Origin of the sequence: Treponema vincentii (genome assembly GCF_010365865.1) — a bacterium.
In the GTDB taxonomy this organism is placed as follows: domain Bacteria; phylum Spirochaetota; class Spirochaetia; order Treponematales; family Treponemataceae; genus Treponema.
Genome location: NZ_CP048020.1, coordinates 1 through 115,343 on the forward strand (window position 1 = coordinate 1; position 115,343 = coordinate 115,343).

Annotated in this window: 105 protein-coding genes, 1 tRNA gene and 4 pseudogenes (1 of these 110 running past the window's edge); 65 read left to right on the forward strand and 45 right to left on the reverse strand. The window is 43.1% G+C overall.

All coding sequences use genetic code 11. The features are described from left to right. A complete protein-coding gene (dnaA, locus tag GWP43_RS00005) occupies positions 1–1,389 on the forward strand; it encodes a chromosomal replication initiator protein DnaA (RefSeq protein ID WP_162661916.1) in 1,389 nt (462 codons plus the stop codon). A 176-nt stretch (positions 1,390–1,565) separates the two neighbouring features. On the opposite strand, the gene GWP43_RS00010 is transcribed toward dnaA, so the two are convergent. Beyond that, entirely contained in the window at positions 1,566–2,279 is a 714-nt protein-coding gene (locus GWP43_RS00010; protein WP_162661917.1) for a queuosine precursor transporter, read from the reverse strand. A gap of 547 nt (positions 2,280–2,826) precedes the next feature. On the opposite strand from GWP43_RS00010, the gene GWP43_RS00015 reads away from it, so the two are divergent. The 6 genes from GWP43_RS00015 (at position 2,827) to GWP43_RS00040 (ending at position 8,865) form a co-directional block, all read left to right on the forward strand. Next, a complete protein-coding gene (locus GWP43_RS00015; RefSeq protein WP_162661918.1) occupies positions 2,827–3,801 on the forward strand; it encodes an L-threonine 3-dehydrogenase in 975 nt (324 codons plus the stop codon). A 46-nt stretch (positions 3,802–3,847) separates the two neighbouring features. Then, the gene (locus GWP43_RS00020) at positions 3,848–5,038 is read left to right on the forward strand and encodes a glycine C-acetyltransferase (RefSeq protein WP_162661919.1); all 1,191 of its coding nucleotides are present in this window, start codon (positions 3,848–3,850) and stop codon (positions 5,036–5,038) included. A gap of 186 nt (positions 5,039–5,224) precedes the next feature. Beyond that, positions 5,225–6,163 (forward strand): hypothetical protein, encoded by a 939-nt coding sequence (locus GWP43_RS00025; RefSeq protein WP_162661920.1) that lies wholly within the window; start codon positions 5,225–5,227, stop codon positions 6,161–6,163. A gap of 51 nt (positions 6,164–6,214) precedes the next feature. Then, positions 6,215–7,225: an SPFH domain-containing protein gene (locus GWP43_RS00030; protein ID WP_162661921.1), complete on the forward strand. Its 1,011-nt coding sequence runs from the start codon at positions 6,215–6,217 to the stop codon at positions 7,223–7,225. Beyond that, the gene (locus tag GWP43_RS00035) at positions 7,225–8,151 is read left to right on the forward strand and encodes an NAD(+)/NADH kinase (protein WP_162661922.1); all 927 of its coding nucleotides are present in this window, start codon (positions 7,225–7,227) and stop codon (positions 8,149–8,151) included. Before GWP43_RS00030 ends, GWP43_RS00035 begins: the two co-directional genes overlap by 1 nt. A 45-nt stretch (positions 8,152–8,196) precedes the next feature. Then, on the forward strand, positions 8,197–8,865 hold the full coding sequence (locus GWP43_RS00040; RefSeq protein ID WP_162661923.1) for a hypothetical protein: 669 nt from the start codon (positions 8,197–8,199) through the stop codon (positions 8,863–8,865). A 73-nt stretch (positions 8,866–8,938) separates the two neighbouring features. Here the strand turns inward: GWP43_RS00040 and GWP43_RS00045 are convergent, their stop codons facing one another. Further along, entirely contained in the window at positions 8,939–9,772 is an 834-nt protein-coding gene (locus GWP43_RS00045; protein ID WP_162661924.1) for a hypothetical protein, read from the reverse strand. A gap of 39 nt (positions 9,773–9,811) precedes the next feature. Further along, entirely contained in the window at positions 9,812–11,536 is a 1,725-nt protein-coding gene (locus tag GWP43_RS00050) for an RNA-binding domain-containing protein (protein WP_230977747.1), read from the reverse strand. A gap of 227 nt (positions 11,537–11,763) precedes the next feature. On the opposite strand from GWP43_RS00050, the gene GWP43_RS00055 reads away from it, so the two are divergent. The 7 genes from GWP43_RS00055 to GWP43_RS00085 all read left to right on the forward strand — a co-directional run bounded on the left by GWP43_RS00055 (position 11,764) and on the right by GWP43_RS00085 (position 19,947). Beyond that, positions 11,764–12,222: a flavodoxin domain-containing protein gene (locus tag GWP43_RS00055; protein ID WP_162661925.1), complete on the forward strand. Its 459-nt coding sequence runs from the start codon at positions 11,764–11,766 to the stop codon at positions 12,220–12,222. Between the two features lie 20 nt (positions 12,223–12,242). After that, entirely contained in the window at positions 12,243–13,265 is a 1,023-nt protein-coding gene (locus tag GWP43_RS00060) for an ABC transporter substrate-binding protein (protein WP_162661926.1), read from the forward strand. A gap of 54 nt (positions 13,266–13,319) precedes the next feature. Beyond that, on the forward strand, positions 13,320–14,294 hold the full coding sequence (locus GWP43_RS00065; RefSeq protein ID WP_230977748.1) for a FecCD family ABC transporter permease: 975 nt from the start codon (positions 13,320–13,322) through the stop codon (positions 14,292–14,294). Beyond that, the gene (locus tag GWP43_RS00070; protein ID WP_162661928.1) at positions 14,291–15,085 is read left to right on the forward strand and encodes an ABC transporter ATP-binding protein; all 795 of its coding nucleotides are present in this window, start codon (positions 14,291–14,293) and stop codon (positions 15,083–15,085) included. Before GWP43_RS00065 ends, GWP43_RS00070 begins: the two co-directional genes overlap by 4 nt. A 70-nt stretch (positions 15,086–15,155) precedes the next feature. Next, complete coding sequence (locus GWP43_RS00075) at positions 15,156–16,301, forward strand: class I SAM-dependent RNA methyltransferase (protein WP_162661929.1); 1,146 nt, start codon at positions 15,156–15,158, stop codon at positions 16,299–16,301. Further along, entirely contained in the window at positions 16,298–18,076 is a 1,779-nt protein-coding gene (locus tag GWP43_RS00080; protein ID WP_162661930.1) for an outer membrane protein assembly factor BamB family protein, read from the forward strand. Before GWP43_RS00075 ends, GWP43_RS00080 begins: the two co-directional genes overlap by 4 nt. A 92-nt stretch (positions 18,077–18,168) precedes the next feature. Further along, positions 18,169–19,947: a P83/100 family protein gene (locus tag GWP43_RS00085; RefSeq protein ID WP_162661931.1), complete on the forward strand. Its 1,779-nt coding sequence runs from the start codon at positions 18,169–18,171 to the stop codon at positions 19,945–19,947. Positions 19,948–20,015: 68 nt separating this feature from the next. Here GWP43_RS00085 and GWP43_RS14315 read toward each other — a convergent pair whose 3' ends face one another. Both GWP43_RS14315 and GWP43_RS14320 read right to left on the reverse strand, forming a co-directional pair. Beyond that, positions 20,016–21,164: a molybdopterin cofactor-binding domain-containing protein gene (locus GWP43_RS14315; protein WP_230978165.1), complete on the reverse strand. Its 1,149-nt coding sequence runs from the start codon at positions 21,162–21,164 to the stop codon at positions 20,016–20,018. Then, positions 21,095–22,633 (reverse strand): molybdopterin cofactor-binding domain-containing protein, encoded by a 1,539-nt coding sequence (locus GWP43_RS14320; protein WP_230977749.1) that lies wholly within the window; start codon positions 22,631–22,633, stop codon positions 21,095–21,097. The genes GWP43_RS14315 and GWP43_RS14320 overlap by 70 nt, the downstream gene beginning before the upstream one ends. 413 nt (positions 22,634–23,046) lie before the next feature. Here GWP43_RS14320 and htpG point away from each other — a divergent pair, with 413 nt between their 5' ends. Beyond that, positions 23,047–24,960 carry a molecular chaperone HtpG gene (gene htpG, locus GWP43_RS00095; protein WP_162661932.1) on the forward strand — a complete coding sequence of 638 codons (1,914 nt, stop codon included), beginning with the start codon at positions 23,047–23,049 and terminating at the stop codon, positions 24,958–24,960. Between the two features lie 112 nt (positions 24,961–25,072). Here the strand turns inward: htpG and rsgA are convergent, their stop codons facing one another. Together rsgA and murI are read right to left on the reverse strand one after the other, a co-directional pair. Further along, complete coding sequence (gene rsgA / locus GWP43_RS00100) at positions 25,073–26,023, reverse strand: ribosome small subunit-dependent GTPase A (protein WP_162661933.1); 951 nt, start codon at positions 26,021–26,023, stop codon at positions 25,073–25,075. Then, complete coding sequence (gene murI, locus GWP43_RS00105) at positions 26,023–26,811, reverse strand: glutamate racemase (protein WP_162661934.1); 789 nt, start codon at positions 26,809–26,811, stop codon at positions 26,023–26,025. Before murI ends, rsgA begins: the two co-directional genes overlap by 1 nt. A gap of 131 nt (positions 26,812–26,942) precedes the next feature. On the opposite strand from murI, the gene GWP43_RS00110 reads away from it, so the two are divergent. After that, complete coding sequence (locus GWP43_RS00110; protein WP_162661935.1) at positions 26,943–28,727, forward strand: ABC transporter ATP-binding protein; 1,785 nt, start codon at positions 26,943–26,945, stop codon at positions 28,725–28,727. Between the two features lie 114 nt (positions 28,728–28,841). Continuing rightward, a pseudogene (locus GWP43_RS00115) lies at positions 28,842–28,934 on the forward strand (AAA family ATPase); the annotation flags it as partial. Between the two features lie 33 nt (positions 28,935–28,967). On the opposite strand, the gene GWP43_RS00120 reads toward GWP43_RS00115, so the two are convergent. Together GWP43_RS00120 and GWP43_RS00125 are read right to left on the reverse strand one after the other, a co-directional pair. Beyond that, positions 28,968–29,480: a ClbS/DfsB family four-helix bundle protein gene (locus tag GWP43_RS00120; protein WP_162661937.1), complete on the reverse strand. Its 513-nt coding sequence runs from the start codon at positions 29,478–29,480 to the stop codon at positions 28,968–28,970. An 84-nt stretch (positions 29,481–29,564) separates the two neighbouring features. Further along, positions 29,565–30,473: a helix-turn-helix transcriptional regulator gene (locus GWP43_RS00125; protein WP_162661938.1), complete on the reverse strand. Its 909-nt coding sequence runs from the start codon at positions 30,471–30,473 to the stop codon at positions 29,565–29,567. A gap of 148 nt (positions 30,474–30,621) precedes the next feature. Between GWP43_RS00125 and GWP43_RS00130 the strand changes: the two are divergent. The 3 genes and pseudogenes from GWP43_RS00130 (at position 30,622) to GWP43_RS00140 (ending at position 33,986) form a co-directional block, all read left to right on the forward strand. After that, positions 30,622–30,937, forward strand: a pseudogene (locus tag GWP43_RS00130) (DNA methyltransferase). Positions 30,938–30,970: 33 nt separating this feature from the next. Beyond that, positions 30,971–31,927 carry a type IIL restriction-modification enzyme MmeI gene (locus GWP43_RS14325; protein WP_162661940.1) on the forward strand — a complete coding sequence of 319 codons (957 nt, stop codon included), beginning with the start codon at positions 30,971–30,973 and terminating at the stop codon, positions 31,925–31,927. Positions 31,928–32,027: 100 nt separating this feature from the next. Further along, positions 32,028–33,986, forward strand: a complete 1,959-nt coding sequence (locus tag GWP43_RS00140; protein ID WP_162661941.1) for a hypothetical protein — start codon at positions 32,028–32,030, stop codon at positions 33,984–33,986. A 773-nt stretch (positions 33,987–34,759) separates the two neighbouring features. On the opposite strand, the gene GWP43_RS00145 is transcribed toward GWP43_RS00140, so the two are convergent. The 4 genes from GWP43_RS00145 to GWP43_RS00155 form a co-directional block, all read right to left on the reverse strand. Then, complete coding sequence (locus tag GWP43_RS00145) at positions 34,760–35,587, reverse strand: hypothetical protein (protein WP_162661942.1); 828 nt, start codon at positions 35,585–35,587, stop codon at positions 34,760–34,762. Next, on the reverse strand, positions 35,584–36,705 hold the full coding sequence (locus GWP43_RS00150; protein ID WP_162661943.1) for an AAA family ATPase: 1,122 nt from the start codon (positions 36,703–36,705) through the stop codon (positions 35,584–35,586). Before GWP43_RS00150 ends, GWP43_RS00145 begins: the two co-directional genes overlap by 4 nt. 118 nt (positions 36,706–36,823) lie before the next feature. Next, complete coding sequence (locus GWP43_RS15120; RefSeq protein ID WP_269138862.1) at positions 36,824–36,955, reverse strand: hypothetical protein; 132 nt, start codon at positions 36,953–36,955, stop codon at positions 36,824–36,826. A 40-nt stretch (positions 36,956–36,995) separates the two neighbouring features. Beyond that, entirely contained in the window at positions 36,996–37,634 is a 639-nt protein-coding gene (locus GWP43_RS00155) for a GNAT family N-acetyltransferase (RefSeq protein WP_162661944.1), read from the reverse strand. A gap of 248 nt (positions 37,635–37,882) precedes the next feature. Here GWP43_RS00155 and GWP43_RS00160 point away from each other — a divergent pair, with 248 nt between their 5' ends. From GWP43_RS00160 to GWP43_RS00170, 3 genes are read left to right on the forward strand one after another with little or no spacing between them, the layout of a single operon-like run. Continuing rightward, positions 37,883–38,143, forward strand: coding sequence for a type II toxin-antitoxin system RelB/DinJ family antitoxin (locus GWP43_RS00160; RefSeq protein ID WP_162661945.1), 261 nt, complete (start codon positions 37,883–37,885; stop codon positions 38,141–38,143). Between the two features lie 4 nt (positions 38,144–38,147). Further along, complete coding sequence (locus GWP43_RS00165) at positions 38,148–38,417, forward strand: Txe/YoeB family addiction module toxin (RefSeq protein WP_162661946.1); 270 nt, start codon at positions 38,148–38,150, stop codon at positions 38,415–38,417. Between the two features lie 48 nt (positions 38,418–38,465). After that, on the forward strand, positions 38,466–40,298 hold the full coding sequence (locus tag GWP43_RS00170; protein ID WP_162661947.1) for an ABC transporter ATP-binding protein: 1,833 nt from the start codon (positions 38,466–38,468) through the stop codon (positions 40,296–40,298). A gap of 66 nt (positions 40,299–40,364) precedes the next feature. Here GWP43_RS00170 and GWP43_RS00175 read toward each other — a convergent pair whose 3' ends face one another. From GWP43_RS00175 to GWP43_RS00190, 4 genes are all read right to left on the reverse strand, one after another. Beyond that, positions 40,365–41,744: an MATE family efflux transporter gene (locus GWP43_RS00175; protein WP_162661948.1), complete on the reverse strand. Its 1,380-nt coding sequence runs from the start codon at positions 41,742–41,744 to the stop codon at positions 40,365–40,367. A gap of 8 nt (positions 41,745–41,752) precedes the next feature. Continuing rightward, complete coding sequence (locus GWP43_RS00180) at positions 41,753–42,808, reverse strand: ribonucleotide-diphosphate reductase subunit beta (protein ID WP_162661949.1); 1,056 nt, start codon at positions 42,806–42,808, stop codon at positions 41,753–41,755. Positions 42,809–42,894: 86 nt separating this feature from the next. Continuing rightward, on the reverse strand, positions 42,895–43,575 hold the full coding sequence (locus GWP43_RS00185; RefSeq protein WP_162661950.1) for a metallophosphoesterase: 681 nt from the start codon (positions 43,573–43,575) through the stop codon (positions 42,895–42,897). A 2-nt stretch (positions 43,576–43,577) separates the two neighbouring features. Then, positions 43,578–44,948, reverse strand: coding sequence for a tetratricopeptide repeat protein (locus tag GWP43_RS00190; protein ID WP_162661951.1), 1,371 nt, complete (start codon positions 44,946–44,948; stop codon positions 43,578–43,580). A gap of 34 nt (positions 44,949–44,982) precedes the next feature. Between GWP43_RS00190 and GWP43_RS00195 the strand changes: the two genes are divergently transcribed. The 6 genes from GWP43_RS00195 (at position 44,983) to GWP43_RS00220 (ending at position 53,583) form a co-directional block, all read left to right on the forward strand. Beyond that, positions 44,983–45,720, forward strand: coding sequence for a tetratricopeptide repeat protein (locus tag GWP43_RS00195; RefSeq protein WP_162661952.1), 738 nt, complete (start codon positions 44,983–44,985; stop codon positions 45,718–45,720). Beyond that, entirely contained in the window at positions 45,713–49,162 is a 3,450-nt protein-coding gene (locus GWP43_RS00200; RefSeq protein WP_162661953.1) for a tetratricopeptide repeat protein, read from the forward strand. The genes GWP43_RS00195 and GWP43_RS00200 overlap by 8 nt, the downstream gene beginning before the upstream one ends. A gap of 76 nt (positions 49,163–49,238) precedes the next feature. Beyond that, positions 49,239–50,402 carry a DUF8084 family protein gene (locus tag GWP43_RS00205; RefSeq protein ID WP_162661954.1) on the forward strand — a complete coding sequence of 388 codons (1,164 nt, stop codon included), beginning with the start codon at positions 49,239–49,241 and terminating at the stop codon, positions 50,400–50,402. Between the two features lie 154 nt (positions 50,403–50,556). Next, complete coding sequence (locus GWP43_RS00210; RefSeq protein ID WP_230977751.1) at positions 50,557–51,096, forward strand: hypothetical protein; 540 nt, start codon at positions 50,557–50,559, stop codon at positions 51,094–51,096. Positions 51,097–51,586: 490 nt separating this feature from the next. After that, positions 51,587–52,918: an AAA family ATPase gene (locus GWP43_RS00215; protein ID WP_162661956.1), complete on the forward strand. Its 1,332-nt coding sequence runs from the start codon at positions 51,587–51,589 to the stop codon at positions 52,916–52,918. Then, positions 52,915–53,583, forward strand: a complete 669-nt coding sequence (locus GWP43_RS00220; RefSeq protein WP_162661957.1) for an RloB family protein — start codon at positions 52,915–52,917, stop codon at positions 53,581–53,583. The genes GWP43_RS00215 and GWP43_RS00220 overlap by 4 nt, the downstream gene beginning before the upstream one ends. 29 nt (positions 53,584–53,612) lie before the next feature. Here the strand turns inward: GWP43_RS00220 and GWP43_RS00225 are convergent, their stop codons facing one another. Then, positions 53,613–56,018 (reverse strand): helix-hairpin-helix domain-containing protein, encoded by a 2,406-nt coding sequence (locus GWP43_RS00225; protein ID WP_162664691.1) that lies wholly within the window; start codon positions 56,016–56,018, stop codon positions 53,613–53,615. A gap of 184 nt (positions 56,019–56,202) precedes the next feature. Between GWP43_RS00225 and GWP43_RS00230 the strand changes: the two genes are divergently transcribed. The 12 genes from GWP43_RS00230 to selD all read left to right on the forward strand — a co-directional run bounded on the left by GWP43_RS00230 (position 56,203) and on the right by selD (position 64,943). Next, positions 56,203–56,475, forward strand: coding sequence for a hypothetical protein (locus GWP43_RS00230; RefSeq protein ID WP_162661958.1), 273 nt, complete (start codon positions 56,203–56,205; stop codon positions 56,473–56,475). Then, positions 56,472–56,756, forward strand: a complete 285-nt coding sequence (locus GWP43_RS00235) for a hypothetical protein (RefSeq protein ID WP_162661959.1) — start codon at positions 56,472–56,474, stop codon at positions 56,754–56,756. Before GWP43_RS00230 ends, GWP43_RS00235 begins: the two co-directional genes overlap by 4 nt. A 78-nt stretch (positions 56,757–56,834) precedes the next feature. Beyond that, positions 56,835–57,503 carry a SanA/YdcF family protein gene (locus GWP43_RS00240; protein WP_203232422.1) on the forward strand — a complete coding sequence of 223 codons (669 nt, stop codon included), beginning with the start codon at positions 56,835–56,837 and terminating at the stop codon, positions 57,501–57,503. Positions 57,504–57,566: 63 nt separating this feature from the next. After that, complete coding sequence (locus tag GWP43_RS00245; protein WP_162661961.1) at positions 57,567–58,565, forward strand: VWA domain-containing protein; 999 nt, start codon at positions 57,567–57,569, stop codon at positions 58,563–58,565. After that, positions 58,565–59,527 (forward strand): vWA domain-containing protein, encoded by a 963-nt coding sequence (locus tag GWP43_RS00250; protein ID WP_162661962.1) that lies wholly within the window; start codon positions 58,565–58,567, stop codon positions 59,525–59,527. The genes GWP43_RS00245 and GWP43_RS00250 overlap by 1 nt, the downstream gene beginning before the upstream one ends. A 79-nt stretch (positions 59,528–59,606) precedes the next feature. After that, positions 59,607–60,203, forward strand: coding sequence for a tetratricopeptide repeat protein (locus GWP43_RS00255; RefSeq protein ID WP_230977759.1), 597 nt, complete (start codon positions 59,607–59,609; stop codon positions 60,201–60,203). Next, complete coding sequence (locus GWP43_RS00260; RefSeq protein ID WP_162661963.1) at positions 60,155–61,756, forward strand: SH3 domain-containing protein; 1,602 nt, start codon at positions 60,155–60,157, stop codon at positions 61,754–61,756. The genes GWP43_RS00255 and GWP43_RS00260 overlap by 49 nt, the downstream gene beginning before the upstream one ends. A gap of 80 nt (positions 61,757–61,836) precedes the next feature. Continuing rightward, positions 61,837–62,067, forward strand: a complete 231-nt coding sequence (locus GWP43_RS00265; protein WP_162661964.1) for a hypothetical protein — start codon at positions 61,837–61,839, stop codon at positions 62,065–62,067. Positions 62,068–62,227: 160 nt separating this feature from the next. Continuing rightward, positions 62,228–63,277: a YedE family putative selenium transporter gene (gene yedE / locus GWP43_RS00270; protein WP_162661965.1), complete on the forward strand. Its 1,050-nt coding sequence runs from the start codon at positions 62,228–62,230 to the stop codon at positions 63,275–63,277. Positions 63,278–63,390: 113 nt separating this feature from the next. After that, entirely contained in the window at positions 63,391–63,600 is a 210-nt protein-coding gene (locus GWP43_RS00275) for a sulfurtransferase TusA family protein (RefSeq protein WP_162661966.1), read from the forward strand. Beyond that, positions 63,597–63,866 (forward strand): putative Se/S carrier protein, encoded by a 270-nt coding sequence (locus tag GWP43_RS00280; RefSeq protein ID WP_162661967.1) that lies wholly within the window; start codon positions 63,597–63,599, stop codon positions 63,864–63,866. Before GWP43_RS00275 ends, GWP43_RS00280 begins: the two co-directional genes overlap by 4 nt. Before the next feature lie 9 nt (positions 63,867–63,875). Continuing rightward, positions 63,876–64,943 (forward strand): selenide, water dikinase SelD, encoded by a 1,068-nt coding sequence (selD, locus tag GWP43_RS00285; protein ID WP_162661968.1) that lies wholly within the window; start codon positions 63,876–63,878, stop codon positions 64,941–64,943. A gap of 62 nt (positions 64,944–65,005) precedes the next feature. On the opposite strand, the gene GWP43_RS00290 is transcribed toward selD, so the two are convergent. Then, entirely contained in the window at positions 65,006–66,760 is a 1,755-nt protein-coding gene (locus GWP43_RS00290; protein ID WP_162664693.1) for a hypothetical protein, read from the reverse strand. Positions 66,761–66,857: 97 nt separating this feature from the next. Continuing rightward, positions 66,858–68,498, reverse strand: coding sequence for a hypothetical protein (locus GWP43_RS00295; protein WP_162661969.1), 1,641 nt, complete (start codon positions 68,496–68,498; stop codon positions 66,858–66,860). A gap of 147 nt (positions 68,499–68,645) precedes the next feature. On the opposite strand from GWP43_RS00295, the gene GWP43_RS00300 reads away from it, so the two are divergent. The 6 genes from GWP43_RS00300 (at position 68,646) to GWP43_RS00325 (ending at position 75,860) form a co-directional block, all read left to right on the forward strand. Further along, positions 68,646–69,821: a glycosyltransferase gene (locus tag GWP43_RS00300; protein ID WP_162661970.1), complete on the forward strand. Its 1,176-nt coding sequence runs from the start codon at positions 68,646–68,648 to the stop codon at positions 69,819–69,821. Between the two features lie 334 nt (positions 69,822–70,155). Further along, positions 70,156–71,811, forward strand: a complete 1,656-nt coding sequence (locus tag GWP43_RS00305; RefSeq protein WP_162661971.1) for an ABC-F family ATP-binding cassette domain-containing protein — start codon at positions 70,156–70,158, stop codon at positions 71,809–71,811. 263 nt (positions 71,812–72,074) lie between these two features. Further along, positions 72,075–72,147, forward strand: a tRNA-Lys gene (locus GWP43_RS00310). Positions 72,148–72,260: 113 nt separating this feature from the next. Beyond that, on the forward strand, positions 72,261–72,665 hold the full coding sequence (locus tag GWP43_RS00315; protein WP_162661972.1) for an acyl-CoA thioesterase: 405 nt from the start codon (positions 72,261–72,263) through the stop codon (positions 72,663–72,665). 227 nt (positions 72,666–72,892) lie between these two features. Beyond that, positions 72,893–75,055 (forward strand): methyl-accepting chemotaxis protein, encoded by a 2,163-nt coding sequence (locus GWP43_RS00320; protein ID WP_230977775.1) that lies wholly within the window; start codon positions 72,893–72,895, stop codon positions 75,053–75,055. 64 nt (positions 75,056–75,119) lie between these two features. Beyond that, positions 75,120–75,860: a rhodanese-like domain-containing protein gene (locus tag GWP43_RS00325; protein ID WP_162661973.1), complete on the forward strand. Its 741-nt coding sequence runs from the start codon at positions 75,120–75,122 to the stop codon at positions 75,858–75,860. A 141-nt stretch (positions 75,861–76,001) separates the two neighbouring features. Here GWP43_RS00325 and map read toward each other — a convergent pair whose 3' ends face one another. The 3 genes from map to GWP43_RS00340 all read right to left on the reverse strand — a co-directional run bounded on the left by map (position 76,002) and on the right by GWP43_RS00340 (position 78,146). Beyond that, complete coding sequence (gene map, locus GWP43_RS00330; RefSeq protein WP_162661974.1) at positions 76,002–76,766, reverse strand: type I methionyl aminopeptidase; 765 nt, start codon at positions 76,764–76,766, stop codon at positions 76,002–76,004. An 80-nt stretch (positions 76,767–76,846) separates the two neighbouring features. Continuing rightward, a complete protein-coding gene (locus GWP43_RS00335) occupies positions 76,847–77,767 on the reverse strand; it encodes a J domain-containing protein (RefSeq protein ID WP_162664695.1) in 921 nt (306 codons plus the stop codon). After that, complete coding sequence (locus tag GWP43_RS00340; protein WP_162661975.1) at positions 77,736–78,146, reverse strand: hypothetical protein; 411 nt, start codon at positions 78,144–78,146, stop codon at positions 77,736–77,738. Before GWP43_RS00340 ends, GWP43_RS00335 begins: the two co-directional genes overlap by 32 nt. A 160-nt stretch (positions 78,147–78,306) precedes the next feature. Between GWP43_RS00340 and GWP43_RS14330 the strand changes: the two genes are divergently transcribed. The 3 genes from GWP43_RS14330 to GWP43_RS14340 are packed head-to-tail and all read left to right on the forward strand — an operon-like array spanning position 78,307 to position 79,728. Next, positions 78,307–79,176 carry a small ribosomal subunit Rsm22 family protein gene (locus tag GWP43_RS14330; protein WP_230977777.1) on the forward strand — a complete coding sequence of 290 codons (870 nt, stop codon included), beginning with the start codon at positions 78,307–78,309 and terminating at the stop codon, positions 79,174–79,176. Further along, positions 79,136–79,330: a small ribosomal subunit Rsm22 family protein gene (locus GWP43_RS14335; RefSeq protein WP_230977778.1), complete on the forward strand. Its 195-nt coding sequence runs from the start codon at positions 79,136–79,138 to the stop codon at positions 79,328–79,330. The genes GWP43_RS14330 and GWP43_RS14335 overlap by 41 nt, the downstream gene beginning before the upstream one ends. Further along, positions 79,321–79,728 carry a hypothetical protein gene (locus GWP43_RS14340; protein ID WP_230977780.1) on the forward strand — a complete coding sequence of 136 codons (408 nt, stop codon included), beginning with the start codon at positions 79,321–79,323 and terminating at the stop codon, positions 79,726–79,728. The genes GWP43_RS14335 and GWP43_RS14340 overlap by 10 nt, the downstream gene beginning before the upstream one ends. Positions 79,729–79,830: 102 nt before the next feature. Here the strand turns inward: GWP43_RS14340 and GWP43_RS00350 are convergent, their stop codons facing one another. Then, positions 79,831–81,396, reverse strand: a complete 1,566-nt coding sequence (locus GWP43_RS00350; RefSeq protein ID WP_162661976.1) for a phosphohexomutase domain-containing protein — start codon at positions 81,394–81,396, stop codon at positions 79,831–79,833. Between the two features lie 155 nt (positions 81,397–81,551). On the opposite strand from GWP43_RS00350, the gene GWP43_RS00355 reads away from it, so the two are divergent. After that, the gene (locus GWP43_RS00355; RefSeq protein WP_203232423.1) at positions 81,552–82,526 is read left to right on the forward strand and encodes a M23 family metallopeptidase; all 975 of its coding nucleotides are present in this window, start codon (positions 81,552–81,554) and stop codon (positions 82,524–82,526) included. Between the two features lie 203 nt (positions 82,527–82,729). On the opposite strand, the gene GWP43_RS00365 is transcribed toward GWP43_RS00355, so the two are convergent. Genes GWP43_RS00365 through GWP43_RS00385 form a run of 5 tightly spaced genes read right to left on the reverse strand, consistent with a single transcriptional unit; the run spans position 82,730 to position 89,415 of the window. Continuing rightward, entirely contained in the window at positions 82,730–84,073 is a 1,344-nt protein-coding gene (locus tag GWP43_RS00365; RefSeq protein WP_162661978.1) for an MATE family efflux transporter, read from the reverse strand. 22 nt (positions 84,074–84,095) lie between these two features. Then, positions 84,096–86,015 carry a serine hydrolase domain-containing protein gene (locus GWP43_RS00370; RefSeq protein WP_162661979.1) on the reverse strand — a complete coding sequence of 640 codons (1,920 nt, stop codon included), beginning with the start codon at positions 86,013–86,015 and terminating at the stop codon, positions 84,096–84,098. Then, positions 86,008–88,122: an ATP-binding cassette domain-containing protein gene (locus GWP43_RS00375; protein ID WP_162661980.1), complete on the reverse strand. Its 2,115-nt coding sequence runs from the start codon at positions 88,120–88,122 to the stop codon at positions 86,008–86,010. The genes GWP43_RS00370 and GWP43_RS00375 overlap by 8 nt, the downstream gene beginning before the upstream one ends. Beyond that, a complete protein-coding gene (locus GWP43_RS00380) occupies positions 88,119–88,817 on the reverse strand; it encodes an energy-coupling factor transporter transmembrane component T (protein WP_162661981.1) in 699 nt (232 codons plus the stop codon). Before GWP43_RS00380 ends, GWP43_RS00375 begins: the two co-directional genes overlap by 4 nt. Before the next feature lie 4 nt (positions 88,818–88,821). Then, a complete protein-coding gene (locus GWP43_RS00385) occupies positions 88,822–89,415 on the reverse strand; it encodes an MptD family putative ECF transporter S component (protein WP_162661982.1) in 594 nt (197 codons plus the stop codon). 323 nt (positions 89,416–89,738) lie between these two features. On the opposite strand from GWP43_RS00385, the gene GWP43_RS00390 reads away from it, so the two are divergent. The 4 genes from GWP43_RS00390 (at position 89,739) to GWP43_RS00405 (ending at position 95,619) form a co-directional block, all read left to right on the forward strand. Beyond that, positions 89,739–92,804, forward strand: coding sequence for an Eco57I restriction-modification methylase domain-containing protein (locus GWP43_RS00390; protein ID WP_162661983.1), 3,066 nt, complete (start codon positions 89,739–89,741; stop codon positions 92,802–92,804). Positions 92,805–92,933: 129 nt separating this feature from the next. Next, positions 92,934–94,262 carry a hypothetical protein gene (locus GWP43_RS00395; RefSeq protein WP_162661984.1) on the forward strand — a complete coding sequence of 443 codons (1,329 nt, stop codon included), beginning with the start codon at positions 92,934–92,936 and terminating at the stop codon, positions 94,260–94,262. Continuing rightward, complete coding sequence (locus tag GWP43_RS00400) at positions 94,225–95,280, forward strand: hypothetical protein (protein WP_162661985.1); 1,056 nt, start codon at positions 94,225–94,227, stop codon at positions 95,278–95,280. Before GWP43_RS00395 ends, GWP43_RS00400 begins: the two co-directional genes overlap by 38 nt. 84 nt (positions 95,281–95,364) lie before the next feature. Further along, positions 95,365–95,619: a hypothetical protein gene (locus tag GWP43_RS00405; protein WP_230977782.1), complete on the forward strand. Its 255-nt coding sequence runs from the start codon at positions 95,365–95,367 to the stop codon at positions 95,617–95,619. Positions 95,620–95,636: 17 nt separating this feature from the next. On the opposite strand, the gene GWP43_RS00410 is transcribed toward GWP43_RS00405, so the two are convergent. Together GWP43_RS00410 and GWP43_RS00415 are read right to left on the reverse strand one after the other, a co-directional pair. Then, positions 95,637–96,242, reverse strand: a complete 606-nt coding sequence (locus GWP43_RS00410; protein WP_162661986.1) for an alpha/beta hydrolase — start codon at positions 96,240–96,242, stop codon at positions 95,637–95,639. Between the two features lie 97 nt (positions 96,243–96,339). Then, the gene (locus GWP43_RS00415) at positions 96,340–96,909 is read right to left on the reverse strand and encodes a 2'-5' RNA ligase family protein (protein ID WP_162661987.1); all 570 of its coding nucleotides are present in this window, start codon (positions 96,907–96,909) and stop codon (positions 96,340–96,342) included. Here GWP43_RS00415 and GWP43_RS00420 point away from each other — a divergent pair. After that, positions 96,877–97,116, forward strand: coding sequence for a hypothetical protein (locus GWP43_RS00420; RefSeq protein WP_162661899.1), 240 nt, complete (start codon positions 96,877–96,879; stop codon positions 97,114–97,116). The two genes, GWP43_RS00415 and GWP43_RS00420, sit on opposite strands and share 33 nt — an antisense overlap. A gap of 220 nt (positions 97,117–97,336) precedes the next feature. Here the strand turns inward: GWP43_RS00420 and GWP43_RS00425 are convergent, their stop codons facing one another. Together GWP43_RS00425 and GWP43_RS00430 are read right to left on the reverse strand one after the other, a co-directional pair. Next, positions 97,337–98,422: a hypothetical protein gene (locus GWP43_RS00425; protein ID WP_162661988.1), complete on the reverse strand. Its 1,086-nt coding sequence runs from the start codon at positions 98,420–98,422 to the stop codon at positions 97,337–97,339. A 245-nt stretch (positions 98,423–98,667) separates the two neighbouring features. Then, positions 98,668–99,210 (reverse strand): hypothetical protein, encoded by a 543-nt coding sequence (locus tag GWP43_RS00430; protein ID WP_162661989.1) that lies wholly within the window; start codon positions 99,208–99,210, stop codon positions 98,668–98,670. Positions 99,211–99,502: 292 nt separating this feature from the next. Between GWP43_RS00430 and GWP43_RS00435 the strand changes: the two are divergent. The 4 genes and pseudogenes from GWP43_RS00435 to GWP43_RS00450 form a co-directional block, all read left to right on the forward strand. Continuing rightward, positions 99,503–99,664, forward strand: a pseudogene (locus GWP43_RS00435) (ClbS/DfsB family four-helix bundle protein); the annotation flags it as partial. 163 nt (positions 99,665–99,827) lie between these two features. Further along, on the forward strand, positions 99,828–100,088 hold the full coding sequence (locus tag GWP43_RS00440) for a type II toxin-antitoxin system Phd/YefM family antitoxin (protein WP_230977783.1): 261 nt from the start codon (positions 99,828–99,830) through the stop codon (positions 100,086–100,088). Next, positions 100,078–100,392, forward strand: coding sequence for a type II toxin-antitoxin system RelE/ParE family toxin (locus GWP43_RS00445; RefSeq protein ID WP_162661991.1), 315 nt, complete (start codon positions 100,078–100,080; stop codon positions 100,390–100,392). The genes GWP43_RS00440 and GWP43_RS00445 overlap by 11 nt, the downstream gene beginning before the upstream one ends. Before the next feature lie 73 nt (positions 100,393–100,465). Beyond that, positions 100,466–101,341, forward strand: coding sequence for an SPL family radical SAM protein (locus GWP43_RS00450; protein WP_162661992.1), 876 nt, complete (start codon positions 100,466–100,468; stop codon positions 101,339–101,341). A 358-nt stretch (positions 101,342–101,699) separates the two neighbouring features. Here the strand turns inward: GWP43_RS00450 and GWP43_RS00455 are convergent, their stop codons facing one another. The 11 genes and pseudogenes from GWP43_RS00455 to GWP43_RS00500 all read right to left on the reverse strand — a co-directional run bounded on the left by GWP43_RS00455 (position 101,700) and on the right by GWP43_RS00500 (position 109,588). Continuing rightward, positions 101,700–102,305 carry a DUF5680 domain-containing protein gene (locus GWP43_RS00455; protein ID WP_230978167.1) on the reverse strand — a complete coding sequence of 202 codons (606 nt, stop codon included), beginning with the start codon at positions 102,303–102,305 and terminating at the stop codon, positions 101,700–101,702. Between the two features lie 3 nt (positions 102,306–102,308). Next, entirely contained in the window at positions 102,309–102,572 is a 264-nt protein-coding gene (locus tag GWP43_RS00460; protein WP_162661993.1) for a type II toxin-antitoxin system Phd/YefM family antitoxin, read from the reverse strand. A gap of 138 nt (positions 102,573–102,710) precedes the next feature. Next, the gene (locus tag GWP43_RS00465; protein WP_162661994.1) at positions 102,711–103,115 is read right to left on the reverse strand and encodes a type II toxin-antitoxin system HicB family antitoxin; all 405 of its coding nucleotides are present in this window, start codon (positions 103,113–103,115) and stop codon (positions 102,711–102,713) included. Positions 103,116–103,136: 21 nt separating this feature from the next. Beyond that, the gene (locus tag GWP43_RS00470) at positions 103,137–103,319 is read right to left on the reverse strand and encodes a type II toxin-antitoxin system HicA family toxin (RefSeq protein ID WP_002672316.1); all 183 of its coding nucleotides are present in this window, start codon (positions 103,317–103,319) and stop codon (positions 103,137–103,139) included. A gap of 407 nt (positions 103,320–103,726) precedes the next feature. After that, entirely contained in the window at positions 103,727–104,491 is a 765-nt protein-coding gene (locus GWP43_RS00475) for an endonuclease/exonuclease/phosphatase family protein (protein WP_162661995.1), read from the reverse strand. Positions 104,492–104,636: 145 nt separating this feature from the next. Further along, positions 104,637–105,359 carry a DUF2971 domain-containing protein gene (locus GWP43_RS00480; RefSeq protein WP_162661996.1) on the reverse strand — a complete coding sequence of 241 codons (723 nt, stop codon included), beginning with the start codon at positions 105,357–105,359 and terminating at the stop codon, positions 104,637–104,639. A 467-nt stretch (positions 105,360–105,826) separates the two neighbouring features. Beyond that, complete coding sequence (locus GWP43_RS00485) at positions 105,827–106,456, reverse strand: hypothetical protein (RefSeq protein ID WP_162661997.1); 630 nt, start codon at positions 106,454–106,456, stop codon at positions 105,827–105,829. 97 nt (positions 106,457–106,553) lie between these two features. After that, positions 106,554–107,201 (reverse strand): Vat family streptogramin A O-acetyltransferase, encoded by a 648-nt coding sequence (locus GWP43_RS00490; protein WP_162661998.1) that lies wholly within the window; start codon positions 107,199–107,201, stop codon positions 106,554–106,556. 317 nt (positions 107,202–107,518) lie between these two features. Beyond that, positions 107,519–107,782, reverse strand: a pseudogene (locus tag GWP43_RS00495) (tyrosine-type recombinase/integrase); the annotation flags it as partial. After that, a complete protein-coding gene (locus GWP43_RS15475) occupies positions 107,754–107,873 on the reverse strand; it encodes a hypothetical protein (RefSeq protein ID WP_371922392.1) in 120 nt (39 codons plus the stop codon). The gene GWP43_RS15475 and the pseudogene GWP43_RS00495, both read right to left, overlap by 29 nt. Before the next feature lie 101 nt (positions 107,874–107,974). Then, on the reverse strand, positions 107,975–109,588 hold the full coding sequence (locus GWP43_RS00500; protein WP_162661999.1) for a Na+/H+ antiporter NhaC family protein: 1,614 nt from the start codon (positions 109,586–109,588) through the stop codon (positions 107,975–107,977). Between the two features lie 296 nt (positions 109,589–109,884). Between GWP43_RS00500 and GWP43_RS00505 the strand changes: the two genes are divergently transcribed. From GWP43_RS00505 to GWP43_RS00525, 5 genes are read left to right on the forward strand one after another with little or no spacing between them, the layout of a single operon-like run. After that, complete coding sequence (locus GWP43_RS00505; RefSeq protein WP_230977785.1) at positions 109,885–110,823, forward strand: GGDEF domain-containing protein; 939 nt, start codon at positions 109,885–109,887, stop codon at positions 110,821–110,823. Then, a complete protein-coding gene (locus GWP43_RS00510) occupies positions 110,823–111,782 on the forward strand; it encodes a GGDEF domain-containing protein (RefSeq protein ID WP_162662000.1) in 960 nt (319 codons plus the stop codon). The genes GWP43_RS00505 and GWP43_RS00510 overlap by 1 nt, the downstream gene beginning before the upstream one ends. A 60-nt stretch (positions 111,783–111,842) precedes the next feature. Continuing rightward, positions 111,843–112,742 carry a DUF368 domain-containing protein gene (locus GWP43_RS00515; RefSeq protein ID WP_162662001.1) on the forward strand — a complete coding sequence of 300 codons (900 nt, stop codon included), beginning with the start codon at positions 111,843–111,845 and terminating at the stop codon, positions 112,740–112,742. Positions 112,743–112,771: 29 nt separating this feature from the next. After that, the gene (locus GWP43_RS00520; RefSeq protein ID WP_162662002.1) at positions 112,772–113,311 is read left to right on the forward strand and encodes a flavin reductase; all 540 of its coding nucleotides are present in this window, start codon (positions 112,772–112,774) and stop codon (positions 113,309–113,311) included. 42 nt (positions 113,312–113,353) lie between these two features. Further along, entirely contained in the window at positions 113,354–114,817 is a 1,464-nt protein-coding gene (locus GWP43_RS00525; protein ID WP_162662003.1) for a hypothetical protein, read from the forward strand. 9 nt (positions 114,818–114,826) lie between these two features. Here the strand turns inward: GWP43_RS00525 and GWP43_RS00530 are convergent, their stop codons facing one another. Beyond that, positions 114,827–115,343: the 3' portion of a UvrD-helicase domain-containing protein gene (locus GWP43_RS00530; protein ID WP_162662004.1), read on the reverse strand. It continues 2,981 nt past the right edge of the window; the window shows 517 of its 3,498 coding nt (coding positions 2,982–3,498); its start codon lies beyond the right edge, outside the window; it ends in the stop codon at positions 114,827–114,829.

Here is a 115,343-nt window from a genome sequence, read left to right on the forward strand (position 1 = left end):
ATGAATAGTTGCGATTATCGTATTTTTTGGGAAGAAACCGTAAAACAATTAAAAGATGAAATAGGCGAACAGGAAATATCCATGTGGTTCTCGCGTATTGGCTACGAGAGGGCAACGGATACCGTAATCGTTTTATCGGTACCTTCCGGTTTTTATCGCGATAATGTGCGGCAACGCTATGAACTTCTCATCGAAAAAAAGTTATTGGAGCTGCTCGGCTCTCGTATCAGTATTGAATTTGAAATAAAAGCCCCGCAGGCAATGGATATTCAGTCGGTACCTAAAAAAGATAAACCGGCAGGGACGTTAGCATCAGTTTCCCATGAACCGCAAAAGACGGCGCTGCCTGAAGAAAAAAAGAAGCACCCGCTGCTGAATGAACGTTATACATTCGATAAATTCGTGATAGATGCCGACAACCCCCTTCCGGCAAATGCTGCGATTGCCGTTTCAAAGAATCCCGGGACGGCTTATAATCCGCTGCTAATTTACGGTGGTGTAGGATTGGGCAAGACACACCTGATGCAGGCAATCGGCAATGCCTTGTATCAAACAACCAACTTGAAGATTTTGTATGCCCCGGCGGAAACCTTTACAAATGAGTATATCGCTCATGTAAATAAAAATAAGATGCATGAATTTAAAAATAAATACCGCAATGCGGATGTGTTGCTGCTTGATGATATTCACTTTTTGGAGAAAAAAGAAGGGACTCAAGAAGAGCTGTTCCACACTTTTAACGCCCTCTATGAAAATAATAAGCAAATCGTATTTACTTGCGACCGTCCGGTAGAAGAACTGAAAAACTTAACCGACCGGCTCCGCTCCCGCTTTACCCGCGGTCTGAGTATCGACTTAAAGATACCTTCGTATGAAACTCGCTGTGCTATTTTATTTAAAAAGCTTCAAGATGAACATTTTTCTGTTCCCGACGAAGTAGTACACCTAATTGCAAAGAATGTTTCTTCCAATGTCCGTGATTTGGAAAGTGCGCTCACTAAATTACAAGCGTATTCGGAGCTGACTGGTCCCGTTACGCTCGAAAATGCGCAGCGACTTTTACAAGACATGTTCGGATCTCCCCGTCAGCATAATATTTCAATCGACACGATTTTAAAAATCGTTGCCGACTATTTCGGTATCTCATATATCGATTTAAAAGGAAAAAAACGGACAAAAAATGTTTCTTTCCCACGGCAGGTGGCAATGTATCTGGCTCGTGAAATGACCGAATTTTCCACTACGGAAATCGGTGTTGAATTAGGCGGACGAGACCATTCGACAGTTATGCACGGGCATCAAAAAATAGAAACACAGACAGCGCTTGAACCTTCGCTGGAAGTTACCATCGCCGAGCTAAAAAAACGCATCACCAACGCCAACCAATAACGCTGATAAGTCTTGCTCAATCCGATATATCTGTATATCGGATTGAGTAGCGGCGTTAGTAGTTCTAAACAGTATTGAGTTTTCTTGAGGAAAACTCATAATTCAGAAATGTACTCAGGATGTATATTTCTTAACAATACCATTCTGAGGCCGTACTGAAGTAGTTTTTTTGTAAATCACCTGCTAAACTGCGGCAGTGGATTATACCGCTCGCCATAGTCGTAGGTATCAAGCTGTTCGTGTTTTTTAAAGAAGTTGACAACCAGATAGGTAAAGGGTGTGCAGACAACCTCTATCGTTGTCTTAAAAAGATAATTGGAAAAAGCCATTATAATTAAAACAGAAGATGCGTACAGCCCTGAAAACGAAATCATCACAAAAATGACACTGTCCAGCAGTTCTCCGACCAAAGTGGAACCGATGGTGCGCATCCACAGATGTTTACCGCTGGTAAGCACTTTCATTTTAGAAAGAACGGTAGAATTGCTGTACTCACCGACAAAGTAGCCGCAGATACTACCTGCGCTGATACGAGGCATTTGCAGCAAAATATTATTAAAATCGCTTTGCAGATTCCAGCCGCCCTCTGCCGGCAAAATACTCACCAGCCAGACATTGAACGCCATAAAAATGAGGACGACAAAACCTGTCCAAATGACTTTCCGCGTATCCCGATAGCCGTATACCTCAGTCAGCACATCTCCGAAGATATACGAAAACGGAAACAGCAGCGTTCCACCGTCAAAAACAAACGGACCGATCTGCACCATTTTTACTGCCAAAATATTCGACAGAACCAAAACACCGATAAAGAGTCCGGAAAGAACCGGCAAGAAATTCTTTTTCTTCGTGAAGCCCTTGGCTTCATCTGTCAAAATAGTATCATTCATTATTTTATTATAGCAAAATCGGAACAGCAGTGATATACTAAATATATCAGGGCAACCGCATCAGACAGTTACCTAATAACCCCGCAAAATAATTGGGGCTGTTCAACCTGTTCTTTTGAAAATAGAGGGGTATCTACTGTGTCGTACGGCAAAAAAGTATCCTCAACGTATCAAAGATACGCCTGCGGTGCTTTTTTGCCTATCTCCTTGTATCTACCGCTCTCTTTTCAAAAGGCTAACGAAAAGTCTCTTTTCAAAAGCGTCGGTTCTATGTGGTAAACTTTTATTCTGAATTTTTACATATTTGTCTGATGCGTTTGCCCTTCCTTAAAATAAAATACACGAAATTTTATTTAAAATTTCGTGCGAAGGTAAAAGTGTATTATCTGAGGAGGTATCATAAAAAGTACCGTCTGAAATTATCGCCGATACTTTTTATTTCAAGTTTGCGTTGCAAACTCGATTATTGTTATGTGCGCATTATGCGCACGGCTAAAAATTTTTTCGGAAATTGATATTTCCTGCAAAAGTTTTTATAGGAGGTAATATGAAAACAATACTGGTAACAGGAGCCCTCGGTCAAATCGGCAGTGAGCTGGTTATGCACCTACGCAAGACCTACGGCGGCAGCAATGTAATTGCAAGTGATGTAGTTAAAAAAGACATGCCGGAAGTCCTTGAATCCGGGCCGTTTGAGCAATTAAACGTATTGGAACCGCAGAAGGTTGCTGATGCATGTAAAAAATATAAGGTCGATACTGTCATTCACTTAGCAGCGCTCCTTTCCGCTGTTGCGGAACGCGATCCGCAAATGGCATTCAACATCAACATCCACGGATTATATAATATGCTGGAAATTGCCCGGGAAAACAAATACCGATTCTTTGTCCCCAGCTCTATCGCAGCCTTCGGGCCGGGTACTCCAAAAGACAAAACGCCTCAGGACACCATCCAGCGCCCGACATCGATGTACGGCGTAACCAAAGTTTCAGGCGAACTGCTCTGTGACTACTACCACAAGCGCTTCGGTGTTGACACCCGCGGCGTGCGCTTCCCCGGCCTCATCTCGTATACAACTCCTCCGGGCGGCGGCACTACCGACTATGCCGTTGACATTTATTACGAAGCGCTCAAGAACAAAAAATACGAGTGCTTTATTAAAGAAGGCACCTATATGGACATGATGTATATGCCCGATGCCCTCAAAGCAGTTCAGCAGCTTTTGGAAACAGATGAGTCAAAGTTAATCCACCGTAACGCCTTTAATATCGCCTCGATGAGCTTCACGCCGGAAATTATCGCAGCGGAAATTAAAAAGCACATCCCGGAATTCCAAATGACTTACAAGGTTGATCCCATGCGGCAGGCAATCGCCGATTCATGGCCTAACTCCATCGATGACACCTGCGCACGGAATGAATGGAACTGGAAACCCGAATACACACTGGAAACCATGACCGTCGATATGCTGGAAAAACTGAGCAAGCGACTCGGCGTTGCGTATCAGTCGGCACGGAAATAAAGAAACGTTCCAATGAGCATTAAATTTCATTGAAGAGGAGAAAACAATGAGCAATATTCACGAAATGGCTTTTTTACAACAAAAAGTACAGGAATTAAAAGATCAAGGCTTGTATAAGGTACCGGTAACCCTTGACGGGCCGAACGAAGCAGAATGCGTTATCAATGGAAAGAAGGTTATCAATCTTTCATCAAACAACTATCTGGGCTTTGCAAACCATCCCCGCTTAAAGAAGGCGGCAATCGCAGCTATTGAGACTTACGGAGCGGGAGCCGGCGCTGTCCGCCCCATCATCGGAAACATGAAAATCCACGATGAGCTAGAAGAACTACTGGCAAAGTTCAAGCGGGAAGAAGCGGTACTCACCTTCCAGTCAGGTTTTAACTGCAACGCAGGGGTTATCCAAGCGGTTACCGACAAAGGCGACCTCATCCTATCCGACGAATTAAACCATGCATCCATCATTGACGGCTCCCGCCTTTCAAAAGCCGATAAGGCAGTGTTTAAGCACTCCGACATGGCAGACTTGGAGCGGGTTTTAAAAGAGAAGCGCCCCAACTACCGCAACATCCTCATCATCACTGACGGCGTGTTCTCCATGGACGGCGACATTGCCAAGTTGCCGGAAATCGTTGCCCTTGCAGAAAAATACGAGTGCTTAACCTACGTGGATGACGCCCATGCCAGCGGTGTATTAGGCGAAAGCGGACGCGGCTCCGTTGACCACTTCCACTTGCACGGCAGAGTAGACTTTGCAATCGGCACCCTGTCCAAGGCAATCGGCGTTGTCGGCGGCTATGTTGCCGGTAAGCAGGTTACCATCGACTGGCTGAAAAACCGCGGACGCCCCTTCCTGTTCTCCACCGGACTCCCCCCCGCCGCTATCGGCGCATGTATCGAAGCCATCAAAATGCTGATGGAATCAACCGAATACACTGACCGGCTGTGGAAAAACGCCCGCTACTTCAAAGAAAAGCTCGCCCGCCTCGGCTTTAACACCGGACACAGCGAAACCCCCATTACGCCGGTCATCATCGGGGAAGAAGCGAAGACCCTTGAGTTCTCCAAAAAGCTGTTCGATAACGGCTTATTCATCGGACCGATCGTGTTCCCAACCGTACCCAAGGGCACCGGACGTGTCCGCTGTATGGTAACGGCAGGACACACCACCGAACAGCTCGACCGCGCTATCGCTATCTTCGAAAAAGTCGGAAAAGAGATGGGCATTATCGCGTAAGCTGATCTTAAACGATAAGAGACGGAAGCTATGATATAGTTTCGGTGATACGGACTGAGCCGATACGGTTCGTACAGCCTTCCGTCTCTTTATCTTTTTAGACATACCCTATAGCCACAGAAGAATTCATTTTCAAAAGCACCTCATTATTTGCGGCGCAACTTATTTACTCAAAGAGGAACACTCATGGGAAGTTTAGATTTTTTATCAACGGATTATCAATTTAAAAAATATAAGAATGTATATGCAGGGATGCTGCAAGGGTTTTATACGATTTTTCGCGTGGATACCAATGCGAAAAAATGTATCCTTACCATCGGCGCCTCTAAAGAGGCTGATGGAGAAGACATGCTCGCTCTTTTGCAGCCGCGGCTTTGCGAAATAAAAAAGGTAAAAACGCGTATCGATAACGCAACATTAATCCTTGAATATCCTATACCGGCATTAGGTAACTATAAGAAAACATTCAATTTACTGAATGATACCGTAATCCCGTTCCTTGTAGAAAATAAGTATAAATCCGGCGGATTTATCTATGGTAAAAATGATGGAACGATACGGTTGTTTCAAATAGGACTGCAATACCTGTATCTAACCGAAGCTGAACGGGCGGAAAAAGAAGCCGATCTTACCGCTCAAAAAGAAAAAGACAAAAATACGCAAGAAAATTTTTTACTCGGTACATTGGGCGTTATCGGCGTTGCATTAGCGGGGATCTTACTGTATGTTATCGTCGGAAAAATGAACCTCTATGTTTGGGCGATTCCAGTCTTACTCAGCGCAATATCCTATACTGTATACAAACGACTGGGGAAAAAATTAACCGTAAAAGCCATCGTTATGATTTTGATTGTACTGGGCATAGCGCTCGCAGCGGCAACTGTCTTGGAATACGGCTGGCGTATATACGATGCCATAAATGAAGCGCCGGATATTGAGCATATCAGCTTTTTCGATGCTTTAAAAGAAACGCCGGAGCTTATAATCACCGAACCGGATATCGCAAAGCTGGTTAAAAGAGATTTATTGGTAAACGGTGGAATTTTAATACTGGCCTCAATTATTACGATAGTAAGCGCTTACAGGCAAGAAGTACGGTTTATCAAAATAACAAGATTGGATTAAGTATAAAAAGTCATTGCATTATGCTGTATCAGTTATCAGAGGAGAGCCGATATGTTCGGATTGCGATTTGTAAAATTTGAACCAAATGAGTATATTCACGTAATTAAAAAAGGACGTGTGGTAAAAAAAGGGCGCGGGCTTTCGTTTTGGTTTTATAAACCTTCGACTTCGATTATTACCGTTCCGCTTGAAACAAAAAACGTACCGTTCATGTTTGAAGAGCTTTCGAGCGATTATCAAACGCTGACCATACAAGGTGATTTGATCTATAAAATAACAGATACCGAAAAAATTATCGATCAAGTTAATTTCTCCGTCGATCTTAAAAATTATGCGTACCTCTCGGATGATCCTGAAAAATTGAGCCGGATTATTATCAATTTGGTAAATACGATGACCAAAACCGAAGTTTCCAAGCTGCCTTTGCGGGAAGCGATACAATCAATTGATCGAATTGCAGGAGCATTAAAAGAAGCGGTGCAGCACAATGAATATCTGCAAAATTTGGGAATCACAATCACAAATATCAATATTCTTTCAATCTTGCCGAACAAAGAAACAGCGCGGGCGTTGGAAGCGGAAACGCGAGAAAATATTCTGCGCGAAGCGGATGATGCGGTGTACAAGCGGCGTAATGCAGCGGTAGAGCAGGAGCGGAAAATAAAAGAAAATGAATTGAATACGCAGATCGCAGTTGAAGAAAAACAGCGGCAAATTATGGAAGCGCACATGGAGGGGAAACGAACGGTTCAAGAAAAGAAACGGGTTATTTTACAGGAAGATATGGCGTTCAAAATTAAGCAGGAGCAGGAAAATGCGAAGCTTATTGAAATTTCCGTTAAGAACAAGAAGACCGAAGCGGATATTAAAGCCTATTCGCTGAACGCCGTTCTGGAGCCGATGTCCAAGATCAATCCCGAAATTATCAAAGCGCTTTCTTCAATCGGTATGGCGCCCGAAAAGCTGATCGCAAATGCATTTACCGGGCTCGCGGAAAATGCCGGTAAAATCGGCGAGCTGAACATCAGTTCGGAACTGTTACAGCAGCTGATGAAAAAATAATGGACAGGCTGATTATTATCCGCCGTCCGACTCGTTTGGACGCGCTTGTCGCGCGGTTTAATACAAAGCAGCAGGCTCAATTTTACATCGAACATCTGAATGCGGATTTTAAGGATTATGAAGCGGAACACGAAACGTACTATGCGGTATTGGATAGGCTGGTAAAAACCGCGCAAGGTATCGGCAACGTACAAGTTATCGACTGGAAATTTTTACCGAATTTTATATTCGGCAAAAATGATACGGTTATTACCGTCGGACAGGACGGCCTTATTGCCAATACTCTGAAATATCTGGAAGCGCAAAAACTGATCGGCATTAATCCCGACCCGAGCAGGTGGGACGGCGTCCTGTCTCAGTTTTCCGTAGATGAGGCCGGAACGGTTATCAGGCAGGCATTGAATGATGAGGCAACCGTAAAGCAGGTTACCAAAGCGAAAGTACAGCTTTCCGATAATCAGGTGCTGTATGCCGTCAACGATTTTTTTATCGGTGTTAAAAATCATGCGTCGGCGCGGTATGCTATTACGGTTGACGGAGCCGTAGAAAATCAATCTTCAAGCGGCATTATCGTTTCTACGCCGCTCGGACGCTCCGGTTGGATGAAAAGCGTATTGGCAGGCGCTTCGGGAATTACCGGCCGCTTATCAAAACAATCGCTCGCAATTAAAGCGAAGTCCGTCATCGATTGGGGCAAAGAACAACTCACCTTTGCCGTGAGGGAACCGTTCCCGAGCGTCAACACCGGTACAAAGATTATTTTCGGTTCTATCACCCCCGGTACGGATTTCTGCGTTGAATCGAGGATGGGAGAAAACGGCATCATCTTTTCCGACGGCATTCAAGATGATTATCTGGATTTTAATTATTCGGTTGTCGCGCGTATTTCCATTGCAGATTCCAAAGGCAATATCGTGGTGAAATAAACACTCGGTCTTTCATTAACATATTCTCCTCAAAGGAGTAATACCATGAAAAAGATAGACATACTCTGTGTCTTATATGTTTTTTCTACGGTTGCAATATATGCACAAAATAGCGATACTGCTTTATTAAAAGATATTTCATATTCTATTCCTAACAATTTCTATATCATAGATTATGCCATCGGAAACTTCATTTCTAAAGAAGAGACTTCTATCATTATTTTTTGTGATGCTGTAAAAATTAAAAACGCATCAAAAACGGTGCAGAAAACATTCTTATATGAGGTTCATAACGAAAAGCCTAAATTGTGGGGAGAATTAAAAATCAATTGCTGCTATTATAATTATGAAGAAAACATGGATTCTTTTTATAAATCTTTGAAAATGGAACAGGACTTATCAGCATTAGGCAAGCCCTATCGTTTTGGTTGGGTAGGAGATTTTAATGAGAATGGAATTACAGAACTTATGTTTGCTCAATCAGCATACTCAGAAGAAGGTGCGACTTTGGAGTTTTGGGAATTCCATAATGGAGCATTTAAGATAACTTTACCTGCACAAGATGATATTTGTTTTATTCTCGATGTGAATAAAAAAATGCATTCAATGAAGTTAGAAAGAAGCAAATATTCTGCTGTTATTGACAATTATGAGACAAGAATTTCAGAAATTTTTTGGGATTCAAAAAAATTTCAATATTCCGTGCAGGAATAATTAAGAATTGCTGTTGGTATATTGCACAGTTTCATTATTAGGACGGTTCAACGAGAAGTTAAGAACAGCTCCCTCAATACCCCACATACTCAGCCGCGGGATAGATACATCCCGCGCACGCAATATCGGTGGAACGCCCTGCCTGCACCCATACCGGCTTAAAATAATTTCCGGCAGCCGGTTTGATTTTTTGTATGATGCCGTCGGGACAATGAATTGAAACAGGCTCTCGTTTTTTCGGTGAATGAGATGAATGTTCGCCGGTTGCTGTGGAGGAAAGCAATTCGCATACCCGCGTCAAGAAGGCGATCCGTTCTTCAAGCTCAAAGATAAAACGGGAATAAAAAGCGAGCACCCCAAAGTCATTGCCGGAAAGAACACTTTGCTCAAGCTGCTGCAGCAAGCGATTCAGCGTTAGAAACGCAGACTTCGATTCTTGATAGCGGGCAGCGGAATACTCGCAGCCATACACCTGTTGCAGCACTGTCTTGAGTGTTGCAGCGTCGTTGTATATATGCACAAGTTTTTGCGTACAGTGCCGGAATGCGGTTTCGACAGCAGGGCAACAGCCATCAAGCACATACATCTTGGAAGAATACAGCAGCGGACATTTTTGCGTCGTTAAATATACCATCGTGCTCTTGATTACATCGCAGGCAGGATAATCACCGTGCTTAAAAATAAAGGCGTCCACTCCGACAATCGGCACCGGCACAAGACCGCAGCCGTAGATGAGTGCTTCGTCAATAACGGGAGACTGAGCTTCCGAATACGCAGAGCCGAACACTCCAACGATATTATCATCCGCCTGCATCCGTAGCGTCGCATCTACATACGCCTCCCTACGGAGATCGGGAGCATAGTCAATTATTTCCCGTAATGAAGCATGCTTAAAATCTAATTCCATACGCCGATCGTTTTATTCCTGTTCAAATTTTTTACGTTTCTAATTAAGTTCCCAATATCCGTTATTTCCGGTACCGATATATCGTAAATTCTCTATCTCTTTTATGGTTCTCTGGATAGTTTTTACACTTACGCCGGCACTATCTGCAATAGTTTGCCTTGTAATCTTATTATTTGACCTCACCTTTGCCTTTATAAATTCAATCAGTTCTTTCTTATTCTGAGGGACATTCTGAGGGACATTGTGAGGGACATTCTGAGGGACATTGTGAGGGACATTGTGAGGGACATTTTTTTCGCCGACTTTTTCCGTCGCAATCTTCTTGAGTGGAATAATCGTTCTGAATATATCTCCTTCTTCAAAAATAGGATTTTTTCCCGAATACAGCTGTGTGTACTTATAGGTGTTACGCATACCGGAACCAAGCTCATCGGCAATTCCAATTTCCCTAAAGACTTTAGATATCGACGGATTTTTAGGAAACGGTTCGAATTTTTGCAAATCCAATGCGCCTATCCCATGTGCTACATTGCTGTTTTCGATAGCAATTTTTTCATCATCGATAATCATTTTCGCAGGAAATCCGCTTGAATAATCCCTGTGAGCTAATGTGTTGGAAACTACTTCTCGGAGTATTCTATCTCTTGCATTGACATTAACAATGCCCTCTAGAACAAACAAGTCATTCAAATGCTTTCTGCCAAAGTTGATAAGCCTATCATAACTGTCAATCAGATTGGTAATGACGACATCTCTGTCATCATATCGGTCTTTGTTCTCTACTCTAAATAGTGCATCCGTTTTATGCTGTGATAAAACGGACATAATGGCGTTGTCTTTTCCAAATAATAAAATTGCAGCTAAGGTAATACCTTCTTTGTTTGTTTCCGGATCAATTAAAATTAAATTAGCCGTTCTCAGAAGTTCTTCATCATTCATACCCTTCCATAAATGATTTTGATTCCTTGCAATAGCCATTTTTCGTGCTTTTTCAATTACCGCTGAGTTTAAACAATCTATTCCCAAATTAGGATAGACCTTATTTACAAAATAGGTGCTTTGCTTCCGCGCATAAAGCTTATATACCAGTTCCGCATTATCGGTAATATTTATATCACCCTCGTAAGACCTATCCCAAATGCGCCCATTGTGCCTGCACACCTGACAGCCTTTTGGAACTTTGATATAAATAAGTTTCTTGCCTTCCATATCTATTGAAACAGGTGTTAAGTATAAAGGCGGATATATTTTTTGCGAATTATTAATAGCTGTTGTAAATTCCTTTATTATTTTATCAATCTTGTCAGGATTAACGCCGGTAATTTCTCTTTTGTCGTTAACTCCTAATACTATATGACCGCCGTTTCTATTGTTAAAAGAACAAACGGAATCATATACGTCTTTTGATAAGGCATTCTTTGATTCTTTAAATTCAACATCTATTTTTTCACCGTTTTGAATGAGTTTCTTTATTTCTTCTGGTGTCATAATTCTCCTTATGCTGATTTTATCACGCCAAGAGCTTATTTTCCATACCGGAATATTTATCGGCAGGGCAACCGCATTAAAAATATTTTTAGCGGTTGCCTTCCTCCTGTGCGAAATTTTGCTTAAAATTTCGCACATTTTTTTCAACAGGCGGGTAAACGCATCAGGTAGAGTAAATAAAAGCCGCGGAAAAATTGAGACTGTGAGACCATTTGAACCATCTTCAACTGTTGTACGTCCATGTACATCAGTTGAAGGCGAGTTTTGTGCGTGCACAAAACATCACTACTGTATGGAACCACTGCCATCCTTGGCAGTTCGGTAGAATAGTATCGATTTTTCTGCGGGAATGTTAAAAAAACGACCTGATGCGTTTACCCTGATTTATCATTTGCATCGCTCTCCGAAAAATAGTACAATCGCACCGTTAAAAATAAGACACTGTCGAATAATGTAAGCACATCGATCGGCATTGTTTTTAAAATTATATATAGGGAGATTTTATGAAAAAAGCGGCAATTATCTATGCATCGGTTCATCATGGAAATACGGAAAAAGTAGTTACGGCAATGGCGCACGACATGCCGGTAACGCTGTTTAAGGCAGAACAAGCTCAAAATGTCGATTTTTCGGAATATGACTGTGTCGGCTTCGCTTCGGGAATATATGCGGGAAGGTTCCACAAATCGATATATGCATTTTTGAAACAGCACCGGCATGAACTTCCGAACCATGCCTTTGTCGTATGTACGAGCGGAGTGGGAAAAGGTCGATATGCAAAAAAATTTGCCGGCTATTTACAGACGAACGGTTTTACCGTATTAGGGGAGTTCGAATGCAAGGGATTTGATACTTTCGGGCCATTCAAGCTGTTCGGCGGCTTAGGGAAAGGACATCCTGACGATAAAGAGCTTGCAGACGGGGTTGCGTTTATTAAGAAGATTATGTTAACGTCTATCTAAGTCTATAAAAGGAGGACGCTATGTGTAAAAAACTTTGTTCATTGGCAATCTTGGTTGTGATGCTCGCAGCTTTGCCGGTATGGGCAGGCGGAAAGCAGGACAAAAAAGCATCGGAAGGTTTTGCAACCGTAACCGATCATCAGGGCAGAACCGTTGTTATCCCAAAAAAGCCGGAGCGGATTGTCGCGCCGTTTTATATTCTCAGCAACACGGCATTGGCAATCGGCTGTCGGGAATATATCGTGTCGGGCGACGGCGGAAAAAGCGGTCGGCCGTTTATTAAAGAATTCGCTCCCGAACTGGCGGATAAGCCCGCATGCGGCGGCGCAAAGAATTTGAACCTCGAAGCGGTTGCGTCTCTGTCTCCCGACCTCATTTTAGTGCCGTTTAAAGCCGCGCAGCAGCTTCCTCAAATCGAAGCGCTCGGTGTTCCCGCATTGGTGATTGAGCCTGAAACGATGAAGAATTTTTTCAGCTATGTTGAAATGCTCGGCGCCGCTTCCGGTAATCGCGAACAAGCACAAAAACTCCTCACTTTTTATAAGACAATCTTAAATGATGTCGCAGGTTTCGTAAAAGGCGAACCGGCGGTATCCGTTTATGTGGCCAGCCGCTCCGATCCTCTGAACGCGCTCAGCCCCAAGATGTTCCAAGCGGAACTCGTTGCGGCAGCGGGCGGGAAATTAGTAAGCGATGATATTACCGATGTCTATTGGACAAAAGTATCGCTGGAACAGGTGCAAAAATATGCCCCGCAGGTTATCGTTGCCGCAACGGGATCGAAGGTAACTCCGGCAGAACTCACCGGAAAGGCTGAATGGAAGGGCATTCCCGCAGTGGATAACGGCAAAGTCTATGTATTCCCGTCAAATGTTGATGAGTGGGATTCTCCCATTCCGTGCTCATGCCTCGGTGTTATCTGGCTTGCCGATAAACTGCATCCGGGAAAAGTTCCTGCCGATTATTTGGCGGAAAAAACCAAGGCTTTTTATCGGGACTTCTTCGGTAAAGAAAAAGACCTCGCTTCCCTTAATGTAAAATAAAACCCTTCAATGCAGATGCGGTACCGGACTAAACTGATATGTGCAGCTTTCATAATGCCTCTGGCGACGCTGATATTCTCGCTGAGCTGGGGGCGTTATCCGCTCTCTTTCATTAAGATACTTTCCATCCTGTTCCGCACCGATGCATTTGCAGCGGTAACTACAGCCGATTACAATATCTTTATGAACATCCGGCTGCCGCGCACCCTCTTTGTCTTTCTTTCAGGAGGTGCAATCGGGTTGAGCGGGGTAAGCCTGCAAAGCCTGTTCCGCAATCCGCTGGTGGCGCCTGACATCATCGGTGTTTCTACCGGCGCTTCCCTCGGCGCGGCAATCGGTATCGTGCTGCTCCATACAAGTTCGGCAGGCATCCAGCTCTGCGCCTTCGCGGGCGGCATCGGGGCGACATTGCTTGTGTTGCAGCTTTCGAACATCGGCGGAGAACACAGTCTGATACGCCTTGTGCTTGCAGGCGTCATCATCAATGCGCTTGCCGGAGCAGGCGTATCCCTTATCAAATACACGGCGGATCCGCTCAATGAGCTGCCTGCTCTGGAGTTCTGGCTGATGGGCTGTTTTAACGTTATCACGTGGAAAAAGCTCGCCGCCTTTTTGCCGATTGCCGTTGCGGGATGCAGCTTTATTATCCTGTTCCGCAGGCAGCTCAATATTCTCTCGCTCGGTGATGAAGAAGCGGCGGCGCTCGGTACGCCGGTTAAAAAGATGCGGCTGCTGTTTATTATCACCTCGACATTGTTGGTTGCAAGCGTCGTGTCCGCCGCCGGCATCATCAGTTGGATCGGGCTTATTGCGCCGCATGTTATCCGGCTGCTGTTCGGCAATAACAATTACAAGGTTGCCCCGCTTTCTTTTATGTGCGGCGCCGCCCTGCTGCTGTTTGCGGATACCGTTGCCCGCTCCCTGTCCGGCAATGAGATACCGGTCAGTATTATCACGGCTGTCATCGGCGCGCCGATTCTTGCGCAGTTGATGCTCCGCCGGAACAACGATATTTGGATTGGAATATGAACGCGGCTTTTGAGCTTGACGGCGTTACGGCGGTGCGGGGAACTCAGCCTATTCTGAAAGACCTCCGGCTGCATATTCCGCAGCAACAGGTTATTGCGCTGATAGGCCCTAACGGAGCGGGCAAGACTACGCTGTTGCGGCTGCTTGCCGGATTGGATATGCCCGCGTCCGGTACGCTTTCGGTATTGGGAGAAAATGCGGCGCAGCTTACACGAAAGCGATTTGCCCAAAAAGTATGTTACATTCCGCAGGGACATTCCGGCGTATTTACCTACACGGTACGCGACTTTGTCGTGATGGGGCGTAATCCCCATCAAACCGCGCTGCAAGCCCCGTCGCGAAAAGATTGGGAATATGTCGATCATGCGCTTGAGGTATTCGGCTTAACGCAATTCGCAGACCGCTATTACAGTCAGCTCAGCTCCGGGGAATCGCGGCTTGTGATGCTTGCCCGCGGCATGGTACAGGATGCGCCCATCATCCTCTTGGATGAACCGACCGCCAATCTCGATTTTTACAACGAGCATAAGATTATGCAGATTACCCGTAAGCTTTGCACAAAAGCGCACAAGACGGTACTCGTTTCTATTCATAACCCCGCGCTTGCCTTGCAATACGCCGACCTTGTCTACTGCATTTACGGCGGAGGTATCGCAGCCGTGGAAGAAAAAAGCAATCCCGATTTTGAACGCAACATCACCGCGATGCTGAATGTTATGTACGCAGAAAAAGGCTGCGGCGCTATCCGGCTCCAACGCATCGATGATATCCCGTTTGTGTATTTGAAATAACGGCAGCGCCGACCGTTTCTGTCTCCGCGGCTGCTTTATAAAACGTCCGGTTTCCTGTATACTACACTTTATGCGGGTTACTACGGAAAAGATCGTATTCGGAGGAAAAGCTCTTGCGCGGGTTGACGGGAAAACCGTGTTTATCCCCTTTGCACTTCCCGATGAAGAACTCGATATTACCGTTACGGTAAATAAACGCGATTACAGCGAAGCCGCCATTAAAAAAGTTCTTACTCCTTCTCCGCACCGGATTGAACCGCCCTGCCCGTATTTCGGACACTGCGGCGGATGTAATCTGCAAATTGCGGATGACGACTTTCAGCAATCACTCCGGCAGATAATGGTTGCAGAGCTTTTCGACAGGGCGCATATTACACCGGAACGTCCACCGATTTTTATTGCGGGACCCGCATGGGAATATCGAAATCGGTTTCAATTCCATACGGATAAAAACGGAACAATCGGGATGCATGGGGTTTCGAGCAACACGGTTATTCCCGTACGCGACTGTCCTATTGCGGCACCTGCGTTGCGTACCGTTTTGCAGCAAGGCGGACTGCAAAACCTTTTTCCTCATAATAAAAAGATGGATAAAGATCGGCTCCATGTTTTTGCACAAGATGCGGTGGTGTACAGCCCTGTCCGTCCCAATGCTTCGGCACGGGTAAATGGCACCGTACTGAACTTTAACGTATTCGGCTTTTTTCAGTCGAATATTGCAGCGCTGGAAAAACTGATTGAACCGGTATCCGATCTTCCTCGATGCACACGAATACTCGATTTTTATGCCGGCGTCGGTACGTTCTCCGCTTTTTTAACGGGCAAAGCGGCCGAACTTCACTTGGTGGAACACAACGAACGGGCACTTATCACGGCAAAGCAAAATCTTGACCGGATTATTGCGGAAAAAAACAGCCCCTGCCGATGCTTTTTCCATACAGTTTCCGATGCCGATTGGCCGGATATCCCCGCTGCACAACTCACTTATGATGCCATCGTTATCGACCCCCCGCGGCAGGGTATCCATGAACGAGTCCTTATCTATTTGGGGCAAGCAAAAATTCCGCGTATTCACTATGTTTCCTGCAACCCCGCAACCTTTGTCCGCGATGCAAAAAAACTAACCGCATTGGGGTACCGATTTATTGAGTACCGGTTATTCGACTTTTATCCGCAAACGCACCACTGCGAACTTTTAGGAATTTTTATACGATGAAAAACTCGAAGTATTTTTTAGTCACCTTATCTACAGCGATCCTTTCGTTCGTTCTTTTATTTATCCCGGTAAGCCTACTTACTGCACAAACCGCACAAATAGAGCAAGCCCAATGGTCGGCGGTTATGGCGGGCGAAACACTCTGCGATCCGGTCTTACATGGAGAATATATTTATACGTTAAGCTCGGATCAGGCTCTTAACTGTATCGATTACACCGGTTCCTTTGTGTGGCGGAGAAATATTGAACGAACGATAAAACCGTTTTTGACCGTTTCCCATTCCGGTATACTGATTATTGCGGATGCGTCGAGGATGCTGCAGGCTGTTTCCGGTCAGGGGATTTATCTGTGGTCGGTGCAGCTGCCGGAACCGGCTATCTATGCCCCTTACAGTACAACCGACGGTAGAATATGCGTACTTACGCGATCCAATCTTTACTGTTTTTCCGTAAAAGGGAAACTTAAGTGGCAGGTGAAATTATCCTCTCCGCCGGCCCGGCAGTTATGCGAAACGGGAGCAGCGTCATTATTGCTGATCCTTACGAACAAAGATTTTTTAACTATTTCCCTCACCGGACAGGTGTTAAACACAAAGACTTTAAAAAAAGATATTGCCGTACTTTCCGCTGCTCCCGGCGGGTATGTGATGAGCACCGGTGACGGCATCCTCGCCTATTACCGCAGCGAAACGGTCTCTACTGGAAACAGGAAAACAACCGCTGAAGCCGTTGCACAGCATACAACCAATGCCGGACAGAATGAAAAAACCGTAGGGCAAGAAAAAGTCGGTGCAGCAACCGACAATGGTTTTGCAGTTTGGCAAGCGCAGGAGCCCGTTCCGCTGTTTATACAAAATTCCGGCGATGAACTGGTGTGCATATATGCCGACGGTACCGTTTCGGGGCGGGACATTGCCTCAAATAAAATTAACTGGATGGCAAAGTTGAGTAGCCGCATAGCGCTTCCAGTATATTATTCCAAGACGGATGGTGAATATTATATTGCCTGTAAAAGTATAGCAGCAATTATCAGCGGAACGGGAACCGTAAAGCGGGAACAAAAAATTGTCGCCTCCGCTTTTCTGCCGGTTATTACATCAAGCGGCATCCTTATTGCCGTTGATGATTGGGTCATCAACAGCTGGCGACTGGATACAAAAATTATGCAAAGCAATCCGCAGCCGGAAGCGCCGCCTCAGTATCACATTTTGAAAACACAAGAAAAAACGCAAGTACTTCCTTTTTTCGTTCCCTATGGAGATACGGGCTCACTACTATCGAGCATCGATGAAGCCATTACAAAAGGAACACTCGGTACAAATGAAGCGGCATACGCACTTACCCTGCAAACTATTTTAACAAACAATCAGAAGGCAGCGTATTTCCCATACAATTTTACGATTTATGAGCGGGCTCGGGCAGCGGAATTACTCGGACTATTAGAATCATTGGAGTATCGGACGATTTTACTCGATGAGGCATCAAAAACTTCCGACCCAACCTTAGCTGTCGCAATTATCCGTGCATTGGGATTTATTGCTGCCGACCCTGACACAAGTTCGATCGAATCGATACAACTGTTGCTACAGCGTTGTGGGGTACGCGTCTATGAACCCGCGTATGCCGCCTGTGATGCTTTGACTGAAATTGCAAAATATGGTGATAAACAGACTGCCGGTTCAGCTGTAAAAGCACTATTTACCATCGCAGCGAGTGCTTTTCCCGAAAATATTAAACAGTATGCAAGACAAAAGATAAAAACTATAGTAGAATAAAACTGAACTTTGTTTTACTGAGAAGCTCTTTTCCTCCGGGATACCGAGGGTGTGAGTTTCTCCGTATCATCTTCATAGAAAGGGGTTGTTCAATGAAAAGAATAGCGCTTGTATGCCTCTGTACATTTGCCTTTATGAGTATGGCTTTTGCGATAGAGGTCGATCAAAGTGAACTGAAGCAGGCCGGAAATACGCCGATTGAATTTATCAACTACACAGGGCCTCATGCCGAAATCGATACGCTGCGGGCTATCGCAGAAATCGGGGAATCGCTTGCAGGGGCTGCCCAAAGAGGACGCGCCGGTGATACGAATCGCTACGCCGTTATCCACGCGGTCGATCCGTCGGTGAAGGCTGGTCTCGATGCCGATATCATGATTATCGGAAGCGGGGCTAGGGTAGACCATATCAACAACTTACGGGTTATTATCGCCGGTTATTTACAACGCGCCTATGGATACTCCGAAAAAGATGCGAAGACAATTGCCCATTTTGTAACGATTTACAACGCAGTATACCGCGGCGACATGAATATGTTTAAGAGTAAGTATAAAGCGGTTGTTATCAAGAATTTGGCTACCGATAAAGTCGGTTTGGCGCTACGCTATGATGAATGGCCGGGAAAGACACAAATTGTTATTCCGCTCTCCGATCAGAAATACAGTGGTACGTTAAGCACGATCGATACAAAATCGCTCTCCGATAAGAACGTCGTTGACAAGATGCGTGAGCAAGATGATAAAGATATCGCGACACGCAAAGACATGATCGACCTGAAAGAGCGCGAAAGCAGCGCCGCCCGCGATCGTGCGGATGTTGCACAGAAAAATGCCGCCGTGGCTCGGAAAGATGCTGATACGAAACGGAATGAAGCTGCATCTGCACAAAAGGAAGCTGATAAATCAAAGACAGCTGCGGTTCAATCAAAGCAAGATGCGGAAAAAGCTCGGAAGGATGCAGAAGCGGCAAAGAAGAAGGCTGCCCAATCCGAAAAAGCAGCAGCAGCAGCGCAGAAGCAGGCTCAGAAAAATCCGAATGATCGTAAAGCAGCCGAAGAAGCTGCAAAAAAACAGCAAGAAGCCGCAAAAAATAAGCAAGAAGCAAGCGATAAAGATAAAACTGCTGCAGAGAAAGCAAATGCAGCAAAAAAAGGTGATCAGGACGCAGCGGCAAAGCAGAAAGAAGCCGATGCAAAGCAGAAGGCTGCCAATGAAGCTGCAAAACAAGCTCAAGATAAAGAACGTGAAGCTTCTTCCGAAAAGCAATTTGCCGATACAAAAGAGCAGGAAGCCCAAAGCGACCGGAAAGATGTTGCTGCGGATACTCGGAAAATTATCGAAGAAAAGCGGGAGGAGCGGAAAGCTCAAGATGAGGCGGCTTTTGCGTCTGCATTACCCGGAGCCATGTTGAAAGTAGTTGATTCCGGTTCTTTGCTTTCAGAAGTGGTGCTACTTGACCTTAAAACGGAAAAACCGCTGAAAACCTCATCGCTGAATACCATACGCGGGCGTGCCCTTATCGAAGGAACGGATTCCCTTATCGCGATTGCCGGTTCAAAATCCGGTAATCAGATGATTACATTGGTTGCTATTAACCCTCGTACACTTGAAATGACCAAGCAGGCGACAGTACCTATTGCTGCCCAGAGTCTTTTAATACAGGCTGATGACAGCTACTATGCCGTAATTGAGCAATCTGGCAAAAACTACCTTGCGCGCTTCAACAATAATCTCGAAATGCAAGCGAAATCGAGTGTAACCGTTCTTCCGTACACAGCGATAAGTGTTACGGAAAAAGGCTTGCTTGTACAGGATACGGCAAACAATATTCGCCTTTTGAATGCGAATAATCTCGCGGAAGCGATAAAGTAAAAAACTTGCAACCATCAAAATAGTAAAAAGCCGATTGAACACGTGATGTGTTTAATCGGCTTTTTTGTTTACTTTTTCCGGCTATACGGCGTATTTTCCAATGGAAGCTTTGTTCTAAAGATACCGTCGCGGTTATAATACGCAAGAGCAACCGCAGGCGCTGTCGGAATACTGGCAATTTCACCGATCCCCTTCGCACCACAGGCAAGTTCGTTATCGTTATGTTCGATAATATCGACCTTTATCGGCGGTACTTGCGGCGCTTTAAACAAGCCGAGCGTACCGAATTTAGCGGTCGGAACACTCTTTTGCAGCGGATAGTCCTCCGTTAGCGCATATCCGAGGCTCATCACGACGCCGCCTTCGATCTGCCCTTGCAGCGAAATCGGATTAAGCGCGCGGCCGACATCGTGTGCAGCTTCCACATACGCGAGTTTTCCTTCTTCATCCAAATCGATGAGGTGCGTTGCGTATCCATAAGCAACATGACTTACCGGATGGGGTTTATCGGAACCCAGTTTGTCCGTCGGATAGGTATATTCCGCAAAAAATTCTTTGGTACTCAGGGCGGTAAACAATTCAGGCAGTATATCTATGTGTTCGGAGAGCTTACCTGTTTTGCCGCGCTTTTGCAGTTCTTCTTCAAGCGCTTTTTTGACGTCGGTAGCAGCCATACGAGCACTTTCGCCGGTAAATACGGTTTGACGTGAGGCGGTTGTTTCTCCTGCGTCGGGAGCAAATTTAGTGTCGGGTGTCTCGTAATGCAAAAGATAGCGTGGTAAATTAAGTACGTGACTGACAATCTGTAATAAAATTGTTCCGATTCCCTGCCCGATACAGGCCGCGCTCGAATAGATATGCACACCGTCTGCCTGTAGCCGCAAAGTCGTCCGTCCGAAATCGGGAATACCGACTCCAAGTCCGGAGTTTTTAATGGCACACGCGATACCTGCCTTTGGATGAGCGTCATAATACGGCTTTACCGCTTCGAGGGTTTGTACAAGAGCGGTTGAATCGTCGGCATATTGACCGTTCGGCAGTACTTGTCCCGGGCGGATTGCATTCCGGTAGCGAATTTCCCATGGACTGATGCCGACCTTTTCCGCTAATAGATTGATGCACGATTCAACGGCAAAGCAGCTTTGCGTTACGCCGAATCCTCTGAATGCACCGGCCGGCGGGTTATTGGTGTACCACGCGCAGCCGAGTATGTCGATATCCTGATAGTTATACGGCCCTGCCGCATGAGTACAGGCACGCTGTAGTACCGGCCCCCGCCGAGTGAGGCATAAGCGCCGGTGTCCGAATGGAGCACGGCTTTTAAGCCGGTTAGGTAGCCATTCTCGTCGCAGCCGAGTGTAAAATCCATTTCCATCGCGTGCCGCTTCGGGTGGATAATAATACTCTCTTTTCTGCTTAAGCTTACCTTTACGGGGCGTCCGGTCTTTAACGCAAGGATAGCCGCATGGTGTTGCACGCTCATATCTTCTTTGCCGCCGAATCCGCCTCCAACCATCTTTGCGATAACCCGTACCTTGTCGATGGGCAAGCCGGTCGCTTCCGAACATTCCCGTTTTGTTTGATATATACCTTGATCCCCCGAATAAATAATGACGCCGCCTTCTCCGTCCGGCATAGCCACTGCCGTTTCCGGCTCCAAAAAGGCATGTTCGGTGGGGGGAACGGAATAGTGGTGTGAAACGACATACTTTGAATTTTTTAGCTTCTCATCGGCATTGCCGCGCACGAGGTGTTCTTTTGAAAGGAGATTCCCTCCTTCATGGACATGGGGTGCATCTTCCGCCATTGCTTCTGCCATAGAACACACGGGCGGTAGTTCTTCGTATTCGATCTTTACCGCTTTTTTTGCAGCTTCCAAAATCTCGCGACTTTCGGCAGCAATCAGAACGATGGCGTCACCCAAATAGTGCGTTTCTTTACCGAGGGGAATAAGCACATCCCAGTCTTTTTTTAAGTGCCCGATCTTTTGCATACCGGGAAGATATTTTGCCGTCATTACAATATGAACGCCGGGCATCTTCTCCGCTTCTTCGGTATTGATAGACAATATCTTTGCTCGCGGATATGCAGTGCGTACGGCGCTTCCGTACAACATCCCGTCCGGATACATATCGTCGACATATTCGGCAGATCCCACCGCTTTTGTGTATGAATCGACACGGAGCGCACTGCTGCCTACCGCCGTTTCGATTTTTGCTTCCGGCACGGGTATATTTTCACGTAACATCTTTGCTGCTAATAAGATAGCTTCTTCAATTTTTACATAGCCGGTACAGCGGCAAATATTATTGCGGATTGCCTGTTTTACATCTGCAGGAGAGGGGGCGGGGTTTGTATCGATAAGTGCTTTTGCGCAAATAACCATACCGGGAATACAAAAACCGCATTGCACCGCGCCGCAGTGCGCGAATGCGTATTGATACACGGCATATTCACGTTCGGGGAAGCCTTCAATCGTCATGATCGATTTTCCCACTAATCTGTTTGTAATTTGTACACAGGCCTTCATCGGTTTTCCGTCTATTAAAACAGTACAAGTACCGCATGCACCTTCCATACAACCGTTTTTAACGGAAGTTAAACGCAATGTATCCCGTAAAAAATAGATGAGTTTTTGATTTTCTTCGGCTTCAACAATCCGGCCGTTAACGGTTAATGATACCATAGCATACTCCATCCGGAAAGATATTATGTAATTGTGGATACCCAAAACGGATACACACAAAAGATACCTAAGGGAAGTCCCTAAAAAATTGAGATTTTTAAAGACTGTTCATCAATGAGCTAACTCTACCGTATCAGTATAAGGGATAAAAATGGAAAAATCAACAATAAAAAAAGAAAATTAGGATGCCAAAAAAATAGTTTGATTTATATGGAAAGGTGAATATTCGTACTCTGCATTGGAATACGCTGATTTGCCGTTTTCCACTATTTTGAGTACATTTAATCTGCCTTTTCATTTAGAACCAGCAAAGGCTCAAAAGCGATAGTGTTTATTCTTCGCTATCTTCAATAAATAGCGGCAATAAACAGTTTCAGACCGCTTAAAATTTTTTATTAACTTGAGGTTATAGCATGGCAAAGTATGAGTTTCAAACGGAAGTTAATCAGCTGCTCCACCTGATTATCCATTCTCTGTATTCAAATAAGGAAATATTCCTGCGGGAGCTGGTGTCGAATGCCTCCGATGCGCTCGATAAGCTGAAATATCTGACCGTATCGGATGCCGCATTAAAAAATCTGCAATTCAATCCCCGTATCGATATTACGTTTAACGAAGATGCCGCAACGCCGACGCTGACTATCCGCGACACGGGTATCGGTATGAACGATGAGGATATCAAAAACAACCTCGGTACGATTGCCCGCTCCGGCACCAAGGCATTTTTGGAGCAGCTTGCCGCGGATGATAAAAAAGACTCCAACCTGATCGGTCAATTCGGCGTCGGTTTTTATTCAGCCTTTATGGTTGCATCTAAGATCGAAGTGATTTCGAAAAAAGCAGGTGAAACTACCGTATGGAAGTGGATTTCCGACGGCAAGGGCGAATATGAACTGGAGCAAACCGATGATTCGGCGTTCCCGCTCATCGATGACGTTCCCGAAGGGGCTAACGGTACTTGCATCACCCTGTATCTAAACAATGAAGATTCCGAATTTGCAAGTCGCTGGAAGATTGAAGACATTATCAAACGCTATTCGGATCATATAGCCTTCCCGATTTATCTCCATTATATTCACAAAGAATATGATGATAAGGGCAACGAAAAATCGCAGGCAGCAAAGAGCGAGCAAATCAACGATGCAAGCGCGCTGTGGCAAAAGCCGAAATCGGAGTTGAAGGACGAGGACTACAAGAATTTTTATAAGTCGCTTTCGCACGATTCTACCGATCCGCTCTTATATGTCCACACCAAGGCGGAGGGGACGCTGGAGTACACCACGCTCTTTTATGTTCCGGCAAAGGCTCCATTCGATATGTACCATGCCGACTACAAGCCCGGTGTAAAGCTTTTTGTAAAGCGGGTGTTTATCACGGAGGATGAAAAAGAATTGCTGCCGGTGTATCTACGGTTTGTACGCGGTATTATCGACAGTGAAGACCTGCCGCTCAATGTCAGCCGCGAAATCCTGCAGCAGAACCGTATTTTGAACAACATCCGCTCCGCCTCGGTAAAAAAACTCTTGAGTGAATTTAAAAAGCTCTCTGAAAATGATAAGGAAAAATACGAAACCTTTATCGCCGAATATAACCGGCCGTTAAAAGAAGGTTTGTACAGCGACTATGAACATCGCGACGAGCTTTTGGAACTGATCCGCTTTAGAACAACGAATGAGGAAAACACATGGACGAGTCTTGCCGACTACGTACAGCGGATGAAGGAAGGACAAAAGGCGATTTACTATATCACCGGCGGCGATGAAAAGGCGCTCAGACAGTCTCCGCACTTGGAAGCATACAAGGCGAAGGGCTTGGAAGTGCTGATTATGCCGGATGAAATTGACGATATCGTGATTCCGTCCGTCGGCAAGTATAAGGATTGGGAACTCAAGGCAGCAAACCGCGCCGGCTCCGACGAAGAGCTGAGCACCGACGAAGAAAAGAAAGAAGCAAAGCAGAAGGAAAAGGACTTTAAGCCGATTGTCGAAAAGATTAAAAACGCGCTCGGCGATGCGGTAAAAGAAGTACGCCTTTCCAAACGGCTTGCCGACTCACCTTCGTGTATCGTAGTGGACGAAAACGATCCGAGCTTGCAAATGGAGCGCATGATGCGGGCAATGGGGCAGCAGCTCCGCGGCGAGGTAAAGCCCATTTTGGAAATCAATGCGGAACACCCCATTCTGCAGCGGCTCAAGGATACCGATGACGAAGCGCTCATTGCCGACACTGCATTTGTGCTGTTAGATCAGGCGCTGCTGCTGGAAGGCAGTACACTCAAAGACACCGCCGACTTTGTAAAACGCTTGAACAAGCTGCTTGCACGGTAAGATAAAAAAAATGTCTCGATAGAAAGGCTCTCTTTCTATCGGGATTATCACCTCAAGCACTGAACAGGCCTTATGACTGCCTTGATAAATTGCCTATTCGATACTTCATTTCCTAGTATTCGTCTGCGGTAAGCAGTTCCAACTCATCATGCATGGAACGCCAGCTTTCATAGCGGTCGGGATGGATATGTCCCGCGCTAAGTTCTTCTAATATGCGGCAGCCGCGCTCGTGGATGTGCGAGCACGAAAGCCCAAAAGCGCATTGTATTGCCGCTTTCTCCATCTCGGGAAAGTAAAAAATAATTTCTTCCGGTTTAATGCCCCACAGCGCAAAGTGTCTGATGCCGGGCGTGTCGATAATATTGAACGACAGCTGGGTTCCATCGTGAGCGGTAAAGGTCATCGGTAAAAAGATGCCTTGTGTTGTCGTATGGATACCGCGGTCATATTTAAACGAAATATCGGCGGTTTTAAGCGCAAGGCTGGGGTCAAGACTGTTTAGCAAGCTTGACTTTCCGACGCCCGACTGTCCGGTAACGGCACAGGTTTTACCCGAAAGGAGACGTGCGAGCGATTCAAGGCCTTCTCCCATCTTTGCCGATACCTCACATACCTGTATGCCGATACGCTGCCAATCTCGTATACGTTCCCGTATCGATTCCGGAATCCCCAAATCGATTTTATTTACGATGATGAGTGTAGGGATATCTTCTGCAGCGGCTTGTACCAGCGTGCGGTCGGTAAAGCGCGGTCGGAAGGGGGGATTGGCAGGAGTGGTAACGCAGAGCAGTAAATCGATATTTGCAGCTAAGAGCTGCGGACTGCGTGTTTTCTGATTCCAGCGAGCAAAACCGTTGCGCCGCGGTATGAGTGCGGTGATTTGCCCCTGATCGGGATGGAGGGTATCGTATTCGATATCAACCGTATCGCCGGGCGCTAAGGGGTTGTAATACCCTCGAATTTCCTTCAGTTTTTTTCCTTTAATAGAACAGCGTACTACGTTTCCTTCGGGCGTGCGTACTGCAAAAAAGTTATTTGCGCCGCTTAATACCAGCCCCTGCATTACAGCTCTCCCTTCCAGTCGAGGTCGAAAAGCTCGCAATAGCCACGGTACAGCCGGTCGATGCGATCGGTGATTTCGCCCGTAACATAGCAGCTACTGCGGCATACTTCTACGCCGGGTAGCGGGGGGAGAACCTCCAAAGCGTGAGAGACCACGCCGGGGAGGGAATCAACAATCTTAATTGACGGCGCAGCGCATTCGGTAAAAATATCTGCAAGATGCAGAAAATGCGTACATGCCAGTACAATCGTATCGACACCGGCATCTTTAAACTGCCGGATTGCAGGCATTACCGCCTTCCGTTTTTCTTCATCAGGAGCGGTAATGAGGCCGTTTTCAATTTTTGCAACTAATTCGGGATCAGCTCGTTTTTCGATCGTGCACCTTGCAGCAAATGATTCAATGAGGTTATCAAGATACGGGTCGTTGATTGTCCGCGCTGTGGCGATAATCCCGATTCGCTTATTAACACTGACTTCCGCCGCAACCTTTACCGCCGGTACGGTACCGACAAAGGGAATGGAAAAATGTTTGCGCAGCGCATCGAGGGCGGCGGTTGACATAGTATTGCACACAACAATAATCATTGCGGGATTCAACCGGTCTATTATTTTTTCCGTAACATCGAGGGCATACTTAATCACTTCCTCCCGCGTTTTTTCTCCGTAGGGAAAATGTTCCAAATCCGCTACATACGCAGCCGATGCTTGCGGTGCTTTTTTATGAAAGTACCGGAAGTATGGCAAGCCGCCTATCCCCGAATCTAAAAAAACATACTTTTTGTGCATTTAATGTAACACCTCGTAAAATAAATTCATAATGCGAAACTCATGATTTTATAATTAAGGATTATAAATTATGCACTATTCTTGAGCAAGGTGCATAGAATACAACGGATGCTCCTGTTATAATAAACGCCGTGAAAAACCTTGTTCGGCTCTTTTCATATTTAAAAGGATTCCGTCTCTTATATCTGCTTGCGCTCATGTTTGCGTTGCTTGCTCAGATTGCCGCAGCTTTGCAGCCGGGCTTAATCAAAATCACTGTTGATTCGGTGTTGGGCAATGAACCGCTTACGCATACAGCCCTTGAACGGCTCGTTGCACTTTTCGGAGTGGCTGCAAAGGGGACAAACGGACTGCTTATTATGACCGCTCTCATTCTTGCATTTGCGATATGCCGCAGTATATTTACGTTTTTGCAGATGAATACGGCAAATGCAGCAACCGAGCGGGTTATTCAAAATGTACGGAACCGGTTGTATAATCATATTCAGCTATTACCATACACATATCACGCAAATGCAAAAACGGGCAATCTTATCCAACGCTGTACCTCCGATGTAGATACTATCCGCATTGCATTGTCTTCTCAGATCCCTGAAACGGCCGGTTCGGTATTTTTAATTATATACACTGTCTTTTTGATGATGCAGTCGAACATCAAGCTTGTGCTTGTGTCATGCGCGGTATTGCCGATTACGGCTATTTTTTCCGGTATCTTCTTTTATGTAATTGAAAAACAGTTTAAAACCGCAGCCGATAGGGAAGCGGCGATGACCGCGGTTCTCCAAGAAAGTCTTACGGGTATTAGAGTGATTAAGGCTTTTACCCGTCAGCAATACGAGATGGAAAAATTCAAAACGGCTAGCGAGGCGTATATGAAGCGGAATTTGATCGTGATACGCTGCTTTGCGTTTTTTTGGTCGGGTTCCGATTTTTTATCGTACATCCAGATTTTTATCGTTATCCTCTACGGAAGCTTCTTAGCATACCGCGGTGAAATTTCAGTAGGAATGTTGATCGCGTTTATCTCGTATATCGGTATACTGATACAGCCGGTACGGCAGCTCGGACGGATTCTCGGCAATATCGGCAAGGCATGTGTGTCGGTCGGCCGTATTGAAGAACTATTCCGCGAGGAACCTGAGGAGCTTTTCCCCACACAGAAAAAACCGGAGATTAAGGGCAACATCATTTTTGATTCCGTGTCGTTTGCTTATCCGGGAGCGGAGAATACGCCTGTTTTGGATAATGTTTCGTTCAGCATCAAACAGGGACAAACGGCGGCAATTTTAGGGCCGACCGGTTCGGGGAAAAGTTCGCTGGTGCATCTGCTTGACCGGCTTTACGACTATACATCAGGTTCTATCACAATAGACGGCGTAGAATTACATTCGATAGACAAGGGCTGGATACGGTCGCAGATAGGACTGATTTTGCAGGAACCGTTTCTCTACGCTAAAACAATTATGGAAAATATTAAACTTGCCGCCCCCAATACGGATGATTTCGTCGCACAGCGGTACGCCCGCATCGCAGCCTTAGACGGAGAGATTCACTATTTTGCAGACGGATATTCGACCGTTGTCGGGGAACGCGGCGTTTCTCTATCAGGCGGACAAAAACAGCGGCTGGCGATTGCACGGACACTGATAAAGGATGCCCCTATTTTGATCTTTGACGATTCATTTTCCGCAGTTGATATGGAAACCGATGCGGCAATCAGAGCTGCCCTCAAAAATGAAAACAAGCATAAAACGGTGATTATCATTTCGCACCGCATTGCTACGGTCAAAGACGCAGACATTATTATCGTTTTGGAAAAGGGAAAGATTACGGAACAAGGAACGCATCGTGAGCTGATACAACACGACGGCCTATACAAACGAATTTATGATATTCAGAGTAATCGAGATCGGTGATTCATAGCAAAATTGAATACCTACCGCTTCTCAGCTGCGCTCTGCATCGGAGTGATTGATTGCCGTGCCGTTTGTTAAATTACAGAAAAGCAGTAACCGTATTATAGTGACAGTATGAACATTTCACGGAAATTGCCGATCGGCGTACAGAGTTTTAAAGTATTACGGGAAGATTATTATCTCTATGTAGATAAGACCGAGTATATACAAAGCGGTCGAGTTAGTTGTTAGAGATGGCTGTTATCGTGCTCTATATTTTTTCAACGCTTTTTTAATATCCTTAATAGCCCAATCATAATGACTCGATGTTGCAGATACGCAATAGCTGCCGAGCGTCGTTGTGCCCGTCCAATCGAAAGTACCTTTGGAAAAAAGGGCTTCATTGGAAAATGTTTCGATAAGCGCCAGCACCTCTTTGTGTGTTTTTTTGAGCATTGTTTCCGCATCGGTATATGATGTGTTTTGATGTTTTTCCCAAAAAACAACATTCATCTGAGGATAGGTTTTCCAATTATAGGGCACCGGCAAAAAAGGGGCAGGATTCCTGTTTGTGTTTGACCGTATCCAATTCAGCAGAAGACAGTGCCACTCATAGAGGTGCGCCAAAACATCCCGCACGTTTTTATCGCGTTCGTTCGGAACAATATCGGCGCTCTTTTCTTCGTCGGACATTTCGCCGATTAACGTCCACAGTTTTGCGAATTGTTCATTTGCGGCTTGGATTAAATCGGCTTTGGTGGTAGGTCTTGGCATAGTTTAGTGTTACTCCTTTAGCGTGGGAAGATGGGCTATTGTACCATAGAAAGCTGACACAGTATGTCAGGTTTGAAAAAACATTTAAACTTTTTTATGGTGCGCCGCTATTTTTTCAGCGGAATCGATTATTCCTTTTTTTAGGTTTTCCGGTTCAAGGATTTCTACCTCGGTACCGAGCGACAAAATAAATCCGTACAGCCAATGATCGATCGGAAGATATACTGAAAGCGTATACGAGCCGTCCATATTTTTTGTGATAAGATCGGGAGGAAATTCATCATAAAACCGATAGGCGATTCCGGCGGTGCATTTTAATTTTATGTTCGTAAGCGTCAGAGCATCGGAATAGTCTGTACGGTCAGGTAGCTTGTTGAGCAATTCCGTACGCTTAAATGTGCTTACTGTCTGCATAACGGAAACCATACGGTTTAACCGGAAAAACCGATAAGCATTTTTGTCGGTACACAAACTTTCAACGTACCACGCCTTGGATTTAAACAAAAGGCGAAGCGGATAAATTGTACGCTCAGTTTTTTCTCCATAGGAACTGAGATATTCAATGCGAAGTGCACGGCATTCCAAGATAGCTTGTTTAACCGTATCGAAAACGGACGTGTCGTTTTTGTTTTCCCAGCGGGAGTAATCAACCTTAACCCAATCGGCATTACGCTGAAAGACAGCAGATAACCGGTTTAAAATCGATTCGGTATGTACCTCGTCAATAGGCGACAAACATTGCAGGGCGAGCAGAATTTTATCCTGCTCTTCTTGTGTTACAATCGATTTATTGATGATGTATGTTTCGTCAATAAAAATTCCGCCGCCTGTCCCCTGCACCGTATACACCGGAATACCGGCACAGCTTAAAATATCAATATCACGATACACGGTACGAATCGATACAGCAAATTTTTTCGCAAGCTCCTGTGCCGTTGTTCGTTTTTGATTGAGGAGAATAAAGACGATTTCAAAAAGCCGTTCGGAACGCATAACGATAAAAGTATAGCATAAAAAGCAGACGGGTTCCTATAAAGGACAATTAAAATACATTTATAGAAGTTGCAGCGGGGAGACCATCGTACCAAAACATAACCTTTCGTATATTCTCGGCAATCCGCCGTTTTTAGGCGCGCGGGTGATGGAGAAAGAACAGTCTGCGGAGCTTGCGATGCTTTTTAGCGGGGTAAAGAATGCGGGGAATCTTGACTAATTTTGCGCACCAGACTTTTAAGTGGTCGAATGAAGCGCGGGGCAATGCGGCAGTGTACTGTATTATTGTCGGCTTTTCTCTCCGGAACCGAACGGAAAAGCAACTCTTTTTATATGACGATATAAAAGGAGAAGGTTTATTTTCAGCCGCTGAAATAGCGCGGCTGAAAAACACCGCGAGTTTGCCATCCGGCAAACATCGATCATCAATTGCACTTTTTCATTTCATTGCAAAAGTGCGGTAATTCGCAATCCTCGCCTTTTGATAAAGGCTGCGGTTGTCGAATTTATTGGAACCGAAAGCTCAAACAGTAAAGCGGATCAATGCTTATTTAGCCGATGCGCAAAATGTGTTTATTGATAGTAGAAGTTCGGTACTTGATACACAAACTAATCCGATGGTGTTTGGCAGTATGCCGAATGACGGCGGTAATCTCATTATAGAAGAAAATGAACACGCCTCCTTTTTACAACAAGAACCGGAAGCAGAACGGTATATACGTCCGTTTTTGGGGGCGGAAGAGTTTATCAATAATAAAAAACGATATTGTCTCTGGCTTTTGAATGCGGAACCTCAGCACCTAAAAAAATGCCCGCTCATTGTAGCACGCATACAAAAGGTGCGGGAACACCGCGAAAGCAGCAGCCGAGAGGCAACACGGAAACTCGCGCAAACACCATCCCTTTTTGGAGAAATCCGTCAGCCGGAGTCTGGACATTATCTCCTCGTACCGCGCGTTTCCTCTGAACGCAGGCGCTATATTCCCATCGGCTTTTTAGACACATCCGTTATCGCAAGCGATTCAACGCTTATCGTTCCCAATGCAACGCTGTACGAGTTCGGGGTGCTTACTTCGCAAATGCACATGGCGTGGATGCGTAGCGTATGCGGGCGGCTCAAAAGCGATTACCGCTATTCTGCACAGATCGTGTATAACAACTTCCCGTGGACGGATGTTTCGGAAGCACAAAAGGTAGCGATTATTCAAAAGGCGCAAGCGGTATTGGACGCGCGCTCGCAGTTTCCCGATAGCTCCCTTGCCGACTTATACGATCCCAATACTATGCCGCCGGTACTCACCAAAGCGCACGCCGCCCTCGATGCTGCTGTGGATAAGCTGTACCGGAAAGCAGCCTTCCCCGATGATGCCGCGCGTGTGGCTTTTTTGTTCGAGCCGTATGGGAAGAAGACGGAGGGGGTGACTTCATCTGCTAAGAGAGCGAGAGTTCATTAAATGCTTTCCCAGTTGTCCAAAAGCTAGTCCTTTGCGGGACAGCTGGGAAGTTTAAGCTAAATGTGATACATTAGTAACTAATAGGGACTTAGGTGTAAAAATGAAAGCAAATATTAATCAATTAGCTTCTTTTAGTTTAATTAGTGTGCAATGGCATAAATATAATAAAACATATTTAGATAATTTTATACCTCTATTTTGTACAATGTTTATTGACCAAAAAATATCAAAAATAGAAATAAAAGATTACGGGACTCTGGTCTCTCAATTTAATGCCATTTATTCTATTGATTTGCCATCTTATATTATTCAGCCAATTATAGAAAAGCTTTGCCAACAGGAATTGATATCACAGGAGCTGATTTCATATAAAGTTAATACTGATAAAATTTTTGATAATCACTTGTATATTGCAGATATACAAAGACAATGTCGAGAAAAGCAAAATGATGTGATTAAAGCTTTTCGTGTGTATACACAGGAAAGATTTAATAAAATTTTTACTGATACAGACGCTATAAGACTTTTATCAAAATTTATAATGCGTCATGATATATCACTATTTTTTGATGAAAGCATTGTATGGTCAGAGGATATATTGGCTGATGAAGAATACTATCTAGCAGGTTCTTTCATAAAAGAGCTCAATGATAATAATTCTACGATGTACCAGACTATTGTAGAACTTGCGGTAGGGAACATTGCCTTTAATGCTTTGCAAATGACTTTCTTACCGACAGAAGTTGAAACCTTAAAAAAATGCGTAGTTTTCCTTGATGCTTCCCATCTTTTCCCCTTACTTGGTGTAGATCAAAATGAACGACTAGAAACAATAGAATTAATGATCAAAACTATTCATACAAAAGGAGGTTTTGTTAAGATTTATAAACATACGTATGATGAAGTAAAAGAAATTCTTGAATCAGCAAAAAAGTATATTGAATCTCCACTATATGATCCATGCAAAGCAACTAAAGCTCTCTTTTATATGCGCCAAGAAGGATTTTCTTTGACAAAACTTGACACCATATCTGCATCTTTCGATAGAATATTACGAGAATATAAAATCACTATAGAAAAGGAAATCCCAGATAGAAACCTAGGTTTAGATGAAAAGAAATTAGCACAGTATATAAAGACTAAATGTACTCATAAACGATTTGAATCGGAAGAGTTTTATGAAAAGAGAACGGAACGAGATGTCCATTCGATTATTTTTACATATGAGAAACGAAAAAATTTGGAAGCAAAAAATTTTATTGATGCTAAATACTTATTTATTACTGAAAATCCAATTTTACCTTTAGCAAATAAAAATATGTTAAAAGAATTGAAAATACATACTGATAATATTGTATTATCTGCAATTCCTGAAACATTACTTTGTTCTTATTTATGGCTTGGCTCTCCAGAAAAGGCCAAAGAATACATGACTTTTGAACTGTTAGCAACAGCTCTTTCGGCTATATCACCAACACCTGAAATTATACAAAAAGTAAAAATAGAGATTCAAAAATTATATGATAACAATAATATCTCTAAAGATGACTATCAAATAATGGCAGCCGAGTATTTGATAAAAGATGCTCTATCAGAAAAGACCTTAAATAATCCTGCTAATTTAAATACTGCCGATATATCAGGACTAATTGAGTATGCAAAAAATAAACTAGCGATTGATGAACGTCAAAAGAGAAAGGAAGTTGAAAATACCTTAGCTATGTTATCATCTGATACAGAAAAACGCAATGATGCGAGGCGTGATAAAGCAGAAGCAAAAGCTAAGAAAGATACAGATAGGCATATTTATCGATATCGGATTTTTTTTATACTACTGCATATAATTTTACCAGCAGCAATTTCTGGTATACAGTATATATGTGGCAAAAATAATATTTTAATTAATATATTAGCATTTATAGTAAGTATAGTAGTATATTACTGCAATATTGAAAAAGAATTTTCTCTATCCAATAAAAGAAAAGTCTTACAAAAAAGATATTTAAAAAAATGGTATGAAGAATATGAGCTTGATACTTCTGAATTAGAAAAAATATAAAGCTGAATAAAAAATATTTTAGAGGGTTTCCTTAGATGTGATTTGCAATGTTTTAATTTAAGTTATTATACTATAAAGACTTAAATTAAAACTCGTTGAGCATCTCTAAAAATCTAACCGAGTTTTTAGAGATGCCCAACGAGTTATATCTTTATATTCTGCTATACTTTTATCTGATACAAAAGGTCGTTTTACGCCCATAAAAGAAGTACTGCAGATGATTAAGCTTGAATTAGAAGATGAATTTGGTTTACGCACCACATAATCTCACACCTCTGCTATTTTCTCAGCGTATTAAGTTCTCCAAAAAGTTTATGAATATGCAAAGCGAAGCAGATATACCGTCATCATTCCGATTTCTTTCTTCTAATTTTTTTGCTATTTTCTAATCATAAGGCATTCCCTCTAAGTTTTGGCAGTTTATTGAAGCGCAGTCCCCTCTTTCCACGATTCAAAAATATACTCACGGGATTGATAGAAAAAAAATCCGTGTTATAATTTGAAATTGCCCCGTTAATCCAAGACGAATAAACAGAAATCAATGTGTCAGCAATACAATCAATAGATTCGTTTTCTGCACAAATATCTTCAATAAGGCGTTCGTATACTGCGCCGATTGTCCAATAATCAGGGACTTCATAACGGCACCGTAAGACATTGTCAAAGTCTCATGATTTTACATTATAAATGGATATAACTTCATCGGCGATTTTTTCAATCGGCTCGCAATGAAGCGTATCAGCATCTAAACGGTAGTTTATCTCAACCGGCTGCTAAACACGGTAATACTCATATAGAAATAAAGGAAAAGCATTTAATATTGCTATTCTTCCATTTGGATTAACATATTTATCCAGTTGATTATCAAATATATGTTGCTGAGAAATTACAGATTTCTCTTGCGGTACGCTATACGAATCCACACAGATGAAATGGGCTTTTTTGACATTTATTTCTTTTACCGTTCTCCAATTCTCTTTTACGCTATTTATTTTTTCCGGTTCTTTCGGTATTTTTAAAGTTCCTGATTTATTATTTAGTCCAAAGCAAATAAAATCGAGATTTTTATAACACGCTTCCGCATTGACTAATGCTTTAAATGCTCCATCAACGGATGCTTTGACAGTATAATCTTTATAATCGTTATCAGGTAAAGAATTTTTAAAATATCGAATGGATTCAACCATTGGGTAGTTAATATAAAGTTTTCCTTTATCAGTCTCATTATTAAAATAGCATAAAAGTTCTTTAATTCGTGTATGTTGTTCTTCAATCGTAAGCCTATTATAGGCATCGGGTTGCTTTATATCATAATCAAAAAATAAATAGATTTCAGAAATTTCATCGGAAAAAGATAGTTCTTGCAATATGTTTGTTGTTTCGGGATGAGCACGTTCTTCTTCTTTTAAGAGTTGGATCAATGCAACAGAATCCGAAGCTCCGAAAACATCATATTCGGTCATTTTTTGATATAAAGAATAAATATTACTGCAATACGAAACAATAATTTCATTTTCAGCTTGCCGGTTAAAAAATAAATATTCCATCGTTTTATACAAACGCGGTTCTTGTTTTTTCCCTTCAAAGACAAATAAAATCATTTCCCGAATGCGCCACCACGATAGAGTTTTTCGAGATTATGTCCAAGCCGCAATTCCTTTTGGGTGGCGTTGTGAGCATTTACAATTCTTTCCTTTGAGCAAATATAAAAGCAATCCGGACGCAGTAGATCATTCGTAAAAAGTGTGGTATTGTGTGTAGTAAGGAGCACTTGACAGTTAACTTCTTTCAGCTTTTGCACGACAAATCGTGCAAGCTCAAAATGGTAAAACGCATCAAATTCATCAATACAGATAAATGAAGGACACTTTTCAGGATTCTGCACATCTTTCAGCCAATAATACACAAGCAATAACGAATTCATACCGGTAGAACAAACATCAAGAAAAGTGAGCCTTTTTTCTCCGTGTTTAATATATAATACTTCCGATCCGGTATCGTTACTGTGGGTGAGTTCTTCGGTAAAACCCGCTGTACGGAAAAACTTCTGAAGATCTTCAAAATGATGAGTTTGTATAATACTGGCAGTAATCTCTTCTCCAACTCTCGATGAGTAACCGATAAAGGAGCGGGTATTTAGCGACCAAAATAAGAGCATCTTATCTACAAAGTTAAAAAGATCATAAAAGATACGGTTTTCAATAGTATCTGGAAGAGAGCTATTATTTTTAACCCATTTTAAAGCAGAGATTTGCAGATTCGATAAGTCTTTATTGAGAGTTTCCGTACCGACAAGAGAAATAATAAATTCATCCGTTGAACGCGATTTATCGTACGCAATTACTACTCTACCATCAATAATCAGTGTTTCTGCAATAAGTGCATCAATGTTAAATTTCTTATATCGATATATAATCTCTTTATTTTGAAAGCTAAATATATACTTGAATTCGACGGCTTGATCAGTGTTGAATATATTTTGATAATTCTTGTATTCACTTTTATTTGCATACTTATCAGTTAAATTACTTACAATATCAAATAAACCTATCGCAAGCGATGATTTTCCGCTCGCATTTTTACCGTACATAATAGCGGTCTTCACAATATTATTTTTTATAGCCTCAGGCTGAAACTCGTAATGACCGATTGCCGAAAAATCAAGCGTTACGGCTTGTTCAAATGCTTTAAAATTTGCTACGGTAAATGATTTGAGCATAATAATAGCTTCCTTAAAATGGATTCATTTATATTATCGCCAAAACTGTAATAAACTCAATAGCGCCGTAAAAAAATTACGGATGTTTTATCCTTCAACAACAATCAATACCGTTTTGTTACTTTGTATTTTCAGAGTTTTTCTCGGCATAAAACAGCGTCTTCAATACATTGACGTTCACAAGCGGTAAGGCGCCGAATTTGTCGGCATTATACAGCTTTTTGCGCGAAACTCCTTTGCGGATATCCATGTAATCAGTGATGCTATTGTATAGGCCACTCCCACTTCTTTCACCCAAAAATCTGTCTGGGCAGCTTTAATTTCTCTTTATACGGAAAACCCGCTTCATATACAGCGAAGTCATTCGGATGTTCATCGCAGACAGCATAGCCCTTCGGCGTAGTATATTCTCCGGTAATACCGGTCAGATAGCCGGGAATTAATTCCTTACAGAGAAAGAATGAAGCATCTGCACCCTCCGGCAATCCATGATATCTGATGCCGTATGCACTCGCGTAGGTAAATCCGCTCTTGCCGTAAAAATCGATATTGCCTTCAAAGCACACTGCACCGCAGCCGAGCGCCGTTGCTTTATCAAGGGAATAATCCAGCAATATTTTTCCGTAACCCTGTCGCTTTAGTTCGGGCGCAATACAAATCGGTCCCATCGTCATAATCGGAAGATCGCGTCCGTCATCAGTTTTAATCAGAGCCCTGACAAAGATATTCTGCCCGATCAGCTTCCCGTCTTTTTCCATTACAAAATCAAGCTCGTGAACAAATGCCGGATCATCCCGCAGCTGCTTGAGAATATAATGTTCCTGACACCCCGGACGGTACACATTCCAAAAACTTTCCCGTACAAGGTTTTCAACATCACGGTATTCTTCTTTTCTTTCCAAACGGATGATATAGTCGTTTTTATTCATTGTAGGGTCCTTATACACAGAAATGTTTGTCCGAGCAGTATTGATAGGCAGTGTAGAAATGTCAATATGATGATGTAATCTTGCACGAATAACCGGTAGTACAAACTCAACAAAACTTCCGGTATGGTATCTCTAAAGCTGAAAAATTATTGACACTATCAATAAATCTATCTACAATCAACATACCCCGACGCAAGCGTCGGGGTATTAAACCCTCCGCACGAATAAAGACAAAAGGAGCTACTACTATGGCACAGACAAACATAAATATCCGTATGGACGAGAACCTAAAAAAACAGTTTGAAGCTTTCTGTTCCGATATTGGCATGACCATGACAACAGCATTTTGCGTATTTGCAAAAGCGGCAGTTCGGAAACAAAAAATACCGTTTGAAATATCAACGGATCCGTTTTATTCTGCAAGTAATATTGGTTACCTTGAAAAGAAAATGGCAGATTATAAGGCAGGCAAACTTCAGCTAGCAGAGCATGAATTGGTAGAGGATTAACTGTATGCCGGACAAGATAATACAGTGGGACATTGACGCTTGGAACGATTATGTTTACTGGCAGACACAAGATAGGAAAACACTTAAACGGATAAATCTTCTTATTAAAGATATCAGTCGTAGTCCGTTCGAGGGGCTAGGTAAACCGGAACCGTTAAAAGGTACCTTAACAGGATTCTGGAGCCGTAGGATTGATGAAGAAAATCGACTTGTGTATGTCGTAGAGGAAAAGGTTATTATACTGATTTCCTGCCGCGGACATTACGATAATTAATTGAATTTTTTGAAAAGCCCCAATACATTGTAACGACAAGGTACTATTATGGAACAAGATCAAGAAAACGATTACAACCAAAAGTTTAACGGCGGGGTTTGGAAGCGGATTGTAAAGGAGTTTGCGTTCTTTAAATTGCTCTTTATTTCAGGCTTCATTTTTTCGGGGCTTGAAGGAATCTGCGCAATTGCACAACCTAAAATCACCAACTATGTTATCGACGTTTTTGTAAAAGAGCGGAATTTACAGAATTTTATTCCGGTCGTTGTGCTGACCAGTGTCTTCATAGTATTCGCAGTTCTCGTTACGTTTTTCTATATTATGACAATCGGCACGGTAGAAGTAAAGATGTGCAATCGCTTACGGATCCGCTGCTTTAATCACTTACAAAGTCTTTCTCTTTCATTTTACGATGCCAATTCGGTCGGATCTCTTATGTCACGCATCACCTCGGATATCAATAAATTATCGGAGCTGGTGGCGTGGGGTGTATCCGATTTACTGTGGGGCTTTTTTATGCTGTTTGCGCTCATCTTTACGATGTTCCACGACAATATCAAACTTGCCCTTATTGTATTAACGACATTCCCGCTGATTATTGCATTGAGCATTTATCTGCGTGCAAAGATATTAAAAGCGCAGCGGAGAGTACGGGTAGTAAATGCACAGCTGGCGGCAGCATATAACGAAGATATTCAAGGCGCAAAGACGACCAAGACGCTCGTGCGAGAGGAGTTGAACGCAAAAGAGTTTTTCGCCAAAACGGAGAAGATGAAGGCTGCTTCGATACGTGGAATTTTGCTTTCTTCTATTTTGATGCCTGCGGTACAGATTATCGGATCGCTGGGTACGGGACTGGTTGTCTTTTACGGCGGAAGCGCCGTTATCTCGCAGGCGATTAGTTTGGGACTGCTTGTTGCGTTTCTTTCGTATGTTACTCAGTTCAACGCCCCGCTTGCAGGAGCATCCGCGCTATTTGCGGAACTGATATCGGCACAAGCAGCGGCGGAACGGATTTTTGCACTGCTGGAAGAGAAGCCTGATATTCAGGATACGGAAGCGGTTATCAAAAAATACGGCGCCGCGCTTAATCCGCCGGAAGTGCAGCGTCCTGCTATAAAAGGAACCGTACGGTTTGAGCACGTATCATTTTGGTATAAAGAAAGCGAACCTGTTTTAATCGATTTTAATTTGACGGTGCAGGCCGGTGAAACGCTTGCGCTCGTCGGGTCTACCGGAGCGGGAAAGTCTACCATCGTGAATTTATTTTGCCGATTTTATGAGCCGAAGCAGGGAAGTATTTTAATTGATGGAATCGACTACACTGAAATGCCGGAAACATGGATACACGAAAACCTCGGCTATGTACTGCAATCACCTCATTTGTTTTCGGGCACAATCGAAGAGAACATCCGCTACGGCAAGCTTGATGCAACGGAAGAAGAAATTATCGCGGCGGCAAAGCTCGTGGACGCTCACGAATTTATTTCCGCGATGCCGAACGGTTACCAAACGCAGGTAGGTGAAGGCGGTGGCTTACTTTCGATGGGGCAAAAACAGCTGATCTCGTTTGCACATACCCTTGTGCGGAATCCGCGCCTGTTTGTGTTGGACGAAGCAACCTCATCGGTTGATACGGAAACGGAACAAAAAATTCAAAATGCTATTGCCGCCGTGCTGGAAAACAGAACTTCGTTCGTAGTGGCGCACCGCCTTTCCACTATCCGCAATGCCGATAAAATCATTGTTATCGAAAAAGGCAGGATGATAGAAGCAGGCACGCACGAAGAACTGCTGCAGAAAAAAGGACACTACTATCAGCTTTATTCGATGCAATTCCTGCAGGAAAAAGAAGGCATCATGCAGGGCAAAAGAGCGTGATTGTTCCGTATGAAAGCCGGAATCCTCGGCACCCTGCGTAGTGCCGTATTGCTTTTTTATAAACCCTTACGCAACAGTCAAATTCTTTACCCACCGCTCTTTTTTCAGTTGATGTCTGGCGATGAGCAGTTTAAGAAAATCACTGAGCTTTGCAAGTCCGAACATCGCAACGGGCGAAAGCGCGGTACAATAGGTGAAAATAAGCATTACCGGCAAAAATACCATTGAGTTGACGCTGATATCGACCCATGCGCCAAGTTGAGCATCACCACCCGCGCGGGAAATTGCAAGCTGCGTATTAAGGTACGACCACAGCGGCATATAAAGCGCGATAATCCATATAAGATTCCGCGTGATGATATGCGAGGCAGGCGAAAGCCGGATAAACACAACGGGAATAAGAAAAACCGTGAGAGCCTCGCAGATGCCGACGAAGATACCGAAGATAAAAAACCCCGAAAGGAACCATCGCGCCTGTTTGCGGGCTTCGTCCAATTTATTTTGTCCGAGCGAACTGCCGACGATTATACGTACGCAGGTAAAAATCACCGGAAAAATTAAAAAGAATATATTTGCAATCGTCCAACCGGCAGCCATGCCTGCGACGACCTCCGCCCCACCGCGGCTGTTGTACAGTGCCGCGACAATCGTTTCGGTTCCCACCCACGAAATATCGGAGGCAAACACCAAACCGAGCTTCTTAACCATCTGCATGAACAATTTCCATCGGACTTTCCAAAGCGACAATATCCGTACATAAAATGCAGGCTTTTTGACATGCACGTAGATAAGCAAGAGAGCAACTTCGGCACAGCGGGCTATCAGCGTCGCATACGCAGCGCCCTTTACCTCCAGCCGCGGCGCTCCGAAATGGCCGTAAATCAAAATGTAGTTTCCGCAGGTGTTTATCAAAGTAGAGATAATCGCGCTGTACATAATGATCTTTACATTGCCGATGTCACGCAGGGAAGAGGTAATCGCGGTAGAAAAGGCAATAGGGATAAAGGTAAGTAGGATAATATGCAGATACCGTTGCCCCTCTGCAACGATTTCCGGCGCCTGCTGATTCCCATGAACTAAAAAGCCGAGGATATGTCCTGAAAAAAAGAATGAGAAAACCGTAAACAGCGCGGCACAGGCAAGCATCATAATCTGCTTAAACCGGTACGTTTGCTGCATTCCGCCTGCATCTTTTGCGCCGTTAAATTGGGACATAAACATACCGCCGGTTTCGGCAAACGTCCCGATCGTTGTCAAGAAGAGGAAGGTGAATTGATTGGTGATATTGACCGCGCTCATCTTTATGTCGCCCAATCCGCCCACCATAAAGTTATCGATCAGCGAAACGAGGCTTTGCACAAAGGTTTGAATCATAACCGGTATGGCAAATCCAAGCGCCTGCCGATAAAAGTGAACCGGCCCCAGCGAAAATCTTTTTAATTGCATTTTCTTCCCTATAGGTCATCCTTTAGCGCGGAAGATTTTGCATAAGCCGTAGACTTTGCTTCAAAGAAATCCGTCTTGATGAGGTTTGCGTTGCTGTATTGGCTTACCCAACTCATGGAGGCAGGTTCTTCACGGTGGCCTTCGTACAATGGTTCAAAGCCGAGGTTTTCGCAGCGAAGGTTGCCGAGGTACTGAATGTAGTCGGTAACCATGCCGCGGGTCAGTCCGGGAATGTCGTCGCCGATAACGTAATGCCCCCATGCAATTTCCTGTTCACAGCCTTCGCGGATCATGCTGCGGAACAGCTCGTTGTTTTCCGGCGTGAACAGCTGTGGCTCTTCCTTTTGCAGCTCATGGATGATCGAGCGGAATAGCCACAAATGCGTGTTTTCGTCGCGGTTGATGTAGCGGATTTCCTGCACGGAGCCGGGCATCTTGTTATTCCGACCGAGGTTATAAAAAAACATAAAGCCGGAATAAAAATATACCCCTTCCAGAATATAATTGGCGACGGCAACCTTGAGCAAGGCAAGCGCGCTTTTATCATCCTGAAACTCATTATATAGGTCGCCGATAAACTTGTTCCGTTTTAAGAGGTGCTCATCATCCTTCCACTGATAAAGGATGGCAGTCCGCTCGTCGGGGGAGCAGATGGTGTCCAACATGTAGCTGTAGCTCTGCGAGTGTACTGCCTCCTGAAACGCCTGAATGGTAAGGCAGAGGTTTACTTCGTTTGCGGTAATATACTGTCCGACATTCGGTAGGTTCGCCGTCTGAATGCTATCCAAAAAAATGAGGAAGGAAAGGATTTTATCATACGCGGTTTTTTCCGCGGGGCTGAGTTTGCGGTAATCCTGCACATCAGTATTCATATTGATTTCTTCCGGTATCCAGAAATTATTCATCGCCTGCCGATACCATTCGCTTGCCCATGTATACTTCATGTTGTTAAAGTCGTTGAGGTTGGTGGTGTTCCCGCCTATCATCTTCCGCAGATGGACTTCGATGTCGCCCGTTTCGTTAAAGAGCTTTTTACGAGAAAGCACGGTTTCGTTATCTATCATCAAAATACTCCTTGTACTGTTCTATATATATAATATTTAGCTCTCAAACATCAAGGATAAAAGATATTAGCTCTCTATTAATGAGATCAAGTGGCAGATTGCGTAGTATCGAATTCCAACAGATAGTTGCTAAACACATTGATGACTGTTGTGTTTTCGTAGACGGTTACTCGCGGGGCTTGAAGATCATAAAGATGAATGTGTCCGTGTAAAAAATAGCGCGGCTTAAACTTTTTTATGAACCATAAAAAGCATTTAAATCCCACATGGCACGGGTCGGGGCGGTCGTGGATACCGAAGGGTGCTGCATGAGCGACAAAAACATCTACATATCGACCATAGCGCAGCTTGTTGTAAATGAGGCGCGGTACCATTGCGAGTAGCTGCATCTTCATTTGATGTTCAGTGTATTGCCCGACGTCGCTATTATACCGGATACTTCCCGAAACCCCGGCAAAAAGTATGCCGTTCTCTCGGCGTGTGGTAAAGCCAAGATACGTTGACCCGTACCCTTCAGAGCGGATTGCGGCAATAGTTTGTAAGGAAGCGCTCGATCCAAGGTTTTTATGATAGTACGGCAATGCAGTGAGATTATGATTCCCAAACACAAAGAAAAGCGGTTTATTCAACGATGAAACGATAAATTCCAAATACTCCATTGGTAAATCCCCTGCCGAAATCACAAGATCGACATCTTGGTACCGCTCTTTGATATTGACACTGTAAATGAGCGGATCGATTTGATCGGAAATGCAGAGGATCTTCATGCCTATATGCCTTTTATTGTTTTTAAAATTGACTCCAGTTTGTCTTTATCTATTAATTCAAATGGACGATTCTCGGCAAAGCTTAATGCAGCCCGTGAGAAACCGCTTGAGGTAATGACAACGACCCGCACTAATCCCTGCGCTTTCATCTGTTCATGTAGCGAACGCAAAAAGGAATCTCCTATGATGTCGCTATCCCGCGAATAGATAAAGAGTTTGGGTTGCTTCCGTACATTCATCCATTTTTCGGAGTTATCTTCCAAGGCGATGATGGCACAGCCTTGTTTAATTTCCTTTTGAGACTGAACCAAAAGCGCGAATGCTTGTTCTGTAACCGCTTTACAGAGTTTGAGGAATGCTTCCGCGCTAACGGTAAGATATTCCTTCATGAGATCGTTTGAACGGAGGTCTCGATACTGGTTCAGCTTCTCTGTAACATCCTTATAGCTTGGCATTACAGTATGGATTGCCTCCCACTGCTCAATAGCGCGGTCGAGGTCTCTCATTTTTTCGTAACAGGCCGCAGCCGCATAACGGAGACGTAACGTATCGGGATTCGAATTTTTTGCAGTCGTGAGTTTAAGTGCGCGATCGAACTCAAAGGCGGCCTTTTCAAGACTATTTGCATCAAGATAGCACAAACCGCGCTCGGTAAAACACTTTTGCCGGAGATCTGCATTGCGAGCAGCTTTTTCAAATGAAGCCAACGCCTGTGCATATTCTTTTGATTCACGAAGCAGCCGTCCTTGATAGTACAGAGCAGTCGTATTATCCGGTTCAAGCTTCAGTGCGATAGCGATTTCCTGTTTTGCCTCATTCATCATCTTATTGCGGAACAAAAGCAATCCGAGCGCTGCATGAGCTGCGGCATGTTTAGAATTAAGATTAATCACCTGCCGGTAATGAAAAATAGCCTGCTCCGTCTTATTGAGCTGCTCAAAAAGTTGCCCGATAGCATAATGATATTCCGCATTTTGGGGGTCGAGTTTTATCAGTAATGCATATTCTGCGAGTGCTTCCGTATGTTGTTGGAACCGCTCATATAGTTGCGCCGTTAAATTTCGGAATTCTTTTTCTTGGGCTTTCGAGTCAAATACGGCCTTACTGATGGTTTTGAACTCCATCAAAGCGAGTTCGGCACGACCATCAGCTAAATAAGCTTTTCCAAGGAGATAGTGGGCTTTTGTATCACGCGGGTTTTTTGCTATAATAGCTTTCGCCCGTTTAATTGCTGTTGCATACTTGCCGGCATTGATATATTTTTCTATTATAGCTGTTTTTTTCGGTGAAAGAATCGAGCGTATTAGTAAAAAAGCTAATAATAAAATAGAGAAAGCAAGGATACCAATGAAACTAATAAGGTACAAAGACATAGATTTATGGTATAATTTTTGAGAGGTAATGTCAATGAAGTATATTTGCCGCGTATCGGCTCGAAAATTAATTTCGATTGTTATCTATCTAATAATAGCCACACAGGGTTTTACAGAAGACGCTATAACACAAGGAAAGAAATTACTGCTGAATAACCAGCCGGATAAGGCAGTGCCACTTTTCTATGAGGCTATGGCGGAAGAAAAGGACAACCCTAAAATCAACTTGTATTTAGGTGTATGCTATATTAGCCTCGGTAAATATGCAGAAGCCGAACAGCAATTGCTGGCTGGCAAAAGCAAAGATACCACAGGTTCATATCTCTACTCATATAATTTAGGGAATGTCTATTTTTTGCAAAGTCGTTTTACAGAGGCGGAGGAGGCTTATACTGCGTCGTTGGCAGCACGCCGTGCCTATCCACCGGCGGTGTTGAATAGAGCGAATACCTATATTAAATTGGAACAATATCCGCAAGCATTGGAAGATTATAAATTTTATTTAAACCTTGATCCTGCTACTTCCCAAAGACAGGCAATTCAGCGTATGGTATCGCTTTTGGAATCGGAACAGCGTGAGGCGGAAATGATTCGGATGCAGGAAGAAGCACGGAGGTTGGCGGAAGAAGCCGAACGGAAGGCCGCAGAAGATCGATATAAAAAGTTACAAGATGAAATAAATGCTAATTTACAATCAGTGGATAATGCTTCTTCTCTTTCTGTCGGATCGGATGAAACACTTGACTATTCGGAGGACTATAATCTTGAATGATTTACACAAATATTTAATAGGAACGGCGGCGGGTATTGTACTGTGCCTTTTAATTTGGGGCGGGTACTCTCTTATTTTCGGTAGAAAAGGAACAAATAACATACCGATTTCAAAAAATGAACTGAATGGTGACGCTATGGGAACCTCTCCAGGGCGCTCTTCCGATATTTTAGGGAATAATGGTGTGTTTGTACCCGAAAATGACAATAATGAACTCACGCAGGAACAACAGGAACGGCTTTTGGCTGCACAAGCTGCAAATGAAAGTCTTACTAAAAAGTATGATCCCCAAGATGGAAGCAACGTACAAAATCAGCAAAGTTTATCGAACGGTCAAGCGGATGGAACCGGGGATGCCTATCAGGGAGTATTCGGCTATGACACGCTTGCGCTTAACCGCGGAACACAGGAGCAGGAAGCAGTACGGGAAATAGGAAATCAAAAACTTGAGGAAGGACGCAATAAAGTACGCGCTCATATTGTGCAAGGGAAAAATGCTGCTCAAAAAAATCAGCTGGGCAATGCACTCACTGCTTTTGAACGGGCTGATGAAGCTATGCCTGATGACAAAGATTTTGAAGCATCTTCATATTACGATATAGCATCTTCGCTCTTTTTATTATCAAAAACGGTGCCTGATGTTCAGACTGCTCAGAAAGCTCGGGATGAAGCTGAACGGTATATAAAGAAATCTCTCGCGGCTCGCAATAATACGGACGCTCGCGAGCTTTATAGTAATATCATAGCTGAGCACCAAAAAGCGGCCGAAGCAAAGCGTCAGCAGGCGCTGTTAGCCCAACAGCAAGCGGCAGAACGCGCACGTAAAGAAGATCAAGCACAACAGCAGCGGAGACAGGTCGTAGAACTGATCGGACAAGGGAAAAACGCCGTAAACAAACGGCAGCTGAATAACGCCGTATCATCCTTCGATAAAGCGGCCGCTTCGATGCCGGACCATAAACAGTTCGCAAGCGATTCATACGCGGAAATGGCAGATGCGATGCTCAATCTTGCACAGCGCCTATCCGATCCGAACGATGTGCAGATATCGCTGAATAAGGCCGAAAACTACATTAAAGCAGCGCTCGCCGCACAGAACAGCTCCGGTGCCCGCAATCTTTACGCTAAAATACTTGATGCGCGCAAAGAGCAGGAGCGGCTTGCGCAAACAAGAGCTGAGGCTCAGCGTAAGCAGCAAGAACAGGCTGCTCAAGCCGCAGCGCAGAAAAAAGCTGAGGAACAACGCAAAGAACAGGAGCGGCTTGCGCAAGCAAGGGCTGAAGCTCAGCGTAAACAACAAGAACAGGCCGCCCAAGCCGCAGCGCAGAAAAAAGCCGAAGAACAACGCAAAGCACAAGAGCGGCTTGCGCAAGCAAGAGCTGAGGCTCAGCGTAAGCAGCAAGAACAGGCCGCCCAAGCCGCAGCGCAGAAAAAAGCCGAAGAACAACGCAAAGAACAGGAACGGCTTGCCCAGGCAAGGGCTGAAGCTCAGCGTAAACAACAGGAAAAACCGAAAACAGCTGCGTACAAACAGGTGGAAAACCTTATAGCGCAGGGAACTGCCGCAGCTCAACGGAAACAGCTGAGTAACGCTGTTCTTGCTTTAGACAGGGCAGGCCGCATCATGCCAAAAGATAATGATTTTGCGGAAGAGTCCTATCGCAAAATGGCCGATGCGATGTTCGGCTTGGCGGAAAATTCAACGGACAAGCAGACGAAAGCAAGTGCATTAAAAAAAGCCAATGAGTATATCAAAAAGGGGCTTGCAGCAAAGAACACCTCTGAATCGCAAGCCTTAGCTGCAAAAATTACCAATGCGCAATCGGCACTCCAAGCGCAAGCAAGCCCTTCTGCAAAACCGCAGGCTGCGCAGCAAACCGCCGCCTCACGCCAAGCGCAATCTACTGTACCGCAAAAAAACAATGCGGCAAATAATGCGGGCGCGCAAGCGGCAGCACAAGCCCGCGCCGCAGCAGCTCAAGCGGAGGCTGCACAAAAAGCACAAGCAGAGTTGCTGGCCAAAAAACATGAAGTAGATGCACTGGTGCAACAAGGAAAAAAATCTGCAGCAAGCGGCAACTTTGCCGCAGCGCAAAGCGCTTTCAGTAAAGCAGCGGCGCAGATGCCGTCAGGTGATACCTCCTTTACGGCCGAACAATACAGGGAAATGGCGGAGGCCATGTATTCGCTTTCAAACAATTCTCCGGCTAATAGAGGGCAAGCGCTAAACGAAGCATCCGGCTATATTAAGAAATCGCTGGCGGCTAAAAACGATGACGCAAAAGCTCATTATGTATATTCGCAAATAGCAGATGCCCAAAACAATGCGGCGCTTGCCGTACAGGAATTGGAGTCTGCTCGCCGCTTCGATCCGCAAAATGCTCAATATAATTATGAGTTGGGTAGAAAGTATTTTGCACAGAAAAAATACCCCCAAGCCCGTTCCTGTTTTGAACAAGCCGTGAAATCCAATCCGCAATTTGAAGCAGCTTTTTTCAATCTCGGTATGACGCATAAGGTTATGAACGCAAATGACGCTGCTCTTACAGCTTTTTCAAAAGCTGCAACGTTAAAGCCGGATTATGTCCGTGCCTGGATCGAAATAGCCCGTATGCAGGATAAAAAACGAAATTATAGTGAGGCAATTAATAACTATCGAAAGGCATTATCATTGGAACCATCAAATACTTCAGCATTAAAAGAGATGGCGCAAGTGTATTCAAAACAAAAGGATGCCAAACAAGCGGAGCGCTATTTTAAAGAAGCATTAGCGTTAGGGGATACCGATCCGGTAACGTATTATAATCTCGCTGCGGTACAACTTGAACTTGGCAAGGTGACGGAAGCGCTACAAAATGCTCAAAAAGCGTTAGCCGGTAACGATAAGGACGCCCGCTTCTTATATACGTATGGTTTGGCGCTTGAAAAAAACAATCGGCTGCGCGAAGCGGAAGACTATTATGCCCGTTCTGTGGCAGCCGATGGACAATACGGTAAACCCCGCATCAACCTCGGACGGATACAGCTGGAAGCCGGTCGTCTCGATAGTGCGGAAGAGCATCTGCTCGCGGCATACAGGGCAGAAGCTTCAAATTTTGAAGTAAATATAAACTTAGGAAAACTCTACGGGTTAAAACATGAATATGGGAAAGCCATCGATTATTATACAAATGCGATAAAAATTATGCCGAATAATATTGATGCACGTCAGAATCTCGCAGCTGTCTACCTATCAGCCGGATTAAAAGAAAATGCACGCGATACCTATCAGACTATTATAAAAACAAATCCGCAGGCATGGGATAGTTACTATGAGCTCGGAAAAGTGTATATTAGTTTGGATAACAAGGCGGAAGCAAAGGCCATTTTTGAGCAGTTGCTTAAACAAAGGCCAAATGATCGTCATGCGGCCGAAGTTAAAAAGTTGTTGGTTAATCTTTAGAAATGAAAATTTTTATAACGGTACTTATTAGCCTTTCGGCTGTTTTGGTAGTATCTTTAAGGCAAGGATAACGATTATGGCATCAGTAGAAAAGAAACGGTTGTTAAATCTTCCTATTAAGTTGGTTTTAACACAGGAAGGTTCGACCTTCTTTATTAAGCAGAATAAGAAACTGTTGCGATTTACTTTGGCAGGAAATGTTGAAGAGTATGGAATCTCTCTGGATTCTTTTGTCCCCGACAACATTCAGCGGCTTATCCTTGCAAACTATATCTCAAAGATTGAAATCTCGCAGTCGGAATTAGGCTCTTCTCGCCAAGAAATTATGGATTTATCCAAATTGATTGTATTTTCTCTATTATATCGTCAATACGATGTGTTTATATTTAAGCAGATATTGGCTTCACCGGTAATTAAGAAGTGGAATAGACTCAACCCAGCGAACATTATCGATGAGAAGACGCACATTAATCAGAGATATTTAGCAGCAATTTTAAAAAAAAATGAAGATATTATTTACAAAACAAAAAAGGAAATCTTGGCGCCATTGTCTGCCTTTATCAGCAAAGAAGATCTTTCTCCCGCAGATAAAAATATGAAGCTCTTCCTAAGTGAAAAATTCCTTAATAATTTGCGGCCCTTTATATGGTTTATCATTACAAAATTTAAAACCGCCCCGAATTTTGATCTTATCATACGGACAATCCGTACCAGCCTTAATGAATATATCGACAAAACTAAAATAGCCGAATATATCTCACTTGTGTTGATGGAGTTGATTTTAAGTGCCGAAAATATAAATATGCGGAATGAAGCAAAGCAATTATTCCCCAATATAGAAGATCCACAAGATGCACTTTTCGACCCGAAAGTTCGCCAATTGCTTATTGCTGAACTGAAACGGAAGGAAGAAAAAGTCTTTGTCTCATGGAAAATTGGAGGTGGCAGTACTACTTCGATCGGTACACAGGGTAAAATGCAAATTTCAGTGTACAATAAAGCTGATTCTTCCGAAGCAATAAAAGCGAGTATAAACGACATGAAAAAGGCAGACATTAACAAAAATTCGCTTATCGATTTTTACCGTGCGCTGCCCGAAGGGTCTGATATATGCAGTCTTGGCATGTATTACATTTCGTATCTTATAGAACAATGTGAGAGTAGAAATGTTCACTTTGAATCCAGTGCAAGCAAATCTGCTTCCGATTTAACAGTCGTCAACCTATCTTTTATGTTCTAGGCCGATGAAGCACCTGTCCTTTATCTATCTATTATCATTTATTTTAATATATACCTCATGTTCATTTAATACGCCGTCTGCTGTACTTGCAAAAGAGCAACGGATATATAGTTATAATCAACAAGGTGCCTTAACGGAGTGGTTGGCTGTTTTTATGCTGATTGAAGACAACGATGGAAGAAATGATTATAAAGGCTTGATATTACGTGAAAATGCTACCGACCTGGAGTGGGCACTCCATCGGGAAAATACTGTTTTTTTACAGGAAGCAGGATATTCAAAAAATACACAATGGGTAGGTTCAAATAAGTTCAAGTATCCCCGCCGCTTTTTCCCCGCAGGGCAGTATACACTTACAGCCTCAGATTTGGGTGGAAATAAAACGGAAATATCTTTTTCGCTGCAGGAACCCCAAGTGATAACCGCTTTACCCTTTGAGTTTACGTTGGAAAATGAACAATGGATGCTGCACATTACTCATAGCAACGCATGTTCACATTTTTCATTGATTATGCTGAGTGCTGATTTACAGCCACTGACTGTGTATCAATTGCAAAAAAACGATGCCGAGCGACAAAATGGTTCGTTTGAAATGCTTGGGAATAGACCTACAGATGCACGGTATATCCAGTGTTTCGGAGAAAATTCCGACCAATCAATCGGCTTTCTCAGTACACCACTCCCTTTGCCGTAATTACTGATTTTTTACCTAAAAAGGCGAAAAGATGACATTGAAAGGACGTTTTGAAGGTGATGATAAAGAGATAGTGCTGCAGAAAGTTTCCAGCCCCACTGAAGAAGAAATAAAAAAGGCTGTTCATTAAGGTTATCTTTTATATAAAGTATTGACGCTATTGTATTCATACCCTTCAAATGCCTAAAGGGTATGCGTTTTCTAATGAACTAATCCCGATAAAAGAGTCGCTCTTTTATCGGGATTTTTTTGTCTTACTTCTTATTAAAATATGCCGCAAAGTCATGAATGCGCCTAATTTTATAAACTATCTGCAAAATAATGTTATTTCATATACTATAAAAATCTTATGTCTCAATCTGTTATAACATAGCTCATTATATAACAATGCTTTAATGATGTAATATTCGAAAAGATCGATAGCTCTTGCTTAAAAAACGAATATTCTATATATTATTTTGCATAAATACTGCAAAATAGAAGGAATGTAATGCTGCTTGAATTTAAAACGGCAAACTATAAGTCTTTTAAGGAAGAATTAACTTTTTCGCTTATACCTGCCCAAAAGCAAAAAGGTTTGGATTATAGTATTGCTCGGGAAAAAATTAATAAAAAAGTTTATAAAGGATTAAGCTCGGCTGTTATCTATGGTGCAAATGCTGCAGGTAAAACGAACATTATTGGTGCGATGGATACTTTTAAAAGTATTATTATAAGAGGAAATATCCGTAATGATGAAGATGCTAAAGGGGTAAATATTGCGGCTAAATCTTTGGAGCTCATCCCGAATAATACTCTTATAAAAGTTCAACCGGTCAGCTTCAGTATTAAATTTATAGAGGCAAGTATGCTTATTGAGTATGCTTTTTCTCTTGATTTAGGCTTTTTTTTAGATAAAAATTATAAGCGTAAAATTCTGCAAGAAACTCTTAAAATTAATGAGAATTTAGTATTTAAAAGAAGCAACGAATTACAAATTGATAATTTAGATATTATTAAAGATTATCTTACAGAAGCTTTTAAAGCGAATCAACAAGGAGCAATTGCACTTGCACAAGGTAGCTTAAATGATGAAGAATTATTTTTGACAAATGGATTTAAAACAATCTTTAGCGTAAAGCTTTCTGCATTAATTCTAAACTGGCTAAGCAGTAAATTTATTGTTGTCTATCATTCTAATTTGTTGCGTGTAGTGGGTACGCTAACCGATCCACAAAAGAACTCCTTTTATGTAGAAGAAACTATAAATGAGGCAGCTAAATTGTTCGGTATTACTGCAAACGCACTTGGCTATGTAAATGACGAAGAAACTCACAAAGTACAATTATGTTCACTCGTAAAAGATAAACAAGAAACAGCTATTCTACCGGCCGAGATATTTGAATCATACGGTACTATCCGATTTGTTAATATATTCCCGCTCATTATGAAGGTTCTTTTAGAAGGAGGCATATTAATTGCAGATGAATTTGATGCCTCAATTCATCCTATGGCGGTAATGAATATTATTACGATTTTCCATAATGACGAAATAAATAAACACCATGCTCAGCTTGTATTCAATACGCATAATCCTATCTTTTTAAACGCAAATCTATTTCGACGTGACGAAATTAAATTTGTAGAACGAGATCATGACACTCATTGCAGTATGCACTATTCATTATCCGATTTTGGAACGGCTGGGGAAAACGGTGTCCGAAAAAACGAAGACTACATGAAAAATTACTTTATAGACCGCTATGGTGCACTTGATAATATTGATTTTAGTTCATGTATTACTAAGTTTATAAAGAAACAAAATGAGAGAAACCTCAAATGAAAGCAATGACAAAGAAATATTATTTTTCTGTAGAAGGCAAAACGGAAAAATGGTATTTGGATTGGTTACAAAATGCCATTAATACTGCAAATACGGCAACATACAAAGTAGTGTTCGATTCAAAAGTTGAAAAAAATCCTCTGGCACGAGTAAAGGCAATTACCATAATAAGTAAAACCGAAATTGTGCATATATGTGATAAAGAGAGTAACGACGAAGATCATGTAAAGGCATTTCAGACTACATTAGAATCCATGAAAAAAGCTCAAAAACAAGGAAAGCATATTACCTACAAACTTGGGTATAGCAACTTTACCTTTGAACTATGGATGATATTACATAAACAGGATTGCAATACTTGTTTTGATAATCGAAAGCAATACTTGCAGGTTATTAATAAGGCTTATCATAAAAGTTTTAACAGTTTGGATGAATATAAGAGAGAAGATAATTTTAAACAACTTTTGATGCAGCTCGATTTAAGTGATGTGAATAATGCAATCAGTCGGGCTCATACAATTATGCAAAATAACAAGCAAAATGAGTGTGTCTTACAACGTTATGCCGGCTTTACTTTCTATAAAAACAATCCGTCTACTTCGCTTGGAGAATACATAAGTCGAATATTAACGGAATGCGGATATAATCTAAAACGGAGTCGGTAAAAAGAACGAGCTCTTTACCGACTGTTGTCTTACTTCTTATTAAAATATGCCGCAAAGGGATTGTACTTTGTACCGTCATCATCCTTCCGTGGTCGGGCTTCTGCGACACGCCGCTCTGACCGGACTGCCGGCTGCCGCTCTCCGCGGTGACTCAGGTGTTTTTCTCCCTGCACGGCAGGTTTTCCGCTGCTAGTCTTTACCGCAACGGTTTTACCGTCTTTGGTTTTTACGGTAATCTTTTTGACTTCCGCCTTTTGCTTTGCGGTCAGCTTCCCCTGTACCCCGCTTTCGCTTTTCCGGCTGAGTGAGATACGGCGGCGTGCTTCGTCGAGTGCAATAATCCGGCATTCCACAATATCGCCGACCTTTACCGCCTCAAGCGGATCGGAAACAAAGCTGTCGCTCATCTCGGAGATGTGCAGCAGGGCGGTTTCCTTAATACCGAGGTCAACAAAGGCGCCGAAGTCCACAACGTTTTTGATCTTGCCCTTAACGGTCATGCCGAGTTTAAGATCTTCAAACAAGAGAACGCCCTGCTGCATAATCGGCTTGGGGCAGTCCTCACGAGGGTCGCGGTTCGGTTTTTTCAGTTCTTCGATAATGTCGCTGACTGTTTGCTCGCCGAGCTGATATTTTTCCTGTAGCTCCGTGCGTACCTCTTTGGTTACCGGTTCATTTTTACGTACAATCTGATAGATAACCTCCGCTGCAGGATAGTTTTCGGGGTGTACCCACGAGTTATCCAGCGGATTGGCGCTCTCCGGTATCTTTAAAAAACCTGCGCATTGTTCAAAGGCCCTGGGGCCTAAACCGCTGACATTATGAAGCTGCTCCCGGTCGGTAAAGATGCCGGTTTTTTCGCGGTAACTCACAATCTTTTTCGCCAATCCGCTCGTAATACCGGATACGTATTTGAGCAGCGAGGCGCTTGCGGTGTTCAAATTGACGCCGACGTTGTTTACTACCGAACCGACAACCGCATCCAGCTCTTCTGAAAGTTTTTTCTGGTTTAAGTCATGCTGATAGAGTCCGACACCGATAGACTTGGGATCGATTTTAACGAGTTCGGCAAGGGGATCCTGTAAGCGCCGCCCGATGGAGATAGCACCGCGGATGGTCAGATCCAAGTCGGGGAATTCCTCGCGGGCAACATCTCCTGCGGAGTACACGGAGGCTCCGTCCTCATCAACTACCGTAAACAGCACCTCGGGGCAATGTGTTTTAATCACATCGGAGACGATTTCCTGCACCTCGTGAGAGCCTGTCCCGTTGCCCACTGCGATGAGCTGTACCTTATAGTCTTTTACCGCCTTGAGCAGCGCTGCTTTTGCTTCCTCTGCCTTATGCTGATAAATAACAAAAGAGCCGAGGTACTTGCCGGTTTCGTCTAAGGCCGCGCATTTGGTGCCGGTTCTAATACCGGGGTCTACGCCAAGTACGCGGGTTCCCTTAATCGGCTGCGTCATCAAAAGATGTTTTAAGTTTTCGCTAAAAATAGTAATGCCGTGGGTGTCGGCGTCTTCGCCTAAGTTGCTGCGGATTTCGCGCAGTACCGCAGGGCTGAGCAGCCGGACAATGCCGTCTGCAATCGCTTCACTGTGGTATTTGTTGTGCTGTACCGAACGGCTCTGTACCCGTGCAACCGCTTCGTCTACATCAACATTGATTTTTACTTCCAAAACACCTTCACGCTCTCCGCGGTTGATGGCAAGCACCCGGTGCGGTTTAATCTGGTTCAGCGCTTCGGAATACTCCCAGTACATCTGATACACAGAGGTTTTCTGCGCTTCTTCATCCCCGATACCCTTCACTTCAAAAAGACCGGTTGCCATAAAGAAGTCATGTACCGCTTTCCGGTTTTCCGTATCCTGTGCCGTTTCTTCGGCGATAATATCGGAAGCTCCCGCAAGCGCATCCTCTACCGTCGGCACATTGAGTGTTTCGTCTTCACAATCGGTTTTAACAAAGTCCTGCGCCCGTTTTACAAGCTCCGCTTCTTCCAATTCTTTCATTAAATCCGCTAAGCCCTGCAAGCCGCGTTCAACAGCCAGCATACCGCGTGTCTTTTTCTTCTTTTTAAAGGGCGCCCAAATATCTTCAAGCTCTGCCAGCGTTGATGCTTTCATAATGTTATCATAGAGCAGCTCGGTCAGCTTGCCTGCTGCAAATACACCCCGTACAATCTCAAGCCGTCGCGTTTCCAAGTTGACGTAGGATTTAAACAATTTATCGGAATCCCGAACTTGAACCTCATCGAGCGAACCGTGCATTTCTTTACGATACCGTGAAATAAAAGGGATTGTACATCCTTCGTTGACCAATGTGATAACTGCGGAAACCTGCTGCATCCTGATATTCAGCTCTTCCGCAACCTTTTTCATAATGTCGATCTCGTTCACTACAAGACCGTCAATAAACTCTTGCGTTAATTCCATGCGGGCGAGTATACCGAATTTTGGCTTTTTTTTAAAGGGGAGAAATTGTATCCGTGTAACAAGTGGCATTTCCATCGGTTGAGCTAAACGGTTTGCGGTATTACTCATCGTTAAATTTTTACTAATTGACGTTTCTTCGAAGCTGTTTATACTCAATAATAACATCATCCTCTAGGAGAATATCATGAATGAAAATGAGGCCGTGGAAAAACCAAGACAGACATTGCAAGACATTGATATACCGAAATATATTCAAATCGCCAGTGTTATCTTTATCGCTCTTTCTGTTTTTGCTGCAGCTCTTAATCTAGTTATTGATATTTTAACGCAAGGTCATGCAACGTTACAGCAATTAGCATATCTTGAAAAGACCGTATCGAATGTAACACTCGGATTGGTATTCTGGGGTACAGGTCAAGTTTTTGCGAAGTTACTGTGCAAGGAAAAAAACACATGAAATTCCTGTTAAAATATTTTAGATTGTATTTCGAGATTTCTCTTGTCCTTGTGATGTTAGGAGTGATTGTTATAGGGATGTCTGCAGTGGCAGATTTTCATGAGTATACCGCATATCCAATCTTCGAACAACAGCCGTATTTTTTAGTGATTTTGCAAGTTATTGCTCAAACAATGAGCTCACTTAAAACAATGTTTGGCTCATTGACAGCCTGCCTTATCGGTCTTTTTATCGCTGTACACTTCCGTCGACTATATGGGAAGTTACGAGAAATGATATAAAGTCACTGCCGATCATCGCTAAAGCCAACCGAGTTTTTAGAGATGCCCTACCCGCTGATGAGAAGAGGATGCATGAAAATGCCGAAACGTAAAGCACTTTTAAAAACGACACTTATTATATGCAGTGCACTCGTTTTTGTTGCTCTTTGGATCAATTACGATATGGTACGGTTTGCAAAGCCGTATATCAAAAATGCGGATGATGCGAGCCTTATGGAAGCGGATTGCATTTTGGTATTGGGCGCCCGTGTTTTAAAAAACGGGTATCCGAGCCATATCTTAGAAGATAGAATTATAACCGGTATCGATTTGTACCGTGCCGGTATTTCTCCGGCGTTACTGATGAGCGGCGACCATGGTACAAAAGCCTACGATGAAGTAAAGGCGATGAAGCAGTATGCTGTAGCACGAACTGTTCCAGCAGATTGCGTGTTTATGGATCACGCGGGATTTTCCACTTATGATAGCTGCTATCGAGCGCGGGATATTTTTTGTGCAAAAAAGGTTGTGATCGTAACGCAGCGGTATCATTTATATCGAGCTGTGTATATTGCACGCTGTTTGGGGCTTGACGCTTACGGAGTTGCAAGCGATCGGCGGTTTATCTACGGAAAAAACAGCCGCCATCTGCGGGAATTTTTTGCTCGGATAAAAGCAGTCGGCGCAGTATTTATCAAAGTGCGTCCCCGCTATTTAGGCGAACCAATCCCCATACAAACTTCACCGGGGAGCGTGACGGACGGTTAAACGTGGAATTACCTTATAAAACTGCGGCAGGTGTGGTATAATAACCGTGATAAGGATACCCTCGTGCTGAATTTTCAACGACCGCTTTCTTTTTTCCTCTTGCTGTTACTGCCGACTTTTGTACTGCTCCGGCGGACGGGGAGATTGCAAGCGGTATCAATATCACTGCCGCTTGGAAATTGGAACGGGTTTGTTCCTGAAAAAAATCTGCGGGTGTATCTTGCGCACCGTATCTCCCAGTACGTTCTTGCGGCAGCCTTTGTATTCGCCGTCGCTGCGCTTGCGGAACCGGTACGGCAAACTTCCGAAGCGATGTATGCCGGTTCGGGACAAGCGCTGATGTTTGTCATCGATACCAGCCCCTCGATGGCGGCACAGGACATGGGAACACAGACACGGCTTGAGGCGGCGAAGCAGATTATCAAGTCCTTTGCGGAAAAGTACGAAGGCGACTCATTAGGGCTTACCGCGCTGGGAAGTTTCGCCGCCGTACTCATTCCGCCGACAATCGATCGGCACACGTTTCTGACTCGGTTGGATCAACTGCAAGTCGGTGAATTCGGCGACGGAACGGCAATCGGTATGGGGCTTGCCTCTGCCGTGCTGCATCTGACGCAGTATTCTGCGATCCCCTCACATATCATTCTCTTTACCGACGGAGATAACAACACCGGAGAGGTGCATCCCCGCGCTGCCGCGGATATCATCAAACATAAAAAAATCGGGTTTTACATTATTGGGTTGGGAAAGTCGGGATATGCGCCGGTTAAGTATATCGATCCGATTCAAAAAAAAGAAATTTCCGGTACGCTCAACACCGTGTTTAATGAAGCGGAGTTACAAAAAATCGCCGGTTACGGTAACGGCCGCTATTTTTCGGCACAGTCACCCGAATTATTAACGGATATTTTTAATCGATTTATTCAAAAAATACCGGCGACGCCTCCTTCAATGACCATACGTAAATACGCGTACCTTGACGGGCTGTTTTTATTGATTGCAATGAGCTGCGCGGTAGGAGCATGGCTGCTTCGCAGAATCGGAATGCAGGCGGTGTCATAATGATTGAATTTGAAAAACCGTTTTTCCTGTTGTGCATCATCGGTATTCTGCCTGCCTGCGCCGTTACACTGTATCGCATAAAAAAATTAAAAGAAAGCTACGCGGCGGCGGGAGAGATTCACGCCATTATACGGGCACTGCGAATCCGAACGGCGTTTTGGAGCATCGGCTGGCTGTTTCTCAGTATTGCCGCAGCAGTACCGCTCTGGGGCACAAAACAAACCACCGTAGTCAAACACGGAAATGCGGTCATCTTTGCCGTCGATATTTCGCGCAGTATGACCGTCGCCGACATCGCACCGAACCGGCTTGAATTTGCAAAGCGTTATGTTTCCTTTTTGATAGAGCGCTTGCCGGAAACGGCCTGCGGACTCGTTACGATAAAGGGACTGGGTACGCTTGCCGTACCGTTGAGTTTTAATCATCAGAGTGTACTGACCGCAGCGGAAACACTGTCGCCGTTCAATGCAACCTCGGCGGGAAGCAATCTTGAACACGGACTGCGTGTCGCATTGGAGGCATTCCCCGAAAATCGATTGACCGGAAAAACGGTTGTGCTGTGCACCGACGGCGGTGAAACAATCGGTTCGGTGCCGCGTATTCTTCCGCGGTATCGGCAAGAAAATGTTCAACTGATTATCATCGGCTTTGGAACGGAAACAGGTGGTACGCTTTCCATCCTGAATGAAAAACACGAATCGGTCGTGCAAAAAAGTGTGTTGGAGGAATCTATTCTTAAACGCTATGCGGAGCAAACCTTAAACGGAAGTTTTTATATTTCCGCGGCCGACCTCGGTTCGGCACAGAAAGTGTTGCAATCGCTGACGGAAGGCGATGCCGAAAGCGAGAAAATACGATATGTGCAAAAACCGGTACGGCGGACATTTGAGTGTACGGCGATGGCGCTCCTCTTTTTTTGTATCGGTCTTTGTGCGGGAGGTATCCGTGCTAAAAAAATGTAGACATCCGGCTGCCGTCATATCACCCATGTCATCACGTTCAACATTATTATCATCGTTATGTAGATCATCATTTTTGTCGGTGAGTTTTATTTTTTTACTGATGACGATGTTTGTCCTATCGGGCTGTAGCGCAGAACAGCAAACCAAAATTGCACACGTAAAAGGAACACTCGCATGGATGCGGAGCGATTGGAACGATGCCGTGTTGGATTTTTATGAGGCTGAAAGTTTAGCGGCGGAATTATCCGATGACACCATAAAACCGTACACGGATTTTGCGCTTGCCTCTTCATATCTGATGCAGGGAGAGGATGAGGCTGCGTCCGGAAAATTACAAAATGGTTTCGAAACGGCGCCTGAGATTTTACGGGCGCATCGATTTTATCAACAAGGCATTATTGCGTTTCACTCAAAGGATTATGCGGAAGCGGCGGCATTGTTCCGAAAATCATTGGAGCTGTCCGGCAATGACATGGCAGCAAAGATTAATTATGAATTGAGTAAAAAGTTGAGCGACACACAGCGGGAGATGCAGCATCAAGCTCCGCAACAGACGTCCGAAGATCCCGAAGCCGATCTGACGGATTCGATTATCTTAGATATTATTCGCAAAAGAGAGCAAACCGAATGGAAAAAAACACAACGCGAATCGGAACCGGCGATAAACGATTATTAGGACTTTTAGTATGCATGCTAGTCGCGAAGACGGCAACAATCTTTTTTTTCTTTTGTGCAGCCGCAAGTCTCTATGGGCAGCAAAACGATTATGCTGAGCATTTTATTGAACTCAAAATAGACGGTACCGAATTATCAATTGATCGTGAATTTGAAATTGAAGTTATCATCACACGAGAGACTCCTTATTTGCAGAAGAATAATGGCGATACGCCGCGATTTATCCTTGAGCAGAGCGCGGATACGGCAGAGCTGATACAGAGCAGTGCAATTCCCGAACGAGATGGCCTACACCTGCGCTATCGGTATCGGTTTAACAAAACAGGCAGGTTCCGGTTCGAGCCGGAGCTGCAATGGAAACGGCAAACGGTCGAGCTGACACCGCTGGATATAACCGTACACCGGTCGCGGCTCTCGGAACATACGCCGTTTGTGTGGACGCTGTATTCCGCAAGCGGTCTGTCGATTGCGGACGGCACAGCCCTTGAACAAGGCACCGAATACATCCTGTGTTTAACCGCAGCCTTTTATTCGGCAGGATATACCGAGCGCTACCGGCACGCTTTACAAACCGCCTCTGCTCAAATCGAAGCCGCCCGCCTCGACGAGAATGGAAGCGGCGCTGCTGTTCGGGATATTCATAGTGAGCTGCCGTTACCGGCTGAAATAGTCCGTATCGAATGTGCTCCTTCCGAAAGCGCCGCGCTGAAACCGCTGACACTCACAGAACTGCCGTTCGATGCGGCTGTTTTAATAAACTCGGCGGCTTTGTCAAATATTGCCCTGTCTAATACCGGCAGTTCCGGGACCGGCGACGAGCATTACGTGCTTGCAATGTTCAGCTTAATACCTCTGCGGATAGGTGTTCAAAGCCTTCCCCAAGCGCAGATATTTTTTACAGCGGGTGGAAAAGCATTCAGCGCTCCTGCTGCGTACCGCATTGACCGGCAGGAAATTACCGAGGCTGCCGATAAAAGCGGCGCGGACGGCTTCACCGCCGCTGCGTTTCAGGCGCTCCCGCCTGAAACGCAGTACAACGGCAGCACTATGACCGAGCAAGAAAAAAGCGCCGCGGCAAAGCAGATAGCCGACTATCGTAAACAGGAAGCCGCGGCGCTTTTTTCTCCCGCAATCCGCCGTGAACGCAGAAAACTGGAAGCTGTGTTGGAGATTGCGCATCCGCTGCCGCTGTATCCGCGCCTGCTCGGTATTCTCACGGCGGTAATCTCCGGCTTACTGCTGATCGGTGCAGCGGTGTGCGGTTTCCGCAATAAAAAGCGGTTTATGCTGCTTTGTATCATCATCGCATTGTGCAGCGGAAGCCTCACCGCCGTACTGTTTCGGCTCATACTGCGGCCGCAAGGGGTATATACCGGCGGTAATGTCGATCCAGCAGTGCGGCGGATACCGGAAACGAGCAGCAGCAGCGTATATCAATTGTCGGCAGGTGAAAGCGTCATTATCATACGCAAAGCACCGCAATGGTACTACATTAAAACCGCCGACGGAGTTACCGGCTGGGTTTCCCCGCAATCGATTGTGCAGTACAATTAACGCGAGGCAACACATTGTCTTGATTTCTCTCATAAAAAATGATAGAAAGAATGAACTATTGCTTTTTACAGGAGTTTTTTATGAAATGTAGATTTTGTGAGCAAGATGTAAAACCGGTCGGGCATAATTTAGTATCAGCGACCGGCGATATTGTTTGTACTAAGAACCCGACGAAAAAGCATGTTGCCGTGTATGACGGCGTCCACTGTATCCACTGCGGTCGTCAAGTAAGCATTCTCGGTGATAGAATTGTTACCTCAGCCGGAATAAGCTGTCCGGCATCCCCATCAGGGCGACATGTCGTAAGATAGCGGGAAAAAGCTAGACAAAACGTATAGTTTTAACGATGCGGCAACGCAGAGCACCGTATGTTTTCAAAAGAAATCTTGACAGCTCCATGAACACCTTGTATCATACTATATATAATTTTTTTTGTGGTTTTATTTAAAATATTAAAACCGGAGGAATGGTATGAAAAAGCATTTCATGGTAGCATTGACAGGCGCATTTATCGGTATTGCGGCTGTCGTATTGGTTAAATTCGGAAACCCGGGAAATATGGGCTTCTGTATTGCCTGTTTCTTACGCGACATTGCAGGTTCGTTAAAACTGCACAATGCAGCCGTCGTACAGTATATGCGCCCCGAAGTCATCGGACTTATCGTCGGTGCTTTTGCGATTGCGCTCGTAAAAAAAGAGTTTAAGCCGCGCGGCGGTTCAGCGCCTTTTACCCGCTTTGTGTTAGGCTTTTTCGTAATGATCGGTGCGTTGATGTTCTTGGGATGCCCGCTTCGTATGTTTTTACGTTTGGGCGCAGGCGATTTGAATGCGGTGTTCGGTCTTGTAGGGTTCATCATCGGTATTGCTATCGGAGTGGTATTCCTCAACAAAAACTTCTCATTGAGCCGCGCGTATCCCCAATCCGGACAGGAAGGTATGCTTGCCCCCATCGTGATGATCGTATTCTTCATTTTATTGGTTGCATTCCCCGCCGTTCTCGCCTTTAGCGAAAAAGGACCCGGTTCAATGCATGCACCGATTGCACTCGCACTCGGTATCGGTCTTGTCGGCGGTGCATTGGCACAGCGCAGCCGGCTCTGTACCGCAGGCGGTATCCGCGATGCAATTATGCTCAAAGACTTCCACCTTTTAACGGGCAGCATTGCTATTTTAGTTGCCGTGCTGATCGGAACGCTCGTAACCGGACAGTTTAAGCTCGGGCTTGCGGGGCAGGCAGTTGCCCACACCGACGGTTTGTGGAACGCGCTCGGTATGGTGCTGGTTGGCTGGGCAAGTGTTCTGCTCGGCGGTTGCCCCTTACGCCAGCTCATTTTAACCGGCGAGGGTAACACCGACTCGGCTGTAACCGTAACCGGTTTGATTGCAGGCGCCGCTTTCGCTCACAACTTTGGGCTTGCTTCTTCCGGTAAAGGGCCGACCAGTGCCGGCATGATCGCCGTTGTTATCGGATTAGTCGTAACAGCCTGTGTCAGCGTATACTACGCAGCAAAAAATAAATAATGTTTTCGCGGCATCTCTAATTATCGACCTCTTAGGGATGCCTCTTTTTTTAACATACAAAAGAGAGCTTCTAAATAATTCAATTTTTAGAGGCGCTCGAAGGAGATAGAGAAATGGCAGATTATACGGTAGATGCACGGGGGCTTTCCTGCCCCGAACCGGTGGTACGGACAAAAAAAGCATTCGATGCGCATCAGAATTTTACGGTGCTTGTCGATAATGAAACCTCAAAAGAAAATGTTATCCGCTTTTGCGATAAGATGAAGGCAAAGACCTCCGTCTCAGCCGACGGCAGCGACTGGAAAATCACCGTTTCAAAATGATTGACGGCTACGTAATAACGTTTCACACTCATTACGAAGCGCTCGTTTGTATGCGCAGTCTCGAAAAAAGCGAGGCTGTGCAAAACGGCGTGATTACCGTCAAGCTTATTCCCGTGCCGCGCGAACTCAGCTCCGCCTGCGGTACGGCGGTTAAAGTTATGATAAAAGACGGCGCTGTGTTCGGCGTAGAGAACTTTGCAAACATTGAACGCGATGAAGTGTTCAGCTTTGACTCCGCCGGAACATATACCGCAGCGGATAACTAAGAGGCAAACATGAGCTGTGCAGTCTCGGATAAAAATTTCAGTTTAATTAAATCTTCGTCCTATTCGGGATGAGGAGCAAAATTAAGTGCGGGTGCACTGGACGGATTATTAAAAAGCTTTCCTATTTGCTCCGATCCCCGGCTTTTGGTCGGCTTTGATACATCGGATGATGCGGCTGTTTATAAGATCAATGACGAGACGGCGTTAATTTTTACCGCCGATTTCTTTCCGGCCATTACGGATGATCCGTATATGTTCGGGCAAATTGCAGCCGCTAATGCGCTCAGCGATATTTACGCAATGGGCGGCGTTCCGAAACTGGCACTCAATCTTTTTTGTATTTCGGAAAAAATGCCCGAACCCATTATCAAAGAGATACTGCGAGGCGGCGCCGACAAAGCGTTTGAGGCGGGAGCAATTATCTGTGGCGGGCACACCATTTACGACAGCATTCCGAAATACGGTTTAGCGGTAACGGGTTTTGTGCATCCCAATAAAATACTGCGAAATTCAGCGTGTAAAGCGGGTGATGTACTGATTTTAACCAAGCCCATCGGCTCCGGTATTTTAACAACGGCAGCTAAGGCTGATATGCTCGGCGCAGATGAGCTTAAAGGCGTGTATGACGTTATGGCCTTTTTAAACGCCGCCGCCTGCAATGTGATGACCAAATATGAGGTTCACGCCTGTACGGATATCACCGGCTTCGGACTGTTGGGGCACTTGTATGAAATGGGAAAGGGAAGCGGCCTTAGTATTGAGCTTACCTGTAAATCGCTGCCGATTTTTGACGCTGCCGTTGAATATGCCGAAATGGGTTTTGTTCCCGCCGGAGCGTATTCAAACAGGAGCTTTGTCGGCGATAATGCTGCGTTGGATGGAGTGCCTCGCGCCTATCAAGATATCCTGTTTGATCCACAGACGTCAGGCGGTCTTGTTATTGCGGTAGCGCAAAAAGACGCGCAGCAGTTATATGCAGAACTCTGCATCGTCCTTGAAAATACCGTCTGCAGAAAGCCGGCAATTATCGGCACGGTTGTAGAACGTACCGATAAGGTTGTCCGAGTAAACTATTAACTTAAACCGCACAGATAGTGCGATTTAAGTTAAGTTCAAAAGCCCGACGATAAAAGCTTTTCCTAATATGCAAACTCTGCGCTTAACCGAATATAGTGGTTGAACTGCTTGCCGATAGCTTTGGCACGCCAGTCTGCAAGCTGTCTGGCGGCTTCTTTTCGAATCGCAACTTCTCCTGTATTGCCATCATCATCAGTAATGTTACTAAGTTTTTGGCCATACCAAGTGGGTTTAGTTGCCTTATAGATATTTTGCCCTACACCCGGGTTGATATTTGCCTCAAACACATAGCCGAATTTAAACAGCATATACCCGCCTGATTTTAAAATCGGTAAATGGCAGCTGATATCCAATGCAAGCTGGTTAACATATTGGATGGTCTGTTGTCGCATAAAAGGATTTGCATAAAGATATGCGTGGGTTATTGGTCCTGAGTCATTTGTTATAGTTGCATGGTTACGTGTTGAACCATCAGTTATATAGTCTTTTGAAATATAATTTTTTAGTATTTCAGGATCGGTAATACTTTCATTTACATTTGCATGGCGGACAAAAGTATTCGACACATTAATATCTAACCCATAGAGCGGCCTGAACTTTAGTTTCAGTAGAATCCTATCCGAATTAGGTTCCAAATTACTACCGAGAGGAACTCCATTGTGGGTATAATTCTGATAGTTCGGTACGCCTATAGAAGAGCCATCAAAATGCGTATATGTATAGGGAAATACAAATGTATAATTCAAATCGACAAAAGAAAACCAGTGCGTCTTAGGCATGGTATAGCTTACTCCGAATTGCCCCGACATACGCCATTTTGCATCTTTTTTGAACTTAACAATTTCGTTAAATCCGAGGTCATCAGCATAGAGGGCTCCGTCTAATCGTAAACCCTTGACCGGTTTAATCGTAAAAGTTCCACCTATGAGGCTATTATCAGGAAAGGCATACAACCCTTGGCTGATAAAAAATGCAGAGAAAGGAAGTAAGTAAATAGGCTCAAACCGTTTCCCATAGATGATTGTATCTACAATCCCAAATGAAAGCCATGACAACGGGCGTATATTCAATGAATGGATGGCTAAAAACTTTCCTGGCTGATGGTTAGCACCGTTGTCACCTGTTGCAGTTAATGTCAGCAATGCTTGATTATATGTCCATTTTTCTTTATTGACAACAAAGGTAAATTGCCCTTGATGCATTGCTTGAGATCCGACAAAGAGGCTGTTATCGTAAAATGGTCCATGATTGGTACGTGCAATACCGGCAGTAACATAATACTGAGGAGTACCAAAAGCAACCCCTGTGTTAAATACCGGCAGTACCAGAAATTTGCCGGCAAAGACTCCGTCATCGGCAAGGTCATATTTTGAATATTGAAAGAGCGGTGTTAACGCCTGGGAAAAAAACTTATTAGTCAGAAAAACACTCACCCTTCCGGAAATCGTAAAAAGTCTATGCAATGAATAATTAATATCCATAAAGGGAGCCAAATTTAATTCATACTGCTTTTGGGGAGCTTTTACCGCTATTTCAGCCAACCCCCCAAAATGAAAGACTCTTCCAAAAAAGCGGTTATAATACTCTTCAGCCCGCCGCCGCTGACCGGCATCGCCTGTATCAATAACAATTTGCAAAATACGTTGTATCTCTTGCAGAGGATATGGCCGAATATTGGGAGCATCATTAATTAAACCGCTCCCCTCCCATATCGACAAATCCTCGTAAAAGGGATCAAATACATTGACTGCAGCCTGGGCGCCTATATTCATATATAGTGCAGCAAACAAAAGCCCAACGCACAAAATCTTTTTCATCATAACCTCGTTTTTTCATAATGATTTCTATAGTATTTCACGAAATTACCAAAAACAGGCAATATACTCAAGCAGGAACATCCTATATGAGCAGACTTTACCGGATCGTATATTTAACCGAAGAATAAATATCCACCGCGTGTCCCTTCTTTCTCCCGGATACAATCGTCCAGTTCAGCCCCGCATTCAGTTCAAGCTGTTTTATCACCCGGTATGAGCCTTCCAACGAAATCGTATGAAAATATGCAGGGTTCCCATACGGGGTCTTTGCCTGTGCTATCGCTTCATAGTGATCGGCATCAGGGTAATAGATACCCGGCTTCCCGGGTTTTTCTTTACTGGGATCAAAAAAATTATCTTCGTTTTCCCCCTTCACCAAAAAACGGTAGCCAAGCTTTGCACGGTATTTTTGGGGTTCCGTTAGCGTAACTTGTAAAAAAGCTCCTATTGTATCCGGTCCATAAGGATTTGCAACCCATTGCCGGATATACGAGTTCGTCATTCCCTTGCCTGCAACAGTATCCTTCCGGCGATGGTAGAGGCTGATATGCTTATTTTCCATTATATACATCCACGGGTTGGCGTATAAAAACTCACCTGTTACGGAAAGATGTCCAAAACTGAACGGATGGATATACTCAATACCGGCTAACCCGCCGAGGCTGTTAGGAATATTCCGGGCTTTAGGGTAGTTTTTCAGTTCAAATGATGTTTGAAATTGATTTTGACCGTATTGACCATATAACCGCAAACCTCGTATCGGAACTATATCAATACCGACACCGAATTGGCAACCAAGACTTGATTTTCCGGATTCTTCAGAAGCATTTCCATTAAAAGTCTTCTCTCGCCAGCCGAAAAAATTATGAAAAATCATCATTGGATTTAAATATTTAGGGTCAAACGGAGCATTAAGTACGATCCCTTCGTAAAGGCGGAGTGTAATCCAATCAATTGGACGAAACGAAGCTTCGTGAGAAAATACAAATCGAGTAGGCTCTAATTCCAATACATTCAGTGCTAATCGTACCTTCTTATAGAAAAATGAGGCGGTTATGTAATCCATTCGATCTACGGTATCCGCAAGCAGCATACTACCTGCTAGCGACCTGCCGATATTTAAAGCTCCGCGCCCAATGCTAAAGTTAAAGAAGTGATTACCAAGACTGAGTCCCGCCTGAGTAGGGAAGGCAGCTTCAAAGGCATTGCCTTCCAACGGCAAATTGGTATACGGATAGGACAATACCGCAGCCCAGTAATTTTTCTTTAAGCTGAGGTTAGCAAAAAAATCAACATACCGGGTAAACATCACATGCATTGGGATAGAAACAATAGCAGGAGTTCTATTATACCGTAAAAAACTATCAAGCCGAGGTTCATTTTCTCGGTTATGTACATATTGCCCTTGCAGTGCAAAAATGCCGTTCACATCAAATGTAAAATATTTACGAGTAAACAAAAACGAATGCCCTGAAAAATATCCTTGCATCATACGGTATAGCGGTTCACTCGCCTGCGGTATAGCAGCATTTTCAAAAGTAGAAAAATATTCGGCAAGCTCACCCTTAGAAAGCGGTTGACGGTCTGCAAGCGTTGTCTGCCGCGATTCAACCGAAAGAATATGCATTGCATCATAAATCCAATGGTCATTTTCCACAAATAACGCATATGGGGTATCCGCAAAAGCAAACGTGAACATTTCTAAAGATAGTAATAGAATGACAATAGAACGCTTCATTTTTTAATCCTAAGAGATAATTGGTAAATAATAATAGATAAAACAAAGAAAGATGTCCACTGAGTATATCAACAGAATTTGGTTTATGGCTTGCCTTTACCGACTGACCGTGCTAGGATAAAAGCTGTCTTATAAAGGGCTGCTTATATGCGAATTGCTATTATCACCGAGTGTTATCTTCCGGAAATTAACGGCGCCGTATATCATATCGAAGCGCTGAGGAAAGGTTTAATTGAATTAGGGCATGAGGTTCTTATCGTTAAGCCCGATGCAAATACAAAGCATCATCATATTACCGACGGTATTTTATACAGTCCTGCCGTAAAATTGCCCCATCTTTACAATTACTCTGTCTCTTACCCGCATAGTAGAACCAGATTAAAACTGCTAAAAGAATGGAATCCCGATATTATCCATATTCACCATGAATTCAGCCAAGGCCTATTCGCCTTGTATGCAGGGCGTAAACTCAATATACCGATCGTATACACGTGTCATAGTATGTATTACGATTATATTCACTATTTCGGTGCATTGCAGAATCTTAAAGCGGTAAAAGATTTTATTGATCACGGTATTTTACGATATACCAATGCTGCCAAAGCGGTTATCTGTGCGTCGACAAAACTGGAAGATTTTTTAAAACAGTGCAAGGTGACAACGCCGATCTATAAAATTCCCAATGCATGCATTACGTCCGATTTTGCAGAAGAAACGCTTAATCGAGATGTTGTTCGTAATCTCAAAATACAATACAACATCAAACCTGAAGATTTTGTTGCTTGTTTTTGCGGTAGACTTGCAGCGGAAAAAAATCTTTCCCTTACGTTAGAGTATTGGAAAGATTTTGCAGCCGGTATGCCGAATGCAAAATTATTTATAATCGGGGACGGTCCCGCTAAAGCTGAGCTTGAGAAGCAGGCCAAGGATTATGGCATTGGAAATTCGGTAATTTTTACCGGAGCCGTATTGCATGAGAATATCAAATACTATTATCACTTATGCGATGCATATATTATGACCTCGCTTTCAGAAAATCATTCGGTTTCTGCTTTGGAAGCAATTGCCTGCGGCATGCCTGTCGTCCATCTATACGATAAAGAAAATGAAGATCAATATATTGAAGGAGTGACGGGTTTCGCATTTAAAGATTCGGCCGCGTTTAATAAAATCCTACACAATCTGTATGAAAAAAAGCAAAGCGCTAAAAATAGCAAAGCCCTCAAAGAAGAAATAAGCACAGCCGCGTTGCAAGACAATTATCAAACGATGACGCAGAAAATTGTAGAGGTTTACCAACAGGTACTTGCAGACCCCCCATAATCCGTAACAGCCCTTCTGTGCGAAATTTTATCTAAAATTTCGCACATTTTTCCCACAAATGGATAAACGCATCAGGTAGACTAGATAAAAACTGCGGAAAAACTGAGACTGTGAGACCATTTGAACCATCTTCAACTGTTGTACATCCGTGTACAACAGTTGAAGGCGAGTTTTGTGTACGCACAAAACATCGCTGCTGTATGGAACTACTGCCATCCTTGGCAGTTCTGGCCGAATAGTCTCAGTTTTTCCGTGGGGATGTTAAAAAACGACCTGATGCGTTTATTCATCCATCCCGTTCACTCTTTTTTCCTTTTAAGCTATACTGTCCTGTATGATTACAGTAAGCGATGTTAGTTTAAAATTTTCGGAAAAACCTCTTTTTAAAGATGTCAATTTAAAATTTACTCCCGGGAACTGCTACGGCATTATCGGAGCGAACGGAGCGGGAAAGTCAACCTTTCTCAAGTTGCTTTCAGGCGAATTAGAGCACGATAGCGGTGAAATCAGTATTACGCCGGGCGAGTGGATGGCGGTACTGCGGCAGGATCACTTTGCTTTTGATGAATATTCCGTCAAAGACACAGTATACATGGGCTACCCGCAGCTCTACAAAATTATGAAAGAGCGGGAAAACATTTACGAAAAAGAAGATTTCAGCGAAGAGGACGGTATCCGCGCCTCGGAGCTTGAGGGTGAGTTTGCCGATATGGGCGGCTGGGAGGCGGAAAATCAGGTAGAGCAGATGCTCTCCGGGCTCGGTTTGGAAGAGGCAAACCACGAGCGCATGATGAGCGAGCTGGACGAAAGTCAGAAGGTTCGTGTGCTGCTGGCGCAGGCGCTGTTCGGCAATCCTGATATTCTTTTGTTGGACGAACCGACGAACGGTCTCGACCTTGAATCCATCAGCTGGCTGGAGGAGTTTCTCATTGAATTCCCGAATACGGTGATCGTGGTATCGCATGACCGACACTTTCTGAACACCGTGTGTACGCATATTTGCGATATCGACTTTGGAAAAATCCGTATGTACAGCGGTAACTATGACTTCTGGTATCAGATGAGTCAGATTATGCAGCGGCAAGCGCGTGATCAGCAGAAAAAGCGCGAAGAAAAGATGAAAGACCTGCGCGAATTTATCCTGCGCTTTGCTTCGAATGCGGCAAAAAGCCGACAGGCAACCAGTCGCAAAAAAGTGTACGACAAACTTGCTCTGGAAGAACTGGAAGTTACCACCCGGAAATTCCCGTATGTCCACTTTAAACCGGATAGAGAAATCGGCAATAACGTTGTCCGCGTAGAAAAGCTCAACTATACTTCTAAGGAAGAAGGTTCGGGCAACGGTATTACGCTGCTCAAAGATTTCAGCTTGACCGTGAACCGAACGGATAAAATCGCCTTTGTCGGGCAGGAGCATAACTCAAAATCGGCATTCTTCGATATTATCGCCGGTATTAAAACCGCCGATTCGGGGGATGTGTATTGGGGACAGACCGTTACGAATGCCTATCTCAGCAAAGATAATTCCAGCTACTTTGAAACCGATTTGAACATTACCGATTGGCTGCGGCAGTTTTCCACCGAGCAGGACGAAGCATACGTACGCGGCTTTTTGGGACGCATGCTTTTTACCGGCGATGAATCGCTCAAACCCGTTAAGGTGCTTTCCGGAGGAGAAAAGGTACGCTGTATGCTCAGTAAGCTGATGCTTTCCGGCGCCAATGTGCTCATTATGGATGAGCCGACTAATCACCTCGACTTGGAAGCGATTACGAGTTTGAACGAGGCGCTCATCGCCTTTCCGGGTGTGGTACTGTTCAACTCGCATGACCACGAATTTATATCGTCCATTGCAAACCGCATTGTGGAAATTACCCCCGGCGGTGTTATCGACCGGATGATGCCTTTTGACGACTATATTCGCGATGAGCACGTCCACGAACTCCGCAATGAATATTACGGCGGTGCTGCAAAGAAGATATTGATTTAATACATATACCTTTCCATAAGCCTTTTGAAATATACTGTTAAACAGCGTACATCCGTGTACCTCTCTACCGATGTACGTCCATATACATCGGTAGAGGACAAGTTTTGTTCCAAAACTTATTTCTGACTTATTCCCCGCCCATCCTTGGGCGTTCTGACGACGAGATTTGTGCATAGCAACGAAGTAGATGCACCGTCTATTTCAAAAGAGCACTTGACATAGCACTCAATATCATATATACTCGTCCTGTTATTTCAAGATATGGGCTATTAGCTCAGTAGGTAGAGCAACGCCCTTTTAAGGCGTGGGTCGATGGTTCGAATCCATCATAGCTCAAAAGACTGCAAGGGTGCTTGCAGTCTTTTTTTTTACGTAATTGATTTCGATGCAGGGGTGCCTTCTAAAAGTCAAAGTTTTTCGAGGGCATTTTAACTAAGAGGAGGAAGATAATGACACATCCGATAGAAGTAGAGGTTAGAAGCTATGAACTGGATGCATATAATCACGTAAATAACGCCATATATTTAAACTATTTGGAATATGCCCGTATGGAATACCTACGCCGTATCGGTTTTGATTATGTCGGGTTAATCGAAGAAGGCTATATGCTCTATGTAACTCATATCGATATACACTATAAATATTCCGCGCGACTCTACGATAAACTTCGTATTGACGTTACGCCCATCAAACTCGGCAAACTCTCGGGAACTTTCCGGCAGGTAATCACAAATCCGGAGGGCATTGTCTGTGCTGAAGCTGAGGTTTCGTGGGGCTGTGTAGATAAAACCGGTAAACCGGCAAAACTACCCGACAAATATTTAGTCGAAGGCCTTGTCCCAGAGAAAAAGTAGTTTACACGCTTTTTATTTTATAGAATTCTCTATTTTATTTAGAGCTTTTCTTTAGATTTAATTTTCTTTACCACCACTACTTATTTCTTGCTGGACACCTACCGGCAAAAGGGCTATACTTTTCTTGTATGCACAACATACACACGGCTCCGCTTATTATTACCTTCTAAAAGGCGGACAAGATAGGCGGAGGTGATCTTTTGTCATAAAAGGAGAGTTTTGACAAAATGAATGAAAAAAGTACCATCCACACCCATCAAGAACAAGTAGATAAGGCGTATGTCACCACCGAAAAGGTAAGAAATCGTTTTTCTTTAAGAAAAAAACTTATTCTCATCTTTGGTATTTTAATCGCAGCTGCGGGAATAATCGAAATTGTTTTCGCTGTTGTCATTGCACGAAAGGCAGTAACAGAAAAAATTGAAGCCCACCTTATCGACAAAGCAAATGATACCGCTGAAATTATTAACGGGAGAGTAACGTCGTTATTACAGTTTATCGAAGGGATTTCCCGTATGCCAATTCTTCGAGGTGTAAATTCTTCATCTGCCGCAAAATTAAGCTTTCTCGCAAAAGAAGTAGCCTTTAACGAAAAAATAGTAGAATTAAATATGACGGATGCGCAAGGACAATGTTTACTTGCCGATGGAAGTATATTATCCGTCATTAACAGAGATTGGTTTCGTGCCGCCATTGCAGGGAAGTCTTTTTTTTCGGAACCGTATATCTCGCGTGCAAACGGTCAATTGATCAATACCCTTTCCGTGCCTGTATATGATGATGACAAAACTATCGTAGGAGTGTTGTCTGCCGATATCTCAGGTTTTACTTTGTCCGAAGCCATTGCCGATATCGTCGTAGGAGAATCCGGTAACTGTTATATTATGGGCTCGTCAGGAATTATCATCGCAGATAGGGATACCGATTTAGTGCAAAAACAAGATAATATCATCGAACAAGCAAAAACAAACGCCTCGCTCGCATCAACTGCTGCCTTTTTACAGCATGTCCTTGATAGCAGCGAAGGCGAAGTCTGTTACTATGACTATCAAGGGGTTGATTATATCGCATCATTTGCAACAGTCAAAGCTACTCGTTGGTCGATTATCATACGCGCTCCCGTCAACGAATTTATGGGAACCGTCAACACGCTCCGTACCGCGATGATTGGTATTGGTATTAGCGTACTGATCGGTGCACTGATCGTGGTCTATTTTGTTGCCCGTACAATGGTAAAACCGGTTCAGACTGCTGTTAATGCCTTAAAAAATATTGCGCAAGGGGAAGGAGATTTAACAGTTCGGCTACCGGCGATCGGTAATGATGAGGTAACGGATTTGTCCGAATACTTTAACAAAACGATCGATAAGATTGGTACATCGATACGAACGGTTGGGAGCAATAGCCATACCATGGAAGAAATCGGCGATGAACTTGCCTCCAATATGACCGAAACGGCAAGCGCAGTAAACCAAATTAGCGCAAATATTGACGGTGTTAAACAGCAGGCCTTAACTCAAGCCGCCAGCGTTACCGAAACCGCAGCAACTGTTGAAGAAATCGTACGGACGATTAAACAGCTTAATACCAGTATTGAAAATCAAGCGGGCAGTGTTGCACGATCCTCCGCTTCAGTAGAACAAATGGTAGCAAATATCGCTTCCATCAGCCAGACGCTCAGCAAAACCGATGGCGCCATCGGAAATTTGACAACAGCAACCGGAGACGGCAAAGCCACTCTTGTTACCTCGAATACCGTGACGCAAAAAATTGCAGAAGAGTCCGGTTCGTTAATGGAGGCTTCCAGCGTTATTCAGCATATCGCATCACAAACAAACCTACTTGCAATGAATGCTGCAATAGAAGCTGCTCATGCAGGTGAAGCAGGCAAAGGATTCGCCGTCGTTGCGGATGAGATACGTAAACTTGCAGAAGAGTCCTCGATGCAAGGGAAAACTATTACCGCTACACTAAAAAACTTGACCGGAGAAATAGAGATGCTTTCAAGCTCGTCAAAAACCGTAGAGGAAAAATTCAATACGATTTTTAACTTTGCCGAGCAGGTAAAAGAGATGAGTAATACGGTTACCGAAGCAATGCGGGAACAGGAAAACGGCAGTAGAGAAGTATTAACCGCTATGAAAGATATCAATACGGTAACGGCGGAAGTACAGGCCGGCTCAGAAGAAATGCTGAAAGGTGGTGAAAGTGTTGCAGACGAAATGCAGAAGCTTGATGAACTTACTCGTGTTATTACCGATAGCATGAGCGAAATGGCATCCGGTGCGGTGCAGATTAATAACGCTATACAAGAAGTGAATGAGCTTACGCAGAAAAACAAGCATAGCATTGAGAATCTTGCAAAAGAAGTCTCAAAATTTAAGGTGTAATATGTAAAACATAAGGTACCGCTACCGGGTTGTTTTACTACATCCTGACATAGAGGAGTCCGAAATGTATAGTCGGAAAATTGATCTTAAAAAGATAAGTGTCCTTATATATGCACTGGTCTGTATTATGCTGTTGGGAAATGCCTGTACAGCGCAAGAAGGCAAAAGCGATTCGAAGGGTATGACAGCTATCACGGACATGAAAGGCGCCGAGCTGGACACCATTATGAACGACAAGGCGGAAAAAGAGCAGTATCTTGTTATCGATGTGCGTGAAAAATATGAGTATGATGCAGGGCATGTCCGCTATGCAATCAACATCAGCCTTAACGATATCGGTAACAGACTGAGTGATATTGCCGACCTCAAGGATAAAAATATTATCGTTATTTGTAGAAGTGGAAGACGGAGCCGAGCAGCTGCAGAAATCTTACAAAAGAACGGATTTAAAAAACTGTTCAACGCGGATGGAGTCGGCAGCTACTCTTATAAATCGCTCACCAAAGTCGCAAATGTACGGGGAAAGCAGATGCAGGAGTTGGTAAATACCGGAAGATATTCGGTGGTCGATGCCCGGGAACCTGCGGACTATGCCGTTTCGCATTTAAAGGGCGCGATATCGGGGAATGCGGATACCTTTGCTGAATTACTCCCCAAACTGCCTAAAGACAAACCGGTACTGACCTACTGCTATTCCGGCAACCGCGCTTTTGCCGTTGCGGAAAAATTAGCAGCTGCAGGATACACGGTGATAAACAGTTTAGACGGCACCAACGAATACTCAGCCTTTGAATTGGTAAAATAACGGAAGCTCCCTTGATAGCCGCTAAAAATTTTACCTTTTAGCGGCCTTTCTTGGGCACCTCTAAAAACTCGGTTAGATTTTTAGAGGTGCCCCTTCTGTTTAACTTACAACTAACGTATGATAACTATGCGCTGCGTTTATTTACACTTCACCGGGGGCAAGTTGAGTTAAAATTTCAGTGTGGTCTTCGAAGATGGCAACTGTGTGTTCCATGTGGCAGGAGCAGGACTTGTCGGCGGTGACAACCGTCCATCCATCGGCACGGGTTTTAACATCCGCCGTACCGAGGTTGATCATCGGTTCAATCGCGATTACCATACCGGGTACCAGCCGCGGATTTGGCGCACCACGCTCCGGTACGTTCGGAATATTGGGGTCTTCGTGCACCTTAAGCCCAACTCCGTGTCCGCAGTATTCATATACAACGCCGTATTTATACTGCCGCGCTAAATCATATACCGCGCGGGATATCGCATTTACACGCTTCCCTGCCTGACAGGCGGCAATTCCTGCGTAGAGGCAGTCGGTAGTAACCTTTAAGAGCTGGGCTCGTTCAGGGCTTACATTTCCGACTGGTACCGTTACGCACGAATCGCTGATGTATCCGTTGAGGTCAATACCGATATCCAGCGATACGAGGTCTCCTTCCCGTACGATTTTCTTTTTGCTGGGAATGCCGTGAATAACTTCTTCATTGATGGAGATACAGGCTGCCCCCGGAAAATCTTCTGCATACCATGCGGGAACGCCGCCGATACTCTTAATGTACTCAACACAAAAGTCATCCAGCGCTTTAGTGGTTATGCCAGGTTGCACACGAGGAGTCAGCTCTTTAAAGAGCCGTGCCAATGCCTTACAGGATAGGCGAATGCCGTCTATCTGTTCCTTTGTCTTAATCCGTATCATATATTCCTTACCTTTTGCGCAGCCTTACCGTCTTAGGAGGATACACCGGTTATCTTGTGTTAAGGATATCCGGCATACCGTTAACGCCAAAGCTGCTGCTGATAGTTTTTTTTCAACTTTGTTATACCGCGGATACGGGGGTTCATCCGCACGGATGCCGCTGCACATCCGTCACCGGTGCTAAAATCACCCATCCGGTAATAAATTTCCGCCATCTTTTTTAATATTTCCGCATTATCCGCTTTACTCAACCCAAAATCAAGCGCGGCTTCGCAGCAATCGAGCAGTAGATCATCGGCAAGGGCATAGATAAGTTTCTCGCGGATAAGTTTGCGGGCGAGGATAAGAACTTCGGGGAAAAAATGGCGGAAATATGCCTGCTTCTGCTCTTCGCGGATAATCCGGTCAAGCAGCAAAAAAGACTCATAATAGTGATCGCGGAAATACAATTCCTCTGCAAGAACAAAACCGCAATCCATAAAATCTCCTCTGCTAAAGTAATGGCGGAGCGAAAACGAAGGCTGTACCGACCGAAGCCGTAAAAATTCCTGTACTGCTTCGTCTTCTGCATTATGGAAAAGGTCAAAAAAAATCAGCGTAGCTCTGCTTTCAGGATCTGCCCGCTCTTTTAACCAGGTGCGGTAATCAAAACTTTCACCTTTTTTGGCTGTCTTATTATAGAAAAAATCAAACTCGACCCGACGTTTTACATCGAGCAATGCTTCATAGGCGCGGATAAGCCGCATCAGCTTTTGCTCATTTGCTCTTTTGCCGCCGGTATTCCGAATATTATGCGGAATATCGGGATGCAATTCTTTAGCTTTTTTTCTAAATGCCCGTTTAATTTCTGCGGTCGAAGCAGAAGGAGAAATATCTAAAATCTTATAATAATCTTCTATTTCTAGAACTTGATGAGCTGATCGATTCCTGCGTCCTTCTTCGCTATCCTGCTGTCCGCTTTCCGCCTTACTACCCAATATTTGCCCCCGCACGGCGAGCATCCGCAGCATTCCGCAATGTATCGAAGTAGTCAATCATAAAACCGCAGCTTTCCAATGCATTCATCACATTCCGAGTAAATTTATCCGAAAACAAGCCGCGGCTTACGGTCAGAACGCAGCCCTTACAGCCTTCTTTCAGGCCGTGTTCTTTTAGGATGGTTACAACAGCAGAATCGGGGTTGGAGGTAAAAAGCGGTTTTTCGGCGCAGAAAACGACAATATACTCGTACATATTAAGCCGATCGGTATCGGCCAACGCATATCCGTTCAAAACGCGAACGTCATCACACCGATTATGAGCCGCCTCTTTTAAGGCTTCCAGAAGAAGCTGTGTTTGTGCCTTTTCTCCTTTATCAAAATACACTAATACTGCTGTCATAATGATATCATAATAAAAAAAATTTTTTTATTATGCAAGCGTCCATCTTTTGAAAATAGCAAAACGTTGAATATTGAAAACCTCTAGAAGCTATCACAAAAATCCATGTACGTTTGCAAAAGACGCTTGTTTTTTCTATAATGCTAAGATGATAATGAGTATGCAAAAACCGTTCTACGAAAAATTCGTTAAAAAAACCGCCTCGCCCCAGACGCAAGATAAAGCGGATCATGTTCAGTCAAAAGAAAGCCGTCAGAACCATCAATCAAAAGACAAAAAGCAATATACAAAAGTTTTCGGTGAGAAGCTCAATCAAAAAAATGAGAAATTGCGTGGAAGCCGAAACAGTACGCCTTATACCTTTGGAAAACCTGTTTTTTCCGGACTTACGTCAGAAGCAAAAAATATCTTAGAGTATTTTCCTATGTTGTTGGATCAGGTTTTACCGCTTGATGCAAAAAAGAAACAACTGTTACCGCAGCATATTCACACGCTTTTCCATGAACTAACGGATGAGCGAAGCAGCAGAAAAACGCACTATTTAAATGATCCGGTAAAGCTTTCTGCATACACGCACTATTATGTGTGGTGGAATTTAGTGCGGCTTACGAAACTTCTGCAGAATCTTGAGATCCCGCTTGATGACGGCGATTATGCGGCAGATTTCGGTTCGGGGCCGCTTACTTTGGTCTGCGCTTTGTGGATTGCAAAACCGAAGCTACGGAAAAAACGGCTGACATGGTATTGTGTAGATATTTCCAATAAAGCGCTCAGCTTCGGAGAAGAGCTTTTTTTAGCGCTCTGTGCATACACCGGTAAAAAGGACAACGGAGAAATTCCCTGGACTGTTAAGAAGGTATGCGGAGCATTCGGTACGCCATTGTCCGAAAAAGTGTCACTGATAACGGAAGCAAATATGTTCAATGAGATATTTTGGAACAGTTCGCTTTCTCTTGATGACCAAGCCGAAAAAAACGCACCGTACGGTTATGCACTATCTCAAGCCAGCCGGTTCGGTTCTGTTCATTGAACCGGGGATACCGCTTGCAGGCGAGTTTTTAAGCCTGTTGAGGACGGAATTTTTAGGGACCGGTTTTTCTATATATGCGCCGTGTCCCCATGCCGGAGTTTGTTGTTTCCCCAATCGTCCTCTCTCCAAACTGGAACGGCGAAAATGCCGATAGCGTTTCATAAATGGTGCCACTTTACTTTTGAAACACACGATTCACCTGAGAATCTTCTCCGCCTTTCGGAAGCATCCCATTTGGGAAAAGAGCGTGCAAGTTTAAGTTTTTTATACGGCACGTTATCCTCATCTGCCTTATCTTCCGGCAATGCAGAGAAGGCTTCTTCCGAGGGAATACCGGTGCGCATCTGTTCGGATATCATCAAACCGGATCCGCAAACTATCGGTAGATATGCCTGTTCGGAAAAAGGATTTATGTTCATTACCGGTCATGCGTACAAAGAATCGGTGTTAAACACCGCCGTATCGGGCACACTGCTTATCCTGCCGGAAGAGGCCGTTAAATTTCATCAACGGGATAAAAAGACCCATGCGCTTTTGGTAGAAGTGCCGTAAAAGTGGAGAGAAACGATTAGTTCGAAATTGCTATGGATACCATCATGGTTGACGCATCTACCGTTTCGTTTCCCTGTGCATTTATCCTTCGCTGTCCTTTACTTACTCCAGGGCGCTTATATCAAGCCGGTCAAAACCTTCCAGTAATGTGCGGGCGATAGCTTTCAACTTTGCAAGATCACCTTTTCGGCTGCTTTCGATGTTCAGCGGCATAACGGGGTCGTGCAAGGATAAGCGGAGTAGCATCCAGCCCTGTGCTTCTGTGCTTTTAAACGAAATACGCACCCCTTCATACGATTGCGGCAGTTCAAAGCCTGCTTTTTCGGCGCGCTCTTTAAATGCTTGTAGTATCTTCGTTCCGTATTCTTTAAAATCTTCGCCGCGAATCTTAAAGCGCAATTCCGTTTCTTCTACCATCGGCGGCAGCTTCTCAATTAGACTTTCGATATTTTTTCCTGCGTGCTTTGCGTTCGCAAGCGCCGTAACCAGCTTTACCGCAAGGAAAGCGCCGTCATCGAGATAGTAATTGTCTTTCAGTGCGCCGTGTCCGGACGTTTCCATCGCCAGCGGGCTGATAATCCCCTGCTCATTCAATTCACGGCATTTGTTAATTACGTTTTTGTAGCCGCGCATATATCGCAGATGGGTAAGCCCCAGCTCCTGCTCAAGGAAGAAGGTGAGCCGGTCGGAAGTTACCGAATCGGTAACGATGGTACTGTGCGGATAGTCGGGTGCAAGGATTGCCGCCGTCATTGCGATAATTGCATCGCGGTTGACTTCCGTTCCGTCGGACAGCACTGCCGACATACGGTCAACATCCGTATCGAAAATCAGACCTAAATCGGAATGGCTTTGCACGGTAGCGGTTTTAGCCGCTTCCATCGCTGCCTTGTTTTCGGGATTGGGAATGTGATTGGGAAAGGTGCCGTCCGGCTCAAGGAAGCGGCTGCCGCTTGTATCGGCGCCAAGCTCTTTTAATACCTGCTCCGCGAAAAAGCCGCCCGCACCGTTTCCGGCATCGACCGCAATTTTTAAGTTTGCAAGCGGCTTTTCGGCATGGAAGCTCAAGCCTTTCCGGATGGCGTCTTGCAGGTGTTTTGAGTAGCGCGCAATTAAATCGAATGACCGGTATTTCGGGGAGCCGTTGTCTCCGGTAGTCTGTTGAGCGGCACTATCCGGCGAAATGGCAGTACTGTGTTGTGCTGTAGCATCATGCTGTGCGGCGGCACTGCGTAAAATTTCTGTGATATCGGCGCGTTCAAGCCCGCCGGATTTATCGAAGAACTTGAACCCGTTACGGTTGAAGGGGAGGTGGCTTGCGGTAATCATAATTGAGCCGTCAAAGTTTGTTTCTTCAAACACGGTACCCATAAACATTGCCGGTGTGGTAGCAAGCGAGCAGCGCACGATAGTAACCCGCTGCGCCGCAAGTCCTTCGACGAGTGCATTTTCAAGCGCTTCGCCGGAAAGCCGGGAATCCCGTCCGATACCGATTACCAGCGTATCCGTGCTGCGTCCTGTTTTTGCGGAAAGCCAGAGCGCAAACGCCGCGCCGATGTTCCGGCAGACTCCGGTCGTTAAATTTACGTGTTCGCCATCAACGCCTTCCAGCGCAACGCCGCGGATATCGCTGCCGTTTTGCAGCTTCAAAAAATCATGTTCGTTCATAGTGCTTTTATTATAGCAAAAAAGTGCGTGTGGGGTAGAGGGGAAAGCGCGGCTTTTAGTCGGGGAGAGCCCCCTCGCAAAATGATGATCTGATGATATAGCTTGCTTGATATATAAAACTGCGGTACCATTAGGGAATGAGCAGGAATATAAACATGAACAAAAGATTTTTTTATTGGTTTATTATCAGCATTGCTGTTGCGGCACAGTTATTTGCAGTTGAGACGGTGCGTTTTCAGGAGCAGACTTACAGCGGTTCTGTAACGTACAACGAAAAGGCTCAGCAGGGAGACGCGGTGTTCGTGCGTCTTTCGATGAAGGTGCCCGAAACAACGTCTGATAAGACTTCACAAAAGCCTACCGCCGTTTTGCAGCTCTTTAAGGGAAAAGAGCGGGCTGCTACCGCGCAGTTTTTCTTTACAAATCCCCAAAATCGCAGTGCGGAAACGGCTGAGATGCTTGCGGGTATTCCGCTTTCGACATGGCTTTCCGGTGAGGAGACGTATTCACTTAAAGTGATTATTTCAACAGGGGATGCACAGAAAAAAGAAATAACGCTGCCATTCAGTATTCAGAAAAAACAATTTGTTTCCGAGCGTATTGTGCTCGATGCAAGAAATACAGGAATTAGGAAGGATGTGAGTCCTGAACGTCGTGCACAAAGCGAAAAACTCAATAAAATTCTTGAAACGGTAATACCGCAGGATGTGTATACATTGAAGCCCTTTACAATACCGGTAGATTCAAAACGGATAACGTCCGGTTTTGGGGATCGCCGTGTCTTTGAATACACTGACAAAAAGACAAGCACTTCGTTGCATTATGGAATAGATTATGGTGTACCGACAGGGACTCCCGTTCATTCCTGTGCCGAGGGAAAGGTTGTGCTGGCGGAGAACCGTATTTCTACCGGCTGGAGCGTTGTGGTAGAACATTTACCCGGACTTTACAGTCTCTATTACCACATGGATTCACTGAACGTGCAAGAAGGTCAATATGTCAAACAAGGGGAAAAGCTTGGCCTTTCAGGTGCAACGGGACTTGCAACCGGTCCGCATCTGCACTGGGAAGTGCGGCTGAATATGGGGGCTGTAAATCCCGAATTCTTTTTGAAAGAGTTTGCGTTTTGACTTTGATGTCTTCCGATACATCATCAGAAAATCTTTATACATTTTTTATCCGTATAAGTATTTTATATCTCCGTCTCGAATAAGCTCGGCTGATAGTGCTTATACGTTTTACTTTCGACGGCGTAGCTGGTGCTGATGAGTTTTTTAATCCGAATGCTGCAAAGTTCTGTGCAAAGAATTTGGTAAAATTGCTCCATTCCGGATCAAATCCTTTCCAGTACTTTGTATTCCTTTATAAGCAAAACGAGCGAAAATACCAAAATGACGATGTCGTTTAAGGGGAGCGCTACCCACACGCCGACGACGTTTCCGCCCAGCAATACGGGAACTAAAAGCACTAAGGGAACGACGAGTGCAAGCTGTCTGAACACGACAAGTAAGCCCGCCTGCTTTGCTTTTCCCAACGATTGCAAATACGTGAGTGTCATAATAAGAAGACCGTAGGTGGGAAAAACGGCGAACATAAGACGGAAGTTCGTTATTCCTTTAGCAACGATGTCCGCTTGTGTAATAAATGCCGACAAAATCCCGCGCGCAAAACATTCTATAACGAGCCAAAATACAAGCGATAAACACGTAGAGCCTGCGATAAAAACGTTTGTCAGTTTTTTTACGCGGTCATAATTTTTTGCCCCGTAGTTCGTTCCGACGGCGGGCTGTAAACCTTGGCTCATACCCCACACGGGCACAAAGGCAAGCTGCATAACGCGCAAAGCGGCTCCCATTAAAGCGATTTGATCGGCGCCGCCGTATTTAACCGCCGTATTGTACACGACCGTCATTTGAATGAGCATCATCACTTGCATGAGCATAGCGCTTACACCGACGGCAAAGGTTTCTCCGGTGAGCTTTTTTTCAAGGCGGAGGGAGTGAAATTTAACGACCGGACTTCTGCGCAAAAAGTACCACAGGGTAACGGCGGCTTGCAGCAGTTGCGACACAACCGTAGCGATTGCAACCGCTTGCGGTCCGAATCCGGGCAACAAGATGATAAAAATCGGATCGAGTATGATATTCAAAACGGCACCGCCTGCCATAATGCCCATAGCAATTCCCATACGTCCTTCGGCGCGCAGCACCATATTGGCGCCTTGCATAAAATTGACAAATACGGAACCGATATACACCGTACGTAAATACGAAACGCCCATATCGAGGACGGCACCTTGCGCTCCGGACAAACGCAAAAATACGGGGGCAAGCGGAATGCCGGCTACCATAACACAGGCGGACATTAAAAGTACTAAAACGCTTAAGTTGCCCATAATTTTATCGACCGTTTGCCAATCTTTAGCGCCGATTGCACGCGAGAGAATCGAACCCGATCCGATGCCGAGCAACACCGCGATGCCGTTGTTAATCAGCACAAAGGGAGACGCTGCAGAAACCGCGCTCATCGCATCCGTTCCCACCATTTGTCCGACGTAAATCGAATCAACAAAGGCATATAAGCCGACTACAAACTGTCCCAAAATTGCCGGAAGACTTAACTTAATCATTAAGCTCCACGGATTTTTGTTTAATAATTCTTCTCTTACCTCACTCATACATACCCCTTATATATAAAAATTACACGGCATGAAAAAAGCCTAAACAAACCGACGAGTACAGCTGCACCGCACAGACGGCGGAAAACATCACTGCCGCAGCGAAACGCTTTTTATAAAACAAGTACACACAGCTGCATATCATGCACAGTGCGCATGCGGTATTTATCGCAACTATAAGATTCATCTGAACCGAATCTATCGTATAAATTGCAAACCAATTGCGCATTCCCACAATTATGCTCACATCCGCAATTAAGCCGCATGCGGTGCATAGAACTTTTGGCAGCCGGTCGAAGCCGGCACGTATAGTAGGTGCGGATTTAATCGTCTGGCGCAGCGAGCGAATGCCCGACACTGCAAGGGCTATACCGGAGCCAAGCCAAAATACAAAGGCTAGTACAAAAGCTGTTACACACGACAGCAAAAAGCCGGTGGTATACATTCCTTTTGCCGGAACATAATCGTGCGCAAGAAAAAAAGTCATGGAAAGGACATCTCCGTTTTCGGTTTTAAAAGCAACGTATTGTTCTTCCGGCAGCGCTTCTTCGCAATAAAAGCGGTTGTTTCCGATTGATCGATACGCGAGGCTTTTACCGTCGCTTCTTTTTTTCAGTACAATACCGTCCGTATTTTGTTGTATGGAAATCATTTGCATATAACCGTTCAGTTTTCCCGCGTGAGTCCATATGGAACGCGCCGGAAAATATTCGCCCGAAAACCGTGCAAAGTCCGCCGTATCGGTACCGGCAGCGGCATTTGTGCCGGCATTTCCATTTGTATTTGCGCTCGTTTCCTTGCCGGCTTGCGTCCGATCGCTTTGAACAAGTTCATTCATAAGACTGCGGCAAAAATCGGATTCCATAACATTCGTTGCAATGAGGATTGCGCGCTCCCGCTCCGGCTGAACCCACAGCTGGGTTTGAAAACCGTAAGTTCCGCCCTCGTGTCCGAATATGCCGTTGTTTTTCGTATACTCCCAAAAGCCGTGCGCAAGCCCCGAAGCGGCTCCGAAAGAACGGTATGTTTCGCCGAACAGCTTGTCCTTCGTCGCAGGATCCGAAAATAAAAGCGAAGGCTCGCCGCTTTTTTTTGCCAATTCGGATGCATATTTTATGAGCGCGTTCGGCGTTCCGTTTAATGAACCTGCGGGGTACAGCCGCAAGCGCATAAAATCTTCTTTGCGAAATCCTTTTTTCGCATACGAGTACCCGTTTATCTTTTTTTTGAGCGTTTCGGCTGTCCACTGCGGTTTTAACTCTGCGTCTTGTATGCCGAGCGGCGCAAAGATGTGTTCGGAAACGTACTCGTCAAAACTTTGACCGCTTACCCGTTCTACGATAAAACCCGCAAGTGCCGCGCCCCAGTTTGAGTACGCCGATACGCTTCCCGGCTCAAATACTTGTGTCGGCTGATGTGCGGACAATACATCGATAAGCGGTTTTACCGGCTGTTCGTTCAAATAACGAAAATCGATTAAATATTCTTCAAAACCTGCGGTATGGTTCATTAAGTCGAGCATGGTAATGGGCGCATCGTATCGTATGTTGTGCAAAAAGTTGTCGGGAAGATAGCGCCGTATGTCCGCGTTAAGGTCAAGCAAGCCTTTTTCTTCAAGTTGCAGTGCGCTTACCCATACGAGCGTTTTGGTAATGGAACCCCACTCAAAAAAATCGGTATCGGGCAGTATGCGCTGTTGTGTGTCGAGGTTTGCGTATCCGTAGCATTTTGAAAAAACGGCAGTACCGTGTTCGGCGATAATAATGCATGCTCCCGGAACGCTCTTTCCAACATAGGATGCAGCTACGCCGTCGACGATGCTTTCGTATCCGCTTTTTACCGGTTGTACATCTTGCGCGGCGGCACAGAGGCAAAGAAAAAATACTGCTGCACGGCATAAACGGCGGAAAACATCACTGAGCGACCGTAACGTTTTATACATGATTTCCCGCCTTTTTGCCCTTGTCTTTGCTGCGTTTGTTTTCGATGTGTGCATTTTTGGTACGTTCATTGTAAAAAACAAAATCGCAAATATCATCGCCGTTGCCGATAGTGCGTGTGCGCGCCCAGCGGATTGTCGGAATGCTTCCGTATACGACATCGTCGCTTTCGCAAAAAATCGCGGTCAGTTCGCTTACTTTATGCTGCGTAAAAATATCGGCATAAAAGCAGCGGCTGCAATCCCATTTGAGCGCGCGGTGGTCGTTTTGTTTCCATGTAAAATCCCAGCCGCTCGGACCGAAAGTCGTTTTTAACGATAGGGGAGCCATAAGACGCATAAGCGAAAAGCCGAACGGCAGTGTACCGATTTTTTGAAACGCCCTTTTTTGTTTTTCCGAATCCGACAGCACGGAAGCGCGCACGGCTTCAAACGCTTGCTCTTTGGTTTTTCCGGCTGCAAGGAGTATTTTGTATGCGGCGACGGCAGGCAGTATTGACTTTTTTAAGTGGCGCGCCAGCATTGCGTTTGCAAAAGATTGTTCGCTTAAAAGGTGTTTATATTCGCTTTCCATACGCAGTACAAGCGCTGCGGTTTTCTCCGCCGAATTGTTCGACAACGTATCAACCAGACTTTTCATCTGAGTTCCGTACAGCAATAATTTTTGTTTTTGCATTTTCGCTCCTTGTCCGGTTTTATTGATATAATCAATATTCATCACGCGCGTGCAGGCTGTTTCTATGAGTTCATAATCGTGGGTAATAACGATTACTAATTTATTTTGCCGTGCAAGTTCTTTAAGCAAACGGGCAACTTGGTGCATACTGTGTAAATCCAAACCGCTGGTAGGCTCGTCAAAGACAAGTAATTGTTTGCCGCAAATCATACTGACCGCCACCGCAAGCCGTTGGCGCTGTCCGCCTGATAAAGCAAGCGGGTGTCTGTCTTTGTATTCATTTAACCCCATAGCGCGCAGTACATGTTCTATTTGTGCTGCATTCGCTTCTTTTATTCCGAGTGTGCATTCGGCTTGTACGCTGTCGGTAAAAAGTTGATGTCCGACATCCTGCATAACCATATACGAAATATTCTTTCGCTCCCGGTTGTTCAAACGGCGAGCGTTTAACCTTACCGTACCGCAAGATTTTTGAAGTCCGCACAGCACTCGTGCCAGCGTCGTTTTTCCCGACCCGTTTTTACCGGTAATTGCAAGGATTTCTCCTGCACGAACTTCAAACGAAACGCCGTTAAGGATTGTGTGTTTTCCGATTTGTACCGACAGGTTTTCCGCTGTTAAAACGGTTGAACCGTTCATTCCGTCAGCCATTTCGCAACGCATATCACACTCTTGGCTGGATTCCGGCACAATGCATGTGCGTGTCCGCAAACCGAACTCGCTGTACGGCTTCTCTGCAAGATCGTTAAATTCGCGTGCGCTCAAATCTTTTTCAATCCTGCCGTTTTTCATAAAAAGCACCCTGTCGATAATATCCGTTACATACCACAGCCGGTGCTCGGATACGATAACCGTCAATCCCCTATTTTTTGCTTTTTTTAAAAGACGCGCCAACTCCAATATGGAGTGATAATCCAAATTGGATGACGGCTCGTCCAACACCAGTACTTTCGGAAAAGCGGCATACGCAGATGCAAAAGCGATTTTTGGTTTTTCGCCACCGGACAGTTCAAAAATGTTTTTACAGCGCAATCGCTGCAAATTTAACTCGGCGGTTACGGCTTCCAAGCGTTCCAAAATGTCGTTTACAGGCATTCCTCGATTTTCCATGCCGAATACGATTTCGCTGTCGGTGTCCGCATTAAAAAACTGCGTGCGCGGATTTTGGAACACCGATCCGACCGTATCCGATATATCCGCTATGGGTGTGGCGGACGTTTCCCTGCCGGCAACGCGGATGCTTCCCGAAAGATTGCCTGAAAAAAAATGCGGTATAAGTCCGTTTATAAGCCTTGTTATTGTCGTTTTGCCGCATCCGCTTGCACCGCACACAAGGACGAATTGTCCTTCCGGTATTGCAAACGAAATATCGTGCACGGCGCCCGTTCCGTTTTCGGTATATGAAAATGAAACCGAATTGAATTCCACCATCATACCGGCAGTACCCCATTTGAGCGTAAAAACAACAGCACAATACCGGCATAAACCGCCAGCACAAGCACATCGAAAACGGAAAACCGCACGGTTTCGATACACGTTCTGCGCTGCACGTGATCGATACCCCTCGTGACAGCAGCTTGTGTAATTTCATCGGAAATTTTTGAAGCGGAAACCAACATCGGTACGTAAATGTATTCCATCGTCTTTATCGGTCGGCGCAGTACGGCCGGAAAAGACGTCGACAATCCGCGAAGTGCCATCGCTTCTTTTATAAACGTCCACTCTTCCTTCATCGTCGGAAAGTATCTGAGCGTAATGCTCAAGGCAACGGCAAAACCTTTGGGAATATGCATTTTATACAGAGCCGCCATAAAGCGGCTTACCTGCGTTGTTGCAATCAAAAAATTCCCAAGCATAAGGCAGGGAATGAGTTTTCTGATGTATACCGAAAACACATAGACGATACTTCCCGCCGTCGCCGGCATAAGCGGCACCAACATGTACTGCAGCGCAACAAGAGCACTGAACAAAAGTCCGTAGGAAAATGCAATTTTCAGCCGTTTTGCCGTACACAGCAAAACAAACGGAAAAACCGCAAACAAACATTCAATGAACAGATTGTCGTTCAAAAATACCGTTATGCCGGTAATCGCCAAAATAAACAATTTTGTTCTCGGATCGAGTTTCATACAACTACACAATACCCGCTTTTTCAAAATGCTTGCGCAAAATGCGTTTGCCGATTAAACCGCCGAGGATGGCGCACAGCAGTGTAATTGCAATCATTGCCGGAAGCACCCATACGCTCGTACCGATTGTGTGAATGATTTGCTCAAAGGCGGCAGTGTTTCCCTTTTTTTTCATAAAAGCGTCAAATTGTGCGGGAAGCAGCGCCATAGGAACGTATGCGCCGAAGGGAGCAAGTGCCATTATGCAATATGCGGTAAGATTTTTTTTAAACGACCGAAAATGCCCCGACGCGCAAATACAATCTGCCGCAATACCGAACAGCACAAAAAAAAGGCTCATCATCCAAAACATGCCGGTGATAAAAAGCAAAATGCCGCCGATAACACCGAGGCAGGTTAATGCGCCGCGCTTCGGAATTTTTGCAACATAGAGCATAAAGACGGTACCTGTAAACAGCGCAATACATGCAGGCATTAAAGGAAACGTGAGCGGCGTCATCTGCGCTATGCCGCCGACAACAAAAGCGACAACCGAATAAATCAGCGAAAAAATTCCTATCGAAATAAAGTCTTTTGTTTGTAATTTTTTTTGTTCCATTGCCGCCTCTTTTCCTGTTTTTAGTATTTTATATCACTGATATATATCAGTGGTATATATTAAACGGAAAAGTTTGTCAAGGACGAATGTTTGGAACAATGTTAGATTTTGTTTCCATAATAACGAGACAATTTTGAAATGATTATATCTTCAAAATTTCTTCGGCCATCAATAATTGTGTGCACTATTACTTTGTCTTCTAAAATTTCATACACAATTCTATAGTAACCTTGAATTAATTCTCTGTATCGTTTTTACAAACTTGTCCGAGTGTGCTATAATGTACGATATATTCAAATACGAAAGCGGAGTAGGAGTAAACGATGTCCATTAAGGCAAAAGACATGACGATGGCGGAACGCAAGGAACGTGTAGCACAGCTGGTAAATCAATTTAAGGAAAATGAGCCATTTTATCTTTCCAAGAATTTTGTGGAAAGCGAAGTGCGCAATAAGTTTATCGATCCGCTGCTTGAATGCCTAAAATGGGATGTCAAAAACGAGAAAGGAGCGCGGCATGACCGGCAGGAGGTTATTACCGAAGACCGTGTAGTGATGAACGGGCAGGTGAAGCATCCCGACTATACGCTCTGTTACGGCGGCGAGCGGAAGATGTATGTGGAAGCAAAGCAGCCGAGTGTTGACCTTAAAACAAATCCCGAACCGGCGCTGCAGGTGCGGCGGTATGCGTATACCTCAAAGATGCCGATTGCGGTGCTGACGGACTTCCAGGAATTGGCGATTTACGATACGCGGATTAAGCCGTCCGAAAAAGACACTGCCGCTACTGCCCGCATTGAGTATCTGACTTACGATCAGCTCTCTGAAAATTTTGAATCGCTGTATGATAAAATCAGTTGGGATGCCGTCGATCTTGGTAAGTTCGATACCTATTACGAAGGGACGAAGGATAAGCGGGGGACGGCAACTGTCGATGATGATATTTTGAATATGATCGAAAAATGGCGGATGGTCCTTGCCGAAGATATTGCGCTGCATAATGACGAAATCGATGCATTCAATTTGACGGGCGCTGTGCAGAAAATTATCGACCGGCTGCTCTTCTTACGGATTTGTGAAGATAAAGAAATTGAAGAAGGAAATCAGCTTAAAAAAATCGCGGAGCAAAAAACGGCTATTTATAAAAATGTGCAGCGGCTTTTTGAAAATGCGAATGCTAAATTCAATGCAGGGTTGTTTGCTTCCGACCAATGGCTTGACGAACTTGCTGTTGCGGATAAAACGCTTATCAGTATTATCAATGCGCTCTATTATCCTGAATGTCAGTATGAGTTCAGCGTACTGCCGGTTGAAATACTCGGTTCCATTTATGAACGCTTTTTGGGAAAGATTATCCGCTTTACGCGCAAAACGAAGAACGGGCACAGCATAGAAATTCTTGAAAAGCCGGAAGTACAAAAAGCTGGGGGTGTGTATTATACGCCGCCTTATATCGTTAAATACATCGTTGAAAACACAATCGGTAAAAAGCTTGCAGGCAGAACGCCTGATGAGGTAAGCCGTTTGCGTTTTGTTGATCCTGCATGCGGTTCGGGGAGTTTTCTTGTCGGGGCGTATCAGTATTTGCTGGACTGGCACTTGGATTGGTATTATGCGGAAGCGCGGCGTGCGCAGGCAGAGAAGAAGGGGCTTATTTACAAGGATGCAGCAACGCAAGGGTATAAGCTGAGCATTGAAGAGAAAAAACGTATTTTACTAAACAATATCTACGGTGTGGATATCGACGCACAGGCGGTGGAGGTAACAAAGCTTTCGCTCTTTTTGAAGCTCTTGGAAAATGAGGGCAAGGCGCTTTCCGCAACGGGACAGGCTGCACTGTTCAGAACGAGCGACATACAGGCAAAAATTTTACCGAATATGTCGCACAATATTAAATGCGGGAACAGCCTTATCGGAACAGATTACTACACGGGCAAGGATTTAACACTGTTCGGCATCGAGGAACAACGCAAGGTGAACGCCTTTGACTGGGATGCTCAGTTCCCGGGCATATTTGCAGACGGCGGTTTTGATTGCGTGATTGGGAATCCGCCGTATGTAAAAGAATATACCGATACAGGCTGCTTTGAAGGTTTACATAATCATCCTTGCTATCAAGGAAAAATGGATTTGTGGTATTTTTTCGGATATCAAGCGATTCGGTTTACAAAAGAAAACGGATTAGTCGGATTTATCGCACCGAATAATTGGATAACAAATGCGGGGGCTTCTTTGTTTAGGGATTTTGTATTGGATAATGCAAAGATAGTAACGTATACGGACTTCGGCAATTACAAGGTATTTGAAACCGCCTCAATTCAAACAATGATATACATTATGCAAAAAACGAAAATGAATGAGTGTTATTCGGTTGAATATTCGCGGCTTAATAATGCCCACGCCGAACTGTCTGAAGTGATTGATTTTTTAGCGGGGAACGGAGAAGAAAATATAACCCGGTTTGAAGCAGAAATTGTAAAAAATGTCTGTAAAGATACATATATTCTCTTTTTGAATAAGAAAAATTCTGTCATTCTTAATCATATAAAAAGAAACAGTAATGCAGGGCTTACAGAAGGCGAAATTGCACAAGGGATTGTAGCGCCCCAAGATTTTTGTAATAGAGCATCAGCTCTAACATTAGGTGATGAAAATCTGCAAGGTACAGGTATATTCAATCTTTCGATGGATGAATATAATGCACTCAATTTATCGTCCGAAGAAAAGGAATTGGTAAAACCTTTTTACACTTCGACGGAGTTGCATAAATATTACGGCAATGCAAATAATAAACTATGGGTGATATATACAACGTCAAAGTTTAAAAATAAAAGCGAAATGAAAGCATATCCAAATCTCAAAGCGCATCTTGACAAATTTATTCAAGTGATTACATCTGATAATAGACCGTATGGGTTGCACCGTGCGCGGGATGAGAAATTTTTCAGAGGAGAAAAGATCGTTTCATTACGGAAAACAGCGGAACCGCGCTTTACCTACACTGATTTTGATTGCTATGTTTCACAGAGTTATAATGTTATTAAAACCGAACGGTTCAATCTTAAATTCTTAACCGCCATATTAAATTCCAATGTGATTAAGTTCTGGCTGCGCTATAAGGGAAAAATGCAAGGGGATAACTTTCAGGTAGATAAAGAACCCCTGCTTGAGTTACCCTTGATTGTCCCAACAGAATCGGAGCAGGCACATTTAAGTGTGTTGGCTGACCAGATGATTACTGCACAGGAACAGCTGAACAGTGCAATATCCGATTCTGATAAGAAATTCTTACAACAGCGGGTTGATATTTTGGATAAGCAGATAAATACTGTTGTATATGGGCTGTATGGCCTGACGGCGGATGAGGTGAAGATTGTGGAGAGGGAGTAGCTATTTGAAATTTTAATTGATAATGGTTAATGTGTAATGGCTAATTATTCAGTGCCGGTATAGCATCTATTACAGAATCCTTTGCGGTTGTGGTGATTAATAAACAGAGCTGCAGAAGGCGCAGAAAAAATGAAGAAGTTGAGGCTTACACAAAAATTTTTTGACTGTCTATATGGTAAAGAGAGAGGTGATAGGATGCCAAATAAAGATTCATTAAAAGAACAATTTTTGATGGTGTTTTCAAATGACGGACACTATCAATGGGCGAATGATTATAAAAAGCAATACATATTTGCTTTAAAGAATTTACATGATAACGAAATTAAAAACTTGCCTGAGAAAATAATTGATAAATCGGCAGATGAGATTTTTAAAGTAGTTGTAGAGTATGATAAAGATTTAAAATTATTTTCTTTTTTCAATAAAAATTACGAAATTTATTCAAAAAAAACAATTGAATTATATACGATAGATTTTAATAATGAAGATTTAACGGGCTTAAAGGCTCTTTCAGAAAAAAATTATTCTTTTGATATTTCAGATGATTGGAAAAATATTGGAATAATTAAAGATAAAGAAGACAATAAGATTTCGTATATCTATGCTCAAAGTTCATATGTAACTTCCAGTACGAAGATAGAATCTGCTTCATTTAATGAAGATATTTGGAAAACTATTGGTAGTATTGCAAGTAAAAAAACAAAACTTTCTTTTGGTAAACTTCTATATATAAATGCAAAAGTTGTGTCACCTAAGAGGAAAATTTTGAAAGTTACATTTGATATAGATAAGAAACTTGTATCTATAAGCTATGATAAGTCTGAAGTAGATGAACAAGGTAAGAAAATAAATGTTTCAGATTCAAATAGAAATGCATTAAATAAAATTATTCCAACATTGCCATTATCACAGGCTACGAAAAAGGAAATTATTGATTCTGTGTCACAAGGTAAGAATCCTTTAATAACTCAAAAATCCTTAGATGGAATATCATTCTGTGCTGATGAAGAAATTCTCGTGATTCCTACAATTCAGAAAATTGATTTGGAAGATAGGCAAACAACCGAGCACAGTGAAAGAATTACTTCTGAAATGTACAACCAAAGGAATTTAGAAATTGAAAGTTCTGCAAAAAAAGAATATGAGCAATACGGAACATTAAAAGAATTCTTTATTCATAACCCTAAGCACAATACGAAAAATAACCAGATAAAACAAATTGAAAAGATGCAGCCAAATTCAGAAAGACTTTCTTTTCATGCATATGTTGTCGTTATAAGAATTGCAAAGGATACTGAAAAGCCTGTAAGCAACGCCGAAAATTTTAAAGGTAAAGTCTTGGACTTGCTTTCAGTTGATTTTGATTATGATAATAATGAAATGACCATTAGAAACAGTAATTATTCAGGAGAGGCGCAAGATGCTCTCATTTATAAAGTTCTTGAATTATCTAAATGAGAATCCGGACAACCTGGTAAATATTCAAAAGGACTCTTTACATACACTTTTATTCTGCAATACACATGATAGATTCATAACTCCGCAGCTAATTTCAAAAGAACTTTATATACGAAAATCTTTTGCAAAAGAAATCTTTATTTCCTTAGCAAAGGGTACTGATTTAAATGTAAAAATCAAATGCAGTAATTGCAATTGTGATAATGATTTTTCATCTTCTTCATGTAAAGAATGCGGAGAATTATTAGAGATTACAGAAGATAATTTATTTGCGAAACTTGCAGGGGTATTATCAGATAAACGAAAGCTTTATGATAATGGAGAAAGCGTGCGGGAAGAACAGTTGTCACAGATGATAACAATTTGGGACAAACAAAAATTTATAGTTTATATGTTGATTGATGTTTCGAATTCTGAGATGATTCAAAATAAAAACAATGAAAACTATAAAAACTATTTAGATTGCTTGCGGGAAGCCGTTAAACAGAGTTTTCTTATTTTAAGAGGAAACTATCTTTGTTTTGGAGAAATCGGCGATTGCTTTAAACTTGGTTTTTCGGATATTAATGATGTAAGAGTTTTTTTAGAGGAAATTGCAAAAATTCATTATAAGAATTTTGAAAGCAACCATTATCCTCCGGCGATTGAGGGGCTTAAACCATATCCATGCTTAAAAATATCAGCCCAATTGCTTGAATTAGGATATTCTCAAAATCCCAAAGATTTATTATCTAAAACGCTTAATGGTGCTTTGGATTTTAATTCGGATTTACTTACAAAATTATTTAGGCTGGATGGAGCAATAAAACTTAATTACGACAATGCTTTTAATGAAAATAATAAAATCTGTGCTTTTATTTTTGATCAGTTAGCAGATAAAATGGGGCTTAAAGGAAAGAAGCAAACAATTAAAGCCGGAAAGCATATCCCTCATAAAGCAGATGTAATAGCAATTACATTTCCCAATGGGAAATTAGAAATTTCGGATAATCCTGAAAAGTTTTTGATAAATAGATAACGATAGAATGTCTCAACAGTTTGATGGTTTTTCGAAATCCCCGAAGAGCATGAAATTAAGCAAGCTGTCAAAAAGAATAAGTTTTTGGCAGCCTCAATAAATTATAATTACAAAGCTCTTTCCCGAATGTCCTACGAAACAGTTATTGAGCAAGTAAAAATGTTGCCGGAACCATTGCTGGTATCTGTTTCACCTTTTATCAAACTGCTTGAATCTGCGCAATGCAATTTTACTGAAAACCATGCCGATCTCGCAAAGCCTAAAAAGAAACAAGCTTTTTTGCATGAGCTGGAGAACTGCATCTTGACCAGAACGCAGTTACCGAATGACACGAGGTAAGCTTGATATGATTTGATCTACTGAATGAATCTTTTAACCCACGTATCTAAAAAATTCATTTGCGCTTCCGTATGAAACCAATGTTCGCCCCTATCAAAAATCGTTAAGCTCGCGTTTATTGTATGTGCAAAATTCGTCATTGTTTCCAAAGAAGTCATATCGTCTTTTTTACCGTAAAGAATGCCGGTAGGAATGTTCCATACTATAGGATTGTTCCTGACAAAAGAAAGATATTCCCACGATAGGGGTTCGCCGAAAGAAGTACTGATTATCTTTTTTGCCCTCAGTTCTTCTTCGGATACCTTTGCCTTTTTCATCATAGTTAAGATTAGATTTTCCATATCGACAATGGGCGAAATAAGCAGGGTTTTTGTGATTTGCTTTTCCGATAAAGAAATCAGAGAAAAATAAGCTCCTATACTGTTTGCGATTAATAAAATTTCACTGTACTTTGGAGCGATAAAATCAAAATAGTGTTGAAATTCTTCTTTAGCCTGCCACGGTAATTCCACTTTATAATCGAATCCTATAACTTCATAATTGTCATTAAAAGGTTTTTTATAATGATTTGCTTCGTCTGCGGAACCGCCTTTTCCGTGCACATATATAACAGCGTTGTTCATTTAAAATAGCTCCTATTCTGCATGTATAAATCCGAAACAATAAATTATTTTAAGAAATCTTCTCAATCGCGCCAACTGATATAAGTAAATTCTAAAGTCAATACATGGGAATTTCCAGAGTAACCCCCGCTTCCCACCTGTTACCTTTCCGCTCAAAAATCGTGATGTTATCAACCGGAAAGTCTTCCGCAAGGTTTAGTTCGTTCATAACCTGAAGCGCCTTCGTCATTATTCCGGTAGGAATATCCCGATTTGCAACAGTTGCGTGAGGCCGGAACGGCTTTTTGTCTTTTTTAGTGCAGCCAGGACAGGTATTCAAAATCGCTTGTATTGTTTTATCACGGAGCTTTGTCCACGCATCACTTGCAACGACATTTGCAAAAAGTGTTCTATCTCCAAACGCATCAAAGTTATCAATATGAGCAGTAAAACCTAAGCCTTTGGGCAAGACTTCTTTTTCAATCGCGCTGATTAAATCAGCTGTTGAATATTCTTCTTGCAATCTGAACGGAGGGACGAGTGTCACATGGATGGGAGTGCCATGCCCTGACTTGCAGCCGTAAACCTCGTTCATATAGCGGCGGCAATCTTCAAGAGTAAGGGTTATATCCTCTGGGAGGAGAACACCGATAAAATGTGTTTGCTGCGAAATGTTGGTTTGTTTCATCTTTATCATTGTAGCAAAGAATTACAGTACATTCCATCTGCTTATATAGTCGATATAATTCTTGGCTATCTGACCGGTATTACCGGAGAATATATTACACCGAAGGGCTATGCCGTCTGCGATGAACATCCGAATGACTTCGCTGTATATGAGGTAGACTTTCCGTATAAAGAGAACTTAAAGCTGCCCGGACAGATTTTTGGGTGAAATTATTTCCTGCCAGCTATTAAAACGAAAATAAAGGGAATAGCGTATACAATAGTATTAGCAACAACACGATCTGCAAAGATCATACTCCTATGTTTTGCATTGAGATTATTGATTTTTCACACTTTGCAGCTCTTATAAACTAGAAAGTATAGTGAGAACCTTTACCCCCCCCCAGTTTCTAAAGATTCCCTCAAGTATTTCCAATGGCTTTGTCAGTTTACTTATCATACTGCCATAGTATACCAAGTAAACCTCGGTAGGTATAGACTGTTTTTTCTTGTCGGTTTTCGACTATTACGGTTGCTACCGGCGATGAGGTATCAAAGGCACAGTTGACCGCCGTTGCCGCTGAAAGCGCGTAGGCAAAAAAGTAGACAGAGTACACTAGTGCCGCTGCATACGCATAGCGGTCTTTAAAAGAGTATTCTTTTTGCATTACAAGGAATAAGATAAAGTATGCCGAATAAAATACGGTTGCGATAAAAAACAGTTTCTTTACATCTATAATACTGTATACAGCAAGCATTCTCCATGCAAGGCCAAACGTACAGGCAATCAGAGAAATCGCTATGGACGGATAAATTGAGTTTCCTTTTTTATCAAACCTGACCCAACCGTTTAAGAAGTGCAGCAGAAAAAGCATGGCAATCGGATATACCGCGCATAAAAATACGGTGAGCCGATACTCGGTCTGAAACGCGTTGACCGATATGCCGAGGAGGATGCCTATCAGATTAAGCGTTTTTGCAATTCTTTCCGCCTTGATCAAAGCGTTTTGAACCTGCGCATAATCAATATCTTTGTACCGCTTTTCAATCGCACGGAGGTCTTCCAATGCCTGACCATCTACATAGAGCGGCAGATTCTTATAGAACCATGCAAGTATTTGATCGCCATGCTCGTACAGTCCGATTGCAGGAATTCCGATCTTAAAAAGAACGCCGTTATTTTGTATGGTAAGAGCTTTCTCCGCTGTATTTTCTTGGACTCGTTTTTCTCCGGCAATGCGGAATGATACGGACTCAAGCGTTTCTTTAATAAAATAAACAGTCAATATTCCGCCACTGAAAGTAAAGTATCGCAAATTCCGTGCAGTAATTAAAATCGATTTTCCGGCCGTATGGTACTCAAAATAATCGGAACCGAATATAAAATACGATCTTGCCGCGACGATAATTATCACCGTCAGCAGCAGGGGAATACATAAAAGTAACGGAACCAATGCGCAATAGGCGGCATAACTTTTCACTCCTTGAACCGCACTGTATACAAGCACATACAGTGCCGCTGCATAAAAGAGCACGGCGATGACCGCAGGGATAATGAGACTCGATTTTTTTCTCTTGATTACTTTTATAATAATACCTCTCGCTCTCTGATCTCTCTATTTTAAATTTATCGGCTTCCGGTACAAGGCTGCCAATACTTTCTTTTTTTACTGCTATTTCAAGTGCCTCTTGTACAGCGTAAAAAATGCTACTCTAATTCCTTAAGCTTGATATCATAAATTTCGTTCTTATTCAGATAGGCTATATATGCTCTTAAAGATTAGCCTACTAATAGCCGTAATATAGAACAAAAACATTCATCGTTTGATAAAGTTTTGTCAGCGGCATCCAATAGATTGCTCCATAGGCATCTGAATATCGGAACTTTTTTCACTTGTTTAATTTTATCATCACAAAGTCCTCCGAGGGCGATAAAATATAATTTTTTACAGTGACCATATTCATTTCGATAGGCAATGATTTCTTTTTCCCATTGAGTACTATTTTGCAGACCTTCCTCATAAAGCTTTGCTTCAATTATTACATCAAATTCTGAAAAACGTATAAATACATCAGGTTCAACATAATTTAAATTTTGCGTATTTTCGGGATTCCATTTTGGCCAGAATGTATAATGCAGCAAGTGACCTACTTGTGTAGGCATCTCTTGTTCCGTATTTTGAGGAGTTGCACGCACAGCTTTTCTTAGTATTCTCCAGTAAAGCTGTTCAGGGAGTAAAAAAAGAGTGTCAAAAATACCGGAGGTTAAAGAATCTTCACATAAATTTATGGTAGTTTTTTTATGGTGCAATGCCGAAATCATACACACCCCTCTTTATGTACACAAACTAACATGAGTGTAAAGCGCTGTTATATAATTGTCAAGTTATAAAATGGCATATACTTTTTTCGATGACGAGTGTATTGTCCTCCTTGTGTCTATACTTATATTATGCAGATGATAGGCGCTTTTGAAGATTCTAATTATAGTAAGTTATCAATTTCTGATAGTCCATCTTACTATGCTAAAGGAGTAACAACAAACTATGCCAAGACCTACCACCAAAGCCGATTTAATACAAGCCGCAAATGAACAATTCGCAAAACTGTGGACCTTAATCGGCGAAATGTCTGACGAAGAGCTTTTTTCCAAAGGCGTTTTCGACTGGACGGGAACGACGACGCTCGGCAGCTACTGCGTGTCTGCAACTTCCAGCCACTATAATTGGGCGTTCAAGGATATTAAAAAAGCCTTGAAAAAATATAGAGCGCGATAACAGCCATCTCTAACAACTGCGGTTTTTAGCGGTTTCCAACACAAACACTGTCGGATTTTCAGGATATAATAGATCTGGTCGATAGCTTCGTCTCCGAACAGGTTTAATCTTTCATAGACAATACGGCTTTATTGTGGTACTATCATGCCATAGGGGGATAGTTATGCCGCAAATAGTTCCGATACGTGATTTAAAGAATACTGCAAATATTTCCGCCTTGTGTCATGAAAGTAATGAACCTATTTTTATAACAAAAAACGGTTACGGTGATATGGTGATTATGAGCATGGAAACGTTTGAAAGAAACTCTTTTTTCGATCGTCTGTATGATAATCTGCATGCAGCGGAACAAGATGTACAAGAAGGCCGTGTTACCGATGTTGATGCTGCAGTGGCAGAGCTAAAGTCAAAATATGGTTTATAACGTCAGAGTAACCGATAAAGCAAAGGCAGACCTTGATGAGATTATCAGGTATATTGCAGAAAAGCTTTCAAATGTAACCGCTGCCGCCAATTTGCTTGCAGACTTTGTAAAACAGAAAAATAATTTACAGAATTCGCCATATATGTATCCACTGTGTAATGATATAAGATTGCAGAAGAAAGGATATCATAGATTCCTTTTTTATAAAAACTATCTAGCTTTGTATTCGATTGATGATAAAGAAAAGATTGTATATATATTGCATATATTTTATGCAAAAAGGGATTATGTAAAATCGGTGTAAAATAAAGCCTTGAAAAAATATAGAGCGCGATAACAGCCATTTCTAAACACTGCCGGATTTTCAGGAATAACAGATGCATTTTGTACAAGTGAAAGGAATTTTATCAGCTAAAAATGGGATGAACTTATATCGCGGCTGCACGCATGGGTGTATCTATTGCGACTCGCGCAGTGAATGTTATCATATAAATCACGGCTTTGAAGATATCGAAATAAAGGAAAATGCAATAGAGCTTCTCGAAGATGCCTTGAGGCGGAAGCGTAATAAGTGCATGATCGGTACCGGTTCTATGACTGACCCGTATATGCCGCTGGAAGAAAAACTCGGTATGACGCGGAAAGCGATAGAGACCGTCCACCGCTACGGTTTCGGTTTTACCGTGATAACAAAATCCCCGCTTATATTACGCGACCTCGAACTTTTACAGGCAATAAACACCAAAGCAAAATGCGTTGTACAAATGACGCTGACCACCTATGATGATAGCTTGTGTAAAATACTTGAGCCGAATGTTGCCGTTACCAGTGAACGGTTTACCGTGCTTAAAACACTGCGCGACGCAGGTATTCCCACCGTTGTGTGGCTTACACCTATTCTTCCGTTCATCAATGATACGGAGGAAAATCTCGAAGGTATTTTACAGTATTGCATCGGAGCAAACGTATTCGGCATCATCTCTTTCGGCATGGGCTTAACGCTCAGAGACGGCAACCGCGAATATTTTTATAAAAAACTTGATGCAGCGTTTCCGGGCTTAAAGGAAAAATATATCCAGCGTTACGGTACTCGCTATTCCGTTATAAGTCCGCACAATACACGCCTTATGAATATCTTCCACGCACGCTGCAAAGAAAACGGCATAGAAACCAACCCTGATGTCATATTTGCGTATTTAAGCGCTTTTGATAAAATCCCCGGAAAGACGAATGCACAACTGGAATTGTTTTGATAAGCAGGGTAAATACTATGCCAGATGAAGAAAAGGTACAATATGTTCTGTACCTACCTTTCGATAGACAGTCCAATCTAACATTCGCTTAACCTGTAAACAGACTTGACCGTTTGTCGGATTTGAAAACGGTGTTAGGCGGTTTTTAACGGAATATAGCCATTATTATCGATAATCCTTTGACCTTCAGGAGAAAGAATCCAATCTATCAGTTTTTTTACATTTGTATTTTGTGTTATCCCTTCTACATAATAACGAAATGAGTAACCAATAGGACTGCCAAAGAAAGTACCTAAAAGATTTGAGTTTTTGTCAAATGGTGCCGCAATGTCAGGTTGAAGCGGGTGTTAGAACGCTTCTACTTTATCAACCCGCCATGAAAATAACATTCATAAACTTCTTTTCCACAGAAACTTATTATTTCTTTCCCTTGAAACCAATCAAAATTTCCATTTATAGAACATTTATACTCATAACTACCATCTTCATATTTTTCCGAACCTCTAAACGGTTTTCCAAAAGGAACATTCAACAATGCTTCCTTCAAAAAATCTACATTAAAATTTTCTCCGGTCACACGTCCAATATAATTCATGCTCCAATACGGATTATCTGCAATCCAAAGAGCTTCTTCTCCGGCAAATTTTTCCACGCCAAGATAGGTGTCATAATACATAAAATTATTTTCACGATATACTAAGTCATGTGATTTTTCTCTTGAAGAAGCCGTTTCAGATCCTTTTCCTGCATACGTTTTCCGTTTAGCTTTTATCAAAAACTCAATTAGTTTCTTGTCCATTTTATTCCTCAATCGGTGTAAAGTCGCTATTTTTAAATCAAAGTCTCTTTTTGAAAGAGTATTTTCTGCCGCAATCGGATTTTCCAAATTATTCTGAATACAATTCATAATTTCGCTCAAATCCTGTTCGGCTAGAGGAAGGTAGCGTAAAGTATATTCGCCCATCAATCAGCTTATCTTTATTTGGGAACGGATATGAGCAAAAACTTCTTCATGCGAAAGACGAGCATTTGTTGATGCCGCTTGAGTATCCGCTTCATTAAGTTGACTTTCAATAGTATGTGTAAGGCTTTCGTACAAATCAAGACTCATCACAACCATAGAGCCATAACCATTTTTTGTAAGGAATACAGGACTTCTGTTCGCTAAAACTATATTTTCTATTTCTGAAAATTTATTACACAGATCTGAAACAGGTCTAATTTGCATCATACGAACCTCCGTTATCAGGATAATATCATAATATCTAGAGTTTTGTAGAAAAACGTCAGCAATATGTCGTTCTAACATTGTTTTAAACTGCAAACGGCTTGTCCGCAATGTCAGCGTTGAAGCGAGTGTTAGATGATTTTACATAGCACCTGCATATTTTTCTACTATCGTATTTTGTAATAATTGCGAAAAATTCACATTATTTTTTTCTGCAAGTGTATTCACCCATTTAGGAAGTGTTATATTTTTTCTTATACATTTACTTGAATATTTTTCACTATACGAATCCATATCTAAAATAAGCATATTTATAAAACTTTTATTATCAGGCAGTTTTATTTTTGTAAGCTCACTTGCTTTTGGAACAGCATTTCCTTCCTCGATTTCTGTTAATATCCACCCTGATGCTGCATCTATTCCCATCTCTATCGCTTCTATGAGAGAAAAGCCACCCGAAACACAACCTTTTAAGTCGGGAAATTCTACGCTATAACTATTATCTTCTTCGCAATATGTTATAATTGCCGGATATGCTAATTTCATTTTATACACCCTCCATTCCCTTTATTTCAATCCTGCCTGTTTTAAAATCGCTTTCACCGTCCCTATTGGTATATCGCCTTTATGATTTGGTACCGTAACTTTTCCGGATTTTACAGTATGTTTATATTGATTATGAGAACCTTTTGCTGTTACAAAATACCAACCATCCGCCTTTAGTATTTTTTCTATCTCTTTTACTGTCATTTTATATCCAATTATATTATACGCATTATGCGTATAATATCAAGTACTTGATACTTTTTGTTTTTCCAATTCTTTAATCAAATCCGCAATATATTTTTTCTGCATAGTCTTTAAATTCATACATATATATGAAAGTATTTCCATAATAAGATTTTTCATATTCAAGATTTCTGTGAACAAGATTTTTATTTCTGAAATATCACTCCATCACGAATGATGTTCATTATTGGTTATTATTTTCTAAATATTTTTTATGTTGCTATGAATTATAGTTTCAAATATTGATTTTCTTATATCCCTCCACTCCAATGTTGACGGCATTGCCGTCAATCTGTCTAACTACCGCTTAACCTGCATTTGCGGGTTGTCCGCAATGTCAGGTTGAAGCGGGTGTTAGATGCTTACTTCTAAAATATATTTGTTTCAACAATTGTATGGTCACTATAGCTTTTTACTAATCCGTAATTCCAGATAAATGATTTTTTATTATAGTTTATCATTGAATTATTTATAAAAATATAATCATCCATAAAATAACTTTGATTTCCACAATTATCACCATAAAACGTTTGCATCGGCTTATCTACTACGGATATAAATCCTTTATCATATAAATTCTTAAAAATACCATCATATTTACCGTTATACATTTTTTCATCTATATTAAAATCACCTCCAACAATATAATTAGTGCCTATTTTTTGAATTATTTCATCTCTAAAAATATAGTTAAGATGATCAACAGTTATATCTTTGCTTTCATTTGAATAACCTTTGGTATCAGTATGCAGACTTAAAATGAATAAATCTTTTTTATCACTGGTAGTCATTTTAATAAGTACAGATTTACCATCATATTTAGAATTGCGAGGAAAGAATTCTTCTGTCAGATCAATGATTTTGTACGTATCCTTTATTTGTTGACTAATATATATACCAGTTCCCCACTGAAAAATCTGTTCATCTTCACTTGTATGACTTTTTTGATAAATTAAATTATCAGAATACTTTCTAACTGGATTAACCTCTTGTAAAAGTGCAATATCCGGTTTTACTTTTTTAATCATAAATTCCCATGCAGAGAGATGATTGAGGTAATGATATTCATGCAATTCTTTTGACTGAAATGCATGATAATTACAATAATGCATATTCCATGTGATTATTTTCATTTTTTTCTCTTTGCGTCGAAGACGTCCATCTAACATCCGCTTGACCTGCATTTGCGGCTTGTCCGCAATGTCAGGTTGAAGCGGGTGTTAGACTCTCGTATTTAATACTATTTCAATTAGATTAAACAAAAAATATTTACATCAATCATATACTATCAAAATATTCCTCAAGACTTCCACATTCTTTTTGAAGTCGATAACTTCCTGCTTGTAATTGCATGTAAAACAATTGGTTATTTATGTACATATTTTGTAATAATTTAGGAATTGATTTATGCTTGCTAATAAAATGAGAGCCTAATATTACAGCAGAAATTGAATTATCAGGCAAAGTTATATCATGATAGTCATTTTTACTATATAAAGATCCATAAAGAACAGACCTAATTTCTTTTTCATACTCCCAACATTTAGATTTATGAAATATAGCTTTCAAAGATTTTCTTTCAGAAGAAGTATCTGAAAGAAAATCTCTGGTCGTTTTTTCAATAACATCATCAGAATACTCTACATACGAAAAATCTTCAAGTTGACATTCATTGATCGTTCTTAATTTTTCTAGGTCATATTCGAGAACAAATCCTTGATGATTTGTGGCATAATGAGACCACATCAGAATATCATCGCATGAAGTAGTTAAACTGCACACAAATACATTTCGCATTTCAATTTTACGAATAGATTCATAAAATCCGCCGTTTTTTTTACATATATAACAATCATAGGGGTCATTTAATGAACTAGGATGTCTATATCTTAATGTGTTTTTTAAGAAAGGTGCAAACATTTTCTCTTCATCACAATCATATGAATAGTATTTATAAATTTTATTCGTAGAAACTTGTTTTAAATCATTACTTCTGAACATATATACTCCTTATACTAAAATATCCTATTATCCCTAATATAAATAGAAACGAAAAATCAATATTCTAATTAATACTATAAGTCTAACTAACGCTTAACCTGCATTTGCGGCTTTGCCGACGCACTTAGCAGCGGCAAAGTTGGCGAGAAAGTTGCATAAAAAGGGCGCTGCGTCAGCAGCGACCACTCAAGCAACTTTCGTGACAAAACAAATGTCAGGTTGAAGCCGTGTTATGGCAAAATTATTTCTTTTACAGAATTAGATTTCTTAATTTCTTTTTTCATTAAGAAATATTCTGTACTGTTTTTGACAGCGTACCCTTCTATTATGATATTTTTCCTAAGCGGCGTAAAGCCGCGTACTACCGATTCTTCGCGTAACCCCTAAAGTTCAATTTCATTTTAGAAAGCAAGCTCGACTTGCTTTCTAAAATATTCCTTTTTTCTATAAACCTTATTTCTAAAAAATTAAAGAAAATTTATATATCTATTTTTCTTTCCTCCGAAATGTTGGCGTACAATTTCTTCATGACCATCTTCGAATATAAGATTAATTTCCAAATTAATTTCCACTGTATTATCTTTTTTGTAAGTAATCGGAATTTCGAAATAAATACAATAATCTTCTGTTTCTGGATATTCTTCATGTTTGAAGTTTACAGTCTTATATTCTTTGAAATATTCAAGGTATTCATCTTTTCTGTCGTATTTTGAAGTAATTACTGAAGGGTATATTTCTGTTATATCCATAAATACCATTTCTCGTCCATTTCGAGTCCAACTACTTGAATCCATAAAAGAAGAAGAATTTCCATTTTTTATTAATTCATTATTAAGAATTTCAGCTTTTATAATTTTCCCAGATTTGCTTTGTATTTTAAATTGAAAATAATATCGTCTACGATAATGAACAAAAAAAATAGGATAGCCTTCATAATCATAACTTGGAAAAAAAGATGAATCTATATAGACATTTGAATCTTCATATTCTGCATTACTATTTTCATATGCATCATACATTAATCCGACAAAGAAAAATCTATATACAAGAAAAAGAAATAATAAAATTGAAGATGTTATAAAAAATACTTTCTTCATTTTTCTTTCCTAAAAAAGCAGGTCAATGCGCCTGTCGTCATAACTACCGCTTAACCTGCATTTGCGGCTTGTCCGCAATGTCAGGTTGAAGCGGGTGTTAGGTGATTTTCATATCATTAATTTCTCGTAATTTACTTACATCATTTGAGGTAAGTATCTCAAGATTTGTCGTTATTTTTTCTATTGGCAAATCCCACCATTTTATACTTTCTAAAAGATCAATAATTTCATTATCAAATCTTTTTCGTATTAATTTTGCAGGATTTCCTCCAACGATTGAATATGGTTCTACATCTTTTATTACAACAGAATTTGATGCAATTATTGAACCATTACCTATCTTTATTCCGGGCATTATTAAAGAATTATAACCAATCCACACATCATTCTGAATTACCGTATCCCCTTTAATTGGTAACTCTTCCATTTCCGGTGTTACTTTTTCCCATCCATTTCTAAATATTGAAAATGGATATGTTGTCAAACAATTCATTTTATGATTTGCACCATTCATTATGAACTTAACATCTCGGGCAATGGCACAAAACTTTCCAATAATTAATTTGTCTCCAATGAATGGATAATGATACAGAACATTATTTTCAAAGTTTTCCGAATTTACCGGATCATCGTAATACGAATAATCACCAACGATTATATTTGGATTAGTAATTATATTCTTAATAAAACATACTTGATCAAACCCCTTCATGGGGTGTATTTCATTGGGTTGAGGACCGAACATATAAAACTCCTATAATTATTATGGTGAAGATAATTTATATAAATCTTATATGTTCATTTCCGGCCTTTTCTCCTCTCAATTATTACAGATATATATTTACCACATTTATCTTTATATGTAAATAATCTTCTTTCTTGCCCGCCGAAAGGCGTGCACCTAACACCTTTTCGACCTTTCCTCATTATATCACGGAAACTACGCGCTTTCAATATAAACTGCTACAAGATAAGAAATTAAATCTTTCTACCATAATATTCTCTGGAACACATCATCAACAACCAGATTAGGCCTATCTTCACTAAACAAGCTAAAATAAATCACATTCGGTCGATAGGGCTTTGAACGCCGCGACCGCCGCGGTTGAGGACGTGGGTGTAAACCATAGTGGTTCAAACATCGCTGTGACCGAGAAGCTCTTGGATGGTGCGGATATCGTAACCGGATTCCAGTAGATGCGTTGCAAATGAGAGGCGGAACGTGTGGCAGCCGATTGGCTTCGGAATACCCGACCGTAAAACAGCTTCGTGCAAAGTGCGCTGAATGACCGAAGGATCAATATGGTGTCGCCCTTGCTCGCCCGAAACAGGCAAAACGCGTTTTAAGATTTTTATCCTTATGTTCACGGATAAAACGGCTTATCCAATAGCTGTATGCTTCCCGCGTACGTTTGATGTAGTGTTTTGCAGTAAGACTTCATTTACCAGTGATTCTAAAGATACAATTACTCCTTAGAAGCGGCTTTTTGTAATAGGCCAATAGTAATAGAAGTCTCCTTACCCCTTCGTTATCTTCGGTAGAAGAATCATGCCACCGGTAAATACCACTAAAACAGCGATCCATGCGGAAAGGATATTCATAAAAATTCCACCGGTGATAAAACCTACTAACGAACAAGCTGCAACAAAAAGTGCATAAGGCATTTGTGTTGCAACATGCTCCAAATGCGGGCAGGCTGCTCCGGTAGAGGATAAAATTGTCGTGTCCGAAATAGGGGATGCATGGTCGCCGAATACGGCTCCGCCGAGAACGGCCGAAATACAGATAAATATGGCATTAAGCGCGGCGTTTTGCGCTAATCCGGCGTTTTCCGTTAGCCCGACGGCGATCGGCATGATAATGGGAATCATAATACCGAAAGTTCCCCAACTGGTGCCGGTTGCAAATGCAATAACCGCTGACAGCGCAAAAACGATAGCGGGAAGTATCCATAATGGGAAAGAACTGCTCACAACCAATTCGGAAAGGTAGCGGCCTAAACCCAAACCGCCATCTGCAGGAGATGAGCGTATAACCGTTCCGATTGACCACGCCATCGTTAAGATAATCAGGGCGGGAACCATAGATTTTATACCGTCGCGGACAGCTTCGCTTGCTTCTTTTAGATTCATAAGGCGGCGCGCAAGATAGTAAATATACGTAACGACTAAAGTAAAGATAATGGCATAAAAAAGCGCATAGGATGAATCGGTATTGATGAAAGCATCCCTGATACTCATCGATGCAGCCGCTTGCGATATGGTGGTAATTGTGGTGCCGTTTACGGCATTAATCCACGAAACGGCAGGAAAAAAGGCAATGGCGAAAACGATAAGCAGCAAAATGGGGAGCAGCATATCGATCGGCTTTGCACGGGTTGTTTGTTCTTCGGGGATATCGCCGGAAATAACACCGTAGACTTCTTCGTTCCAAAGGCGTCCGGTTGTTTTTGCTAAGTTTTCGGATCTTTTCATTGGACCGAAATCGGATTTAAAAAAGATGATGACAAGAATCATCAAGATTGTTGTCAACGCATAAAGGTTGTACGGAATAGCGCGGATAAAAAATTCAAAATCGCTGATACCCAGTTTGCTGAACCCTTCGGAATTTCTCACGATGGACATAACGGTAACGACCCAGCTGGAAACAGGCGCTAAAATACATACGGGGGCTGCAGTGGAATCCAAAATATAGGCAAGTTTTGCACGCGGCACCTTATGCTGATCATTTATCGGCCTCATAACGGTTCCAACGGTTAAAGAGTTGAAATAGTCATCTATAAAAACGATTAAACCGAATATAAACGTTGCAAACTGAGAAGCCGTTCCGCTCTTTAGTTTTTTAGACATCCACAAACCAAACGCCTGCGCCGCTCCTGTTTTTGATAACATACCGACCAGTGCGCCGAGCAATCCGCAGAAGAGAAAAATGCGGATATTCCAACTATCCGCTAAAGAACCGGCGAGTAAATCCGTTAGTTTCATAAGCGCCGCTGCAGGATTCCCGCCGGCAACGATCATACAACCGGATAAAATCCCCAAAAAGAGCGAAACGATAACATCTTTTGTAATGAAAGCAAGTGCGATGGTTAAAACCGGAGGTATGATCCCCCATAGTCCAAAATGATCCATAAATATTAGAAACTCCTTTTTATCAGGGTGTCGTATAAATGAAAGAAGAACATATTGTAGCATATATTCTACATCTGTGCAGTAGTGTGTGATACGGATTTTTGAAGGCTGTGGAGCGGCGAGTCTTTTGTTAATATAAAAACACTTATCATGTATTCCAAATGAGATATATGAAAATGCATTTAGCCCAAAAAAGTGTTCCCCTTTTAATGACTACCAGTTCATTTTGTGATATAGTACAGGGTATGCAAGAAATACCATTATCAGCGGATTTTGCTGTTCAAGCAAAAAGGTTTTTGAAAAAAACATCTTTCTTTTCCGGCTGGACAGACAGCGAACTGGATGAAATTATGATGCACTGTCAGGCAAACGAGTTTGAGGACGGCAGTATAATCTTTACGCCCGAAGAAAACGGCTCCAAGGTGTATCTGCTATTGAACGGCAGTGCCGAAGTCCTCTCCCCCGATAAAAAGACTGCATTGGCTGAATTTGTTGCAGGGGAATTATTCGGCGAAATTGCCTTGCTGACCGGTAAACCGCACGATGCATATGCCATAGCACGTAAACAAGCCCGTATCTTAGAATTTCCCAAAGATGGGGTTCCGCTTGAAACCCTCTTCCACGATAAACCGCGAATACTTGCACATCTTTTTCAATCATTGTTGATTTTCACATCCCAACGTACCAGAGCCGCAAATCTGCTCATCAAAGAGAATTCACCGGTTGTACGCGAGCTGCGAAATCAGGTATATAGCGACAAGCTTTCAGGTCTATTCAACCGTACCTATTTAGAGGAATCTTTTGCAGAATTTTGCAAGGAACCTTTTGCACTCATTATGATGAAACCGGATAACTTTAAGCAGATCAACGACAGCTTCGGTCATGAAGCAGGTGATACCGCACTTATCTTTATTGCCGGTCATCTAAAAAAAGCCTTTTCGGAAAACACTATTTTGGCGCGCTACGAAGGAAATGAATTCGCAGTTCTCACTCACCTGTACACCGATAAAGAATCCGCACGGGCTTTCGCAGAAAAAATTAAAAAAGAACTCGAAACATTGGATCTTTCCCATATTTTTAACGGTGAGAAAATCTTTTTAAGTATGAGCCTCGGTGTCGTTCTATTTCCGCAACATGGTAAAATCTATACCGATATTGTAACACGATGTTCCGGTATGCCGTTGATAGGCAGGCAACGCGGCGGTTCTATGATTTTATTTCCGGAGGATATATAATGCTCGAAGTAAAACAGCGGTGGCTTGAAGTTTTACGTAAAACTTCTCTTTTTTCGCGCTTAACACCTGATCAAATGGCAGTTGTGCTTTCCTCCCTCTTTTATTGTGAGTTGGAAGCGGGCCAAACTCTCGTATATGAAGGTGAAATAGGATCGGAGCTTTTTATTATAGTCCAAGGATGTATATCGATTTCGGTAAAATCCGGAGAAGAAAATATCGAATTGGGAAGGTTGCATTCCGGCGATTTTTTCGGTGAAATGTCGCTGCTTGAACAAACTGCCCGTTCAGCTTCGTGTACGGCGGTGGAAAACACCTCATGCTTTATGCTTAAAGCGCGGGATTTTTCGCAGATTATTGTGAATGACCCTGTTATTGCCGTTTCCATTTTACAGCAAATGCTTTCGAGTACGGTTTCGCGCCTCTTACGGACAAATAGCTTTTTAACGCAGGTTATACAGTGGGGCGACGAAGCCAAGAAGCGCGCTATCACCGATCCCTTTACAGGGCTCTTTAACCGACGCTATCTTGATGATAATATCGGAAACCTTATCCGCCGGAACACCGAAACCACCGGCGCCAGCTTCGCAATGGTGGATGTTGATCGTTTCGGCACCTTGAACAAAACCTACGGGAGTGTGTTCTGCGACAATATTTTGCTTGCAATTACCGATGTGTTTAAGAAAACATTTGACCATCAGGATACGCTGATACGGTATGGCGGTGACGAGTTCTGTTTTATTGTCGGGGGAAAATTTGAACGTGCCGAAACGCTTTGCCGAAATGTTTGTGAGGGTGTGAACGCTATCAGATTTAACGAATATCCCGAACTTGCGGTTTCTTGTTCAATCGGTTTAGTCCCATGCGCTCATAACGATAATATTCCGGATATACTCAAGCACTCCGACGAAGCCTTGTACCGTGCAAAAGAGCAGGGGCGGAACCGCGTGTGTACGGCTTAATACAGCAAGAGCAACCCGGTGCTGTCATATCAATATGAAAAATAATAAGGTTTATACGGTATGATTTCGCTTTTAAAACTTTTCGGTGTCGGAGTATTCATTGGAATTGCCAATGTTGTACCCGGAGTTTCCGGCGGTACGATTGCGGTGATTTGCAATGTCTACGATAAACTAATCATATTGAGTTCGCTTAATTTTAAACGGATAAAGGAGGCCTGGCAGGATATTCTTTGCCTTGCCTTGGGAATCGGTGCGGGCATTGTGCTGTTTGCAAAGGTGATTACGCTGCTATACCGCGCGTATCCGGCACAGACCAGTGCCTTTTTTATCGGGGTTGTGGCGGGGAGCATACCGTTTTTGTTCCGAAAAACCCGTGCCGGCATTCCCGCTGCAGCAGTTGCAGAGGATGGTTCCCTGACATCCGGATGGCTGTATGGGACACTATGCTGCGGTGCTGCCGGTTTTGCGCTGATGCTGGGAATGTTTTTCTTACAGCGTCGCGGTATACAGACTGCTGCCGTTGTTACCGCCTTTTCACCGATATTTGCGGTAAAATTAGCGGTAATGGGAGCTTTGGCTGCGGTTGCGATGTTGGTTCCGGGTATTTCCGGCTCGTTTGTGTTGTTGATTCTCGGTGTATATCCGACAGTACTGCAAGCAGTCGCGGACTTTAATATGCTATTGCTTATACCTATTGCGCTTGGCGTTGGAGCAGGGTTGGTATTCGGAGCACGACTGATTGCCGTATTGTTAGAACGCTTTCCTGCGCCGATGTATGCTTTTATTCTCGGTTTGGTTGCGGGTTCGATACTCTATCTCTATTCGAGTACCAGCTGCCAGCCTTTTACGATGCGGGTTATTTCCGGAACAGTATTTCTTATCGGTTATGCAACCGTCTCATTCTTTTCTAGAAGAGGGGAATCAACGGAACGGAAAGAAAATGTCACCGAAAAGCAATAACCGTATATCTTTTTGAGTGGGAGGAATGTATGTTTGAATCTTTACAAGTAACGTCTAAATTAGTAGACAAGGTAATCAAGCCTTTTTCTGCGTTAGCAGAGCACGGTGTGTTGGTTAGTGCCGGACACGGAACGGAGCGCGGCGAGTGGAATACTATGACCGCATCGTGGGCATTGATGGGGCATTTATGGAACCGACCGATGGCTGCTTTGTTTATTAGACCGCAGCGGCATACCGCGGTATTTGCCGAAGAAGAAGATTACTTGAGCGTGTCCTTTTTGGATACTGCCGATGAAAAAATGTGCGAAGCCCTTAAAATTTGCGGTACCGTGTCGGGCAGGGATGAAGACAAAGCGGCCAGCGCAGGGCTTACACCGGTGTTTCACGACAATACCGTTATCGGATTTGAAGAAGCCATACTCACCGTATCATGCCGGAAACTCTATCGAAGTCAGTTCGATATGGACTTGTTTTTAGACCCGCAGGTCATTATCGACTGTTATCCCAAGAAAGATTTTCACTACGTCTATTTCTGCGAAATCCGCGATGCCTACCTTCGCCATAAATAGCAACCGCCTGATGCGTTTGCCCGCACCCCATGAGAGGTATATATGAAAAAATTAACTGTACTAGTTTTTATGATAATGCTTGTGAGTGCCGTGTTTGCACAGGATGCGGCGCAAACTGAAACAGGCAGTCTTGAAGATGAGCTGTTCGGCGGCGATACTGAAGCGCTCGTAACACCGGAGCAGGCAAACGCCGAAACTCAAAAAAACGGTGTTTCCCTAACGGGCGATCTTAAAACCGCAACACTCGCACTCGAAAGCAATAAATTGCGTATCGGCGGCTCGTTAAACGCTGAATTGGGGCTTAAATATGTATGGGCTGATCCGTACACAAAAAAGAATGATGTGAAAAAAGCATTTTTAAATCCCGAGGTGGCGCAGCTGCGGCCGACAATCGGTGCAAATCTCTTTTTCGATGCACGTCCCGTACAGGACTTAAAGCTGTATGGCAAGTTTATCTTTGAATTTCCGTTTGAAAAAAACTTGAACGGAAAGATTTCGGTACCGAAATCTCTTGTCCCACCCAACGGTGTTGATATACCGGTGAGCGTAAACGGTTCACCGAATTTTAAAATTTGGGAACTGTATACCGATTTTTCGACAAAGGATATTGCGTTTTTCCGGTTCGGAAAACATACGGTTAAGTGGGGAACCGGCTATTTTTATAGTCCGGCTGATGTTATCAATATTTCGCGGATAGACCCGCAAAAACCGACCGAAGATCGGGAAGGGCGCGTTTCGCTGCGAACGCATATTGTTATTCCTAAGACGCAGTACAATATATGGTTGTATTTGCTGCCCGACACGGAAACATTTAAGCCGCAATATACGGCGGGAGCTGCAAAGGCAGAGTTTGTGTTTGGCGACTGGGAGTTGGGTGTCGGCGGCTGGTATCGCTATGAAAAAGCGCCGCGATTTATTACAACTCTCTCCGGCAGTATTGCGGGAAAGGTTGCCGTTTTTGCGGAAGGAGTGTTTGCATGGGGCAGCGATTATACCTATTATAGAGACGATGATGCACTGACGCCGTATACGGTAAAGAATAAGCCGTTTTTCCAAGCGACGCTGGGCGGCTCGTATTCAAATGCAGACTCGCATACTATGCTTGCATTCCAATACTACTATAACGGCTTCGGCTATACAAACTCAAGGGCTGCCGACCGTATTGCTGATAGCGCAGCGGATGCTTTGAACAACAAAAATTTTACCGATCCTTCGCTCAAAAAATACGAGAATATCGCCGCAATGGGAAATCGAGGCCAGCATTACATCGCATTTACAATATCCCAGAACAAGATCGGTACGGAAGATTTGACGGCAAATTTGTTCCAGCAGTTCGCAATCAGTGAGCTTGAAGGGCTTACAACACTCAGCCTTAACTGGAAGATATTTAAGTTTGTACAGATGAGTACCGGCTCGATATTCTCGTATCCGCTGAGCCCTGCATCGCACAGTAAAGGCTCCATCGGCTATAACCTCAGCTTTAAGCTCGGCGGCGGCAAGTTCTAACGCCTGTATCTACACTACCTCGACAGCAGTTTTGCTGCGGAGGTAGAAAATATAAGCTTTAACCGATTTAGGTGACTGTTGTCCGCCGGTGTCTTGGCCGAATCCTTCCATTTTATAAAAATTTTCTACGGCAGCTTTGTAGATTAAAAGCTGCCTTCGATGTTGTTCAGGATAGATTTTTTGGTCGGTTTTATAATCGATGATATAAGCGGTATTTTCGTATTCAAAAAGCAAATCGATTTGTCCTATGACGAGCTTTCCTTCGTAGAGGGTTAAGAAGCCGTATTCGGTCTTTCTGAATGAGGCTTCTGACGCCTTTTGTCCCAGCGGAGAAGAAAGAAAAGCGGTGCACAGTTTTTCCACTTCCCGGGCGTACTTTGCCGGCAGTGTACATGGGCGGTCTAAAAAGCGGGCTTCCATCGCCTTATGCACCAAAGTTCCGAATTCGGTGGAGGAAAGTTCATCGCCGTCATTTTCACCGGTGTTGTCGCCCTGCTCGATATTTTCATTTAATTCGGTATGTTTC

Bases quoted from the DNA above. Each gene is read 5' to 3' on its own strand.
- dnaA (WP_162661916.1), top strand. From the start codon at position 1: ATGAATAGTTGCGATTATCGTATTTTTTGGGAAGAAACCGTAAAACAA.
- GWP43_RS00010 (WP_162661917.1), bottom strand. From the start codon at position 2,279: ATGAATGATACTATTTTGACAGATGAAGCCAAGGGCTTCACGAAGAAA.
- GWP43_RS00015 (WP_162661918.1), top strand. From the start codon at position 2,827: ATGAAAACAATACTGGTAACAGGAGCCCTCGGTCAAATCGGCAGTGAG.
- GWP43_RS00020 (WP_162661919.1), top strand. From the start codon at position 3,848: ATGAGCAATATTCACGAAATGGCTTTTTTACAACAAAAAGTACAGGAA.
- GWP43_RS00025 (WP_162661920.1), top strand. From the start codon at position 5,225: ATGGGAAGTTTAGATTTTTTATCAACGGATTATCAATTTAAAAAATAT.
- GWP43_RS00030 (WP_162661921.1), top strand. From the start codon at position 6,215: ATGTTCGGATTGCGATTTGTAAAATTTGAACCAAATGAGTATATTCAC.
- GWP43_RS00035 (WP_162661922.1), top strand. From the start codon at position 7,225: ATGGACAGGCTGATTATTATCCGCCGTCCGACTCGTTTGGACGCGCTT.
- GWP43_RS00040 (WP_162661923.1), top strand. From the start codon at position 8,197: ATGAAAAAGATAGACATACTCTGTGTCTTATATGTTTTTTCTACGGTT.
- GWP43_RS00045 (WP_162661924.1), bottom strand. From the start codon at position 9,772: ATGGAATTAGATTTTAAGCATGCTTCATTACGGGAAATAATTGACTAT.
- GWP43_RS00055 (WP_162661925.1), top strand. From the start codon at position 11,764: ATGAAAAAAGCGGCAATTATCTATGCATCGGTTCATCATGGAAATACG.
- GWP43_RS00060 (WP_162661926.1), top strand. From the start codon at position 12,243: ATGTGTAAAAAACTTTGTTCATTGGCAATCTTGGTTGTGATGCTCGCA.
- GWP43_RS00065 (WP_230977748.1), top strand. From the start codon at position 13,320: ATGCCTCTGGCGACGCTGATATTCTCGCTGAGCTGGGGGCGTTATCCG.
- GWP43_RS00070 (WP_162661928.1), top strand. From the start codon at position 14,291: ATGAACGCGGCTTTTGAGCTTGACGGCGTTACGGCGGTGCGGGGAACT.
- GWP43_RS00075 (WP_162661929.1), top strand. From the start codon at position 15,156: ATGCGGGTTACTACGGAAAAGATCGTATTCGGAGGAAAAGCTCTTGCG.
- GWP43_RS00080 (WP_162661930.1), top strand. From the start codon at position 16,298: ATGAAAAACTCGAAGTATTTTTTAGTCACCTTATCTACAGCGATCCTT.
- GWP43_RS00085 (WP_162661931.1), top strand. From the start codon at position 18,169: ATGAAAAGAATAGCGCTTGTATGCCTCTGTACATTTGCCTTTATGAGT.
- GWP43_RS14320 (WP_230977749.1), bottom strand. From the start codon at position 22,633: ATGGTATCATTAACCGTTAACGGCCGGATTGTTGAAGCCGAAGAAAAT.
- htpG (WP_162661932.1), top strand. From the start codon at position 23,047: ATGGCAAAGTATGAGTTTCAAACGGAAGTTAATCAGCTGCTCCACCTG.
- rsgA (WP_162661933.1), bottom strand. From the start codon at position 26,023: ATGCAGGGGCTGGTATTAAGCGGCGCAAATAACTTTTTTGCAGTACGC.
- murI (WP_162661934.1), bottom strand. From the start codon at position 26,811: ATGCACAAAAAGTATGTTTTTTTAGATTCGGGGATAGGCGGCTTGCCA.
- GWP43_RS00120 (WP_162661937.1), bottom strand. From the start codon at position 29,480: ATGCCAAGACCTACCACCAAAGCCGATTTAATCCAAGCCGCAAATGAA.
- GWP43_RS00125 (WP_162661938.1), bottom strand. From the start codon at position 30,473: ATGCGTTCCGAACGGCTTTTTGAAATCGTCTTTATTCTCCTCAATCAA.
- GWP43_RS00140 (WP_162661941.1), top strand. From the start codon at position 32,028: ATGAAAGCAAATATTAATCAATTAGCTTCTTTTAGTTTAATTAGTGTG.
- GWP43_RS00145 (WP_162661942.1), bottom strand. From the start codon at position 35,587: ATGATTTTATTTGTCTTTGAAGGGAAAAAACAAGAACCGCGTTTGTAT.
- GWP43_RS00150 (WP_162661943.1), bottom strand. From the start codon at position 36,705: ATGCTCAAATCATTTACCGTAGCAAATTTTAAAGCATTTGAACAAGCC.
- GWP43_RS15120 (WP_269138862.1), bottom strand. From the start codon at position 36,955: ATGGATATCCGCAAAGGAGTTTCGCGCAAAAAGCTGTATAATGCCGAC.
- GWP43_RS00155 (WP_162661944.1), bottom strand. From the start codon at position 37,634: ATGAATAAAAACGACTATATCATCCGTTTGGAAAGAAAAGAAGAATAC.
- GWP43_RS00160 (WP_162661945.1), top strand. From the start codon at position 37,883: ATGGCACAGACAAACATAAATATCCGTATGGACGAGAACCTAAAAAAA.
- GWP43_RS00165 (WP_162661946.1), top strand. From the start codon at position 38,148: ATGCCGGACAAGATAATACAGTGGGACATTGACGCTTGGAACGATTAT.
- GWP43_RS00170 (WP_162661947.1), top strand. From the start codon at position 38,466: ATGGAACAAGATCAAGAAAACGATTACAACCAAAAGTTTAACGGCGGG.
- GWP43_RS00175 (WP_162661948.1), bottom strand. From the start codon at position 41,744: ATGCAATTAAAAAGATTTTCGCTGGGGCCGGTTCACTTTTATCGGCAG.
- GWP43_RS00180 (WP_162661949.1), bottom strand. From the start codon at position 42,808: ATGATAGATAACGAAACCGTGCTTTCTCGTAAAAAGCTCTTTAACGAA.
- GWP43_RS00185 (WP_162661950.1), bottom strand. From the start codon at position 43,575: ATGAAGATCCTCTGCATTTCCGATCAAATCGATCCGCTCATTTACAGT.
- GWP43_RS00190 (WP_162661951.1), bottom strand. From the start codon at position 44,948: ATGTCTTTGTACCTTATTAGTTTCATTGGTATCCTTGCTTTCTCTATT.
- GWP43_RS00195 (WP_162661952.1), top strand. From the start codon at position 44,983: ATGAAGTATATTTGCCGCGTATCGGCTCGAAAATTAATTTCGATTGTT.
- GWP43_RS00205 (WP_162661954.1), top strand. From the start codon at position 49,239: ATGGCATCAGTAGAAAAGAAACGGTTGTTAAATCTTCCTATTAAGTTG.
- GWP43_RS00210 (WP_230977751.1), top strand. From the start codon at position 50,557: ATGCTGATTGAAGACAACGATGGAAGAAATGATTATAAAGGCTTGATA.
- GWP43_RS00215 (WP_162661956.1), top strand. From the start codon at position 51,587: ATGCTGCTTGAATTTAAAACGGCAAACTATAAGTCTTTTAAGGAAGAA.
- GWP43_RS00220 (WP_162661957.1), top strand. From the start codon at position 52,915: ATGAAAGCAATGACAAAGAAATATTATTTTTCTGTAGAAGGCAAAACG.
- GWP43_RS00225 (WP_162664691.1), bottom strand. From the start codon at position 56,018: ATGGAATTAACGCAAGAGTTTATTGACGGTCTTGTAGTGAACGAGATC.
- GWP43_RS00230 (WP_162661958.1), top strand. From the start codon at position 56,203: ATGAATGAAAATGAGGCCGTGGAAAAACCAAGACAGACATTGCAAGAC.
- GWP43_RS00235 (WP_162661959.1), top strand. From the start codon at position 56,472: ATGAAATTCCTGTTAAAATATTTTAGATTGTATTTCGAGATTTCTCTT.
- GWP43_RS00240 (WP_203232422.1), top strand. From the start codon at position 56,835: ATGCCGAAACGTAAAGCACTTTTAAAAACGACACTTATTATATGCAGT.
- GWP43_RS00250 (WP_162661962.1), top strand. From the start codon at position 58,565: ATGATTGAATTTGAAAAACCGTTTTTCCTGTTGTGCATCATCGGTATT.
- GWP43_RS00260 (WP_162661963.1), top strand. From the start codon at position 60,155: ATGGAAAAAAACACAACGCGAATCGGAACCGGCGATAAACGATTATTA.
- GWP43_RS00265 (WP_162661964.1), top strand. From the start codon at position 61,837: ATGAAATGTAGATTTTGTGAGCAAGATGTAAAACCGGTCGGGCATAAT.
- yedE (WP_162661965.1), top strand. From the start codon at position 62,228: ATGAAAAAGCATTTCATGGTAGCATTGACAGGCGCATTTATCGGTATT.
- GWP43_RS00275 (WP_162661966.1), top strand. From the start codon at position 63,391: ATGGCAGATTATACGGTAGATGCACGGGGGCTTTCCTGCCCCGAACCG.
- GWP43_RS00280 (WP_162661967.1), top strand. From the start codon at position 63,597: ATGATTGACGGCTACGTAATAACGTTTCACACTCATTACGAAGCGCTC.
- GWP43_RS00290 (WP_162664693.1), bottom strand. From the start codon at position 66,760: ATGAAAAAGATTTTGTGCGTTGGGCTTTTGTTTGCTGCACTATATATG.
- GWP43_RS00295 (WP_162661969.1), bottom strand. From the start codon at position 68,498: ATGAAGCGTTCTATTGTCATTCTATTACTATCTTTAGAAATGTTCACG.
- GWP43_RS00300 (WP_162661970.1), top strand. From the start codon at position 68,646: ATGCGAATTGCTATTATCACCGAGTGTTATCTTCCGGAAATTAACGGC.
- GWP43_RS00305 (WP_162661971.1), top strand. From the start codon at position 70,156: ATGATTACAGTAAGCGATGTTAGTTTAAAATTTTCGGAAAAACCTCTT.
- GWP43_RS00315 (WP_162661972.1), top strand. From the start codon at position 72,261: ATGACACATCCGATAGAAGTAGAGGTTAGAAGCTATGAACTGGATGCA.
- GWP43_RS00320 (WP_230977775.1), top strand. From the start codon at position 72,893: ATGAATGAAAAAAGTACCATCCACACCCATCAAGAACAAGTAGATAAG.
- GWP43_RS00325 (WP_162661973.1), top strand. From the start codon at position 75,120: ATGTATAGTCGGAAAATTGATCTTAAAAAGATAAGTGTCCTTATATAT.
- map (WP_162661974.1), bottom strand. From the start codon at position 76,766: ATGATACGGATTAAGACAAAGGAACAGATAGACGGCATTCGCCTATCC.
- GWP43_RS00335 (WP_162664695.1), bottom strand. From the start codon at position 77,767: ATGCTCGCCGTGCGGGGGCAAATATTGGGTAGTAAGGCGGAAAGCGGA.
- GWP43_RS00340 (WP_162661975.1), bottom strand. From the start codon at position 78,146: ATGACAGCAGTATTAGTGTATTTTGATAAAGGAGAAAAGGCACAAACA.
- GWP43_RS14330 (WP_230977777.1), top strand. From the start codon at position 78,307: ATGCAAAAACCGTTCTACGAAAAATTCGTTAAAAAAACCGCCTCGCCC.
- GWP43_RS14335 (WP_230977778.1), top strand. From the start codon at position 79,136: ATGCACTATCTCAAGCCAGCCGGTTCGGTTCTGTTCATTGAACCGGGG.
- GWP43_RS14340 (WP_230977780.1), top strand. From the start codon at position 79,321: ATGCCGATAGCGTTTCATAAATGGTGCCACTTTACTTTTGAAACACAC.
- GWP43_RS00350 (WP_162661976.1), bottom strand. From the start codon at position 81,396: ATGAACGAACATGATTTTTTGAAGCTGCAAAACGGCAGCGATATCCGC.
- GWP43_RS00355 (WP_203232423.1), top strand. From the start codon at position 81,552: ATGAACAAAAGATTTTTTTATTGGTTTATTATCAGCATTGCTGTTGCG.
- GWP43_RS00365 (WP_162661978.1), bottom strand. From the start codon at position 84,073: ATGAGTGAGGTAAGAGAAGAATTATTAAACAAAAATCCGTGGAGCTTA.
- GWP43_RS00370 (WP_162661979.1), bottom strand. From the start codon at position 86,015: ATGTATAAAACGTTACGGTCGCTCAGTGATGTTTTCCGCCGTTTATGC.
- GWP43_RS00375 (WP_162661980.1), bottom strand. From the start codon at position 88,122: ATGATGGTGGAATTCAATTCGGTTTCATTTTCATATACCGAAAACGGA.
- GWP43_RS00380 (WP_162661981.1), bottom strand. From the start codon at position 88,817: ATGAAACTCGATCCGAGAACAAAATTGTTTATTTTGGCGATTACCGGC.
- GWP43_RS00385 (WP_162661982.1), bottom strand. From the start codon at position 89,415: ATGGAACAAAAAAAATTACAAACAAAAGACTTTATTTCGATAGGAATT.
- GWP43_RS00390 (WP_162661983.1), top strand. From the start codon at position 89,739: ATGTCCATTAAGGCAAAAGACATGACGATGGCGGAACGCAAGGAACGT.
- GWP43_RS00395 (WP_162661984.1), top strand. From the start codon at position 92,934: ATGAAGAAGTTGAGGCTTACACAAAAATTTTTTGACTGTCTATATGGT.
- GWP43_RS00400 (WP_162661985.1), top strand. From the start codon at position 94,225: ATGCTCTCATTTATAAAGTTCTTGAATTATCTAAATGAGAATCCGGAC.
- GWP43_RS00410 (WP_162661986.1), bottom strand. From the start codon at position 96,242: ATGAACAACGCTGTTATATATGTGCACGGAAAAGGCGGTTCCGCAGAC.
- GWP43_RS00420 (WP_162661899.1), top strand. From the start codon at position 96,877: ATGTGTTTGCTGCGAAATGTTGGTTTGTTTCATCTTTATCATTGTAGC.
- GWP43_RS00415 (WP_162661987.1), bottom strand. From the start codon at position 96,909: ATGAAACAAACCAACATTTCGCAGCAAACACATTTTATCGGTGTTCTC.
- GWP43_RS00430 (WP_162661989.1), bottom strand. From the start codon at position 99,210: ATGATTTCGGCATTGCACCATAAAAAAACTACCATAAATTTATGTGAA.
- GWP43_RS00440 (WP_230977783.1), top strand. From the start codon at position 99,828: ATGCCGCAAATAGTTCCGATACGTGATTTAAAGAATACTGCAAATATT.
- GWP43_RS00445 (WP_162661991.1), top strand. From the start codon at position 100,078: ATGGTTTATAACGTCAGAGTAACCGATAAAGCAAAGGCAGACCTTGAT.
- GWP43_RS00450 (WP_162661992.1), top strand. From the start codon at position 100,466: ATGCATTTTGTACAAGTGAAAGGAATTTTATCAGCTAAAAATGGGATG.
- GWP43_RS00455 (WP_230978167.1), bottom strand. From the start codon at position 102,305: ATGGGCGAATATACTTTACGCTACCTTCCTCTAGCCGAACAGGATTTG.
- GWP43_RS00460 (WP_162661993.1), bottom strand. From the start codon at position 102,572: ATGATGCAAATTAGACCTGTTTCAGATCTGTGTAATAAATTTTCAGAA.
- GWP43_RS00465 (WP_162661994.1), bottom strand. From the start codon at position 103,115: ATGAAATTAGCATATCCGGCAATTATAACATATTGCGAAGAAGATAAT.
- GWP43_RS00470 (WP_002672316.1), bottom strand. From the start codon at position 103,319: ATGACAGTAAAAGAGATAGAAAAAATACTAAAGGCGGATGGTTGGTAT.
- GWP43_RS00475 (WP_162661995.1), bottom strand. From the start codon at position 104,491: ATGAAAATAATCACATGGAATATGCATTATTGTAATTATCATGCATTT.
- GWP43_RS00480 (WP_162661996.1), bottom strand. From the start codon at position 105,359: ATGTTCAGAAGTAATGATTTAAAACAAGTTTCTACGAATAAAATTTAT.
- GWP43_RS00485 (WP_162661997.1), bottom strand. From the start codon at position 106,456: ATGAAGAAAGTATTTTTTATAACATCTTCAATTTTATTATTTCTTTTT.
- GWP43_RS00490 (WP_162661998.1), bottom strand. From the start codon at position 107,201: ATGTTCGGTCCTCAACCCAATGAAATACACCCCATGAAGGGGTTTGAT.
- GWP43_RS00500 (WP_162661999.1), bottom strand. From the start codon at position 109,588: ATGGATCATTTTGGACTATGGGGGATCATACCTCCGGTTTTAACCATC.
- GWP43_RS00510 (WP_162662000.1), top strand. From the start codon at position 110,823: ATGCTCGAAGTAAAACAGCGGTGGCTTGAAGTTTTACGTAAAACTTCT.
- GWP43_RS00515 (WP_162662001.1), top strand. From the start codon at position 111,843: ATGATTTCGCTTTTAAAACTTTTCGGTGTCGGAGTATTCATTGGAATT.
- GWP43_RS00520 (WP_162662002.1), top strand. From the start codon at position 112,772: ATGTTTGAATCTTTACAAGTAACGTCTAAATTAGTAGACAAGGTAATC.
- GWP43_RS00525 (WP_162662003.1), top strand. From the start codon at position 113,354: ATGAAAAAATTAACTGTACTAGTTTTTATGATAATGCTTGTGAGTGCC.